This is a genomic window from Amycolatopsis alkalitolerans, assembly GCF_006152065.1.
GTDB lineage: Bacteria > Actinomycetota > Actinomycetes > Mycobacteriales > Pseudonocardiaceae > Amycolatopsis_E > Amycolatopsis_E alkalitolerans.
Genome location: NZ_VDFW01000019.1, coordinates 1 through 110,443, shown reverse-complemented (window position 1 = coordinate 110,443; position 110,443 = coordinate 1). Strand labels below are relative to the sequence as shown.

General features: G+C 71.0%; 114 protein-coding genes, 2 pseudogenes and 1 riboswitch (1 of these 117 cut by a window edge). Of the genes and pseudogenes, 64 read left to right on the top strand and 52 right to left on the bottom strand.

Features of this window, described 5'->3' with window-relative positions:
* Positions 1 to 288 carry the beginning of a benzoylformate decarboxylase gene (mdlC, locus tag FG385_RS21430; RefSeq protein ID WP_139098546.1) on the bottom strand. It extends 1,287 nt beyond the left edge of the window, so the window shows 288 of its 1,575 coding nt (coding positions 1-288); its start codon is at positions 286 to 288; its stop codon lies beyond the left edge, outside the window.
* A gap of 132 nt (positions 289 to 420) precedes the next feature.
* Here mdlC and FG385_RS21425 point away from each other — a divergent pair, with 132 nt between their 5' ends.
* Genes FG385_RS21425 through FG385_RS21405 form a run of 5 tightly spaced genes read left to right on the top strand, consistent with a single transcriptional unit; the run spans position 421 to position 6,273 of the window.
* Complete coding sequence (locus FG385_RS21425; protein ID WP_139098545.1) at positions 421 to 1,893, top strand: aldehyde dehydrogenase family protein; 1,473 nt, start codon at positions 421 to 423, stop codon at positions 1,891 to 1,893.
* Positions 1,880 to 2,830 carry an LLM class F420-dependent oxidoreductase gene (locus FG385_RS21420; protein WP_139098544.1) on the top strand — a complete coding sequence of 317 codons (951 nt, stop codon included), beginning with the start codon at positions 1,880 to 1,882 and terminating at the stop codon, positions 2,828 to 2,830. The genes FG385_RS21425 and FG385_RS21420 overlap by 14 nt, the downstream gene beginning before the upstream one ends.
* 27 nt (positions 2,831 to 2,857) lie before the next feature.
* Positions 2,858 to 4,141 (top strand): phenylacetate--CoA ligase family protein, encoded by a 1,284-nt coding sequence (locus FG385_RS21415; RefSeq protein ID WP_139098543.1) that lies wholly within the window; start codon positions 2,858 to 2,860, stop codon positions 4,139 to 4,141.
* Between the two features lie 8 nt (positions 4,142 to 4,149).
* Positions 4,150 to 5,259 (top strand): zinc-dependent alcohol dehydrogenase, encoded by a 1,110-nt coding sequence (locus FG385_RS21410; protein ID WP_139098542.1) that lies wholly within the window; start codon positions 4,150 to 4,152, stop codon positions 5,257 to 5,259.
* 9 nt (positions 5,260 to 5,268) lie between these two features.
* Positions 5,269 to 6,273, top strand: a complete 1,005-nt coding sequence (locus tag FG385_RS21405; RefSeq protein ID WP_139098541.1) for an amidohydrolase family protein — start codon at positions 5,269 to 5,271, stop codon at positions 6,271 to 6,273.
* Positions 6,274 to 6,276: 3 nt separating this feature from the next.
* On the opposite strand, the gene FG385_RS21400 is transcribed toward FG385_RS21405, so the two are convergent.
* Both FG385_RS21400 and FG385_RS21395 read right to left on the bottom strand, forming a co-directional pair.
* Positions 6,277 to 6,759 carry a quercetin 2,3-dioxygenase gene (locus tag FG385_RS21400; protein ID WP_139098540.1) on the bottom strand — a complete coding sequence of 161 codons (483 nt, stop codon included), beginning with the start codon at positions 6,757 to 6,759 and terminating at the stop codon, positions 6,277 to 6,279.
* Entirely contained in the window at positions 6,756 to 7,151 is a 396-nt protein-coding gene (locus FG385_RS21395) for a VOC family protein (protein WP_139098539.1), read from the bottom strand. The genes FG385_RS21400 and FG385_RS21395 overlap by 4 nt, the downstream gene beginning before the upstream one ends.
* A 61-nt stretch (positions 7,152 to 7,212) precedes the next feature.
* Between FG385_RS21395 and FG385_RS21390 the strand changes: the two genes are divergently transcribed.
* Together FG385_RS21390 and FG385_RS21385 are read left to right on the top strand one after the other, a co-directional pair.
* A complete protein-coding gene (locus FG385_RS21390) occupies positions 7,213 to 7,845 on the top strand; it encodes a TetR/AcrR family transcriptional regulator (protein WP_200834579.1) in 633 nt (210 codons plus the stop codon).
* A 38-nt stretch (positions 7,846 to 7,883) separates the two neighbouring features.
* The gene (locus FG385_RS21385; protein WP_139098538.1) at positions 7,884 to 9,101 is read left to right on the top strand and encodes an MFS transporter; all 1,218 of its coding nucleotides are present in this window, start codon (positions 7,884 to 7,886) and stop codon (positions 9,099 to 9,101) included.
* Here FG385_RS21385 and FG385_RS21380 read toward each other — a convergent pair.
* The 6 genes from FG385_RS21380 to FG385_RS21355 all read right to left on the bottom strand — a co-directional run bounded on the left by FG385_RS21380 (position 9,037) and on the right by FG385_RS21355 (position 16,920).
* Entirely contained in the window at positions 9,037 to 10,275 is a 1,239-nt protein-coding gene (locus tag FG385_RS21380) for an AI-2E family transporter (RefSeq protein WP_139098537.1), read from the bottom strand. The genes FG385_RS21385 and FG385_RS21380 overlap by 65 nt on opposite strands.
* Before the next feature lie 154 nt (positions 10,276 to 10,429).
* On the bottom strand, positions 10,430 to 12,061 hold the full coding sequence (gene atzF / locus FG385_RS21375) for an allophanate hydrolase (RefSeq protein WP_235022711.1): 1,632 nt from the start codon (positions 12,059 to 12,061) through the stop codon (positions 10,430 to 10,432).
* The gene (locus FG385_RS21370) at positions 12,058 to 14,073 is read right to left on the bottom strand and encodes a 5-oxoprolinase/urea amidolyase family protein (RefSeq protein ID WP_139098536.1); all 2,016 of its coding nucleotides are present in this window, start codon (positions 14,071 to 14,073) and stop codon (positions 12,058 to 12,060) included. The genes atzF and FG385_RS21370 overlap by 4 nt, the downstream gene beginning before the upstream one ends.
* Positions 14,070 to 14,714 carry an urea amidolyase associated protein UAAP2 gene (locus tag FG385_RS21365; RefSeq protein WP_200834578.1) on the bottom strand — a complete coding sequence of 215 codons (645 nt, stop codon included), beginning with the start codon at positions 14,712 to 14,714 and terminating at the stop codon, positions 14,070 to 14,072. Before FG385_RS21365 ends, FG385_RS21370 begins: the two co-directional genes overlap by 4 nt.
* A complete protein-coding gene (locus FG385_RS21360; protein WP_139098535.1) occupies positions 14,711 to 15,412 on the bottom strand; it encodes an urea amidolyase associated protein UAAP1 in 702 nt (233 codons plus the stop codon). The genes FG385_RS21365 and FG385_RS21360 overlap by 4 nt, the downstream gene beginning before the upstream one ends.
* The gene (locus FG385_RS21355; RefSeq protein WP_139098534.1) at positions 15,409 to 16,920 is read right to left on the bottom strand and encodes an amino acid permease; all 1,512 of its coding nucleotides are present in this window, start codon (positions 16,918 to 16,920) and stop codon (positions 15,409 to 15,411) included. Before FG385_RS21355 ends, FG385_RS21360 begins: the two co-directional genes overlap by 4 nt.
* A 52-nt stretch (positions 16,921 to 16,972) precedes the next feature.
* Positions 16,973 to 17,081: riboswitch (guanidine-I (ykkC/yxkD leader) on the bottom strand.
* Positions 17,082 to 17,377: 296 nt separating this feature from the next.
* Between FG385_RS21355 and FG385_RS21350 the strand changes: the two genes are divergently transcribed.
* The gene (locus FG385_RS21350; protein ID WP_139098533.1) at positions 17,378 to 18,571 is read left to right on the top strand and encodes a lytic transglycosylase domain-containing protein; all 1,194 of its coding nucleotides are present in this window, start codon (positions 17,378 to 17,380) and stop codon (positions 18,569 to 18,571) included.
* Positions 18,572 to 18,659: 88 nt separating this feature from the next.
* On the opposite strand, the gene FG385_RS21345 is transcribed toward FG385_RS21350, so the two are convergent.
* On the bottom strand, positions 18,660 to 19,163 hold the full coding sequence (locus FG385_RS21345) for a hypothetical protein (protein ID WP_139098532.1): 504 nt from the start codon (positions 19,161 to 19,163) through the stop codon (positions 18,660 to 18,662).
* Positions 19,164 to 19,265: 102 nt separating this feature from the next.
* Here FG385_RS21345 and FG385_RS21340 point away from each other — a divergent pair, with 102 nt between their 5' ends.
* The gene (locus FG385_RS21340; protein WP_139098531.1) at positions 19,266 to 19,691 is read left to right on the top strand and encodes a DUF5709 domain-containing protein; all 426 of its coding nucleotides are present in this window, start codon (positions 19,266 to 19,268) and stop codon (positions 19,689 to 19,691) included.
* Positions 19,692 to 19,706: 15 nt separating this feature from the next.
* On the opposite strand, the gene FG385_RS21335 is transcribed toward FG385_RS21340, so the two are convergent.
* Positions 19,707 to 20,303: a hypothetical protein gene (locus tag FG385_RS21335; protein WP_139098530.1), complete on the bottom strand. Its 597-nt coding sequence runs from the start codon at positions 20,301 to 20,303 to the stop codon at positions 19,707 to 19,709.
* Positions 20,304 to 20,418: 115 nt separating this feature from the next.
* Between FG385_RS21335 and FG385_RS21330 the strand changes: the two genes are divergently transcribed.
* Entirely contained in the window at positions 20,419 to 21,390 is a 972-nt protein-coding gene (locus FG385_RS21330; RefSeq protein WP_139098529.1) for a magnesium transporter CorA family protein, read from the top strand.
* Here the strand turns inward: FG385_RS21330 and FG385_RS21325 are convergent.
* Entirely contained in the window at positions 21,300 to 22,094 is a 795-nt protein-coding gene (locus FG385_RS21325; RefSeq protein ID WP_139098528.1) for a CDP-alcohol phosphatidyltransferase family protein, read from the bottom strand. The genes FG385_RS21330 and FG385_RS21325 overlap by 91 nt on opposite strands.
* 38 nt (positions 22,095 to 22,132) lie before the next feature.
* Here FG385_RS21325 and FG385_RS21320 point away from each other — a divergent pair, with 38 nt between their 5' ends.
* From FG385_RS21320 to FG385_RS21300, 5 genes are read left to right on the top strand one after another with little or no spacing between them, the layout of a single operon-like run.
* Positions 22,133 to 23,110: a zinc-dependent alcohol dehydrogenase gene (locus tag FG385_RS21320; protein ID WP_139098527.1), complete on the top strand. Its 978-nt coding sequence runs from the start codon at positions 22,133 to 22,135 to the stop codon at positions 23,108 to 23,110.
* Between the two features lies 1 nt (position 23,111).
* Positions 23,112 to 23,510 (top strand): 6-pyruvoyl trahydropterin synthase family protein, encoded by a 399-nt coding sequence (locus FG385_RS21315; protein WP_139098526.1) that lies wholly within the window; start codon positions 23,112 to 23,114, stop codon positions 23,508 to 23,510.
* Positions 23,507 to 24,535 (top strand): glycosyltransferase family 4 protein, encoded by a 1,029-nt coding sequence (locus tag FG385_RS21310; RefSeq protein ID WP_139098525.1) that lies wholly within the window; start codon positions 23,507 to 23,509, stop codon positions 24,533 to 24,535. The genes FG385_RS21315 and FG385_RS21310 overlap by 4 nt, the downstream gene beginning before the upstream one ends.
* Positions 24,535 to 25,326, top strand: coding sequence for a class I SAM-dependent methyltransferase (locus FG385_RS21305; RefSeq protein ID WP_200834585.1), 792 nt, complete (start codon positions 24,535 to 24,537; stop codon positions 25,324 to 25,326). Before FG385_RS21310 ends, FG385_RS21305 begins: the two co-directional genes overlap by 1 nt.
* Positions 25,299 to 26,261: a lysylphosphatidylglycerol synthase transmembrane domain-containing protein gene (locus FG385_RS21300; protein WP_139098523.1), complete on the top strand. Its 963-nt coding sequence runs from the start codon at positions 25,299 to 25,301 to the stop codon at positions 26,259 to 26,261. Before FG385_RS21305 ends, FG385_RS21300 begins: the two co-directional genes overlap by 28 nt.
* On the opposite strand, the gene FG385_RS21295 is transcribed toward FG385_RS21300, so the two are convergent.
* Positions 26,147 to 26,842 (bottom strand): creatininase family protein, encoded by a 696-nt coding sequence (locus FG385_RS21295; protein WP_139098522.1) that lies wholly within the window; start codon positions 26,840 to 26,842, stop codon positions 26,147 to 26,149. The genes FG385_RS21300 and FG385_RS21295 overlap by 115 nt on opposite strands.
* A 48-nt stretch (positions 26,843 to 26,890) precedes the next feature.
* On the opposite strand from FG385_RS21295, the gene FG385_RS21290 reads away from it, so the two are divergent.
* Positions 26,891 to 27,529: a GTP cyclohydrolase II gene (locus FG385_RS21290; protein WP_139098521.1), complete on the top strand. Its 639-nt coding sequence runs from the start codon at positions 26,891 to 26,893 to the stop codon at positions 27,527 to 27,529.
* Positions 27,522 to 28,313 carry an inositol monophosphatase family protein gene (locus FG385_RS21285; RefSeq protein WP_139098520.1) on the top strand — a complete coding sequence of 264 codons (792 nt, stop codon included), beginning with the start codon at positions 27,522 to 27,524 and terminating at the stop codon, positions 28,311 to 28,313. Before FG385_RS21290 ends, FG385_RS21285 begins: the two co-directional genes overlap by 8 nt.
* 19 nt (positions 28,314 to 28,332) lie before the next feature.
* Here FG385_RS21285 and FG385_RS21280 read toward each other — a convergent pair whose 3' ends face one another.
* A complete protein-coding gene (locus FG385_RS21280; protein ID WP_235022710.1) occupies positions 28,333 to 28,767 on the bottom strand; it encodes a MarR family winged helix-turn-helix transcriptional regulator in 435 nt (144 codons plus the stop codon).
* A 133-nt stretch (positions 28,768 to 28,900) separates the two neighbouring features.
* Between FG385_RS21280 and FG385_RS21275 the strand changes: the two genes are divergently transcribed.
* Positions 28,901 to 30,598 (top strand): MFS transporter, encoded by a 1,698-nt coding sequence (locus FG385_RS21275; RefSeq protein ID WP_139098518.1) that lies wholly within the window; start codon positions 28,901 to 28,903, stop codon positions 30,596 to 30,598.
* Here the strand turns inward: FG385_RS21275 and FG385_RS21270 are convergent.
* Positions 30,584 to 31,354, bottom strand: a complete 771-nt coding sequence (locus FG385_RS21270; RefSeq protein WP_139098517.1) for a dienelactone hydrolase family protein — start codon at positions 31,352 to 31,354, stop codon at positions 30,584 to 30,586. The two genes, FG385_RS21275 and FG385_RS21270, sit on opposite strands and share 15 nt — an antisense overlap.
* Positions 31,355 to 31,503: 149 nt before the next feature.
* Entirely contained in the window at positions 31,504 to 33,045 is a 1,542-nt protein-coding gene (locus FG385_RS21265; RefSeq protein WP_139098516.1) for an alkaline phosphatase D family protein, read from the bottom strand.
* A gap of 94 nt (positions 33,046 to 33,139) precedes the next feature.
* On the opposite strand from FG385_RS21265, the gene FG385_RS34980 reads away from it, so the two are divergent.
* The 3 genes from FG385_RS34980 (at position 33,140) to FG385_RS21255 (ending at position 36,550) form a co-directional block, all read left to right on the top strand.
* Positions 33,140 to 33,634 carry a hypothetical protein gene (locus FG385_RS34980; RefSeq protein ID WP_235022709.1) on the top strand — a complete coding sequence of 165 codons (495 nt, stop codon included), beginning with the start codon at positions 33,140 to 33,142 and terminating at the stop codon, positions 33,632 to 33,634.
* On the top strand, positions 33,635 to 34,513 hold the full coding sequence (locus FG385_RS21260) for an FUSC family protein (RefSeq protein WP_235022708.1): 879 nt from the start codon (positions 33,635 to 33,637) through the stop codon (positions 34,511 to 34,513). It begins immediately after the preceding gene.
* Between the two features lie 135 nt (positions 34,514 to 34,648).
* On the top strand, positions 34,649 to 36,550 hold the full coding sequence (locus tag FG385_RS21255; RefSeq protein ID WP_235022707.1) for a glycoside hydrolase family 3 protein: 1,902 nt from the start codon (positions 34,649 to 34,651) through the stop codon (positions 36,548 to 36,550).
* A 48-nt stretch (positions 36,551 to 36,598) separates the two neighbouring features.
* On the opposite strand, the gene ligD is transcribed toward FG385_RS21255, so the two are convergent.
* The gene (gene ligD, locus FG385_RS21250; RefSeq protein WP_139098514.1) at positions 36,599 to 37,561 is read right to left on the bottom strand and encodes a non-homologous end-joining DNA ligase; all 963 of its coding nucleotides are present in this window, start codon (positions 37,559 to 37,561) and stop codon (positions 36,599 to 36,601) included.
* A 56-nt stretch (positions 37,562 to 37,617) separates the two neighbouring features.
* Here ligD and FG385_RS21245 point away from each other — a divergent pair, with 56 nt between their 5' ends.
* From FG385_RS21245 to FG385_RS21225, 5 genes are all read left to right on the top strand, one after another.
* Positions 37,618 to 37,881: a hypothetical protein gene (locus tag FG385_RS21245; protein ID WP_139098513.1), complete on the top strand. Its 264-nt coding sequence runs from the start codon at positions 37,618 to 37,620 to the stop codon at positions 37,879 to 37,881.
* 32 nt (positions 37,882 to 37,913) lie between these two features.
* Complete coding sequence (locus FG385_RS21240) at positions 37,914 to 38,396, top strand: hypothetical protein (protein ID WP_139098512.1); 483 nt, start codon at positions 37,914 to 37,916, stop codon at positions 38,394 to 38,396.
* A 588-nt stretch (positions 38,397 to 38,984) separates the two neighbouring features.
* On the top strand, positions 38,985 to 39,530 hold the full coding sequence (locus FG385_RS21235; protein ID WP_235022706.1) for a hypothetical protein: 546 nt from the start codon (positions 38,985 to 38,987) through the stop codon (positions 39,528 to 39,530).
* A gap of 53 nt (positions 39,531 to 39,583) precedes the next feature.
* Positions 39,584 to 39,925, top strand: a complete 342-nt coding sequence (locus tag FG385_RS21230; protein ID WP_139098511.1) for an ArsR/SmtB family transcription factor — start codon at positions 39,584 to 39,586, stop codon at positions 39,923 to 39,925.
* Positions 39,922 to 40,398 (top strand): SRPBCC domain-containing protein, encoded by a 477-nt coding sequence (locus tag FG385_RS21225; protein WP_139098510.1) that lies wholly within the window; start codon positions 39,922 to 39,924, stop codon positions 40,396 to 40,398. Before FG385_RS21230 ends, FG385_RS21225 begins: the two co-directional genes overlap by 4 nt.
* A gap of 88 nt (positions 40,399 to 40,486) precedes the next feature.
* Here FG385_RS21225 and FG385_RS21220 read toward each other — a convergent pair whose 3' ends face one another.
* The 6 genes from FG385_RS21220 to FG385_RS21195 form a co-directional block, all read right to left on the bottom strand.
* The gene (locus FG385_RS21220; protein WP_139098509.1) at positions 40,487 to 40,924 is read right to left on the bottom strand and encodes a VOC family protein; all 438 of its coding nucleotides are present in this window, start codon (positions 40,922 to 40,924) and stop codon (positions 40,487 to 40,489) included.
* Between the two features lie 10 nt (positions 40,925 to 40,934).
* Positions 40,935 to 41,966: an ABC transporter ATP-binding protein gene (locus tag FG385_RS21215; protein ID WP_139098508.1), complete on the bottom strand. Its 1,032-nt coding sequence runs from the start codon at positions 41,964 to 41,966 to the stop codon at positions 40,935 to 40,937.
* A 29-nt stretch (positions 41,967 to 41,995) separates the two neighbouring features.
* On the bottom strand, positions 41,996 to 43,006 hold the full coding sequence (locus FG385_RS21210; RefSeq protein WP_139098507.1) for an ABC transporter ATP-binding protein: 1,011 nt from the start codon (positions 43,004 to 43,006) through the stop codon (positions 41,996 to 41,998).
* On the bottom strand, positions 43,003 to 44,016 hold the full coding sequence (locus FG385_RS21205; RefSeq protein WP_139098506.1) for an ABC transporter permease: 1,014 nt from the start codon (positions 44,014 to 44,016) through the stop codon (positions 43,003 to 43,005). The genes FG385_RS21210 and FG385_RS21205 overlap by 4 nt, the downstream gene beginning before the upstream one ends.
* A 150-nt stretch (positions 44,017 to 44,166) precedes the next feature.
* On the bottom strand, positions 44,167 to 45,909 hold the full coding sequence (locus tag FG385_RS21200) for an ABC transporter substrate-binding protein (protein WP_139098505.1): 1,743 nt from the start codon (positions 45,907 to 45,909) through the stop codon (positions 44,167 to 44,169).
* Positions 45,910 to 45,961: 52 nt separating this feature from the next.
* A complete protein-coding gene (locus FG385_RS21195) occupies positions 45,962 to 46,957 on the bottom strand; it encodes an ABC transporter permease (RefSeq protein ID WP_139098504.1) in 996 nt (331 codons plus the stop codon).
* A gap of 487 nt (positions 46,958 to 47,444) precedes the next feature.
* Here FG385_RS21195 and FG385_RS21190 point away from each other — a divergent pair, with 487 nt between their 5' ends.
* The 3 genes and pseudogenes from FG385_RS21190 to FG385_RS35455 form a co-directional block, all read left to right on the top strand.
* Positions 47,445 to 48,023 (top strand): TRADD-N-associated membrane domain-containing protein, encoded by a 579-nt coding sequence (locus FG385_RS21190; protein WP_139098503.1) that lies wholly within the window; start codon positions 47,445 to 47,447, stop codon positions 48,021 to 48,023.
* 128 nt (positions 48,024 to 48,151) lie between these two features.
* Positions 48,152 to 48,760: an FGGY-family carbohydrate kinase gene (locus tag FG385_RS21185; RefSeq protein WP_407645520.1), complete on the top strand. Its 609-nt coding sequence runs from the start codon at positions 48,152 to 48,154 to the stop codon at positions 48,758 to 48,760.
* A 25-nt stretch (positions 48,761 to 48,785) separates the two neighbouring features.
* Positions 48,786 to 48,905, top strand: a pseudogene (locus FG385_RS35455) (hypothetical protein); the annotation flags it as partial.
* 85 nt (positions 48,906 to 48,990) lie between these two features.
* Here the strand turns inward: FG385_RS35455 and FG385_RS21175 are convergent.
* From FG385_RS21175 to FG385_RS21155, 5 genes are all read right to left on the bottom strand, one after another.
* Positions 48,991 to 50,469, bottom strand: a complete 1,479-nt coding sequence (locus tag FG385_RS21175) for an alkaline phosphatase family protein (RefSeq protein WP_139098501.1) — start codon at positions 50,467 to 50,469, stop codon at positions 48,991 to 48,993.
* 229 nt (positions 50,470 to 50,698) lie between these two features.
* Positions 50,699 to 53,281 (bottom strand): bifunctional YncE family protein/alkaline phosphatase family protein, encoded by a 2,583-nt coding sequence (locus tag FG385_RS21170; protein WP_139098500.1) that lies wholly within the window; start codon positions 53,279 to 53,281, stop codon positions 50,699 to 50,701.
* A gap of 339 nt (positions 53,282 to 53,620) precedes the next feature.
* The gene (locus tag FG385_RS21165; RefSeq protein ID WP_139098499.1) at positions 53,621 to 54,229 is read right to left on the bottom strand and encodes a hypothetical protein; all 609 of its coding nucleotides are present in this window, start codon (positions 54,227 to 54,229) and stop codon (positions 53,621 to 53,623) included.
* An 82-nt stretch (positions 54,230 to 54,311) separates the two neighbouring features.
* On the bottom strand, positions 54,312 to 55,301 hold the full coding sequence (locus FG385_RS21160) for an LLM class F420-dependent oxidoreductase (RefSeq protein ID WP_139098498.1): 990 nt from the start codon (positions 55,299 to 55,301) through the stop codon (positions 54,312 to 54,314).
* Between the two features lie 2 nt (positions 55,302 to 55,303).
* Positions 55,304 to 56,446 (bottom strand): cytochrome P450, encoded by a 1,143-nt coding sequence (locus FG385_RS21155; protein ID WP_139098497.1) that lies wholly within the window; start codon positions 56,444 to 56,446, stop codon positions 55,304 to 55,306.
* Positions 56,447 to 56,536: 90 nt separating this feature from the next.
* Here FG385_RS21155 and FG385_RS21150 point away from each other — a divergent pair, with 90 nt between their 5' ends.
* From FG385_RS21150 to FG385_RS21135, 4 genes are all read left to right on the top strand, one after another.
* Positions 56,537 to 57,547: a TetR/AcrR family transcriptional regulator gene (locus FG385_RS21150; RefSeq protein WP_139098496.1), complete on the top strand. Its 1,011-nt coding sequence runs from the start codon at positions 56,537 to 56,539 to the stop codon at positions 57,545 to 57,547.
* The gene (locus FG385_RS21145) at positions 57,544 to 57,993 is read left to right on the top strand and encodes a GNAT family N-acetyltransferase (protein ID WP_139098495.1); all 450 of its coding nucleotides are present in this window, start codon (positions 57,544 to 57,546) and stop codon (positions 57,991 to 57,993) included. Before FG385_RS21150 ends, FG385_RS21145 begins: the two co-directional genes overlap by 4 nt.
* A 316-nt stretch (positions 57,994 to 58,309) precedes the next feature.
* Positions 58,310 to 59,125 carry a choice-of-anchor P family protein gene (locus FG385_RS21140; RefSeq protein WP_139098494.1) on the top strand — a complete coding sequence of 272 codons (816 nt, stop codon included), beginning with the start codon at positions 58,310 to 58,312 and terminating at the stop codon, positions 59,123 to 59,125.
* On the top strand, positions 59,125 to 59,709 hold the full coding sequence (locus tag FG385_RS21135; protein ID WP_139098493.1) for a class F sortase: 585 nt from the start codon (positions 59,125 to 59,127) through the stop codon (positions 59,707 to 59,709). Before FG385_RS21140 ends, FG385_RS21135 begins: the two co-directional genes overlap by 1 nt.
* Here the strand turns inward: FG385_RS21135 and FG385_RS21130 are convergent.
* Positions 59,702 to 59,974, bottom strand: coding sequence for a DUF6510 family protein (locus FG385_RS21130; RefSeq protein ID WP_139098492.1), 273 nt, complete (start codon positions 59,972 to 59,974; stop codon positions 59,702 to 59,704). The genes FG385_RS21135 and FG385_RS21130 overlap by 8 nt on opposite strands.
* An 11-nt stretch (positions 59,975 to 59,985) precedes the next feature.
* Positions 59,986 to 60,591 (bottom strand): sulfite oxidase-like oxidoreductase, encoded by a 606-nt coding sequence (locus tag FG385_RS21125; protein ID WP_139098491.1) that lies wholly within the window; start codon positions 60,589 to 60,591, stop codon positions 59,986 to 59,988.
* 228 nt (positions 60,592 to 60,819) lie between these two features.
* On the opposite strand from FG385_RS21125, the gene FG385_RS21120 reads away from it, so the two are divergent.
* From FG385_RS21120 to mptB, 9 genes are all read left to right on the top strand, one after another.
* Positions 60,820 to 61,542: a hypothetical protein gene (locus tag FG385_RS21120; RefSeq protein WP_139098490.1), complete on the top strand. Its 723-nt coding sequence runs from the start codon at positions 60,820 to 60,822 to the stop codon at positions 61,540 to 61,542.
* Between the two features lie 43 nt (positions 61,543 to 61,585).
* Positions 61,586 to 62,887: a ferredoxin reductase family protein gene (locus tag FG385_RS21115; protein ID WP_235022705.1), complete on the top strand. Its 1,302-nt coding sequence runs from the start codon at positions 61,586 to 61,588 to the stop codon at positions 62,885 to 62,887.
* 238 nt (positions 62,888 to 63,125) lie between these two features.
* The gene (locus FG385_RS21110) at positions 63,126 to 63,599 is read left to right on the top strand and encodes an FMN-binding protein (protein ID WP_139098489.1); all 474 of its coding nucleotides are present in this window, start codon (positions 63,126 to 63,128) and stop codon (positions 63,597 to 63,599) included.
* On the top strand, positions 63,599 to 64,306 hold the full coding sequence (locus tag FG385_RS21105) for an FAD:protein FMN transferase (RefSeq protein WP_139098488.1): 708 nt from the start codon (positions 63,599 to 63,601) through the stop codon (positions 64,304 to 64,306). The genes FG385_RS21110 and FG385_RS21105 overlap by 1 nt, the downstream gene beginning before the upstream one ends.
* A gap of 112 nt (positions 64,307 to 64,418) precedes the next feature.
* Positions 64,419 to 66,197 (top strand): ABC transporter substrate-binding protein, encoded by a 1,779-nt coding sequence (locus tag FG385_RS21100; protein WP_139098487.1) that lies wholly within the window; start codon positions 64,419 to 64,421, stop codon positions 66,195 to 66,197.
* 2 nt (positions 66,198 to 66,199) lie between these two features.
* Positions 66,200 to 67,219 (top strand): ABC transporter permease, encoded by a 1,020-nt coding sequence (locus FG385_RS21095; RefSeq protein ID WP_139098486.1) that lies wholly within the window; start codon positions 66,200 to 66,202, stop codon positions 67,217 to 67,219.
* Positions 67,216 to 68,106: an ABC transporter permease gene (locus FG385_RS21090; protein WP_139098485.1), complete on the top strand. Its 891-nt coding sequence runs from the start codon at positions 67,216 to 67,218 to the stop codon at positions 68,104 to 68,106. Before FG385_RS21095 ends, FG385_RS21090 begins: the two co-directional genes overlap by 4 nt.
* Positions 68,103 to 69,740, top strand: a complete 1,638-nt coding sequence (locus tag FG385_RS21085) for an ATP-binding cassette domain-containing protein (RefSeq protein WP_139098484.1) — start codon at positions 68,103 to 68,105, stop codon at positions 69,738 to 69,740. Before FG385_RS21090 ends, FG385_RS21085 begins: the two co-directional genes overlap by 4 nt.
* A gap of 14 nt (positions 69,741 to 69,754) precedes the next feature.
* A complete protein-coding gene (gene mptB / locus FG385_RS21080; RefSeq protein WP_139098483.1) occupies positions 69,755 to 71,353 on the top strand; it encodes a polyprenol phosphomannose-dependent alpha 1,6 mannosyltransferase MptB in 1,599 nt (532 codons plus the stop codon).
* On the opposite strand, the gene FG385_RS21075 is transcribed toward mptB, so the two are convergent.
* Genes FG385_RS21075 through FG385_RS21065 form a run of 3 tightly spaced genes read right to left on the bottom strand, consistent with a single transcriptional unit; the run spans position 71,322 to position 74,489 of the window.
* Positions 71,322 to 71,714 carry a TIGR03668 family PPOX class F420-dependent oxidoreductase gene (locus tag FG385_RS21075; RefSeq protein ID WP_139098482.1) on the bottom strand — a complete coding sequence of 131 codons (393 nt, stop codon included), beginning with the start codon at positions 71,712 to 71,714 and terminating at the stop codon, positions 71,322 to 71,324. The genes mptB and FG385_RS21075 overlap by 32 nt on opposite strands.
* The gene (locus FG385_RS21070) at positions 71,704 to 72,579 is read right to left on the bottom strand and encodes a S66 peptidase family protein (RefSeq protein WP_235022704.1); all 876 of its coding nucleotides are present in this window, start codon (positions 72,577 to 72,579) and stop codon (positions 71,704 to 71,706) included. Before FG385_RS21070 ends, FG385_RS21075 begins: the two co-directional genes overlap by 11 nt.
* Positions 72,576 to 74,489: a prolyl oligopeptidase family serine peptidase gene (locus FG385_RS21065; RefSeq protein WP_139098481.1), complete on the bottom strand. Its 1,914-nt coding sequence runs from the start codon at positions 74,487 to 74,489 to the stop codon at positions 72,576 to 72,578. Before FG385_RS21065 ends, FG385_RS21070 begins: the two co-directional genes overlap by 4 nt.
* Positions 74,490 to 74,567: 78 nt before the next feature.
* On the opposite strand from FG385_RS21065, the gene FG385_RS21060 reads away from it, so the two are divergent.
* Both FG385_RS21060 and FG385_RS21055 read left to right on the top strand, forming a co-directional pair.
* The gene (locus tag FG385_RS21060; protein WP_139098480.1) at positions 74,568 to 75,143 is read left to right on the top strand and encodes a DUF3090 domain-containing protein; all 576 of its coding nucleotides are present in this window, start codon (positions 74,568 to 74,570) and stop codon (positions 75,141 to 75,143) included.
* A gap of 5 nt (positions 75,144 to 75,148) precedes the next feature.
* Positions 75,149 to 75,952, top strand: coding sequence for an SCO1664 family protein (locus tag FG385_RS21055; protein ID WP_235022703.1), 804 nt, complete (start codon positions 75,149 to 75,151; stop codon positions 75,950 to 75,952).
* 68 nt (positions 75,953 to 76,020) lie between these two features.
* Here the strand turns inward: FG385_RS21055 and FG385_RS34975 are convergent, their stop codons facing one another.
* On the bottom strand, positions 76,021 to 76,215 hold the full coding sequence (locus FG385_RS34975) for a hypothetical protein (RefSeq protein ID WP_139098479.1): 195 nt from the start codon (positions 76,213 to 76,215) through the stop codon (positions 76,021 to 76,023).
* A gap of 211 nt (positions 76,216 to 76,426) precedes the next feature.
* Between FG385_RS34975 and FG385_RS34970 the strand changes: the two genes are divergently transcribed.
* From FG385_RS34970 to FG385_RS21030, 4 genes are all read left to right on the top strand, one after another.
* Positions 76,427 to 76,630, top strand: coding sequence for a hypothetical protein (locus tag FG385_RS34970; protein WP_235022702.1), 204 nt, complete (start codon positions 76,427 to 76,429; stop codon positions 76,628 to 76,630).
* Positions 76,631 to 76,781: 151 nt separating this feature from the next.
* The gene (locus tag FG385_RS21040; RefSeq protein WP_139098477.1) at positions 76,782 to 77,588 is read left to right on the top strand and encodes a DUF3097 domain-containing protein; all 807 of its coding nucleotides are present in this window, start codon (positions 76,782 to 76,784) and stop codon (positions 77,586 to 77,588) included.
* 74 nt (positions 77,589 to 77,662) lie between these two features.
* Positions 77,663 to 78,094, top strand: a complete 432-nt coding sequence (locus tag FG385_RS21035) for an NfeD family protein (protein WP_139098476.1) — start codon at positions 77,663 to 77,665, stop codon at positions 78,092 to 78,094.
* 100 nt (positions 78,095 to 78,194) lie between these two features.
* A complete protein-coding gene (locus FG385_RS21030) occupies positions 78,195 to 79,517 on the top strand; it encodes an SPFH domain-containing protein (RefSeq protein WP_139098570.1) in 1,323 nt (440 codons plus the stop codon).
* A 66-nt stretch (positions 79,518 to 79,583) separates the two neighbouring features.
* Here FG385_RS21030 and FG385_RS21025 read toward each other — a convergent pair whose 3' ends face one another.
* A complete protein-coding gene (locus FG385_RS21025) occupies positions 79,584 to 80,936 on the bottom strand; it encodes an MFS transporter (RefSeq protein WP_139098569.1) in 1,353 nt (450 codons plus the stop codon).
* 125 nt (positions 80,937 to 81,061) lie between these two features.
* Here FG385_RS21025 and FG385_RS21020 point away from each other — a divergent pair, with 125 nt between their 5' ends.
* Complete coding sequence (locus FG385_RS21020; protein WP_139098475.1) at positions 81,062 to 81,646, top strand: TetR/AcrR family transcriptional regulator; 585 nt, start codon at positions 81,062 to 81,064, stop codon at positions 81,644 to 81,646.
* Here FG385_RS21020 and FG385_RS21015 read toward each other — a convergent pair.
* Both FG385_RS21015 and FG385_RS21010 read right to left on the bottom strand, forming a co-directional pair.
* Positions 81,606 to 82,367: an SGNH/GDSL hydrolase family protein gene (locus FG385_RS21015; protein WP_139098474.1), complete on the bottom strand. Its 762-nt coding sequence runs from the start codon at positions 82,365 to 82,367 to the stop codon at positions 81,606 to 81,608. The genes FG385_RS21020 and FG385_RS21015 overlap by 41 nt on opposite strands.
* Positions 82,364 to 82,888 carry a CGNR zinc finger domain-containing protein gene (locus FG385_RS21010; RefSeq protein WP_139098473.1) on the bottom strand — a complete coding sequence of 175 codons (525 nt, stop codon included), beginning with the start codon at positions 82,886 to 82,888 and terminating at the stop codon, positions 82,364 to 82,366. The genes FG385_RS21015 and FG385_RS21010 overlap by 4 nt, the downstream gene beginning before the upstream one ends.
* A 25-nt stretch (positions 82,889 to 82,913) precedes the next feature.
* Between FG385_RS21010 and FG385_RS34430 the strand changes: the two genes are divergently transcribed.
* The 3 genes from FG385_RS34430 to FG385_RS21000 all read left to right on the top strand — a co-directional run bounded on the left by FG385_RS34430 (position 82,914) and on the right by FG385_RS21000 (position 84,418).
* Positions 82,914 to 83,084, top strand: coding sequence for a hypothetical protein (locus FG385_RS34430; RefSeq protein ID WP_200834577.1), 171 nt, complete (start codon positions 82,914 to 82,916; stop codon positions 83,082 to 83,084).
* Complete coding sequence (locus FG385_RS21005) at positions 83,081 to 83,920, top strand: patatin-like phospholipase family protein (protein ID WP_139098472.1); 840 nt, start codon at positions 83,081 to 83,083, stop codon at positions 83,918 to 83,920. Before FG385_RS34430 ends, FG385_RS21005 begins: the two co-directional genes overlap by 4 nt.
* A gap of 126 nt (positions 83,921 to 84,046) precedes the next feature.
* Positions 84,047 to 84,418 (top strand): SPW repeat domain-containing protein, encoded by a 372-nt coding sequence (locus FG385_RS21000; RefSeq protein ID WP_235022701.1) that lies wholly within the window; start codon positions 84,047 to 84,049, stop codon positions 84,416 to 84,418.
* A 49-nt stretch (positions 84,419 to 84,467) separates the two neighbouring features.
* Here FG385_RS21000 and FG385_RS20995 read toward each other — a convergent pair whose 3' ends face one another.
* The 3 genes from FG385_RS20995 to FG385_RS34425 form a co-directional block, all read right to left on the bottom strand.
* Positions 84,468 to 85,073, bottom strand: a complete 606-nt coding sequence (locus FG385_RS20995; RefSeq protein WP_139098470.1) for a dihydrofolate reductase family protein — start codon at positions 85,071 to 85,073, stop codon at positions 84,468 to 84,470.
* 59 nt (positions 85,074 to 85,132) lie between these two features.
* Entirely contained in the window at positions 85,133 to 86,224 is a 1,092-nt protein-coding gene (locus tag FG385_RS20990; protein WP_139098469.1) for a tyrosine-type recombinase/integrase, read from the bottom strand.
* 124 nt (positions 86,225 to 86,348) lie between these two features.
* Positions 86,349 to 87,449: an SDR family NAD(P)-dependent oxidoreductase gene (locus FG385_RS34425; protein WP_200834576.1), complete on the bottom strand. Its 1,101-nt coding sequence runs from the start codon at positions 87,447 to 87,449 to the stop codon at positions 86,349 to 86,351.
* 155 nt (positions 87,450 to 87,604) lie between these two features.
* On the opposite strand from FG385_RS34425, the gene FG385_RS20975 reads away from it, so the two are divergent.
* Positions 87,605 to 88,780 (top strand): hypothetical protein, encoded by a 1,176-nt coding sequence (locus FG385_RS20975; protein WP_235022700.1) that lies wholly within the window; start codon positions 87,605 to 87,607, stop codon positions 88,778 to 88,780.
* A gap of 134 nt (positions 88,781 to 88,914) precedes the next feature.
* Here the strand turns inward: FG385_RS20975 and FG385_RS20970 are convergent, their stop codons facing one another.
* Complete coding sequence (locus FG385_RS20970; protein WP_139098467.1) at positions 88,915 to 89,808, bottom strand: LysR family transcriptional regulator; 894 nt, start codon at positions 89,806 to 89,808, stop codon at positions 88,915 to 88,917.
* Between the two features lie 70 nt (positions 89,809 to 89,878).
* On the opposite strand from FG385_RS20970, the gene FG385_RS20965 reads away from it, so the two are divergent.
* From FG385_RS20965 to FG385_RS20955, 3 genes are all read left to right on the top strand, one after another.
* A complete protein-coding gene (locus tag FG385_RS20965; RefSeq protein WP_139098466.1) occupies positions 89,879 to 90,226 on the top strand; it encodes a YybH family protein in 348 nt (115 codons plus the stop codon).
* An 85-nt stretch (positions 90,227 to 90,311) separates the two neighbouring features.
* The gene (locus tag FG385_RS20960; protein ID WP_139098465.1) at positions 90,312 to 91,400 is read left to right on the top strand and encodes an SAM-dependent methyltransferase; all 1,089 of its coding nucleotides are present in this window, start codon (positions 90,312 to 90,314) and stop codon (positions 91,398 to 91,400) included.
* A 33-nt stretch (positions 91,401 to 91,433) separates the two neighbouring features.
* Positions 91,434 to 92,186, top strand: a complete 753-nt coding sequence (locus FG385_RS20955) for a putative protein N(5)-glutamine methyltransferase (RefSeq protein WP_139098464.1) — start codon at positions 91,434 to 91,436, stop codon at positions 92,184 to 92,186.
* Between the two features lie 58 nt (positions 92,187 to 92,244).
* Here the strand turns inward: FG385_RS20955 and FG385_RS35335 are convergent, their stop codons facing one another.
* On the bottom strand, positions 92,245 to 92,862 hold the full coding sequence (locus FG385_RS35335; RefSeq protein ID WP_139098463.1) for a TetR/AcrR family transcriptional regulator: 618 nt from the start codon (positions 92,860 to 92,862) through the stop codon (positions 92,245 to 92,247).
* Positions 92,863 to 92,935: 73 nt separating this feature from the next.
* Between FG385_RS35335 and FG385_RS20945 the strand changes: the two genes are divergently transcribed.
* The gene (locus FG385_RS20945) at positions 92,936 to 93,397 is read left to right on the top strand and encodes an ester cyclase (protein ID WP_139098462.1); all 462 of its coding nucleotides are present in this window, start codon (positions 92,936 to 92,938) and stop codon (positions 93,395 to 93,397) included.
* Between the two features lie 8 nt (positions 93,398 to 93,405).
* Here the strand turns inward: FG385_RS20945 and FG385_RS20940 are convergent, their stop codons facing one another.
* The gene (locus FG385_RS20940; protein WP_139098461.1) at positions 93,406 to 93,771 is read right to left on the bottom strand and encodes a hypothetical protein; all 366 of its coding nucleotides are present in this window, start codon (positions 93,769 to 93,771) and stop codon (positions 93,406 to 93,408) included.
* A gap of 66 nt (positions 93,772 to 93,837) precedes the next feature.
* Here FG385_RS20940 and FG385_RS20935 point away from each other — a divergent pair, with 66 nt between their 5' ends.
* On the top strand, positions 93,838 to 94,614 hold the full coding sequence (locus FG385_RS20935; RefSeq protein ID WP_139098460.1) for a glycerophosphodiester phosphodiesterase: 777 nt from the start codon (positions 93,838 to 93,840) through the stop codon (positions 94,612 to 94,614).
* Here the strand turns inward: FG385_RS20935 and FG385_RS20930 are convergent.
* Positions 94,611 to 95,282, bottom strand: coding sequence for a transglycosylase family protein (locus tag FG385_RS20930; RefSeq protein WP_139098459.1), 672 nt, complete (start codon positions 95,280 to 95,282; stop codon positions 94,611 to 94,613). The two genes, FG385_RS20935 and FG385_RS20930, sit on opposite strands and share 4 nt — an antisense overlap.
* Before the next feature lie 83 nt (positions 95,283 to 95,365).
* Here FG385_RS20930 and FG385_RS20925 point away from each other — a divergent pair, with 83 nt between their 5' ends.
* Positions 95,366 to 95,773 (top strand): hypothetical protein, encoded by a 408-nt coding sequence (locus FG385_RS20925; RefSeq protein ID WP_139098458.1) that lies wholly within the window; start codon positions 95,366 to 95,368, stop codon positions 95,771 to 95,773.
* Positions 95,774 to 95,891: 118 nt separating this feature from the next.
* Positions 95,892 to 96,239 carry an RNA polymerase-binding protein RbpA gene (locus FG385_RS20920; protein ID WP_139098457.1) on the top strand — a complete coding sequence of 116 codons (348 nt, stop codon included), beginning with the start codon at positions 95,892 to 95,894 and terminating at the stop codon, positions 96,237 to 96,239.
* A 93-nt stretch (positions 96,240 to 96,332) separates the two neighbouring features.
* Here the strand turns inward: FG385_RS20920 and FG385_RS20915 are convergent, their stop codons facing one another.
* The 3 genes from FG385_RS20915 to FG385_RS20905 form a co-directional block, all read right to left on the bottom strand.
* Positions 96,333 to 97,097: a polyprenol monophosphomannose synthase gene (locus tag FG385_RS20915; RefSeq protein WP_139098456.1), complete on the bottom strand. Its 765-nt coding sequence runs from the start codon at positions 97,095 to 97,097 to the stop codon at positions 96,333 to 96,335.
* Between the two features lie 25 nt (positions 97,098 to 97,122).
* Positions 97,123 to 98,715 carry an apolipoprotein N-acyltransferase gene (gene lnt, locus FG385_RS20910; protein ID WP_139098455.1) on the bottom strand — a complete coding sequence of 531 codons (1,593 nt, stop codon included), beginning with the start codon at positions 98,713 to 98,715 and terminating at the stop codon, positions 97,123 to 97,125.
* A gap of 63 nt (positions 98,716 to 98,778) precedes the next feature.
* Positions 98,779 to 100,380, bottom strand: coding sequence for an amidohydrolase (locus FG385_RS20905; RefSeq protein ID WP_235022698.1), 1,602 nt, complete (start codon positions 100,378 to 100,380; stop codon positions 98,779 to 98,781).
* A 98-nt stretch (positions 100,381 to 100,478) separates the two neighbouring features.
* Here FG385_RS20905 and FG385_RS20900 point away from each other — a divergent pair, with 98 nt between their 5' ends.
* Genes FG385_RS20900 through FG385_RS20890 form a run of 3 tightly spaced genes read left to right on the top strand, consistent with a single transcriptional unit; the run spans position 100,479 to position 103,767 of the window.
* Positions 100,479 to 101,846 (top strand): KamA family radical SAM protein, encoded by a 1,368-nt coding sequence (locus tag FG385_RS20900; RefSeq protein WP_139098454.1) that lies wholly within the window; start codon positions 100,479 to 100,481, stop codon positions 101,844 to 101,846.
* Between the two features lie 37 nt (positions 101,847 to 101,883).
* On the top strand, positions 101,884 to 102,948 hold the full coding sequence (locus tag FG385_RS20895) for an FAD-dependent oxidoreductase (protein ID WP_139098453.1): 1,065 nt from the start codon (positions 101,884 to 101,886) through the stop codon (positions 102,946 to 102,948).
* A gap of 9 nt (positions 102,949 to 102,957) precedes the next feature.
* Positions 102,958 to 103,767: a pentapeptide repeat-containing protein gene (locus FG385_RS20890; RefSeq protein ID WP_139098452.1), complete on the top strand. Its 810-nt coding sequence runs from the start codon at positions 102,958 to 102,960 to the stop codon at positions 103,765 to 103,767.
* On the opposite strand, the gene polX is transcribed toward FG385_RS20890, so the two are convergent.
* The 5 genes from polX to FG385_RS20865 all read right to left on the bottom strand — a co-directional run bounded on the left by polX (position 103,727) and on the right by FG385_RS20865 (position 108,784).
* Positions 103,727 to 105,460, bottom strand: a complete 1,734-nt coding sequence (polX, locus tag FG385_RS20885; RefSeq protein WP_139098451.1) for a DNA polymerase/3'-5' exonuclease PolX — start codon at positions 105,458 to 105,460, stop codon at positions 103,727 to 103,729. The genes FG385_RS20890 and polX overlap by 41 nt on opposite strands.
* 10 nt (positions 105,461 to 105,470) lie before the next feature.
* Positions 105,471 to 106,142, bottom strand: coding sequence for an endonuclease (locus tag FG385_RS20880; protein WP_139098450.1), 672 nt, complete (start codon positions 106,140 to 106,142; stop codon positions 105,471 to 105,473).
* Between the two features lie 18 nt (positions 106,143 to 106,160).
* Positions 106,161 to 107,300, bottom strand: coding sequence for a glycosyltransferase (locus FG385_RS20875; RefSeq protein WP_139098449.1), 1,140 nt, complete (start codon positions 107,298 to 107,300; stop codon positions 106,161 to 106,163).
* Entirely contained in the window at positions 107,297 to 108,229 is a 933-nt protein-coding gene (locus tag FG385_RS20870; RefSeq protein WP_139098448.1) for a DMT family transporter, read from the bottom strand. Before FG385_RS20870 ends, FG385_RS20875 begins: the two co-directional genes overlap by 4 nt.
* A 150-nt stretch (positions 108,230 to 108,379) precedes the next feature.
* Complete coding sequence (locus FG385_RS20865) at positions 108,380 to 108,784, bottom strand: hypothetical protein (protein ID WP_235022697.1); 405 nt, start codon at positions 108,782 to 108,784, stop codon at positions 108,380 to 108,382.
* 115 nt (positions 108,785 to 108,899) lie between these two features.
* Between FG385_RS20865 and FG385_RS20860 the strand changes: the two are divergent.
* A pseudogene (locus FG385_RS20860) lies at positions 108,900 to 110,443 on the top strand (ABC transporter permease); the annotation flags it as partial.

Below are 110,443 nucleotides of genomic sequence, written 5' to 3'. Positions count from 1 at the left end.
CGCCGTGACGATCAGCGGCGTGTGCTGCTGGCGCGCGTTCGCGAGGTTGCCCATCGCGTTGCCGAGCCCGGCCGCCGCGTGCAGGTTGACCAGCGCCGGACGCCCGGTGGCCTGCGCGTACCCGTCGGCCATCGCGAGCACGGTGCCCTCGTGCAGGCCGAGCACGTACCGGAAGTCGGCGGGAAACCGGTCGAGGAACGGCAGTTCGTTGGAACCGGGATTGCCGAACACCGTCGTGAGGCCCCAGCCGCGGAGCAGCTCATGGACCGTTTCGCGCACCGTCGTCATGACCCCAGTGTTGACCATCGACGCCGTCCTCGCCGGGCTTCGCGCGGGTTTTCCGCGTCGCGAAAGGCGTATCGCGGCAGGCCAGCCCGCCCCGGCATAGTCCGATTCATCGTGAACCCTGAGGGAGCAGCCATGACGACCGTCCTGCCCAGCCCCGAGACCAGCGCCCTCCTCGTCGACAATGCCCAGCTGATCGGCGGCGAATGGGTCCCGGCGAAAAGCGGCGAAACCATCGACGTGATCAACCCGGCCACGCGCGAGGTCCTGGCGAGGGTGCCCAGGGGAGGTGCCGAGGACGTCGATGCCGCCGTGCGTGCGGCGGCCGCCGCGTTCCCGGCGTGGCGCGACACGAGCCCGACCGAGCGCGGCGCGCTGATCATGAGCTGGGCCCAGAAGATCCGTGAGCACGAGTCGGAACTCGACGGCCTCGAGTCCCAGGAGGTGGGCCGGCCGTCGTGGGGGCCGCCGCCGATGGCGCGGATGCTCACGTTCATCGCGGGCCAGGCCGACAAGGTGCAGGGCCTGTCCCTGCCGGCCGGGACGCCGGACGTGCTGGGCCTGACGCTGCGCGAACCGTACGGTGTCGTCGGCGCGGTGATCCCCTGGAACGCGCCGGGACCGATGTTCGCCAACGACGTGGGCGCCGCGATCGCGGCGGGCAACACGATCGTCATCAAGCCCGCCGAAGACGCTCCGCTCACGCCGCTCGCACTGGCGAAGCTCGCCGTCGAAGCCGGGATCCCGCCCGGGGTGGTCAACGTCGTCACCGGGTATGGGCACGAGGCCGGCGCGGCGATCCCCGCGCACAAGGGGATCCGCCGGATGAGCTTCACCGGTTCGCCCGAGACGGGTTCGCTGGTGATGGCCGCCTGCGCGAAGAACCTCATCCCGCTGCACCTCGAACTTGGCGGCAAATCCCCGCAGGTGATCTTCGGCGACGCCGATCTCGACGCGGCCGTGCCCGCGATCGCGAACGGCATCACGCTGAACACCGGGCAGATCTGCGCGGCCGGTTCGCGGGTCGTCGTCGACCGGTCGGTGCATGCGGAAGTGGTGCGGCGGCTCGCGGAACGGCTCGGCCAGGTCCGGATCGGGCCGTGGCACGAGAAGGTCCAGATGGGTCCATTGATCAACGCGAAGCAGCACGACCGGGTGCTGAACTACCTGAAGGTCGGCCGCGAGGAGGGCGCCGAACTCGTCGTCGGCGGCGGGGTGCCCGACGGCCCGGAATTCGAGCGTGGGTTCTACGTCGAGGCCACCCTGTTCGACCAGGTGGACCCCGGGATGCGCATCGCGCGGGAGGAGATTTTCGGCCCGGTGCTGTCGGTGATCCCCGTGGACGGGGAGGCCGAGGCGCTCGAGGTCGCGAACGGAACCGACTACGGGCTCGTCGCGTCGGTCTGGACCCGTGACGTCGGCCGTGCGGTGCGGCTGTCGAAGGGCTTGCAGGCCGGGCAGGTCGCGGTCAACGCGGCGCTCGGCGCGGGCCTGGTCGGCGCGCCGTTCGGCGGGTACAAGCGCAGCGGTTTCGGCCGCACCATGGGCGCGGACGCGGTGCTCAACTACACCCAGGTGAAGGCGGTGTCCCTGCGTGGCACGAACTGACTTCCGGCTGCGGGTGCTCATGGAGCCCCGCCACGGTTCGCGATACGACGAGATCCTCGCGCTGGCGCGGGCGACCGAGGACGCCGGGTTCGACGCGTTCTTCCGCTCGGACCATCTGCTCGGGGTGGACGCGAACGACCGCACCTACCGGCCGACCGACTGCTGGACCACGCTCGGCGGCCTTGCCCGCGACACCTCGCGGGTCCGGCTCGGGGCTCTCGTCGGCGCCGCGACCTTCCGGCAGCCCGGCCTGCTCGCGACGATCGTCGCGTCGGTCGACGAGATGAGCGGCGGGCGTGTCGAGCTGGGCCTCGGCACCGGCTGGTACGAGCGTGAGCACGCCGCGTTCGGCATCCCCTTCCCGTCGACGCGCGAGCGGTTCGACCGGTTCGAGGAACAGCTGGAGATCATCACCGGGCTGTGGCGCACCGGCGAAGGCGACGAGTTTTCCTTCACCGGCAAGCACTACGGCATCGAGGCGAACGGTGCCACGCCGCGGCCGGCGCAGGACCCGCATCCGCCGGTCATCATCGGCGGCTCGGGCCCCAAGCGCACCCCCGCCATCGCCGCCCGGTTCGCGAACGAGTTCAACGGCGCGCTCGGTGGTGATCTGCGCGACCGGTTCGCCGTGTTCGCGCGGGCCTGCGAGGCGATCGGCCGTGACCCGGACGAGGCGCGACGCTCGGCCGTGCTGCCGGTTGCGTGCGGTTCGACGCCGCGGGAGGCGGCGCGCCGCGGCGAAATAATGGGCTCTGAGTTCATGCGCGCCAATGCCGTCATCGGCACCCCCAGGCAGGTGACCGACCGGATCGGCGAGCTGCGCGAGGCCGGTGCGGACACGGTGTACCTGCACATCTACGACATCCACGATCTCGAGCACATCGCATTGCTCGGCGCCGAGGTCGTGCCGCAGGTCGCGGCGACCGCGGTCGCCTAGGCACCGGCACGCGAGAAAGGTCCTGCTGTGGTCACACCCGGCTTCGTCGCACCCGAAGACCGTGCGGCCGTCGAGGCGGCGCTGCGCGAGCAGCTGAAGGAGCTGCCCGCGCGCTCGGCGTTCTACCACGATCTGTTCGCCGAGCACGGCAACCCGTCGTTCGAGACGCTCGACGATCTTGGCAAGTTCCCGTTCACCGGCAAGCAGATGCTGCGCGAGTCGCAGGCCGCGGCGCCGCCGCTGGGGCGGCACGCCGGGGTCGGGCTGACCGAGGTCGTCCGGGTGCACGCCTCCACCGGCACCACCGGCAAACCCAGCTGGGTCGGCGTGACCCGGCGCGACGCCGACACGTGGACCGACATGGTCGCGCGGGCGTTCCGCACGATGGGGGCCACCCGCGAGGACGTCGTGCTGCACGGCGCCGGGCTCACCTTGTTCGTGGGCGGCCTGCCGATCCGCGACGCGCTGGAGAGCATCGGCTCGACGCTGGTCCCGATCGGCACCGGGGCATCGGAGAAAGCCGTGCTGGCCATGGAAACCCTGGGCGTCACCGCCCTGCATTCGACCCCGTCCTACGTCCGGTACCTCGCCGAGTACGTGCGCGGGCTGGGCCGCGATCCCCGGGAGTTCGGCATCCGCAAGGTGTTCGTCGGTGGCGAGCCCGGCGGGGGAGAGCCCGCCTTCCGGCAGTACGTCGAGCGGGAATGGGGCGCGCCGGTCACCGAGGGGCTCGGGAACGCGGATATGGCGCCGGTCCTGTTCGGGGAGGCGCCCGGCAGCGGGGGCATGCGGTTCACCGGCGGGCGGCATGTGGTCGTCGAGCTGATCGACCCCGACAGCGGCGAGCCGGTGGCGGCTGAGCCGGGCGCGTCTGGCGAATTGGTCTATACCGCGGTCGACCGGGAATGCTGCGCGCTGGTCCGGTTCCGCACCCGCGACCGGGTCGTGGTCACCGGCGCGGCCGAAGACGGCGCGCCGCTCATCCGCTGCGTGGGCCGGACCGACGACATGCTGATCGTCCTCGGGGTGAACGTCTTCCCGTCCGCGGTCAGGGATCTCGTGCAGACCCGCCATCCCCGCACCACCGGCGCGGTGCAGATCGTGGTGCCCGGCACCGGCCCGCGGGTCGAGCCGCCGCTGCGGGTCGAAGCCGAGTGGGGTGAGGCGCCCGGCGACCACGCGCAGCTGCGCGAGGAGCTGGAAACCCTGATCCGGGCGCGGCTTTCGGTGCGCGCGGAGGTCACCCTGGTCCCGCCCGGCTCGCTCGAACGATCCGAAATGAAGTCCCGGCTGGTCCGGCCCGCAGGCTAAGGAGAGACATGGCAGAAACCGTCCGTGCGGCCGTCCAAACCGGACCCCGCAGCATCGAGATCCGCGAGTTCCCCCGGCCGGAGATCGGGCCCGACGACGGCCTGCTGCGCGTGGAGGCCAACGGCATCTGCGGCAGCGACGTGGAAACCTTCAAGGGACACATGGGAAACCCGGACCGCGGGCCGTTCATCCCCGGGCACGAGCCGATGGGCATCATCGAGGACATCGGGGAACGCGCCGCGGAACGGTGGGGCGTGCAGCCAGGCGACCGGGTCGCGCTCGAGGTCATCGTGCCGTGCCGCGCGTGCCAGCACTGCCTGACCGGCCGGTACCAGTCGTGCCCCAACCGCAAGTATGGGCACGGCGTGACGGGCATCGACGTCGAACCCGCGCTGTGGGGCGGATTCGCCGAGTACCTCTACCTTTCGCCCGGCACGATCGTGCATCCGATCGACCGCTCCGTCCCGGTCGAGGTCGCGGCGATGTTCAACCCGCTCGGCGCCGGCGTGCGCTGGGCGGCCCAGCTCGGCGGGATCAAGCTCGGCGACACGGTGGTCGTGCTCGGCGCGGGGCAGCGCGGTATCGCGTGCGTGATCGCCGCGAAAGCGGCCGGGGCCGGCACGATCATCATCACCGGGCTGGAGTCCGACCGGCACAAGCTGGACCTGGCCCGCGAGTTCGGTGCGGACCACACAATCACGGTGGACTCCAAGAACGACACGGTGAACACCGTCGAGCGGATCCGGGAGATCACGAACGGCGCGATGGCCGACGTCGTGCTGGAACTGACCCCGATGGCGGCCGCCCCGGTGACCGACGCGCTGCTCTCGGCGCGCCACGGTGGCCGCGTCGTGCTGGCGGGCCTCAAGGGCGGCAAGGAGATCCCGCTGCGCACCGACCTGATCATCAACCGCGCGCTGCAGGTGTTCGGCGCGTTCGGGGTGGACGCGTCGGCGAACGAGCAGGCGATCGCGATCATCGAATCCGGCCGCTTCCCGCTGGAAAAGCTGCACACCCACACGTTCGGGCTCGACGACACCGTCAAGGCGATCGAAACGCTCGCCGGCGAGGTGCCGGGCGAAACGGCGGTGCACGTGTCCGTCCACCCCAACAGCTGAGGAGATCCCGTGCTCGCCGATGCCCACGCCCACCTGCTGCCCCGCGACTATCCCACCGGCGCCCCGGAATGCTTCCCGCGGATGGAGGCGATCGACGGCGAGTCCGCGCGGATGCTCCTGTTCGGGGCGACGCGGTTCCGCGCGAAGGACGCGTTCTTCGACGCCGAGCGGCGGATCGAGGAGCAGGCGGCGTCCGGAGTGGACTTCGAGGTGCTCAGCCCGATGCCGCCGTTGCTGAAGTACGACCTGCCGGTGGCCGACGGGCTGGCGCTGGCCCGGCATGTCAACGAGTTCACCGCGACGCTGTGCGCGTCGGACCCCGCCCGGTTCGCCGGCCTCGGCATGGTTCCGCTGCAGGATCCCGAGATCGCGGCAGCGGAACTCGCGCCGATGAAGGAGGCGGGACTGCGGGGCGTCGAAGTGGCGTCGAACATCCTGGGCGCGTCGATCGGGCACGAGCGGTTCTTGCCGTTCTTCGCCGAGGCCGAGCGGCTCGGCATGGCCGTCTTCGTGCACGCCATGCCGAGCGCGACCGACCGGCTGCCCATGTCCACGATGGGCACCTACGTGGTCGGCCTGGAAGGCGCGCTGGCCGCCGCCTCGATCATCACCGGCGGGATCGCGGCGAAATGCCCGGATCTGCGGGTGTCGTTCAGCCACGCGGCCGGCGGGTTCGGCCTCATGGTGCCGCGCGCGCAGTACTTCTGGGGCGGCACCTGGAACGAGGAGCCGGCAATCCCGGAGCGGGCGCCGGCCCACGACGACGGCCCCTCGCCGCTGGAGTACGCGCGCCGGTTCTACTACGACTCGATGGTGTTCGACGTGCGTGCCGTGCGGTACCTGGTCGAGTTGCTGGGCGCGGACCGGCTCCTGGTCGGCTCGGACTTCCCGGCGATGCCGCGCGAAGAGCCCGCGGGCCGCACCCTGCGGATGGCGGGGCTGCCCGAGTCCGACCTGGACGCCGTCCTGTGGGACAACGCCTTCCGCTTCCTGGGCATCGACCCGCCCCGGTGACGCTCAGGCGTTCGGCGGCGGCCCGAGTGTCTCGATGCCGTAGCGCAGGCTCACGTCGATCAGCTTCGGCACGTCGGGCGGCGTGGGCGGCGGCAGGTCCGGGCCGGCCGCGGGCCTGCCGAGTTCGGCGATGAACTGGTCGAATCCGGCCGGTGCGGTGATCTGCAGGCCCCGGACCGGGCCGTCGGACACCGTGAACGCGTGCGGGATCCCGCGTGGCAGGAACACGAAGTCACCGGGACCCGCCAGCCAGTGCCGGTCGCCGCAGTCGACCTCGATACCGCCTTCCAGCAGGTAGAACGCCTCGTCCTCGCGGTCGTGGCGGTGCAGCGGCGGCCCGAAACCGGCCGGTGCCGACCATTCGAGGAAGGTGAACGCGCCGCGGGTCTGCTCGGCGCCCGCCTTGACCGTCATCCGCGTGTCCAGGAACCACACGTGCGGGCCGTCGCCGTCCCGCAGCACGTAACCGTCCGGGTCGAAGCTCATGCCGCACCGCCGGGGCAGTAGAAGCGGATCTCGATCCCGTCCGGATCGCGCAGCCCCATGAGCACGGATCCCACGTGTCCCTGGGCGATCCCGCCGTGCGCCTCGCCGAGATCGTCCAGGCGCCGCTGCCACGCGCGCAACGCGTCGGCGGTGGGTACGCACAGCGCGATCGGATCGAATCCGGTGAAGCCCCCGACGTGCGCCGGATCGTGGCGCAGCGCGAGGCTGACCGTCTCACCCGGATCGGTCAGCGCCACCCCCTCGAGTACCCCGTCCTCGACGAACTCAAGCTGGATCCGGAACCCGAGAACGCGTTCGTACCACTCCAGGCTGCGCCGGACATCGGAGACCGGCAGTTTCACGTGATGGAAACCGGCGAGGGTGGTGTCCATGGCCCCTCCAAGATTCACTAGAGCCGTCTCTAGCGAGATTCGTTAGAGTAGCATCTAGCGAGTGAGCGAGCCTGTCAAGACCAACCGCCGTACCGCGCAGGCCCGCGCCACGCGGTCGCGCATCATCGAGTCCGCCCGCGAACTGTTCCTCGGGCAGGGGTACGCCGCGACCACGCTCGACCAGATCGCGCTGCGCGCCGGGGTGGCGGTGCAGACGGTGTACTTCCACTTCCGCAACAAGGCCACGGTGCTCAAGGAAGTGATGGACGTCAGCTCCGTCGGCGACGACGCCCCGGTTCCGCTGCTCGATCGCCCCTGGCTGCGGCGGGTTCGCGAGGAGCCAGACCCGCGCCGGGCGGTCGCGATCTGGTTGCGCAACAGTCGCGCCGTCTACGGCAGGGTCGCACCGCTGCTGTCGGTGGTGCGGGACGCGGCCGGCGCCGATCCGGACATGGCCGCGCAATGGCGCGTCAACCAGGACCAGCGCTACGTCGCGCACCGCACGCTGGCCGAGATCCTTGCCGCGAAGAAGGCCCTGCGACCGGGCCTGACCGTCGCGAAGGCGGCGGACATCATCTTCACGCTCGTCAGCCCCGAGGTGTACCTCCTCGTGACCGGCGAACGCGGGTGGAGTGCCGCGCGGTGGCAGAACTGGGTCACCGCGCTCGTCGCGCAGGAGGTCCTGGAGCCCTGACTTGCGTGGCGCCGCCCGCGGGGCGAGGGTCGTGAGTGATGGTGGCGATCGCGGGGCGCGGGTGGACAGCTGTCGTGGTGCTGGCGGCGGCGTTCACCACGGCGATGCTCGGTACCACCCTGCCGACCCCGCTCTATCCCGAGTACCAGCGTGTTCTCGGTTTCGGCGAGCTGGTCACGACGCTCGTGTTCGCCACTTACGCGGTCGGGGTGATCGCGGCCCTGCTGCTCACCGGCCGCTGGTCGGACGAACTCGGGCGGCGCCCGATGCTGCAGGCGGGGCTGGCGCTGTCCGGCGCGTCCGCGCTCGTGTTCCTCTTCGCGGGCACGACGGGGTGGCTGTTCGCCGGGCGCATCCTGTCCGGGTTCTCGGCCGGGATCTTCGCGGGGACCGCCACCGCGGCCGTGGTTGACGTCGCGCCGGACAAGGCGCGCGCCGGGCTCGTCGCGGCCGCGGCGAACATGGGTGGTCTCGGGCTCGGCCCGCTGGTGGCGGGGGTGCTCGGGCAGTACGCCCCGGCGCCGCTGCGCCTGCCTTACGCCGTCGATCTCGGGCTCGTGGTGCTCGCGTCGATCGGCGTCGCCCTGGTGCCCGAACCCGTCGAGCGCGCGCCGCGTCCGCGGCTCGCGCTCCAGCGGATCACCGTTCCCGCGGGTGTGCGGGCGACCTTCGCGCGCGCCGCGATCGCCGGGTTCGCGGGTTTCGCGGTGCTGGGCCTGTTCACCGGGGTGTCACCGGCGTTCCTGAGCACCGTGCTGCACGACACGAACCGCGCGTTGACCGGCGTCGTGGTCCTGTCCGTGTTCGCCGCCTCGACGGCGGGGCAGGTCACGTCCGCCCGGCTCACCGAACGCCGTGCGATGATCCTCGGCTGCGCGGGTCTCATCGCCGGGATGGTGCTGATCGGCGCGAGCCTGCCGCTCGCGTCGCTCGCCGCACTGCTCGGCGGCGCGGTGATCGCCGGATTCGGGCAGGGCATGGGCTTCCGGGCGGGGCTCATCGCGCTCACGTCGGCCGCCCCGGCCCGGCAGCGCGGCGAGCTCACCTCGACCTACTTCTTCGTGCTGTACATCGGGATCACGCTTCCCGTGGTCGGCGTGGGCGCCGCGGCGACCGCGTTCGGCCTGATCATCTCCGGGGTGGTGTTCGCGGCGGGGGTGGCCGCCCTCGCCGCGGTGGCGCTCGCCCTGCTCAGTCGTTCTCGGGCTGCTTCTGTTCCGGCTGAGGGCGGGCGCTCCGCGGGTGGAGCGCGTTGACCCCGGCGGGGTCGAGTTCCGGGTCGTGCAGCAGCGAACCGACCGCGGACTTGATCACGGACAGGATCGGGACGGCGAGCAGCGCGCCGACGATCCCGGACACCTCGACCCCGATCGCGATCGCGAGCACCACGGCCAGCGGGTGCAGCCGGACCGCGCGGCCGAGCAGGAACGGTTGCAGCACATGGCTTTCCAGCTGCATCACCGCGATGAGGATGGCCAGCACGATCAGCGCGGCGACGATCCCGTTGGCCACCAGCGCGACCAGGACGGCGACCGTGCCGGCCGCGACCGCGCCGATGATCGGGATGAAGGCGCCGATGAAGATGATCGCGGCGAGCGGCACCGCGAGGGGAACGCCGACGAGCCAGATCCCGATGCCGATGCACACCGCGTCCACGCACGCCACCGCCACGGTCGCCCGGACGTAGCTGACGAGCGACGCGAAACCGCGCCGGCCCGCGACGTCGGCCTGGGCGCGCACACCGCGCGGGACGGCGCGCAGCACGAAGTTCCACACCTGCGAACCGCCGTACAGGAAGAAGATCAGCGTGAACAGCGCGAGCAGGGCCTGGGTGAGGGTGGTGCCGATCGTGGTCGCGGTGCTCAGCGCCCGGGTGACCAGCTCCGAGGAGTTGCCGCGCAGCGCGCCGATCGTCCGGTCGATGACCTGCTGGAGCTGGTCGCGCGAGAGGTGGAGGGGACCGCGTTGCAGCCAGTCGTTGATGTTGCCGAGGCTCGCCGAGAGCTGGGCCTGCAACTGCGGCAGGCTCGCCGCGATCGTGGTGATGACCAGCGTGAGCAGCCCGCCGACCGCGACCAGCCCGACCACGATGGCGATCAGCGTCGCGAGCGACCGCGGCACCTTCCACTTCACGAGCCGGTCGACGAGCGGGGCGAACAGCGCGGACACCAGCAGCGCGATGCCGACCGGGATGGTGACCGCCGACAGGTAGCCCAGGACCCAGGCGATCACCCCGACAGCGGCGATGATGAGCAGGAACCGCCAGCTCAGCGCCGCCGCGACCCGCATCCGCCACGGGACGGCACCCGCGGCGTCGCGCAGGTCAGGGCGGGGCGCGGCACCGTCCGGGCTCGTCGCGGGCCGCGGCGCGTCCGCCGTGTCCGCTGGTGGGGGCGGCCCGTCCCCGGCGTGGCCGTTGTCAGCGCCCATCGTGCACCTCCGAACACCGTCCGGTGTCCAGTGTCTCGCGGCCGACGGCGAGCGTGCTTCCGGATCCCCCATACCGAGATCGAACCACGCCCGCCGCGCGCAACCGAGCCCGGCCGGAGGCCACCTGAAATGCCGTGAGGGACCCCCTCATGCCCTATACGGCCGTGAGGGGGTCCCTCACGGCACGCAGGTAAGCACGCCAGCTGCCGTGGGAGGTGATGTCCCGGGTGGGGTCGGCGCACGCGCTGTCGGCGACGAAGCCCAGGACGGTGCTGCCGTCGTCGAGGGTGAGCGGGCCCAGGTGCAGTGGCTCGGCGATCGTTGGCAGCAGTGCGCCGATCGCGTCGTGCGGCAGGTCCCACACCTCGAGTTCGAGCCCCGCCGCGGGACCGTCGCCGGTGCGCACCAGGCCGGGCCGGGGGAACGGGCCGTCCACGGTGTACATCCGGTGGCCGGGCCCGGTCCTCGCCCGGCTGTGCAGGACACCGCCGAGCCGCACGAGATCGGCGTTCGCGGGCTGGCCCGTCAGGTGCGCGCCCGCGACGGCGAGGAGCGCCCGGCCGGCCGGCGGGCCGGCGGGCTCACCGTTCCACCGCGCCGCCAGATCGAGCAGCGGCGCGTCGGCGAACGCGGGCGCGAGCAGTTGCACGCCGAAGGGCAGCCCGTCGGGCCGGAGACCCGCGGGGACCGCGACCGCGCACAGATCGAGCAGGTTCGCCATGTTCGTGAACACCCCCAGTCGCGAGTTCGCCCCGATCGGATCAGTCGCGACCTCCGCCAGCGTCGGATGGCCCGGGGTGACCGGCAGCAGCAACGCGTCCACGCCGGTGAAGGCCAGCTCGGCCACCAGCCGCAGCCGGGCGAGTTCGTGCAGGCCGCGGAACGCGTCCGCGCCGGAGAACCGCTCCGCGCCGAGCACGATCCGCCGCACGGCCGGATCGGCGCCGTCACCGAGCAGGTGCCCGAAGGCGGCGAACCGCTCCGCGACGAACGCCGATTCGTACAGCAACCGCGCCGCCGCGAGGAACGGCTCGACGTTCACCGGTACCACGTGCGCGATCTTCGCCGCGTGCGTGAGCGCCGCGGTCCATGCCTCCTGGTGCTCCGGGTCCAGTTCGAGCGGCCCGTCCGGCACCGCGACGACCCGCATCTGCCGCGCCACGCCCGGCGGCAGCAGCGCGGGCATCGGGCGCGAGTACGGATCATCCGCGTCGTAGGCGATCAGTGCGTCGAGCACCGGGCGGGCGTCGCCCACGGTCCTGGTCAGCGTCGTGACGCAGTCCAGGGACGGGCAGGCCGGCAGCACCCCGCGCGTCGAGACCAGGCCCCGGGTCGGTTTGACCCCGACCAGGCCGTTGAAGGCCGCCGGCACCCGGCCGCTGCCGGCCGTGTCGGTCCCGAGCGCGAACGGCACCGCGCCGAGGGCCACGGCGATCGCGCTCCCGGAGCTGCTGCCACCGCTGACATGCTCGGGGGAGAAGGCGCTGTGACACGCCCCGTACGGGGAGCGGGTGCCGACGAGCCCGGTCGCGAACTGGTCCATGTTCGTCTTGCCGACCGGCACCGCGCCCCGCGCCTGAAGCCGCCGCACCGCGAATGCGGTTTCGGTCGCGGGCGCGGTGAGGTCCGGGCAGGCCGCCGTGGTCGGCACCCCGGCGATATCGATGTTGTCCTTGACCGCGAACGGGATCCCGGCCAGTGGTCCGTCCGGAACGGACGCCGGTGGTTCGTCGAGGACGGTGATGAACGCGGGCTGGCCGATGTCCCGCACGGCCTTCAGGTTCATCGAGCCCGCCACCTTTCCCGCTCGGCGTCGAACGCCGCTTGCCTGCTCTTGCGGAACAGCTCGATCTCCGCGCGGTGCCGCGTTTCCAGCTCGTCCACTTCGGACAGTGAGAACCGAGCTGGTCTGGTCTCGAGTGCCTTGCCCGCCTTGACCTCCGCCCGCAGATCCGCCAGTTCCCCGGCGCTGACGGGGGAGAACCGCAGCCGGTCGAACTGGCGCAGCAGCCAGGGCGGTTCGGCCGAGCCGGGCACATGCCGCCACACCGGGACCGTCCGGCCGACCAGCTGGTAGCCGCCGGGGCCCTCCATGCCGTACACGCACAGGTACACCCCGCCGATGCCGACCGCGTTCTGCGGGGTCCAGGTGCGCGCCGGATCGTACTTCGTGGTGACCAGGCGGTGCCGCGGGTCGATCGGCAGCGCGACCGGCGCACCGAGGTACACGTCGCCCAGCCCGATCACGAGGTACGTGGCGTCGCGCACGACGCGGAACACTTCGTCGCGCTCGCCGAGATCGTTGATGCGCCGGATGAACTCGACGTTGTCCGGGCACCACGGCGCGTCGGGACGGACCGAGCGGGCGTAGCGCGCCATCGCTTCGTGTGCGGCCGGATGGTCGAACGCGATCGGCAGCGTCACCTCCCGCACGTCGAGCGTGACGCCCGCCGGATCCGGCACCCCGGCGGCGAGTTCCCCGAGCAGGCCGGCGAGCTTCGCGAGCGGGAGCCGGTCCGGATCCACCCGCACCAGCAGCGAACGGACACCCTCGACGAGTTCGGCGACCCCGTCCGGTGCTGCCGCGCGCAGCGCCTGGGCGAGCAGGTGAACCCAGACGCGCACGCGCAGATCGAGGACCGGCGGCCCGGCTTCGGCGAGCACATGGTGGTCGCCGGCGCGGCGGATCACCAGCGCGGGCGCCGCACCGTCGGCCGGGCGTTCGAGCAGCAACCCGTGTTCGGCCAGCAGTTCCGGGCCCGCTGCGGGAAGCACGGGCTCGGGAGCGGGCCGTCCCGCGAGGGTTCGCTCGAACTCCGCGACCACGGCGCCGCGCGGATCCGCCAGCAGCGCCGCTCGGGCCGCGTTGGCGTTGTCGGCCTCCTCCGGCGCCACGAGCACGAGCCGCACGGTGTCGCCAGGCCGCGCCTGCGCGAACTTCCACCGGTCGGCGTGGATCACGGTGAACGGCACCACGAACCCGCCGAGGCTGGGCCCGTCCGGGCCGACGACGACCGGCGTGTCGCCGGACAGCATGATCCCGCCGACCGGATAGGCGCTGTCGTGGATGTTCGACGGGTGCAAACCGGCCTCGCCGCCGTCCTGCCGCGCCCACCGGGGGGCCGGCCCGGCCAGGCGCACCCCGGTCCGGTCGGCGCGGTGGTCGATCGTCCATCCGGCGCCGAGAAGTTCGGCCGCGCCTTCGGGTGTGAGATGTTCGGGCGCGCCGTGCGGTCCGGCGAGCACCCGGACAGTCCATTGTGTACTCATCGCGGGCAGCAGCGAGGCGACGTCGACGGGCGCGGCGAGATTCTCCGTCCGGCCGACGGCCATCGTGTCACGCGCGACGAGCGCCCGGCCTTCGAGGCCACCGAACCCGCCGAGCAGGAACGTCGCCTTGCTCCCGAACACCTCGGGCACCACGAGCCCGCCCGCCACGGCGAGATAGGCCCGCATACCCGGCCCGCCGCACCGGCCGAGGTCCACAACGGACCCAGTGGTCACCACCCCGGGCCGGATCGGTTTACTGTCCACAGTGGCCTCGGGCGCGGCGCCGGTGAGACAGATCGTGGTCCGCCGGTCGAACCGCAGCACCGGCCCGGTCACGACGGCTTCGAGCCCGGCCGCGCCGGGCGGGTTGCCGACGGCGGCGTTGGCGAGCGCGAAGGACAGGTCGTCCCACGCGCCCGACGGCGGTACGCCGACGTCCCACATCCCGCCACGGCCGGCGAGATCCTGCACCGTGGTCTGGGTTCCGGGGCTGAGCACGGTCATGGTCGTGGCCGGCGCCGCGGTCATACGTCCCACCAGCCCAGCAGCCGGACCGGCGTCGGATCCCAACCGTTGCACGGGTTGTTGAGCTGCGGGCAGTTGCTGATCAGGACGTACAGCTCGCGCTCGGCCCGCACCTCGACGTACTTGCCCGGCGCGGACAGCCCGTCGGAGAAGGTGAGGCCACCTTCCGCCGTCAGCGGCACGTTCATGAAGAAGTTGATGTTGTGCCCGAGCTGCCGCGCGCCGATGCCCACCCGTGCGCCGTAGCGCAGGAACGTCTCCCGGCAGGCGTGCTGGTGGCGGGTGTGCTCGCCGTAACGGACCACATTGGACTCCTGCGCGCACGCGCCGCCGAGCGTGTCGTGCCGGCCGCAGGTGTCGGCGGTGATCGTCGCGAGCACGTCGAGGTTCAGCGACAGCAACCGGGAGCCCGTGGTCAGGTACGCCGCGCCCTGTTCGCGCACGGTGTCCATCGCGCTGTAGCGGTTGTCGATGTCGGCGGCGTCGTAGAACAAGGTGTCGACCGCCTGATTCCCGTGCAGGTCCACGATCCGGAAGGTGCCGCCCGCCGGGATCGTGCCGAGATACCCGTCGCCGTCGGCCACGGTCACGTCGAGTACGGCGGTCGCCGGGTCGAACGTGCTTTCGTACCGGGTCGCCGTCACGCCAGCACCTCCTTGGCGGCTCGCAGGGCCCGCGCGCTCTCGGCACGGAAGGTCCACGAAGGATCGTCGTCACCGGCCGCGTCCCCGGGGCCGATCTCGGCCAGCACCGCCGCCGGTGTCCATTGTGGATCGAGCGGATGCGGGGAGGTGGACAGCACGACGAGGACGTCCTGTTCCGCCCGCAGCGTCACCCAGTCGCCCGCCTTCGCATGCCCGGGCAGGAAGGTCAGCGTGCCGTCGCCGGACGTGGCGGCCTTCGCGAAGAAGTTCACGCAGGCGTGCAGGTCGGCAGGGCCGCGGCCGTGCTTGCGCAGTTCACCGAGCAGCCCGGCGCGCGCCGAGCGCCGCCAGGTGTTGCGGCCGGCGGTGTAGCTCGACGGACCGAACCGCTCGAGGTGCGCATCGCACGAATGCCCGCACAGCGCGTCATGCCAGTCGAGCGAGGACCCGGTGACCGAGCACAACGCGGTCCCGCGATCGGACATCAGCACCATCGGCGGGTGGATCCGCGCGCTCATCTGCGCCTTCAGGGTGTCCGGGACGTTGAGGCGGTCCACCGGATGCCCCGCCGCGAACAGCAGCGCCGAGCAGTTCGCGCCCGCGGCGAGCGCGGTGAGCTTCAGCTCCCGGCCGCCACGTACGAGCACGGACCAGGCCGCGCCGCCGGGAATCTCGTGGGAGACAAGCACCTCGGTCATTCCGCCACCGCCAGCGCCGGGGCTTCGGCGGGGCGGCGCGCCTGCACCGCGTACGCGAGTGCGCCGACGAGGAGCGTGCCCGCCAGGAACAGCGGGGCGAACCATTGCAGGTAGAGGTTCCCGCCCGCCGGGTCGAACACCTCCGCGCGCGGCCAGCCGAGGTTGATCGCCATCGCGGCACCCCAGACGACGGCGAGCGCGTTCACCGCGATTCCCCAGCGCCCGAGGCTGAACCGGCCCTGCTCGGGCTTCACCTCACCGCGCAGCCGCCGCACGAGCAGCGGTGCCGTCACCATCAGGTAGGCCAGGTACAGCAGCATGATGCAGACGCTCGCGATCGTCGTGAACAGCGCCGCGTTACCGACGTTGACCAGCAGCAACGCCGCGGCGACCAGCGCGACCACGACGGACGCGCGCACCGGGGTGCCGGTCCGCCGGTTGACCGTGGACAGCCCGCCGGAGAACGGCAGGACCCCGTCGCGCGCCATGGAGAACACCATGCGCGTCGCGGAGGTCTGGATCGCCAGCGTGCACACGGAGACCGCGATCGCGACGTCGACGAGGAACACCCGGCCGAGCGTGTCGCCGAGCCGGCTGGTCAGCACGTACGGCAGACCGCGGGCGGGGTCGCCCAGGCTCCCGTCGGTGACGCTGGACGCGGCCATCAGGGTCGCCAGCAGCATGAGCGCGCCGCCGAGCCCGGACACCAGCACCGCACGCAGGATCGTGCGCGGGGTGGTGCGGCGGGGGTCGCGGGTCTCTTCCGACAGTTCACCGGCGCTGTCGAACCCGACGAGGACGTAGGCCGCCATCAACCCGGAGACGGCGAACGCCCACAGGTAGCCGTGCCCCTCGACGCCCTGGGTCTGCAGGACGACACCAGGACCACGCTCGGCGTGGGAGAACAAGGCGATGCACAGCAGCGTCACGCCGACCAGTTCGCAGGTCACGCCGACGCTGTTCACCACCGACATCAGGCGCACGCCGATCGCGTTGATCGCCGTCGTCACGCCGAGCAGCAGCACGCCGAGCACGACCGCGTTGGCCGCGCCGGAGGTGCTGGTGAGCGAGGAATCCCCGGGCACGAGCTGGAAGCCGGACCACACCGGCGGCAGCACGACCTGGAGCGCGATGGCCGCGCCGGCCAGGGTCACCACCTGGGCGACCATCATCAGCCAGCCCGCGGTCCAGCCCCAGACGCGGCCGCCGAGCCGGCTCGACCACTGGTAGATCGCGCCCGAGATCGGGTAGCGGGCGGCGAGTTCGGCGAAGCACAGCGCCACCAGCAGCTGGCCGGCCAGCACGATCGGCCAGGTCCAGAAGAACGCCGGGCCACCGAAGGAGAAGCCGAAGAAGAACAGCTGGAACACCGTGGTCAGGATCGAGACGAACGAGAAGCCGGCGGCGAAGGAGCCGTACCCGCCGATCTTGCGGCGTAACTGCTGGCCGTAGCCGAATGTGGACAGGTCACCGGCGTCGGTGCGGGTAGGTGGTGATGTCACGGTCATGTCGACCTCCGGATCGAAACCCGGACCACACGCGCAGCCCGGGGCCGTGATGGCCTCCCGGGCTTTTCTCCCGCCGTGGAACGGTTCCGGCTCCCGAGCCGGACCGCCTGCGTCTCTCGGACCAGACCCACCGAAGTGGCGGAACCCTAGACGCGCCCCGCACTGGTGCGGGTCGCGGATCAGTGCACCGGCCGGCCGTGTCGTCGCCGGGTCAGGATCGTGAACACGGCGTATCCGGCCGCCGGTTCGGTGGCGACCGTGCGTCATCTGCCGTTCACATTCGTCCGTGCGGCGGTATCAACCGGTTCTTTCGGACGAAAGCAGGGCGCGTGGTGAATGAAAGGGAAAGCGCGGGGAAAACCCGTTGCCGAACGTGTGCGGCCCACCCGATCGTGGCGATATCATCGGCCGCGCCGGGGGCGGAGCCTGCCGGTCGACGACGAGCCCGGGAGAGTGGATGAGACGTGCGGACAGCACCAGCGGGGAGAGCCGAAGATTTCCGGGACGCCGGGTTAAAGCCGGTGCCCTGGCCGTCGCTTCGCTCGCCCTGGTGCCGTTCCTGTCCGGGGAAAGCGGCCCGCTCGGGCTGACGTCCACAGTGGACACTCCCTCGGTGGGGGCCGACGGGCGCGCGTCCGGGCAGCTCAGGCTCGGTCCCGGGGTACTCGACGCCGCGGGCAGTCCCTTGCTGCTGCTCCAGCAGCTGCCTTCGTTCGACCAGGTGCCGCTCACGCCGCTCGGCGCGCCCGTGGTGGGCGCCCTCGGTATCCCGGAAAGCGCGCTGCAGGCCTATCGCCGCGCCGAGCAGGAGCTCGCGCGCCTCGCGCCGGGATGCCATATCAGCTGGTCGCTGCTGGCCGCCATCGGCCGCGTCGAGTCGAACCACGCGCGCGGCGGCCGGGTGGACGCGAACGGCACGACGCTGACGCCGATCTTGGGGCCGATCCTCGACGGCGCCGGGTTCGCCGCGGTCCCGGACACCGACGGCGGCCGCTACGACGGCAACACCACCTGGGACCGCGCGGTCGGGCCGATGCAGTTTATCCCGGCCAGCTGGGTCAAGTACGCCTCCGACGGCAACGGCGACGGCGTGGCGGATCCGAACAACGTCTACGACGCGGCGCTCTCGGCCGGGAAGTACCTGTGCGCGGGCGGGGGAGACCTGCGCGACCCGCAGCAGCGCGCGCAGGCGGTGTTCCGGTACAACCACTCGGACGACTACGTGCGCACGGTCCTGTTGTGGGCCGACGCCTACGAGCGCGGAGCCAGCTCCATCCCCGACGGCCAGCTTCCAGCGGGCCCGGTCGCCGGATCGGCGGGCCTGCCCGGCCCGGCCGTCGAGCCGCCTCCGGCACCAGTCGCGGCCGCTCCACCCGCTCCGCCGGTCACGGCCACACCGGCTCCGGCCTCGCCGGGCGCCCCGCCCGCGAAGACGTCCGCTCCCAGCACCACGAGGTCCTCCAGCCCCACCACTTCGTCGTCCAGTGGAACGACGGCACCGCCGACCTGCCCCACGACGACACCCCCATCATCCACATCGGACACGACGACGACGCCCCCGGCCACGACGACCACCACGCCGCCGCCGTCGACGACCACCAGCACGACCACCACGACGACATCGGCGACCACGACGACGCCGTCCTGCTGAGCCTCGCTCAGTTCGGGCACCTGCCCCAGTTCGAAACCCCGGCCGCGTTACTCACCGCGGTGCGCGAGTTCGCGGCCGGGCTCCCGGGCTAGGACCTGGACGCTTTGACGGTCTGGATGTACTGGCTCGACGCGCCGAGCCACGCGAAGACCAGCCCGGCGACGGCCAGCAGCAGGGCCAGGTAGCCCACGACGCTGCCGCCGCGCCCGCTGGCGAGCAAGATCACCTGCAGCACGGTGAGCACGGTGAGCGTGATCCGGGCCCAGTTCCGGCCGGCGCGGAGCTTGAACGCGAGCCACAGGTAGATCAGCGAGATCAGCAGCGCGATCACGACGGCCGAGATGACCGCGATCCGGGCGGCGTCCTGGATCTGGCTCTCGGTGAGGTGGGCGGTGTTGGCGCGGCGCAACGCGTCCGCGATTTCGCCCTGGTTGCCCGGCACCAGCAGGCCGCTGACGATCCCGATCACGGTCGAGGCGAGGTAGCAGTAGAACGCGGTCGTGATCGTCGACGGCACGGCGGTTTTCCCTGGCGGGGAGACGTCTCCGCCGCCGGCCGGATAGGGCTCGTACGGCCCCGGTGACTCGGTCATGCCGGAAATCTAGGGCACGCCCGCCCCCTTTGCTCACCGACGGGCGTACCGGGCGAAATTGTTACGCTTCGGTGCCTGAGACGGAAGAAGGGGAGCGGCACCATGGCCGACTGGCCGGATGACACCGATGACGTCGTGTTCAAGCAACTCGACGAGGAAGACACGCTCGAGTACGGCAGACCCGAGGACCCGCTCGACGAGGGCTACACCACGGTCGAACGTCCCCGGGCCACCGAAGGCTGGGGCACGACACCGCGCGAGGAACGGCTCGGCGAGGGCCTCGACAGGCGCCTCGCGCGCGAACTGCCCGACGACTACGACGACGAGGACGACGACGGCCTCGGCGACATCGAGGGTACCGACGGCGAGCTGATCGACGACGAGGTCGGCGATCTGCGCGCGGGCCGCCTCGTCGCGGGCGAGGCCGGTGACGAGGAGCTGTTCGCCACCGACATCGGCATCGACGGTGCCGGAGCGTCGGCCGAGGAGGCCGCCGTCCACGTGGTCCCCGAAGCGGACGAGCGCTGACCGGCCGCCGCCCGCTCAGTTCGCGGCGGCCTTGCCCAGGCGCTCCTTCGCGTCAGCCACCGGGTCGCGCGGTTTCGGCCGGTTGTCGGGCTGGCGTGGCTTCGGCGCGGCCTTCTTCTCCTCGAGCCGCTCGGTCACCAGATCCACCGTCTCCCCGATCTTGACCAGCTGGTCGAGCAGATCGGCCCGCGTCTCGCGCAGCTTCGCGACCTCGTTCTCGGCGCGAGTCACCAACCGTCGCGACTCCTCCGCCGACGCCTTCGCGGCCTGCTCCCGGAACCGCCGCGCCTGATCGGACTCCCGCTCCAGCTCGGCACGCATGTCGGCGACGTCCTGCGCGGCCTGCTCCCGGATCTCGCGGGCCTCCGACTCCGCCAGCGCCACGATCCGCTCGACCCGGGCGCCGATCGCACCGGATCCGGGCGCCTCCAGCGGCACCGCCGGATCCGAGCCCAGCTCTTCGAGCCGTGCCTGGGCCTCGCGCAAGGCGTCGGCCTGGCGTTCGGCCTTCACCCGTACCGACCGCACGTACTCGTCGACCTCGGCGCGGCGGTACCCGCGCAGGCTGACGCCGAAGGTGGGCGTGTCCGCGGTGTCCTCGTCCGGATTCATGCCCCGATCCTGCGGCGGCTCCGGCACCCACGGCAAACCGGATCGCGCCAACCGCCCGTTCGACTGAAAACCCGTCAGGGGGCTTGTGCCCGCCCCGTCACCTACCCTCGGGTTCATGACCCGCACCCGCGCGTACCGCGACGGCGTCCTCGAAGCCGAGGACTTTCCCGCCGAACTCCTCTCGGACTACCTCCGCGACGTGAACGTCACCGTCTGGATGGACCTGTGCGCGCCGGCCGAGGACGACCTCGCGATGGCCGCCGACGAACTGGGCCTGCACGCGCTCGCGATCGAGGACGCGGTCAGCGAGCATCAGCGTGCCAAGCTCGATCACTACGACACGCACTGCTTCCTCACCGCGTACGGCGTGAAACTCGATGAGGAGTCCGGGATACTGGCCGCGGCCGAGATCGACGCGTTCGTCACCGAGCGGGCGCTCGTGACGGTCCGCAAATCCGAGCGCTTCGACATCGACGCGGTCCTCGCGCGGTGGGATTCGGCCACGGAACTGGGAAAGAGCGGTGTCGGGTACCTCCTGCACGGGCTGCTCGACTACATTGTGGACGGTTACTTCTCCGCCGTGCAGTCGCTCGACGACCAGATCGAGGCGCTGGAGGACATGGTCTTCGACGACACGGTGGACCACAAGGAGATGCAGCGCCGGTCGCTGTACCTGCGCAAGAGCCTCACGAAGCTCCGGCGTGTCGTGCTGCCGATGCGCGAGGTGGTGAACTCGCTGATGCGGCGCGATCTCGGTGTCGTCGACGACGTGATGGGGCCGTACTTCCAGGACGTGTACGACCACGTGCTGCGCGCCACCGAGTGGACGGAGTCGCTGCGGGATCTGGTCACCACCGTCCGCGAGACGCAGCTGACGATCCAGGGCAACCGGCTGAACGTGATCATGAAGAAGCTGACCGGCTGGGCCGCGATCATCGCGGTGCCCACCGCGATCACCGGCTTCTACGGGCAGAACGTGCCGTATCCCGGTTTCTCTCAGTGGTCGGGCTTCATCACGTCCACCGTCGCGATCCTGCTCATCGCGGGCGCGTTGTACGCGTTGTTCAAACGCCGCGACTGGCTTTGACGGCGCCACAGCCACCCGATGTCGCGGCCGAACGACCAGGCCAGCGCCGCCAGAGCGCCCGCCGTCACGGCGACGGCGGCGGCATCCGGCAGCAGGCCCGAGCCCGCGACCACGAGCACGATGCCCTGCAGCGCGGCGACGGTCTTGCGCGCGACGCTCGCCGGCAGGGCCGCGCGCAGCCACGGCAGGGCCCACGCCGCGGCGGCGAAGACGTACCGCATCGCGCCGATCGCGAACACCCACCAGCCATGGGCCAGCGCGACCTGAACGCTCAGCATGAGGATCAGGAACGCGTCGACCTCCATGTCGAACCGGGCGCCGCGGGCGGAAACCGTGCCGGTGCGGCGCGCGACCCGGCCGTCGACCGCGTCGAGCGCGAGCGCGACCGAGGCGAGCGCGACGAACACCGGCCCCGGCTGGGCCGTGCCGAACCGGTCGATGACCAGCGCGGCCACCCCGCCGACGAGCACCGCGCGGGCGAACGTGACGAGGTCGGCCGGGCCCAGCGCGCAGGACCGTGAACGGTGCATCGCCGAGGCGAGCAGCACCCCCAGTACCAGGGCGAACGCGGTGCCGGTCAGCCAGCCGGCCGGGCCCAGCCCGATGAAGCCGCCGAGCCCGGCGAGCAGCAGGAGCTGGGCGGCCATCCCGGCGGCCAGCTCGGGAACCACCGCGACCGTGCTGTACTGAGCTCGTGTGATCATCGTTTTCCCTTGCACCCGAACTTTTCCGGAGGACGCCCATGACACGAACCGGAAGGGCATTCTGGTTCAATCCGCCCCATGGCGGCGAGATCCGGACGGCCGCGCTCGCCGCGCCGGGGCCGGGCCAGGTGCTGGTCCGCACCCTGTTCTCCGGGGTGAGCCGGGGCACCGAGGCGCTGGTGTTCCGCGGCGGCGTGCCCGGAAACCAGTATGACATCATGCGCGCGCCGTTCCAGGAGGGCGAGTTCCCCGGCCCGGTCAAGTACGGCTACCTCAACGTCGGCGTCGTCGAGGAGGGCGAGGCGGATCTGGTGGGGCGCACGGTGTTCTGCCTGTATCCACATCAGACCCGGTATGTGGTTCCGTCGGCCGCGGTGACCGCCGTCCCCGACGCCGTCCCGCCGGGCCGCGCGATCCTCGCGGGCACCGTGGAAACGGCCGTGAACGCGCTGTGGGACGCCGCGCCGCTCGTCGGCGACCGCATCGCCGTCGTGGGGGCGGGGATGGTCGGGGCGAGCGTCGCCGGGGTGCTCTCCGGGTTCCCGGGTGCCCGTGTGCAGCTGGTCGATTCCGATCCGTCGCGCCGTGCGATCGCGGAGGCGTTCGGGATCTCCTTCGCCGCTCCCGAAGACGCGGCGGGCGATTGCGACCTCGTCGTGCACGCGAGCGCCACCGGCGCGGGGCTCGCCCGGTCGCTCGAACTGCTCGGGATGGAGGGCGAGGTGATCGAGCTGAGCTGGTACGGGGACCGGCAGGTGAGCGTGCCGCTCGGCGAGTTCTTCCACTCGCGGCGGCTCGCCGTGCGCAGCAGCCAGGTCGGGTCGGTCTCGCCCGCGCGGCGCGCCCGCCGCACCGTCGGCGACCGGCGCGCGCTCGCGTTGGAGCTGCTGGCGAACCCGGCGTTCGACGTCCTGATCACGGGGGAGAGCTCGTTCGACGAACTGCCCGGCGTGCTGCCAAGGCTCGCGGACGGATCGCTTCCGGCGCTGTGCCACCGGATTGCGTACGGTGCGTGACATGTTCTCCGTGACCGTTCGCGACCACGTGATGGTCGCCCACAGTTTCCGCGGCGAGGTCTTCGGTCCGGCGCAACGCCTGCACGGCGCGACGTTCGTGGTGGACGCGACGTTCCGGCGCGCCGGACTGGACGCCGACAACATCGTCGTCGACATCGGACTGGCGACGGCCGAACTGGGCAAGGTCCTGGCCGGGCTCAACTACCGCAACCTCGACGACGAGCCGGTGTTCACCGGCGTCAACACCTCGACCGAGTTCCTCGCCAAGCACATCGCGGACCGGCTTGCCGAGCGCGTGCACGCCGGGGCGCTCGGCGCCGGAGCCCGCGGGCTCGCGGGAATCGCGGTGACACTGCACGAGTCGCACGTCGCTTCGGCCGGCTACGAGCGCGACCTGTGACGATCGTGCACGTCGTGCTGCCCGGTGACGTCGACGACGTGACCGTGCCCAGCGGCGGCAACATCTACGACCGCCGGGCGTGCGAAGGCCTGCCCGGCGTGCACGAGACGGCGCTTCCCGGAGCGTGGCCACGCCCGGCGTCCACCGCAGGGCTGGCCGCGGCGCTCGCGGCCAGCCCGGACGGCGAGGTCGTGCTGCTCGACGGGATCGTCGCATGTGGAGTGCCGGAAGTCGTGGTGCCGCAAGCGAAACGGTTGCGCCTCGCGGTCCTCGTGCACTTGCCACTGGCGGACGAGACGGGACTGGCACCACCGGACGTCACGGATCTGGACGCCCGCGAGCGCGAGACGGTGCAAGCCGTGCGCGCGGTCATCGCGACCAGCGGGTGGGCGGCGAACCGGCTCATCGAGCATCACGGGCTGCCGCCGGAAAAGGTTCACGTCGTCCCGCCGGGCACTGATCCCGCCCCGCTCGCGCCCGGCACCGACGGCGTTTCCCACCTGCTCTGCGTCGCCTCGCTGACCCCGCGCAAGGCGCAGCATCTGCTGGTCGAGGCCCTGGCGCGGGTCGAGGGGGCGTGGCGGTGCACGCTTGCCGGACCGGTGCGGCGAGACGCGGCCTATGTGGAGCGGATCCGGAAGCTGATCCGCCGGCACGGGCTCGGCGAGCGCATCGACCTCGCGGGACCGCTCACCGGGCGCGCGCTCGAAAACGCCTATGCGGCCGCCGATCTCGTGGTGCTGCCCTCACTGGCGGAGACCTACGGCATGGTCGTGACCGAAGCGCTCGCGCGCGGGATTCCGGTGCTGGCGACGGATGTGGCCGGGATCGCGGAAACCCTTGGGGCGGCGGGGATCGTGGTGCCGCCGGGCGACGCGGCCGCGCTGGCGGACGGGCTCCGGTCGTGGTTCGGCGATCCGGTCCGGCGGGACGCGCTCCGCGGCGAGGCACGCGCTCGCCGTGGCATGCTGGCGCCGTGGACCGAAACCTCACGCCGGCTGGCGGCGGTGCTGGCCCGGCTCTGATCCCGGCGTTCAGCCCGGATTGGCTGGCACTGCGCGAAAAGGCCGACGCCGCGGCCCGTGCCGTCGCACTGCTCGAACCCTTGCGTGCCGTCCTCCCGGACGCTCTGCTCGTGGTGCACGACCTCGGCTGCGGCACCGGTTCGATGGGCCGCTGGCTCGCGCCGCTGCTGCCGCGGCCGCAGCGCTGGGTCCTGCACGACCGCGATCCGCAGTTGCTCGCCCGCGCCGCCGCGAGTATCCCGGCCCCGGCCGAGATCCGCGCCGGCGACCTGACGAAGCTGACCGCGCGCGATCTGGAAGGCGCCTCCCTGGTCACCGCCTCGGCACTGCTCGACCTGCTGACGGCCGACGAGGTCGACGCGCTCGCCGAGGCGTGCACGGTCGCGGGATGCCCCGCGTTGCTGACTCTCTCGGTCGCCGGGCAGGTCGGGTTCACCCCGCCGGATCCCCTCGACCGCCGCTTCGCCGCCGCGTTCGACGACCACCAGCGACGGGAAACCGGCGGCAGGCGCCTGCTGGGACCGGATGCGATCGAGGTCACGATCGAGGCGTTCGTGCGGCGTGGGGCGATCGTGCACAGCCGCCGCAGCCCCTGGCGGCTCGGCCCCGGTGAACTTTTCCGGCAGTGGTTTCGTGGATGGGTTGACGCCGCGTGCGAGCAGCAGCCCGAACTGCAGCCGTACGCCGCGGACTACCAGTGTCGCCGGCTCGGCAGCGAGGTCGTGGTCGGCCATGTCGACCTGCTCGCGATCGGTGGTGCGCCTTGTTCAACAGAATCTGGCCCTGGCTGAAACTCCTCGTCGGGGCCGGCATCCTCGGCGTCCTGGTGTGGCGCGTGGGCAGCGGCGCCTTCCTGGCGGGGCTGCGCGCGATCGACGGGCCGGCGCTGGCGGCGGCGCTCGTGATCGGGCTGGCCACGACGGTCGCGAGCGCCTGGCGGTGGTGCCTGGTCGCCCGCCGCCTCGGGCTTCCGCTCAAGCTCGGCGAAGCGGTCACCGAGTACTACCGGGCGTTGCTGCTCAACGCCGTGCTGCCCGCGGGCGTGCTCGGGGACGTGCACCGCGCGGTCAGCCATGGCCAGCAGTCCGGTGCGATGGGGCGCGGGGTGCGGGCGGTGTTCCTCGAACGGTTCGCGGGCCAGGTGGTGCTGATCGCGGTCGCCGTCGTGGTGCTGCTGGCCGACCCGGGTCTCGCCGGGGTCCTGCCGGGCGGTGACACGGCGATCGCGGTGGTGGGTGTGGTGCTCGCGGCCGGCGCGCTCGCGGCCGCGGCGCGGTGGGGCCGCGGCCTGCTCGACCGGTCCACGTTGCCGGGCGTCATGCTGCTGTCCGCGCTGACGGTGGTGGGCCATGTGACGATGTACCTGGTCGCCATCCGGGCCTCGGGGCTGCACGCCCCGGTGACGACGCTGGTCCCGCTCGTGGTGCTGACACTGCTGGTGATGGGCCTGCCGGTGAACATCGGCGGCTACGGGCCGCGCGAGGCTTTCGCCGCGGTCGCGTTCGGCGCCGCGGGCCTCGGCGCGGCGCACGGCGTCACCGCGGCGGTGGTGTACGGGGTGCTGACGCTCGTCGCCGCCCTGCCGGGCGCGCTCGTGCTGTTCCTGCGTGGTCAGCCGAACAGGGCCAGATGCGTCCCGAAGGTGGCCACGAGCGCCGCGAGCACGTCCTTGCCCTTGCCGGCGGTGGCCAGGGAGGGGCGGCCGATGACGCCGGATTCCGTATAGGCCTCGACGCCCGTGGTCAGCAGGTGGCGCCGGTCGGGGGCGACTGAGTCGGCCGTCTCGTACCCGGGCCGGACCAGCTGCGGATGCGCGTGCAGCAGGATGGAAGTCTCCAGTTCGCCCGCGTGCATGTCGGTGTCGCTGCTGGTTTCCAGGCCGGCGGCCGCCCGTGCCTCGTCCCACTCGGCCACGCCGGGGAACAGGGCCATGGCGCCGCGGCTTTCCTGCACCACATTGGCCAGGACGTAGTTGCCGCCGTGGCCGTTGACGAGGACGAGATGGCGGATCCCGCCCTGGCGAAGGGAAGCGGCGATGTCGGTGACCATCGAGTACAGTGTCTTCGCCGAAACGCTCACCGTGCCCGGCCACGCCGCGTGCTCGTGCGAGCACGAGATCGTGACCGGCGGCAGCAGCCGCACCGGATACGCCGCCGCGATCCCGGCGGCGAGCGTGCATGCGATGACGGTGTCGGTGGCCAGCGGCAGGAACGCGCCGTGCTGCTCGAAACTGCCGACCGGCAGCACCGCCACCGCGGTGTCGTGCCCGGAGATTTCGGCGGTCGTGGTGAACGGCAACAGGTCCATTCGTCGTGTATACCGGGAAAGCGCGGTTCGAGACCATGGGAGCACTGGATGCCCGACCCGATCATCGCTGACAACGACGTCGCCGAGTCCGAACTGGTGACCCGGCGCGGGACGTTCCGCGCCGTCGCGTTCGCCTACGGCGGCCACGAGCATATGGCGCTGGTGTACGGCAGGGCGCCGGTGCATGCGGACGTGCTCGTGCGGGTGCACTCGGAATGCCTGACCGGCGACGTGTTCGGCGCGATGCGCTGCGAATGCGGCGAGCAACTCGGGGCGGCGCTCGACGCGATCGTCGGCGAGGGCAGCGGGATCCTGGTGTACCTGCGCGGGCAGGAAGGGCGCGGGATCGGCCTGGTGGCGAAGGTCCGCACCCATGTGCTGCAGGACGAGGAGGGGATGGACACGGTGGACTCGGCCACGAGCCTCGGCCTGCCGGTGGACGTCCGCGACTACACGCCGGCCGCGCGGATCCTCGCCCACCTCGGCGTCCGGTCGGTGCGCCTGATGTCCAACAACCCCGACAAGATCGCCTCGCTGGAGGAACACGGCATCACGGTCACCGCGCGGGTGCCGCTGCTGATGCCGCCTCACGACGGCAACATCGCCTATCTCCGCGCGAAACGCGACCGGCTCGGGCACGATCTGCCGCAACTGGAGGAGTTCGCGATCGGCGAGCGCCATGGCTGATCACCAGGAACTACTGCCGGTGGCCCGCGAGGCGGTGGCGATCGCGCGCCGGATCGTCCGCGAGCGCGCCCCGGTTTCGGTCATTGCCAAGGGGGATCGCGATCTGGTGACCGATGTGGACCTCGCCGTCGAGGAGGCGGTGCGGGAGTTCCTCACGGGGGAGACACCGGAAATCGGGATCCTCGGTGAGGAGCACGGCCGTACGGGGCCGTCCGACGGGCTGTGGTGGGCGCTGGATCCGGTGGACGGCACGGCGAACTTCGCGCGCGGGATCCCGCTGTGCGGCGTGTCGCTGGGGCTGGTGGAAGCACGCTGTGCCGTGCTGGCGGCGATCGACCTGCCGTTCCTCGACGTGACGTACACGGCTGTCGAAGGTCATGGCGCCTTCGCCTGCGACGAGCGCATCCACGTGTCCGGCGCGACGGATCTCGCGGACGCGGCGATCGCGATCGGGGATTTCGCGGTGGGGGAGGGCGCGGAGGTGAAGAACCGCGCGCGCCTCGCCCTGCTGGCCGCGCTGGGCGCGCGTGCGCAGCGCATCCGCATGTTCGGCACCGCCGCCGTCGACCTGGCGTGGGTCGCGCAGGGAAGGCTCGAAGCGACGGTGATCCTCGCGAACCTGCCGTGGGACACCCTGGCCGGTGTGCTGCTCGTGCGCGAAGCGGGCGGGTTCGTCCTCGACGGCGACGGCACCGGGCACACGGTGGATTCGGCGGCCACCATCGCCGTCTGCCCTGGCCTGAAGGCCGAGCTGATGAGCATCTTTGGGAAACCGGCCGTATAACGACCTATACGGCACCAGATCAGTGCGGTGGCCGTTCCGCCAGCGCCGCGTGACAGACCCGGACATAGCGGCGGAAGGCAGCGGCCTCCTCGCCCCGCAGGCCCGAGACCGCGCTCTCTTCGAGTGCGGCGACTTCGTCCCGGAAGCGGTCGAGGACCCGCTGTCCGGCAGGCGTCAGTTCGATCACGCGCCGCCGCCGGTCCCCGTCGTGGGTGTGCCGCGAGATGAGGTCACGCGCCTCGAGCGCGGTCACCATGCCGGCCATCGTCTGATCGGTGACGAACGAGTTCCGCGCGAGTTCCGCGGTCGTGAGGCCGGGGTGGCGTTCGAGCACGGTGAGCGCGGTGTACTGCAGGGCGGTGATGCCCTCCGGGCGCAGGATGTCCTCAAGGCGCGCGCGGACGGCGAGTTCGAGTTGCTTGATCAGGTAGAGCAGGCTCGGCGTGGTGGGCACGCGTCCATGGTGACGCATGGGCTAGTAATCCGGATGTTTCGGGCGCGGGCGGTTACGGCTCGGTTGCGGCAGGCAACACAAGGACAGGATTCCTGTATGTTCCGGGCCGCCAGGATCGCACCGTGGAGGTTCCATGAGTCCCACCGCCGGAGTCAAGCAGCGGACCGCCGTGCACACGCCCACCCTGACCGCGGGGACCCGGATCGCCACCGCGATCGCGGTCTGTGTCGCGCAGGTGGGCCTTGCCATCCCCGCTGTCCTCAATGGACTCTTCCAGCAGGATCTCGGCACCACGTCCTCGCAGCTGACCTGGATCTCCGACGCGTTCCTGGTGCCGGTGACCCTGCTGGAGCTGACCTTCGGCGTGCTGGGCGACCTGTTCGGCCGCAAGCGGCTGCTCATCGGCGGCAGCCTGCTGCTGGCCGTGGGGGAGATCGTCAGCGTGCTCACGCCCGGCGCCGGGGTCTCGACCGACGCGCGGGTCGCGGTGCTGTGGCTCGGGCAGGCGCTTGCCGGGATCGGCGCGGCGGTGCTGTTCCCGACCTCGCTGGCGATGGTCGCCGCCGGCACCCACACCGTCCAGCACCGCGCTCGCGGAATCGCGATCTGGGCGGCTGCGCTGTCTTCGGGCGGTTTCGTGTCGCCGCTGCTCGGCGGGCTCGTCACGAAGATCAGCTGGGGCTCGGACCCGTACGCGACCTGGCGCTGGGCGTTCGTCGCGGTGTGCGCGCTGGCATTGATCAGCGCCGCGGTCGCGGTCACGGCGCAGAACTCGTCGGCGCCGGAAGGCCGTTCGCTGGACTGGCCGGGTCAGATCACGATCGCGGTCGCGTTGTTCGCGCTGCTGTTCGGGGTGATCCAGGGTGCCACGAGCGGCTGGTCGGACGGCTGGGTGATCGGCGGTTTCGTGGTCGCCGTGATCTTCCTCGTACTGTTCGTGGTCGCCGAACGCCGCTCGCCCGCACCGCTGCTGCGGCTGGACCTGTTCCGGAACCGGGCGTTCGCGACGAACTCGGTCGTCACCGTGATCGGCATGTTCAGCTTCCTGGGCACCGCGTACGCGACGAGTATCCGGCTTTCGGCGATCCAGGAGTTTTCGCCGTTGAAGACCGCCATCGCGTTCGTGCTGCTGCAAGGCTTCGCGCTGGTGCTGATGCCGGTCACCGCGCGGGCGATCCACCACTACAACCCGCGCTGGGCGCTCGGCGCCGGTTTCCTGCTCATCGGGGCGGGGGACCTGTGGATCGCCACGCAGTCGGTGACGTCGATGTCGATCCTGCCGATCATCGCCCCGCTCGCGCTGATCGGGGTCGGCTTCGCGTTCGCGCTGTCCGGGGTCACGGCGGTCGCGGTCAACACGGTGCCGAACCACCTGGCGGGGATGGCCTCGGGCACCACGAGCCAGTTGCGGGACTTCGGGTTCACCCTCGGCCCCGCCGTGGTCGGCGCGATCGCGCTCAGCCAGGCCGCTGCCCAGATCCAGAGCAAGCTGGCGGGCAGCGGCCCGCTGCGCGCGGCGCTGGAGAAGTTCAACGGGCTGCCGGGCCAGGTCCCCGGCGCCGAGCGCGCGACCGTGGAGGCCGCCGTCGGCGCGGTGAACTCCGGCCCGCTGGGCGCGAACGCCGTACCGGCCACGATCCCCGGCCCGGGCGGGGCGCCGATGCCGTTCAACCCGCTGAAGGACGTGGCGTTCCATGCGCTCGACCACGCCTATTCGCTCGGCTACGTCGTGTGCGGGCTCGCCGCCCTCGTCGCGGCCGCCCTCTCCGCCGCGGCGTTGCACGGCGGGGCACGCCGGCCGATGGTCACCGAGGAATCACTGCACGACTGAGCCCTGGCCGAGATGCCGGGCCAGGAACTGCTCGTCGAGCCCGGTCCAGCGGATGGTCCGGTGATCGCCCGGGTTGGCGTGCAACGTCTTCTCCTCCGAGGCGAAGGCGTCGAACAGGGCGAGCGCGGACTGGCGGTCGACGTGCTCGTCGTCCCAGGGCAGCAGGAACTGGACCGGGACGGTGACCCGTCGCGCCGCCTCGATCAGTGCCTCGTGCACGACGAACCCGCCACCGAACACGGCGGCGGTGATCCTCGGCTCGATCGCGGTCAGCGGTATCCCGATCGCGGTGCCCAGCGAAATCCCGCCGCCGTAGCCGATCGGTGCGCCGGTGCCGATCTCGGGTAGTTCCTGCAGGGCGTCGAGTGTCGCCTGCCATTCCGGGACGGCACGCTCGGCCAGCGAGGCGCCGTAGCGGGCGCTGACCGACGCGACCTGGTCCGGCTTGCCCGCCATCATCGCCTGCCGGAGGTCGGTGCGCGCCTGCTCGTCCTCGGCCGTGCGCGGGCGGTCGCCGTGTCCGGGTGCGTCGAGCGCGACCACGGTGTAACCCCAGGTGGTCACCGTGTCGTGGGCGCGGGCCCGGAGTGCCGGTGTCTTCTTGTGGAGGCCGCCGCCGTGCCCCATCAGCACCAGCGGCGCGCGATCGGAGCCGGATGCGGGCGAGAACAGCACGCCGGGGACCTCGCCCACGACGAAATCGCGTTCTACGACGCCGTTCGACGACGTTTCCCCGGTGAAGTGCACAGAATACATAGGTTGTTGCCTTTCGGGAGTGCTTCTGCCGAGGCGCTCCCGGCGACCCCTAGGTCGATCGCCCGGCCATGACGAAGCGTGGGAGCACCCACCTCGATACCGCGTTCATGGGTCCCACCTCCTCGCGTGATGCCACAGCCTCCGGCAGGTTACCGCGGGCACGCCGCCCCCGGCGAGCCATTTATGCCCGCGGCGTCTTCGCAGCGTGCGCCGGGGCGACCGGCCTCGATGGTGAACCGCGCCCGGTCGTGTACCGGCGAATCCGGCCTGGAGACGAAATCGACGGTCCGGTACACGGCCGTCCAGGACGCGGGGGTGACCGAACAGCGCACGTATCCCCGCTTGCGGTTGACGAACCGGAGGTGCGGATTGACCCGCAGCTGGGCCAGGTCCCCGGCGGTGTGGTCCACCCCGTCCCCCTCGGAGCTGATCGAGGTGCCCACGAACTCCGTGCCCACCGTGCGCGAGGCGGGATCGCCGAAGTCGGCCTTGATGTCGCACACGAAGCTCGCGTGCGCGTCACCGGTGATGACCACCGGATTGCGGGCGGTCGCCAGGTGATCCCGGACCTCGTCGCGCTCGGCGGGGTAGTCGTCCCAGGCGTCGTCGCTGCGGGTCTGCGCACCTGGCGCGGGGTCGAGCCGCGAGAAGAACACTTGCTGGGCAAGGACATTCCATCGCGCGCGGGAGGCGGCGAGGTCGCGCAGCAGCCACGCCTTCTGTGCGGCGCCGAGGATGGTGCGGCCGGGATCCGCGCGCCCTGGCCCGGGCACCTGGACGCTGCGGAACTGGCGCGTGTCGAGCACGTGCAGGTCGATCAGCTCGCCGAAGGCCAGCCGCCGGTGGATGGGCATCGAGGACCCGGCCGGCCGCTGGGCGGCCCGCAGCGGCAGGTGTTCGTAGTAGGCCTGGAACGCGGCCGCCCGCCGCCGCCGGAACTGATCCGGCGGCATCCCGCTCTCGGAGTGGTCGCCGGCCCAGTTGTTTTCGACCTCGTGGTCGTCGAACGTGGCCACCCACGGGAAGGCCGCGTGCGCCGCCTGCAGGTCGGGATCGGACTTGTACTGGGCGAACCGGATCCGGTAGTCGCCGAGCGTGCGGACGTCGTGCGCGGGCCGGTGCCCTCGCCCGATCCGGCCCTGCGAACCACCCTCGTAGATGTAGTCGCCGAGGAAGACCACCAGGTCGAGATCCTCGCGGGCGAGATGGTGATAGGCGTTGTAGAAGCCGTCGCGGTAGCGCTGGCAACTGGCGAACGCGAAGGAGAACCGGTCCAGCGGCCCGGCCGGGGCCGTACGGGTGCGGCCCGCGGGGCTCAGTTCGTTGCCCACGCGGAACCGGTAGAAGTAGTCCGTGCCGGGCCGCAGCCCGGACACCTCCACATGCACGGAATGGGCCGCGGCGCCCTGGGCCACCGCGACCCCGGACCGCACGACGGAACCGAAGCGCTCATCCGTGGCGACCTGCCATTCGACCGGCACCGGCCGGTCCGGCAAGCCGCCGTCCAGGGTCAGGGGATCGGGGGCGAGCCGGGTCCACAGCACCACGCCGTCCGGCAACGGATCGCCGGACGCGACCCCGAGCGAGAACATCGCACGCCGCCCGGTGGGCATGGCGACGCCGGTCAGCGCGGCGACGCCGAGCGCGGCGGCACCGCCGAGGAGCACCCGGCGGCGGGTGGATTCTGGCATGCGGCACCTCTTCGCGGATGGTACCCACCACACGGCCCGTGCCGGGGCGATCGTTCAGTCGCCCCGGATACCGTGGCGGCCTTATGATTCCGCGATGACCGGCGGTCCGGCGGTGGACACCAGACCCGCCCAGCAGCTGCCCGAACCCAGCCGCGTGCGCCCGGCGTGGCGGCGCATGTGGTCGAAGCCCGCCGCGATGCGGGCCGTGCGCGCGGGGATCGTGGTCCCGGGCCTGTTCGCGCTCGGCTACACCGTCATCGGGGATCTCCAGGTGGCGACGTTCGCGGCGTTCGGCGGGTTCGCGACGCTGGTGCTGGCCTCGTTCGGCGGCGGATGGCAGAACAAGCTGCGCGCGCACGCCGGGCTTGCGCTGACCGGCAGCGCGCTGCTCGTCATCGGCACGGCGGTGAACTCGTCGATCCTGCTGGCGTCGCTCGTGACGATCCCGGTGGCGTTCGTGGTGCTGTTCGCGGGCATCGGCGGCCCGAATGCGGCGTCGGCCGGGCCCGCCGTGCTGCTCGCGTATGTCCTGCCCGCGGCTTCGCCGGGGACGTTGGACATGGTGCCCGCGCGGCTCGAAGGCTGGTGAATGGCTTCCGTCGCGGGCACTGTCGCAGTGCTCGTGTTCTCGCCGCGGTCGCCCGGCGTCCTGGCCGGGCTCGAAGAGAGTCTCGCCGCGAGCGTCGGGTACCTGCGGCGGCTGAGCGCAGACGGAGACGGGTACGCCGAGGCTCTGCACCTGTCCTTCCACGCCAGAACAGCCGCTGTCGCCGCCCACACGGCGATGGCCGACGCGCTCGTGGCCGCGGGCCACGAGGGGCCGGGGGTCCGTCGCTGGTACGGGCAGAGCTTCGAGGACTCCGCGTTGAGCGAGCGCAGGCTCGTCGGGCCGGCGGGGGTCACGGGTATCGTCACGCGCCACGCGAGCCTGCGGTCGGTGTGGTTCCTCAACAGTGCCCGCGGCGCGCTGGCCCTCGCCGCGGCCGTCGCGGTCGCGGACCTCACGGGTGCGGAGCACGGGTTCTGGGTGGTATTGGGCACGCTCTCGGTGCTGCGCACGAACGCCGCGTCCACGGGGGCGACGGCCTTGCGGGCGCTCGTCGGCACCGTGCTGGGCTTCGTGATCGGTGCCTTGCTGCTGCTCGCGATCGGCACGGGCCCGACGGCGCTGTGGATCGCGTTGCCGGTCGCCGTGCTCGTCGCCGCCTACTCGCCGGGGGCGCTGCCGTTCACCGCCGGGCAGGCGGCGTTCACCGTCGTGATCTCGTTGCTGTTCAACATCCTCGCCCCGGCGGGGTGGCAGATCGGCGTGGTGCGGATCGAGGATGTCGCGCTGGGCTGGAGCACCTGGCGCCGCGGCTGGCCGGGCTGGCCGGACCGGCGACGGTCGTGGCGCGGCAGCGGCACCGGCCCTGGTGACGCTGACCGTCCACATCGGACCTGGCAATGGGCTGGACCATCCGGGTGAACGCGGCGGGAATACGACTTTCGGCCGATTTCCCCGCGTGAATCCCTGCAATATGTTGTGACGCGCAACATTGCGCACCTCAGGGCCGTGGCATGGTCGCGAGCCCTATTTCGTCCTGCAACGAAGGAGGACAGCGTGAGAACGCGCCTACCCAGACGTGCCCGGTTCGCCGGTGCCGTGCTCGCGGTCGCCGCCGTGACGGCGACCGCGGTGCCCGCCGCGGCGGCGGCACCGGACACCGCCGCCTACCTCAACCCGCGACTGCCGGTCGCGCAGCGGGTTTCCGACCTGCTCGGCCGGATGACCCTCGCGGAGAAGATCGGCCAGATGGCCCAGGCCGAGCGCGGCGCCATCGATTCCGAGCCGAGCCAGATCACCACGCTCGCGCTCGGTTCCGTACTGTCCGGCGGCGGCTCGACCCCGGCGGACAACACTCCGCAGGGCTGGGCCGACATGGTCGACGGCTACCAGTCCCGGGCGCTCGCCACCCGGCTGCACATTCCCCTGCTGTACGGCATCGACTCGGTGCACGGCGACAACAACCTGATCGGCGCCACGATCTTCCCGCACAACGTGGCGATGGGCGCGACCCGCGACCCCGCGCTGGTCCGTGCCGAGGAGCAGATCACCGCGACCGAGACGAGGGCGACCGGCCCGCAGTGGGTGTTCGCGCCCTGCGTGTGCGTGACCCGCGACGAGCGCTGGGGGCGCACCTACGAAAGCTTCGGCGAGGACCCGGATCTGGTGCGGCAGATGGAAACCGCGATCGACGGTTTCCAGGGCAACGGCAGCACCGATCTGGCCGGGCGGGACCACGTGCTGGCCACCGCGAAGCACTACGCCGGCGACGGCGACACCACCTACGGCACCTCGACCACCGGCACGTACACGATCGACCAGGGCGTCACGATCACCGACTGGAAGCATTTCAGCACGGTCGACCTCGCCCCGTACGTGACCGCCGTGCAGGCCCACAACGTCGGCAGCATCATGCCGTCGTTCTCCAGCGTGCAGTGGACCGACCGGCCGGGCAGCACCCCGGTGAAGATGTCGGCGAACAGAGAACTGCTGACGGACGTGCTGAAGCGGAAGATCGGCTTCGACGGGTTCCTGATCAGCGACTGGGAGGCGATCCACCAGTTGCCCGGTGACTACGCGACGCAGGTGCGGACGGCGGTCAACGCGGGCATCGACATGTTCATGGAGCCCAACAGCGCTCCGCAGTTCGAGCAGGCGCTGACCGCCGAGGTGCGGGCGGGCCGGGTGCCGATGTCCCGGATCGACGACGCGGTGAGCCGGATCCTGAAGGCGAAGTTCGAACTGGGCCTGTTCGAGCATCCCTACACCGACCGGACCAACATCGGCACGGTCGGCTCGCCGCAGCACCGCGCGGTCGCGCGCCAGGCGGTCGCGGAGTCGCAGGTGCTGTTGAAGAACTCGAACCGCGCGCTGCCGCTCAAGCCCTCGGAGAAGATCTACGTCGCCGGGGTGAACGCGAACGACATCGGCAACCAGGCCGGTGGCTGGACGGTGACCTGGCAGGGCCGGTCCGGGAACACGATCCCCGGCACGACGATCCTGCAGGGTATCCAGCAGGTCGCGAAGAACGTCACCTACAGCGCGGACGCGTCGGCGCCGACCGGCGGTGCCGACGTGGGTGTGGTGGTGATCGGCGAAACCCCGTACGCGGAGGGCGTCGGGGACGTGGGCAACGGCCACACGCTGAACATCTCGGCGGCCGACCGGGCGAACATCGACAAGGTGTGCGGTGCGATCAAGACCTGCGTCGTGTTGGACGTGGCCGGGCGCCCGCAGATCGTCACCGGCGAACTGTCCAAGATGGACGCTTTCGTGATGTCCTGGCTGCCCGGCAGCGAGGGTGCCGGGGTGGCGGACGTGCTGTTCGGCAAGAAGCCGTTCACCGGCAAGCTTTCCGTCACCTGGCCGCGGAGCGAGGACCAGGAACCGATCAACATCGGGGACCGGAACTACCACCCGCTGTTCCCGTACGGCTACGGCCTGGGCACCCACCGGTAGCCCACGCGGATCCGCTGCCCGCTCACGCCCGCGGCGCCGGGCACCGGATCACTCCCCGGCCTCCCGGCGGGCCCGGGCGCGGCGCTTGCCCTCGTGCATCGCCTGCACCCGGGCCACCGGGATGGCCCGGCCTTCCTCGATCACATCGTCGGGCAGCCGTTGCGGCCGCGGCATCAGCTCGGCCCACCGATCACGTTCGCCGAGGGCAGCGAGCGCGGAGCGCACGGTGAAATCGCCGGGCGCGACCGCGTCGAGTTCCTCCCAGGTCACCGGGAAGGACACCGGCAGCCCGGGCCGGGCGCGCGGGCTGTACACCGAGACCACGGTCGCGCCACCGGCACGGGTGGAGTCGAGGAAGACCTTGCCGCCGCGGTCTTCCCGGATGAACGCCGTGGTCGCGAGCGCCGGGTCGAGGCGCTCGGCTCGCGCCGCCAGCGCACGGGCGGCCGCCGCGGCCTCCTCGCCGTTCACCTGCCCGGCGAGCGGGACGAACACATGCACCCCTTTGGCGCCGCTCGTCTTCACCGCGCCCGAGAGTCCGGCTTCGGCCAGCGCCTGGCGGACCAGATGGGCGGCGCGCACCGCGAGCCCGAACGAGGCGTCGTGGGCGGGCGGGTCGAGATCGAGCACCAGATGTGTCGGGTGGTAGGGCGTCTCGGCTCGCGACAGCGCCGGGTGGTATTCGATGGCCCGCTGGTTCGCGAACCACAGCAGGGTGGGCCGGTCGTCACACAGGGCGTAGGTGACCTTCCGCCGCGAGCTTTCGGCCCAGACCGTCGTGCGCGGGACCCATGCCGGGGTGTACTTCGGGAGGTTCTTCTGCATGAACGCGTCCTGCCCGCGCAGGACCCGGATCACCGACAGCGGGCGGCCGTGCAGATGCGGGATCATCCGGGCCGAGACGGCGTCGAGGTAGTCCACGAGGTCGCGTTTGCGCACCCCGGCGCCGTCGAACAACGCCTGGTCGAGGTGGGTCAGCGAGACGCCTTCGCGCACCTCGTCACCGCTCATCGGCCCAGCTAACCACGTCCGCTGCCCCGGCGGGCCGTCCGCCGTAGGTTGGAGGTATGACGGAGACAGGTCCGCAGGACGAGGCGAAGACGCTGCACAAGGCGGCGGAGGAGCTGCGCCGCAGGATCGGCGCCGACGGCCCGGTCGAGGTGAACGTCGAGTACGTGCTGTTCGCCGTGGCCCGGTTACTCGAGGAGCTCGGCCGGTCCCTCCGCACGGGCCGCCCGCTCGAACGCCATGCGACGGACGCCGCGCTGGAGATCGCGCACCACGTCCTGCACCGGGATCAGACCGGGCACCCGTTACCACGTTCGGACTGACCGCACGGCCTGAAGAGGCGCTATCGTGGGTCATGCGCTTCCGGTGGCGCGGATTTCCCGACCGCCGTGACGGCCCGGGCACCGTCCAGCTCGATCCGGCCGCCGCGCGGCTCATGCGGCTCGTGACCTTGCTCGAGCTGGTCGACCGGGCGGTGGTGCTGCAGCGTGAGGCGGACGAGGTGATCGTCGCCTGCGGCCTGCCGGGGGAGACGCCCGGCTCGGTGGCGCGCCGCGGGCGGCAGGTCGCCGCGGAGTACGCCCGCATCCAAGGCTGGGTGCAGGACCTGTGCGAGGGCGACGAGCCCGGTTCGCTCCCGCGCCGGATCGCCGAACTGCTTTGCTACCACACGGAAATGCTGGATCTGAGCCTCAAGCTGGCTTTCCCGCGCTACCGTTCGTCGAAGCTCGAGCGCCGCCGCCGGACGCTGACCGGGCTCGGCGAACCGGCGCGGATACTGCGCGAAAGCCAGGCGGCGCTGCGGTGGTGGATCGAGGAGCTCGACGTCAGGCCGTGACCGTCATTCCGCGCGGCGGCCGGGAAATACGGTTGCCCCGGCCGGGGGTGGTCCGCGAACCTGGGTGCCATGGTCCTTTTGCGACGAATCCGATCGCGGCGGTTCCCCGGGGCGTGCTGACCCACCCCTGACATGGCCGCCCCCGGAAGCTCCGGACAGGGCGGCTTTTTCTTGCTCATTTTGTCCTGAGTAGACAGGCCAGGCCCGCTCGGGGGAGGCGGGCGCGCGGGCCCGTACGCTACCGCGGGCCGCCCGGTGCCGGGCTGGAGGAGTTGCACCTCGCCCGGCACCGGTGACTCGTTCTACGCTGGCCGGCGTGAGTGCGAGCACCTGGGAATGGGATCCGTCGCTCTACGCCGGCAGCGCCGCCTATTACGCGCGGGGGCGCTCGCCCTATCCGAAGATCCTCGCCGAGGCGCTGGCGACCGAACTCCGGCTCGACGGGTCCGGGCGGCTGCTCGACGTCGGGTGCGGCCCGGGTTCGCTGACCCTGCCGCTGGCCGGGATGCTCGAGGAGGCCATCGGCGTGGACGCCGATGCTGACATGCTCGGCTCGCCGCGCGGGCGGGTATCCGCAACGCCCGCTGGGTGCACCTGCGCGCCGAGGACCTCCCGGCCGGGCTCGGCACGTTCAGGCTGGTCACCTTCGCGCAGTCGTTTCACTGGATGGATCGCGCCAAGGTCGCCCATGTGGTCCACGGCATGCTGGCGGCCGGGGGAGTGTGCGCGCATGTGCACGCCACGACGCATCAGGGCATCGACAGCGACGCCGGACTGCCGCATCCTCGCCCGCCGCACTCGTCGATCGCGGACCTGGTGCGCGCATACCTCGGCCCGGAGCGGCGCGCGGGCCGGAGCCGCCTCCCGCAGGGCACGCCTTCGGGCGAGGACGAGATCTACCGGGCCGCGGGATTCACCGGACCGCGGCGGATCGAGATACCGGGCCAGGTCGTCACCCGCCTGACCGACGACGTGGTCGCCGCGGTCTTCTCCCAGTCCAGCTCTACGCCGCACCTGTTCGGCGACGAGCGAGCCGCGTTCGAGACAGACCTGCGGCTGCTCGTGCACGACACCAGTCCGGACGGCGTCTTCAGCGAACAGCTGCGGGAGATCGCCATCGACCTCTGGGCCTGACCACGACACTTAGCCCTTGCGCTAAGTGTTGTCCTGGAGTGATACTTAGCCGCGTGGCTCAGTATTCTGCGGTGCTCGACGGTGTGTTCGGTGCGCTTGCCGATCCGACGAGGCGCACGGTCCTGCGGCGGCTCGGGCACGGGCCGGCGAGCGTCGGCGACCTTGCCAGGGAAGCCCCTATGACGTTGCCCTCGTTCATGAAGCACCTGCGGATGCTCGAGTCGAACGGCTTGATTCGCACGGCGAAGTCCGGTCGGGTGCGCGTCTGCGAGCTCAACCGGGAAGGGCTCGGGCTCGTCGAGGACTGGCTTGCGGAGCAGCGAAGTGTCTGGGCGGACCGCACTGATCGCCTGGAGCGGTTCGTCACCACCACTCTCGAGGAGGAGAAGCAGTGAACCCCGAACTCGATCTCGGCATCGACCAGATCATTCGCGCGCCCCGCAAGCACGTGTGGGACGCGTGGACCGATCCGGTCAACCTCGCACAGTGGTGGGTGCCTGCCCCGGCCCGCTGCCGTGTCGAGCGCCTCGACGTCCGGCCCGGAGGCGCGTTCGTCACGCTGATGAGCGAAGACGGCGACCGATTCGTCCCGCATCTGGACGCATGTTTCCTCGTGGTGGAGGAATGCGAGCGGATCGTTTTCACCAACGCGATCGACAGCGGATGGCGTCCCGCGAGCCCAGAGCCGATCTCGATGACCGCCGAGGTCGTTCTGCACGATCACCCGGACGGCACCGACTACCGGATCACCGTGCGCCACGGCGACCCCGCCGCCCGCGCTCGGCACGCCGAGTTGGGCTTCGCCGAGGGCTGGGGCACCGTCGCTGCCCAACTGGCCCGGCTGGTCGAGAACCCCACCGGACGATGAAGGTCGCGGTCACGGAATTCGGTGTGAGCCAGGGGTCAGCCTCGTCCGCCGCGGCGACCGGCCTGCGTGCGTCGCCTCGGTGGAGGCGTCAGAGCAGGCAGAACTCGTTGCCCTCCGGATCGGCCATGAGCAGGTGGTCGGGCCGGCCGGCGAGGTCGTGCACGCGCAAGACCGTCGCCCCGGCGGCGGTCAGCCGCCCGGCCGCGGCTTCGACGCGCGGCCACCGGACATCCCACGGCACCTCACGCCCGCCGCCCGCGTGCACATCGAGGTGCACGCGGTTCTTGGCGACCTTGCCTTCCGGCACACGCTGGAACGACAGCGCCGGGCCGGCACCGTCCGGATCGGACAGGTAGGCGCCGTCCTCCCATTCGTCCTCTGGGACGCCGTGCGCGGTGAACCACTCCTCCCAGCTGCCGAACCCGGTGGGCGGCGGCTTCCGGACGTAACCCAGGGCCAGCGCCCAGAAGCTCGCGAGCCTCGCCGGTTCGGCGCAGTCGACCGTCACACTCCATCGTGTCGACACGGACGCCTCCTTACGCGGCTTTCCCCTCGTTTTCCGGGAAATGGCACGCTACCTGATGCCCCGGCTCCGCCGGTACCAGTGGCGGCTCCTGGGTACGGCAGATCTCCTGCGCCTTCCAGCATCGCGTGCTGAACCGGCAGCCCGGTGGCGGCGACAGCGGGCTCGGCGTCTCCCCGGACAAGCGGATGCGGGCCCGCTTCCCCCGGCGTTGCGGATCGGGCACGGGAACCGCCGACAGCAAGGCCACCGTGTACGGATGATGAGGCGTCGAGTACAGGCTGTCCGCCTCCGCGATTTCCACGATCTTGCCCAGGTACATCACCGCGACCCGGTCCGACACGTGCCGGACCACCGACAGGTCGTGCGCGATCATCACGTAGGTCAGGTCCAGTTCGTCCTGCAGATCCTCCAGCAGGTTGATCACCTGCGCCTGGATCGACACGTCGAGCGCGGACACCGGCTCGTCCGCGACGATCAGCTTCGGGCGCAGCGCGAGCGTCCGGGCGATCCCGATCCGCTGCCGCTGCCCGCCGGAGAACTCGTGCGGGTACCGGTTGTAGTGCTCCGGGCTCAGCCCCACCAGCTCCAGCAGGTCCTGCACCGCCCGCTTCACACCGTGCTCGGTGGGCATACGCTGCAGCGTGAACGCCGCGCCGATGATCGCGCCCACGGTATGCCGCGGGTTGAGCGAGGAGTACGGGTCCTGGAACACCATCTGCACGTCGCGCCGCAACGGCCGCATCCGCGCCGCCGACAGGTGGGTGATGTCGCGGCCCTCGAACAGGATCCGGCCGCCGCTGGGCTCCAGCAGCCGGGTCAGCAGCCGCCCCGTCGTGGTCTTGCCGCAGCCGGACTCACCGACCAGCGACAGCGTTTCCCCCTTGCTGACGGTGAACTCCAGCCCGTCAACCGCCTTCACGGACCCGACCGCACGCTGCAGCAGCCCGCGCCGGACCGGGAAATGCTTCTGCAGCCCGGAAACCTCGAGCATGGTCTCCGTCCGCCGCGCGGACGGCGCGGTCACCGGTTCGGTTTCGGTCATCTCGGAACTCGCAGTCTCACGTCGTTCGGTCACAGGTTCGGCCTGACCTCGGTCTCCCACAGCTCGCGCCGGACCTCGGCGGGCAGGTGGCAGGCGAGCCGGTGGCCGGACCCGGTCAGCTCCGGCACGACCGACTGGCTCGCGCCACCGGTCCGGTCGGCATAGGCGCACCGAGGGTGGAACGGGCAGCCGGGCGGCTGGTTGATCAGGCTCGGCGGGGTGCCGGGGATCGGCCGCAGCCGGTCGGAACGCACGCGGTCGAGCCGGGGCATCGACCCGAGCAGCCCCCACGTGTAGGGGTGCTGCGGCTGCTCGAACAGGTCGGTCGCGGGACCGTATTCCGCGACGCGCCCGGCGTACATGACGAGGATGTCGTCCGCGAGTTCCGCGACCACCCCGAGATCGTGCGTGATGATCACGACCGCCGAGTGGAACTCCTCCTGCAGATCCCGGATCAGGTCGAGGATCTGCGCCTGCACCGTGACGTCGAGCGCCGTGGTCGGCTCGTCCGCGATCAGCAACTCCGGATCGCACGAGAGCGCCATCGCGATCATCGCCCGCTGCCGCATCCCGCCGGAGAACTGGTGCGGGTAATCGTCCACACGCGACTGCGGCTGGGGGATGCCCACCCGGGCGAGCAGGTCGATCGCGTGCTTGCGGGCGACCTGCTTGGTGACCTTGTTGTGCAGCCGGTAGGCCTCCACGATCTGCTGGCCGATCGTGTAGTACGGGTGCAGCGAGGACAGCGGGTCCTGGAAGATCATCGCCATCCGCTTGCCGCGCAGCCGCCGCACCTCCTCCGCGCTCGCCCCGACCAGCTCCTGCCCGGCGAGCCGGATCTCGCCCGAGATCCGCGCGCCCTTGTGCAGCCCCATGATCGCGAGGCTGGTCACGCTCTTACCGGACCCCGACTCGCCGACGATGCCGAGCGTCCGGCCGCGCTCGAGGGAGAACGACAGCCCGTCCACGGACTTCACCAGGCCGTCCGCGGTCGGGAAGTGCACCCGCAGGTCCGTCAGTTCCAGGAAAGGCTCACTCATGAATACCGCACCCTCGGATCGACGACGGCGTAACCGATGTCCACGACCAGGTTGGCCACGACGATGAAGAACCCGGCCAGCAGCGTCACGCCCATGATCTCCGGCAGGTCGTTGTTCTGGATGGCCAGGATCGCGAAATGCCCGAGCCCCGGCAGGGAGAACGCGAACTCGGTCAGCACCGCGCCGCCGAGCAGCAGCCCGAGGTCGAGACCGAAGATCGTCAGGATCGGGGTCAGCGTCGCGCGCAGCCCGTGCTTGACGACGACCGTGCGTTCCGGCAGGCCCTTCGCCCGCGCGGTGCGGATGAAGTCCTCGCCGAGGGTTTCGAGCATGCCGGCGCGGGTCAGCCGGGCATAAAGCGCCGCGTAGAGGAACGCGAGCGTGACCCACGGCAGCACGAGGGCCCAGAACCAGCGGCCGGGGTTCTGCGCGAGCGGGATGTACGTGCCCGCGTCGGGGAAGATCGGGATGGCGTCGCGGAACAGCGCGAGGCAGATCAGGGCGGTGAAGAACACCGGCAGCGAGACCCCGGCGAGCGCGGTGGTCATCGCGGCCCGGTCGAACCAGGAACCCTTGCGCACCGCGGAAAGCACGCCGATCCCGACACCGGTGACCAGCCAGATGACCGCGGCGCCGAGCGCGAGCGACACCGTCACCGGCAGCACGTCGAGCATCTGCGGCCAGACGGGAAGCTGGGTCTTGAAGGAGTAGCCGAAACACGGTGCGGAGCAGTGCACGATCTGGGTGCCGGTGTCGTAGTTCTCACCGGCGACGATGCCCTTGACGAAATGCCAGTACTGCTCGTACAGCGGCTGGTTGAGGCCGAGCCGCGCCTCGATCTGGTGCAGCGCGTCGATACTCGGGCTCTTGCCGACGAAGTTCGCGGCCAGCTGGTCGGTGGTCTGCCCGGCGAGCCGCGGTACGACGAAGAAGATGCCGAAGGTCACGATGCTCACGACGATCAGCAGCACCACGGCCGAGAGCACCCGGCGGATGATGAACGTGATCACACTCGACGGCGGCGGTGGGCCGACGGGATCGCCGCCGGCCCACCGGTGCCTTCACCTGCCTTTCGGGCATTCATGAGGAGGCGATCCCGGAGTCAGGGGCCGCCTCAGGTTCCGCCGCCTGCACCGCCACGCAAGCCCCTTCACCTGCACCTACTTCTTGCCGATTTGGGAGTAGTCGTACATGCCGTAGGCCTCGGTGACGAACACGTTCGTCAGGTTCGGTCCCCGGTACAGCAGCGACTTCGCGTACAGCTCGGGCAGGATGACCGCCTGGCCCATCATGATCTTGTCGATCTGCCCGTAGATCGCGTTGCGGGTGTTGGCGTCGGTGCTCGCGGCCGCCTGGTCGAGCAGGTGGTTGACCTGCGGGTCGTTGAGCATCTCGATGTTCGAGTTGCCCGCCGAGTGGATCGCGCGGCCGTCGGCGATCTGCGACAGGAAGCCGAAGCCCTCGGGCCAGTCCGCCTGCCAGCCGTAGGTGGCCATCCCGATGTTGTGGTCCTTCATGAACTGCGGCGAACCGGCGTCGGTGCTGGTGTAGGTCCCGGTCGGGTACTGCAGGATGTCGGTTTTGATGCCGATCTTCTGCAGCGACTGCTGCAGCGCCTGCGCGACCTGGACCTCCTTCGGCCGGTCACCGCGCGCGGCGATGTTGAACGAGAACCCGTTCGGCTTGCCGCATTTGGCCAGCTCGTCCTTCGCCTTCGCGATGTCGCCGGCGGGCTGCGTGGTGGCCTCGTAGTCGTCGAACTTCTGGTAGCCGACCACGCTCGGCGGCAGCACCGTGCTCGCGATGTCCCCGCCGGCTTCCGCGCCGCCGTAGGCGTTCTGGAACAGCGTCTTGTTCGCCGCGTACTCGATCGCCTTGCGGCAGTCGACGTTGTCGATCACCTGGGTGTCGATCGGGAGGTACCACAGGAAGCCCGACGGGGCGGCGTCCGCGTTCTTCTTCGAGGCCGGGTTGTTCAGCACCTTCGCGCGCCCCGCGGTCTGCAGGCCCGTGCCGTAGGCGTCGACGTCCATCGAGCCGTTGAGGAGACGGTTGTCCAGGTCGTCACCGGAGATGTTGTAGGTGAAGTTGATCTGGTCGGCGTACTGCTTGACCGTGGGGCTGTCCGCCTGCTTCCAGTTCGGGTTCTTCACCAGCGTCACGCCGGTGTTCGGGTTGAACGAGCCCGCCTTGATCATGTACGGGCCCGAGGACACCGGATCGGACTGGTAGTTGACCCCGGTGTCCTTGCTCTGGGGCACCGGGGCGGTCTGCGGGTTGGCCACCAGGTAGTCGAAGTCCGCGAACGGCTGGTTCAGGTGGAACACGATCGTCGTGTCGTCCGGGGTCTCGATGGAGGACAGCCCACCGGGCGACTTGTCCTTGTACGGGCCCTGGTAGTGCGCCGGGTCGGCGAGGTACTGCTGGAAGTAGCTCGGCCCGTTGGGCAGCACGTCTTTGGCGTAGTTGCTGCGCTCGACGGCGTACTTGATCTGCGCGGTCGTGATCGGCTCGCCGTCGGAGAGCTTCATGCCGGGCTTGATGTGATAGGTCCAGGTCAGGCCGTTGTCACTGACCTGGCCGAGCCCGGTCGCCAGATCCGGCACCAGCTTCAGGCCCGCCGCGCCCGGCTGCGGGTTGTAGGTCAGCAGCGGGCTCGCGTACAGGCGCGAGAAGTTCCACATGAAGGCGTAGTAGGTGTTGCCGGGGTCGAGCGAGTCCGGCGCGTTCGTCATCCCGTAGGTGAGAGTGCCGCCGGTCGCGTTCGAGGCGTTCACGACCGAGGTGTTGCCGGCGTTGTACGCCGCGCTCCCGCCGCCGCTGCTGGTCCCGCCACCACAGGCCGAGACCAGCCCGAGCCCGCTCATGGCCAGTGCCATGCCGATCAGTTTTCGCCGTTTCATGCGAGTGCCACGCTCCTCGTACTTTCTGGTGGAAAAGGGGGAAACCGGGGGCCTAACGCGCACGCGGGTCGAGCGCGTCGCGCAGGCCGTCGCCGAGCAGGTTGAAGGCCATCACCGTGAGGAAGATGGCCAGGCCCGGGACCAGCACGTACTCCGGATCGGCCGAGTACGAGCCGTTGCTGACGGCGTCCGAGAGCATCCCGCCCCAGCTCGGCGTGGGCGGGTGCAGACCGACCCCGAGGAAGGACAGTGCCGCCTCGAACAGGATGTTCGTCGGGATCAGCAGCGTGGTGTAGACCAGGATCGGGGCGAGCAGGTTGGGCAGCAGCTCACGGCGCAGGATGTAACCGCTGCGGGCGCCGAGGCTGCGGGCCGCGTCGATGAACTCGCGTTCGCGCAGAGAGAGCGTCTGACCGCGCACGATGCGGCCGATGTAGGGCCAGTTGAAGAATCCGATCACGAAGATCAGCACGGCCACGTGCAGGGTGTTGCCGGACAGGCCGAACGCGGACTGCTGGACCACGCCCGAGAGCGCGATCGCGAACAGCAGCAGGGGAAACGCGAGGAACACGTTCATCAGCCAGCTGATCACCGTGTCGACCCAGCCGCCGGCGAACCCCGCGACGAGGCCCATGACGACGCCGATGACGACCGAAAGCAAGGTCGAGCCGGCGGCGATGAGCAGCGAGAACTGCGAGCCGACGAGGATGCGGGAAAGCAGGTCACGCCCGTTGGAGGGGTCGACGCCGAGCGGATGCGCCCAGCTGATCCCGCCGAACGTGCCGACCGGGCGGCCGTAGGTGGCGTCGATGAGACCGGGGTGATAAGTGTCGGGCTGCAATACCCCGACGGCATTGAGAATGAGCGAGGCGAGCGCGGCGAGAATCAGCAGCGCGATCACCACACCGCCGACTATTGCCCATTTGTCCTTTTTCAGGCGAAGCCAGGCGATCTGGCTCAACGAGCGGCCTTCGATCGCTTTGCCCATTCCGGAAATCACGGATTCGGGCTGCGCCTCGGTGGACGACACGTCCAGCGGAGCTGCCATCCGCCTTGACCCCTTTCACCTTTACCGCTCGGAAATTCTGGGTGACAGGCCCATGAATCCCGGACAGCCTCTGTTGTCAAAGCGAGTTAGGCCAGACGTGACCCGCCTTCGAAGCGGAATTGTGACCGAGCGATCGGACGAATGGACCGGATTGCGTGACCGATCGCGCAAAACTGCTGGAGCAGAACGGAACAAAGAGGACCAAACCACTTGTTATCGCACTTTGTCGGCCATGTTTCCTGATTTTTCGGACCGGGTGCGAAAACGGAAAAGGCGACTTTCGGCGGTTGCGCCGTGGTGCGAAGTGGATTAGGCGCCGTGGCGGCCGGGACCGTCCGGGAGGCCGGTGACCGGTAGGCTCCGGTGGTGACAACGGCAGCTCCCGTCATCGTTACCTGCGCGATCCTGGCGGCCGCGCTGGGCGTGGTGCTGGCCGGCCCGGCTCCAGGCCCGGCGGCTCCGGGAGGAGTCCGGGCACGCAGAGCAGGTGTTCGCGCGAGTTCGGCATGATCCGGGCGAGGAGGGCATCCGGCTCTCCGCCCGGCGCGGGACGCGGACGAACGCGAACCCGCCGCTCACGCCGGACGGCGAGATGACCGCGATCTCGCGAACCGCGCTCCAGGAAGCCGAGATCTACCTCGAGCACCACCGGATCGCGCTCAAACACCACTCGGCGTACCAGCAGGCCTCGCTGTGGTCGGGCCTGCTGGGGTTCTCGGTGGTGCTCGTCGGCGGGGCACTCACCTACTTCGCCGGACTCGACGTCGGCGTGGTGACGGCGGTGGCCGGTGCCATCCCGGCCGCCGCCGGACGGCTGCTGTTCCGCCAGGCCAACATCGTCCGCGACCGGGCGGCGGAGAACCTGCGCGGGCTGGAGGGCAGCGTGCGGCGGTTCAGCGCGCTGCAGGGTGCGCTGGCGGCGACCGCCGAGATCGGTGACCGGCAGGCCCGCAACCGGATGTACGAGGTGATCAGCATGCACCTGCTGTTCCCCGGCGACGAACTGGAGACGCTGCGGAACCCGGTGGCGAAGGCGGCCGGGAACGGCAAGGACGGCGAGAGCTGACGTTACCAATCCGACGGAAAGTAGGCGGACACGGTTCGCAGCCGACCCGCTCGTAGAAACCCGTTTCCGCCATGGCTGCCGCCGGATTGGCAACGAACGGCTCAGTACCTTCCCCGCACGGCCCGCAGATGTGCCTCGGCGAGACCGCGGTTCTTCGCGTCGATGGCGCGGTGGTCGCGTGGGTGCTGACCGAAACGCTGCGCGCCTGGGACGAGCACGACCTGCCGCGGGTGCTCGCCGAAGCGGCCGACGCCCCGCCGCTGGCAGCCGTGAGCGACATCGACGCGCCGGTGTTCCTCGCCCCCGGCGACGTGCCCGCGCGGATCAGGCAGGCCTGCGAAGCGACCGGGCAACGGCCACCGGAGAACCGGGCGGAGATCGTGCGGTGCATTGTGGACAGTCTGACGCTGGCCTACCGGCGTACCGTACGGCAAGCCGCGCGGCTGGCGGGCCGGTCGGTGGACGTCGTGCACGTGGTCGGTGGCGGGGCCCGGAACGAGTTGCTGTGCCAGCTGACCGCCGACGCCTGTGAGGCGCCGGTGCTCGCCGGGCCGGTCGAGGCAGCCGCGCTCGGCAACGTGCTCGTCCAGGCGCGGGCGCTGGGCGCCAGCCTGCCGGACCTGGCCGCGATGCGGGCCCTGATCCGGCGCACACACCGCCCGCGAAGGTACGTCCCCACGGGCGGCGACTGGGCCGCCGCGGAGGCCCGTTTGCGCAGCACGAACGAGGTGGCGTGAAGGCGCCGACCTGGTCGAGGACCGGGTGATCGGCTACCGTGCTCCGCTCGACGCCGTGGTCATCACCGCCGCGCTCGGCATCGCCACCACCGGCACGATCGTGCTGGACCACGGGCCCGGCCAGGGCCGCCGCGCGCTGAGCCTGGTGCCGGACGTGCACGTCCGTGTGGTGCGCGAGCACCAGATCGTCGCCGGAGTCCCCGCAGGCGATCGCGGGGCTCGACCCGGAGTCAGCGCGTGTGCGGCCGCCGTCCCGGCTCCTGGTGCGGGACCTGCTGGTCCGCCGGGACGGTGGGGGCCGGCAGCGTGGCCGCTTCCTCCTTCTGCAGGTCGTACAGCGCGACCGGATCGGGCAGCCGGGGGAATGACACGTCGTGATCGTCCAGGCGCAGCGCCGAGGTCAGGTCGCCGACCGCGCGGCGCCGCCAATCGCTGATGTTCGGCTCGCGGACCCCGAACCGCCGCTCCAGGAAACGCAGCGTGGAGGTGTGGTCGAACGTGTCGCTGCACACCCAGCCACCGCGGCTCCACGGTGAGATCACCAGCGCGGGCACCCGGAAGCCGGGGCCGACCGGACCGGCGATGCCCGATGCCCCGCCGGGCAGCGGCGAGACGGTGACCCATTCTCCCGGGGTTCCCTCGGGCGCGGTGGGCGGTGGCACGTGGTCGAAACGGCCGTCGTTCTCGTCGTAGTTGATGATGAAAACGGTCTTGGCCCACACGTCGGGGCGTGAGCCGAGCGCGTCGAGGATGGTGTAGATGTATTCGGCGCCGGCCGCGGACAGGTTGCCCGGCCCTTCCGCCGCCTCGGGCAGGCCGTAGACCGACGGGAGCCACTGCGCGTCCAGCCAGGTGACCGACGGGAGTTCGTCCTTGCGGATGAGGTCGGCCACCATCGACGGCGAGTAGGGCACCATCGCGTTCTCATACAGCGCGTCACCGGGCTTCGCATCCTGGAAGGCCTCGAACCAGCCCAGATCGGTGCCGTACGGGTTGGCCGTGAGGTAACGCCAGCTGACGCCGGCCGCCTGCAGCCGTTCCGGGTAGGTGGTCCACCGGAACCCGGTGGGCGAGTTGTCCACGACCGGGCCCCCGAGCTTGCCATCGGGGTCGATGGTGCCGCTGATCGCCATCACCCGGTTCGGATGCGTCGGTCCGAACACCGAGCAGAAGTAGTTGTCACAGATGGTGAAGGCGTCGGCCAGCGCGTAGTGGAAGGGCAGGTCGTCGCGAGTGTAGTAGCCCATCGTGAAGGGGCCCTTGACGCTACCGTCCGCCGCGCGGTGCGTGGGCACCCAGTTGTCCATGCGGCCGTCGTTCCACGCCAGGTGCTGCGACTGCCACGAGTGGCTCGTGCCATAGGCGATCGCGGCGCTGGTGGTCGTGGTGTCGTTGTGGAACGGCAGCAGGTAGCCGTCCGGGTTCTCCGGGTCGGGCTGGTAGAACACCGAACGCCCGGTGGGCAGGGTGATCGCGGACGGGTCGTCGAACCCCCGCACGCCCTTGAGCGAACCGAAGTAGTGGTCGAACGAGCGGTTCTCCTGCATCAAGATCATGACGTGCTCGATCTGGTCCAGGGAACGCAGCCGCTGTTCCGGTGCCGCGAACGCCGTGCGCATGGACCCGGGCAGCAGGGACAGGGCCGCCGCGCCCGCGGTACCGCCGAGCATTCTCCGCCGGGTGACGCCCTCGAACTGGTCTTCGTGCATGCCGAACTCCTCACCGTGTCAAGGGAATCGTGGCGACCACCGATGGACGGGGGGTGAAGATCGCCGGCAAACGCAATGAACAACACCGCTACAGGTCGATCCGGTGCGGAGATTTCGGCGGGTTAGTCTGGTTTTCCTTGCTGCGAACCGGTTTCCGGTCCTGCCCGAGATAGGCGGAGGCCCCTGCCTCCGCGGGGAGACAGGGGCCGGTGACCGGGTGGCCAGGACGTCAGCCGTCGCTGCCGTTGGGCCCGGTGGGGTTGGCCGGCGGCACGAACGGCACACCGTTGCTGAGGGGCAGCGGCATCGGGCTGTTCGCACCCTTGACGCTTTCCCAGGTCGCCTGGTTGAACTCGTACTCGTTGATGCGGTCGGCCTGCGACAGGTCCTGTTGCGCCGACTGCGCCGCCATCGGGGAATTGGCGGTGTTGACGGCCGTCAGGTCGGTGGTGGGCTTGACGGCGGTGTAGGGGGTGAAGTCGGGCTTGTTGGTGAAGGCGCCGACCATGGGCGTGGCGAACGCGTCGAACTGGGTGAGCGGCTTGATCCCGAGGATCAGCTCCATCGTCCGCAGCATGGACGCGGTGTTGTAGAAGGTCGAGTCGACCTTGCCGGTGCGGGTGTAGGGGCTGATCACCTCGGATGTCGTGCGGTGGGCGTCGACGTGGTCCGGACCGGCCTGCGCGTCGTCCTCGGTGACGAAGATGGCCGTGTCCTTCCAATACGGCGAGTGCGAGACCGCGTCGACGAGCTGCCCCGTCGCCCAGTCGTTGTCACCGACGTAGGCCTTCGGGGTCGGCTTGCCCGGCGCGGTCGAGGACGTGTGATCGTTGGGCAGCCGCACGAATTCCATCGTCGGCAGGTTGTGGTTGGTGACGTAGCCGCCGAACTCCTTCTGCCATTCGTCGATCCGGGGGCTGCCACACGAGGCCGAAAGCGGTTTGAAGCTGTTGGCCGAGTCCGGGCAGTTGAGGTCGAACCCGCGGTAGGCGTGGTCGGTGTTCGCGTTCAGGCGGGGATCACTGGCGATCTCCTGGTTGGTGCTGTTCGGGCTGACGTAGTAGCCGTAGTTGCGGAAGGACACATGGGCGTCGGCCAGCCGGTCCCAGATGTAGGCGTCAGCGGGGTCGCGGTTCGGCGCGATAGCCGGGTCGCCGTTCTCCGACGGGTAGGGGTGGTTGCGGCCGGAGTAGTTGGCCACCCAGGTCTGTTCGGTGTAGGGGTTGGAATTGGAGGCCACCGCCCAGTTCCAGCCCTGCGCCGAGACCTCGGCGTTGGCGTAGAAGTTGTCGAGGTCGGCGTACTGGCGCTCGAGTGCCCGCAGGTTCGGTGCCGTTCCGTCACCGAACAGGTTCAGCGACGGGTCCCCGTTGCCCTTGCCCAGGCTGCCGAACTCCTGGTCGTAGGTGCGGTTCTCCTTGACCACGTAGATCACGTGCTTGATCGGCGTGGGGTCACCGGCGTGGCGCGGGATGATGGCCGTGCCCGGGCCACCCGTGCCGCGCACGCCGGCACCCTGCGCGAAGCCGTCGTTGTCGTTGACCTGACGGGTGTAGTTCGCCAGCGTCCCCGCATCGGGAACGTCGATAGTGGACAGTGAACCCTTGATCATCGAGCCGACGTACTGCGCGTTGAAGCCTTCTGGGTCGGTCTTGCGGCGCTGGTCGTCGGTGTAGGGGTTGGGCCCGTTGGGGTTCGGTCCCGCCCCCAGTCCCTTCGCGTTGACCATCCGCAGCCGCTTCCCGACGACCTGCACGCTCGTGGGGTACCACGCCGTGGGGATCAGCCCACGGACCTCCGCGCGGTCGAGGTCGACCACCGCGATGTCGTTGTCACCGGAGTTGGCCACGTACAGGGTGTGCTGGCCGGGCGACAGCGCGAGGCCGTCGGGGTTGGCGCCCACCGGCGCGTTCTGGTACGGGGCAAGGGAAATCGTCTGCGACACCCGGTTTGCCACGGTGTCGAGCACGCTCACCTGATCGCTGTCGCCGTCGGCGACGTAAAGCCGCTTGCCGTCGGCGCTCGGCACGGCGTTGTTCGGGTGCGTGCCGACGCCGATCGTGGTCCGCACGACCGGGGCCGCGCCGGCGATGTCGAGCACGCTCACCGTGTTCGCGCCCTGGTTGGTGACGTACGCGGTGCCGCCGTCCTTGCTCAACACGACGCCGTAGGGGGCGTGGCCGACCCCGGTGGTGCTGGTGGCGCCGGTCGCAAGATCGACGACGGTGGCCGCGTCGGCGAGCTGGTCGGCGACCACCAGGCGCTTGCCGTCGGGCGTGACCGCCAGTCCCGCCGGGTACATGTTCACACTGGCCCCGCTGGGATTCTTCGTGGGCAGCGCGATCGTCGCGGTCTCGGTCAGGTGCTGGCCCGAAACGGAGTACGTGCGGATCACGTTGTTGCCGCCGCCCGAGACGTAGGCCCGCTGCCCGTCCGGGCTGAAGGTGACGCCCGCGAAGATGGCCTGCGGCGCCTTGTAGGTAATGGTCTGGATGACTTTGCCGGATGCCGTGTCGATCATCTGCAGGGACTGGTCGCCGTCGCCGGCGTTGACCACGAGCATCGACTTTCCGTCTGGAGACGCCGCGCTGCTCAACGGCAGGTCACCGAGCGTGGTCTGCTGCCCGGGTGGCGTCACCCGGAACCCGACCGGGGTCACCGCCGTGCCGTCGCCCGCTGGTCCGGCGTGTACCGCCTGGGTGGCCGCGACGGCCACCGCCGTGCCGACCGCGACGGTGCCGAGGGCGATCGCCGCCGTAGTCCTCGCTCTCGGTGGACGCCGTCCTGACTGGGTCTTGCGGATGAACCGCATCCCGTCCTCCCTTGCTCCGGATGCCACTCGCCCCGCTGCTGTCTGGAGCGATTGAACGTGCAAACCGTAGGCACCGGATCCTGACGCCGGTCACTCCGGCGAGTGAACGCTCGGCAACCGCTGGCCGTCGAAGGAGTCAAAAACGGAAAAACAAGCAGCGATCGGAGTCTTCGCCACTTCGGCACCGATGCGACGTTACGGGTGAAATACCAGTGCCTGGCTTGAGTTTGGCCGTCAGGTTGGTGGCAGTCGGCTGGTGGGTGGGTGTCCGCCGAGTGCACTGTGGCGGCGTTGAGTGGACCTGCCGGTAGACCCACCGCCAGATCAACTACGGGACACCTACTGGTCGAACGTCGCCCCGGCGAGGATACGGTCGATCTGCTGGTCCAGCGCCGGTGTGCTGGCGTATTCCAGCACGAGGATCTTGCTCACCGGCAGCCACCACATCCGGATCTCGCTGTCCTGGGCGGGGTCCGTACACGTGACGTGCCAGCGCGCGTAGTCTGCGGTCTTCGGCCCGATCGGGGCGAATCCCCGTTGCACGACCGTGCTGCCGGTTGCGGCCGGACCGGCGCCGGGCGGGGTGGACGGGGTGACGCACCGCGGCGCACCGCTTCCCGTGTACCAGCCGTAGGGGCGGCTCGCGCTCGGGGCGTCGAACTGCGGGTCGCCCGAGGCCGCGCGCAGGTCGAGCATCCGCGCGGCGCACGTCACCGAGTGCGCGGTCAGGCAACCGTCGAGCGAGTCGCCGGACGAGGTTTTCGTGTAGTGCATGCCCTCGGGCAGCGTGACGTGCATGGTCGCGACCGTGATCGCCGCGCCACCGGTCGTCGAACTCGCGGGGGCCGTGGACCCGCGAGCGCGCCCCGGGACCGACTCCGTGCAGCCGGCGACCGCCAGCGTGACCGCCGCGGCCAGCACCGCGAACCAGAAGACCTTGCTCCGCACCGGAAAGCCCTTTCTCCCGCGTATCGGGAGGCCATCCTGGCACGGGGCCCCGCCGCGTCCGGCAGGGCCCACTCCGCCCAGCTCAGCCCGCCAGTTCCGGGATCACCCTGCTGGCGAACAGGTCGATGCTCGCGCGGTCGTACGCCGCGTCCGCGAAGTAAGTGATCGCATACGTCATGCCGAGCGCGCGCAGTTCGGTCAGCCGTTCCACGATCTGCTCCGGGGTGCCGACGAGCGGCCCGGTCGCGAACGTCCGGTGCGCGGATTCGAGGACGTCCGCCGGAACGTGCGGCTCGTAGTGCGAACGGATCCACGCGAGGCGGTCCTGCACGTCCTTCTCGGTCTCGCCGATGACGACGTTGTAGTTCGCCGAACGCACGATGGCGTCGAAGTCGGTGCCCAGGTCCTTGCAGTGCCCGGCGAGCACCTCGGACTTGTGGGCGAACCCGGCCGCGTCACCGGCGAAGTTGGTGTAGTTCGCGTACCGGGCGGCGATGCGCAGGGTCTTCTTCTCCCCGCCACCGGCGATCCACAGTGGAATCCCGCCGTCCTGCACCGGAAGCGGGCGCGAGATCGCGCCGTCGACCTGGTAGTACCGGCCGTTCAGCGAGGCCTTCCCCTCGGTCCACAGCTGGCGCATGATCTGCACGCCCTCGTCGAGCCGTCCGAGCCGCTCGCCCGCCGACGGGAACCCGTAGCCGTAGGCCCGCCACTCGTGCTCGTACCACCCCGCGCCGATGCCCATTTCGACCCGGCCGCCCGAGACGATGTCGGTGGTCGCGGCGAACTTCGCGAGATAGGCCGGGTTCCGGTAGGCCATGCACGTGCACATCTGGCCGAGCCGCACCCGCTTCGTCGCCGCGGCGTAGGCCGCCATGAGAGCCCACGCCTCATGCGTGGCTTCGCCGGTCGGCACGGGCACGGTGTGGAAGTGGTCGTAGACCCAGATGGATTCGAACGGCCCCTCCTCCGCGATCTTCGCGATGCCGAGCATCGTGCTCCAGTGTTCCGCCGGGTCGATACCGGTGAGATCCAGTCGCCACCCCTGTGGCACGAAGAGTCCGAAGCGCATGCTCAGAACTCTAGACGGAGCGTCGTGAGCCGCCACGTTCCCGGGTCTGGAGCGCGCTCCAGGTCAGCCACGCGGAGGCCGGGAAAACGGCGGAACAGAGCCGAAAGCGCGACCTCCATCTGCACACGGGCGAATGCGGCGCCGAGGCAGAAATGGGGCCCGTGCGCGAAACTGAGGTGACCCGCGCCGGCGCGGCGCGTGAGGTCGAACCGGCCGGGATCGTCGAACGCGCGCGGATCCCGGTTCACGGCGGCGATCGCGACCGTCACCGGCTCGCCCCGGGGGATCCGCACACCGCCGATCTCGGCGTCCTCGCCGGCGAACCGCGGGATCGTGAACAGCTGTGGTCCACACCACCGCAGTAGCTCCTCGACGGCCCCCGGCATCGCCGCCGGGTCGGCCCGCAGCGCGGCGAGTTGATCGGGATGGGCGAGCAGCGTTTCGACCGCGTTCGTGATGAGGTTCGCCGGGGTCTGCCCGGCCAGCACGAGATGCCAGATCAGGGTGATCGTTTCGGTGCTGGTGAGCTCCGCGCCGAGCAGGTCGGTCACCAGATCGTCGGCCGGGGCGATCCGGTGGGCGGCGAGCGCGGCCTTGGCGTCCTCGATGACGTTCGGGATCGAGGACGCGAACGAGTCGACCGCCCCGGCGGCGATCGCGGCGCCGTAGGAATGCCAGCGCGGCCGGTCCGCCTCGTCGATCCCGGCCATCTCGCAGATCACCTCGATCGGCAGCGGGCGTGCGAAGGCGGGCAGCAGATCGACGGTGTCCGAAGGGAGTTCGCCGAGCAGTTTCGCCACGATCCGCTCGACGCGTGGCCGGAACTCTTCGGCGCGCCGCGGGGCGAAGGCGGGGGCGACGGTTCGCCGGAGCCTGAGGTGCTCCTCGGCCCCTACCTCCTGCATCGTGCGCAGGTAGGGGCGGCAGTGCTCCGGCACATCGAGCCGCTGGTAGCTGCCGGGACCGGGACTGAACCGCGGATCGCCGAGCATCGCGCGGGCCTCCTCATGGCGCAGCACCGCCCACATCGTGCCGAAACCCGGCGCCGGCAACCGCGCGACGACGGCGCGCTCGCGTGCCTCGCCGTACGCGGTGAACGGATCCCGCAGCACGGACGGGTCGGACAGGTCGATCTCGGGAACCATGGAACCTCCAGTCAGATTTCAAATGATGTCATCATCTGGATGGTGAACGTAGCCTGATTCCCGGCAGGAGGCAACGGCGGGGGAGGGACGATGGTCCGGCTCACCAGAGCGGAGACCCAGGAGCGCAACCGGGCGAAAGTGCTCGCCGCCGCCCGGGAGGAGTTCGCCGAGCGCGGTTTCCGTGACGCGAAGGTCGATCTGATCGCGGAACGCGCCGAACTCACGCGCGGCGCGGTGTATTCGAACTTCCCCGGCAAGCGCGCCCTGTACTTCGCCGTGCTGGCCGATCTCGCCGAGCGCGCATCGGGCCCGCCGGATCCTCAGGTGGGGCGTACCGCGCAGGAGGCGATCGGCGCGTTCGGGCGAGCCTGGGTCGCGCGGCTCGACGAGCGATCGCTCGGTCGCGACCTGATCCCCGAGGCTCTCTCCGACGACACCGTCCGGGGCGCCTTCGCCGAGTTGATGGAGTTCGGCGCGCTACTGCTCGCGTTGTCCTGGGAACGGTTGGCGCCCCCGGAAACGCCGCCCGGCGCGCCACCGGCGCGGCTCGTGCGCGCGGCGCGGATCGTGCTGACGACCTTGCAGGGCGCGAGCTGGCTCACGGCCGCCGCGCCCGGGTTCGTCGAGCCGTTCGACATGGTGAGTGCCTGCGAGCAACTGGCGGGGCTCGCGCTGAACGACCACTGGTCGCCGCCGCCCATCCAGCACCTCGACGTCGTCGACGAACCGTGGACGGTCGCGGACCCGGCCGACGGGGTGGTGGCGGTGCTCGGCCTGCGCCGGCTGTCCGCGGCCGAACAAGCGCTGCGCATGGGTGCCGACGTCACCGTTGTCGTCGTCGCGAGCGAACCGGCCGAGCTCATGCCGCTCGCGCGCTGGATGATCGCCGAAGTCGAGGGTTGCCTGCGCCAGGCGTTCCCCGGGCCGCCGCGGGTGCGCGTGCTGTTCGACGAAACCGGGGCGCTCGCGGCGGCCGCCGGAGCGGACGCCGGTGACACGACCGAACTCGCGGTCCGGCTCGACGGTGGCCGGATCGTGGCGCGCGCGTCGGGCCCCGGTGCCTGTCATGCCGTCACGCGGGCACGCGCGCGCCGGTCATGATCGGGCTGCGCGTGCTCTCGGCCGACGATTGGGCGGCCTGGCGGGAAATGAGGCTGGCCGCGCTGCGCGATGCGCCCGGCGCGTTCGGGGCGAACCTGGCCGGCTGGGAGCACGAGGACGAGCCGCGCTGGCGGCGACGGCTGATTGACGTCCCGTTCAACGTGCTCGCCGAGGCCGGCGATGTCCCGGTGGGCATGGTCAGCGGCACGGCCCCCGACCGAGGGCGGGCGGTCGAGTTGATCTCGATGTGGGTCGCGCCCTCGGCCCGCGGCCGCGGTGTCGGCGACGCACTGATCGACGCGGTGGTGCGGTGGGCCGCGGCGCAGGCGGCGGATCGCGTCGTGCTGCGGGTGTACGAGCACAACCGGCACGCGGCGGACCTCTACCGCCGCAACGGTTTCACGCGCACCGCCGGTGAGTGGATGGCGCGCCGGCTGAGCTCGTAACCGGCACCTAGCGGAGGGTGTTTTCGGCGCGCCGACCGAATGATCACCTCTCCAGGTGGAGTGCGGACGCAAACATCCGGTGAACGGGCGGAAACGGCACGCTCAGTCACGACCACTGCCCGCCGCGCTCAGCCGGTCGTCACACCAAAGGGTGAGAAGTCGGAGAGCGCCTGCTACTCAGAACGCTCGTTACGGCGCACGTGAAAACGAAGCCGCTTGGGCTGCGCCCCCCGTGTTGGTAGCTTCAGCGGCGCTCGCCGTGTCGGGGACGTTTTCAGTTGCGAGCCGCATTTTCCACGTTTTGAAGGGACGATTCATGCGGGTTACAGTGCTGCGCTCCTCCGGTGTGCTCGGCCTCGCGGCGGGCGTGCTGCTGGCCGGCGCACTCACTCCGGCCGCCGCGGCCACCGCCCCCGGCACCGGTTCGGCCTACGGCGCTTCGGCGTCGGTTTCGCTGCTGCCCGGCGTGCTCGGCAACGGGGGCATCACCGTGGACACCGGAAAGCTCGCGGCGTCGAGAACCACCGGCCCGACGAGCGCCTCGGTCGCGGACGTACCGCTGGAGGGCCTGGTCACGGCGAAGGCCATCAGCAGTTCGGCCGAGCACAGCACGCAGACCGGCCAGGTCAGCTCGAACGCCGAGATCGTCGGGGCGACGCTGCCCGTGCTCGCGGGGCTGGCCGGCAGCACGCCGACCGCGAGCGTGATCAACGCCAAGTGCACCTCGACCGCGGACGGAGTCACGGGCGGTGCGGAGATCGCCGGGCTCGACCTCGGCCGGATCGGCCAGGTGCCCGTCGCGGCGCCGCCGAACACGGAGCTGGGCGTGCCCGGCGTCGTGCAGGTGATCATCAACGAGCAGGTCAAGGGCTCCGACGGCAGCCTCACCGTGAACGCCCTGCACATCAAGCTGCTCGGCGGACAGGCCACCGGCGCGCTCGGCAGCGGCGACATCGTGCTCGCCTCGGCGACCTGCGGCAAGGCCACCGCCCCGGCGGGCGGGACCACCACCACGCCACCGGCCGGACCCGCCACCCCGGGTCCGGCGGGCGGCGCCGGTCAGGTGAGCGTCATCCCGGCGGGGGCCCCGCAGACCGGTGACGGCAGCCTCGCGACTGTCATCGAGAACTGATGCCGCGCAACGGTTTCCAGCGCTGGGCCGGGGCGCTGCTCGCCCTGTTCTCGGCGCTGGTGCTGGCCGGGTGCGGAACGGACGCGGCGGCTCCGGCCCCACCCCCCGCGCCGGCGTCCTCCGCACCCGCGCCGGCACCAGCGCCTGCCTGGGTGAACCTGCCCAGCATCGGCGCCCGGTCGAGCCTGGTTCAGCTCGGCCTGAACCCGGACCGAACCGTCGAGGTGCCGCCGGTCGGCCAGCCGCTGCAGGCGGGCTGGTACAAGTACAGCCCGGTGCCGGGCCAGACCGGGCCGGCCGTGATCCTCGGGCATATCGACGGCAACCACCAGGAGGGCATCTTCTGGCGGCTGCACGACATGAAGGCCGGAGACCAGGTCGTCGTCGGCGGCGGCGACGGCCGCACCCGCACGTTCACCGTGACGAAGGTCGACCAGGTGGCGAAGAAGACCTTCCCCACCGAAGCGGTCTACGGCGACACGACCGACCCGGAACTGCGGTTGATCACCTGCGGCGGCGCCTACGACGCGGCCCACCACAACTATCTCGACAACATCATCGTCTACGCGAAACTGGTCACGTAGCCGCGACGGTGAGCAGGCGGGCTCCGGTCATCTCGAGCCGGAGCCCGCGGCTGTCGGAGGCGTACCGCAGCACGACCTCGGCGCAGGCCGGGCAGCGCACCACGAGCGCCGGGGCGTCGGGGTAGAGGTGATACGCGGCCAGCGGACCGCCGGCCCCGCAGTGCGCGCAGGTGATCGTCGCCGTCGCGAGGTCGATCGCGAACAGTTCGCTCAGCGGGCCCAAGATCGCGTTCCCGTCGAGCCGGCGGTCATCGGGTGTGGTCATCGTGTCTCCGCTCAGTCGCCGGCGTAGCGCTGGTTCCTCCACGGGTCGCCGTAGTTGTGGTAGCCGAAGGTCTCCCAGAACCCCGGCTCGTCGGCGAGGCTGAGCCTCAGGCCGCGCACCCACTTCGCCGACTTCCAGAAGTACAGATGCGGCACGAGCAGCCGGGCGGGGCCACCGTGTTCGGGCGCCAGTGGCTGCCCGTCGTAGGAGTCGACGATCCACGCCTTCCCGTCGAGAACGTCTTCCAGCGGCAGGTTCGTGGTGTACCCGCCGTCGCAGAAGGCCACGACGTACTCGGCGGCCGTCTCGACTTCGCCCAGCAGTGTGTCGACGCTGACGCCGGACCAGCGGGTGTCGAACTTCGACCAGCTGGTGACGCAATGGATGTCGACCGTGACGTCCTGGTGCGGCAGCTGCTGGAACCGCGCCCAGGTCCAGCTCAGCGGATCGTCGATGTCACCTGTCACGGTGAAATCCCAGGCGTCGAGGTGCCGGCGCGGCACCGGGCCCGCGGACAGCACCGGGAACGCGGCGCCGGCGTCGTACTGGCCTGGCGGCAGCCGCCCGGGCGGGCCGGAGCTGCGGCGGCCGGTGAAACCACGGGACACGACGGACATCGCCCCTCCTCCTGCGCTGTTCAGCTCGAATCATGCCGCCGGGAAGCGGCCGGGACAACGCATGCGGGCCGTCCCAGGTTAGGAACAGGAAAACAGCTCGGCCCGGGTCTTCAGCCGCGGCCGGGGAGGGAGTACAAAAGGCCTCGTGGGCGGGGACGCCGTGCCCTTGCCGCCGCCACCCACGAGCCCGATCCTGGAGCCGCACGCCCTCGTTCAGGGAGCCTTCCGATGCCCAAGACCTTGTCGGAACCCGAGTACGTCACTTCGGCGATCGCGGCCGCCGCGCGAGTGCCGTTCCCGGGGGACACGCGCGCGAGCCGAGGCCGGATCGATGTGCTGCTCGACGACGGAGACCGTGAGTCGCTGGCCGCGTGCGGGGCCGCCGTGCTCAACATCCAGCTGGCGCTGCGGGCGTCCGGCCACGCCGCGACCGTGGATCTGCTGCCCGACCACACCCGGCCCGGGCTGGTCGCCGTCGTCTGGATCCGCGCCACCTGCGTCCCGAGCTACCACGAACGGGCGCTGGCACGCGCGATCCCGGCGCTGCGCGAACACCACGGGCCGTTCGCCGGCGGGCCCGTCCCGCAGCGCGTCCGCACCGCGCTGGTCCATGCCGCGGCCCGGGAAGAGGCCGAACTCGCGCTCCTCGAGCCGGCTGCGGCGGTCGGCACGCTCAAGGAACAGCTGTCTGATTCGGACGGTCTGGTCGCGGTGCTGAGCTCGCATACCGACACCGCCCGCGGCCAGCTGCAGGCCGGCCGCGCGCTCCAGCGGGTGCTGCTCACCAGCAGCGTGCACGGTGCGCAGGCCGCGGTTCTGCTGCGGCCGGACGCGGTGCAGAAGGCCCGGCCCGAACTGCGCGGGTTCCTCGGCTGCCAGGTCCATCCGCAGGCCGTGTTGGAGTTCGGTTACGCGCCGCCGGCGCCCCCGAAACAACGCCGCCGCCGGTAGCCCTCCAAGGATTCGCCCAGAAAACCTCCCGAGACTCGGGCGGGTGAAAGCGGAGAGATGGCTGTTCGCGCTCGTGGCACTGAACGCGGTGTGGGCGACGGACCTGTTCGTGCTCGGGCACGGCTTGACCAGCGGCGATCTGCTGACCGCACTGGGCCGTCTGACCGGGCTGTACGGCGCGCTGGCCCTCGTGGTGCAGCTCGTGCTCGTCGCGCGGGTGCCGTTCCTCGAATCGCGGCTGGGCATGGACCGGCTCACCGCGTGGCATCGCTGGAGCGGGTTCTGGGTGCTCTGGCTCGTCATCGCGCACGTCGTGTTCATCACCCTCGGCTACGCGCATCAGGACGGCAGCCCGGTGCTGGCGGAGGTGGGCACGCTCGTGTTCCACACCGAGGACGTGCTGAAGGCCACCATCGCGACGGCCCTGCTGGTCGTGGTCGGGGTCAGCTCGGCCCGCCGCGCGCGGCGCCGGCTGCGGTACGAAGGCTGGCACCTGCTGCATCTGGGCGCGTACTTGGCCGTGATCCTCGGTTTCCTGCACCAGGTCTCGGTCGGCCAGGATTTCGTCGGTTCACCCATCGGGCGGTTCTACTGGTGGGCGCTCTACGGGCTCGCGCTCGCCGCGGTCGGGCTGAGCCGCGTCGCCCTGCCGCTGCTGCGAAACTTCCGGCACCGGTTGCGGGTGGTCGCGGTGCACCGGGAAAGCCCGGATGTGGTGACGGTCGAAATCGGCGGGCGGGATCTGCACCGCCTGCCTGCCCGGGCCGGGCAGTTCTTCCTCTGGCGCTTTTCGAACCGGTGGTGGGAGGCGCATCCCTACTCCCTGTCGGCGATGCCCGACGGGTATTCGCTGCGGATCACCGTGAAGGCGCTCGGCGACGGAAGCGCTTGGCTGCAAGGGATCCGGCCCGGCGTCCGGGTACTGGCCGAAGGTCCTTACGGCGCGTTCACGGGGGAGCGGCGCACGCGCGAGCGGGTGCTGCTGATCGCCGGAGGCGTCGGCGTGACACCGATCCGCGCGCTGCTGGAGGAGTTCGCGCTCGCCGGGGACGACATCGCGGTGATCTACCGCGGCCGTGACCCGGTCCTGACCGAAGAGATGACCCGGATCGCGCGCTGGTGCCGCGCCCGCTTCTACGTCGTCACCGGTCCCTCGAACGCCGTCGGCCGCTACGGGCCGATGATGGGCCCGCGGCACCTCAAGTCGATGGTTCCGGACCTGCGCCGCCGTGACGTGTACGTCTGCGGCCCGCCGGGGATGACCGACGCCGTCCGCGGCACCCTGGCCGAGCTCGGCCTGCCGGATTCGCAGTGCCACACCGAACGTTTCGCCTTCGCCGCCTAGTGTTTCGTGATCTTGTTGTCTTTGCGCGCGGGTGTGTTTGTTCGCCAGGGTACTGAGTTGGCCCTTGGCGTCGCTGAGTTGGCTCGGGGCGTTATCGAGTTGGCCGGCCGCTGTCGCCTAGGGCACAGTCAGCGACCGGACCAGCCAACTCGACACCGCAGCGGACAAACCCAACGACCCTACGGGCAAACACGGCAACGTAAACCGGACAGGATCACACGACACTAGGAGCAGGGCCGTGCGCAAGTTCTTCATCGTCTTGATGTTCGCGATCGCCGGGTTGCTGCCGTTGCTGCGGTATCACCCCGAAACCTCCGCCACGGCGGCGGCGCCCGGTCCGGTCGCGACACTCCCCGCGGCGCCCCCGACGCAGACCAGCCCGTCCACCAGCCCGTCCACCAGCGGGCAACCCAGCACGGCGCCCCCGGCCCGAGCCGCGACCGAGGTCGTCAACGGGTCCACTGTGGACAGCGACTACGGGCCGTACCAGGTGCAGGTCACCTTCACCGGCAACCGGATCACCGACGTCCGGCTGATCACCGAGCCGAGCGACCGGCACAGCCAGCGCATCGCCGGCGAGGCGGCGCCGACCCTGCGCGAGGAGGCACTGCAGGCCCAGAGCTCGCGTATCGACACCGTGTCCGGCGCGACCATCACGAGCGAGTCCTACGCCCAGTCGCTGCAGGCGGCGATCGACGCCAAGGGTCACTGATGCGCCGGGTCGAGCACGTGATGGGCATGCCGATCTCGCTCGACATCCGCGAGCACGTGCCCGACGGCGGCCAGGTCGTGTTCGACTGGCTCGCCGAGGTAGACCGCCGGTTCAGCCCCTTCCGGCCCGACAGCGAGGTCCGGCTCGGCCTGCGCAGTCCCGAGATGGCCGAGATCGAGCGGCTGTGCGCCGAATACGAGTTGCGCAGCGGCGGTGCGTTCCGCGCGCGGCTGCCGGGCAGGCCGTTCGATCCGAGCGGGATCGTGAAGGGCTGGGCCGTGCAGCGTGCCGCGGATCTGCTGCGGGCCCAGGGCGTCCGGTCGTTCTGCCTCAACGCGGGCGGTGACGTCGCCGCGGCGGGGCGGGTGTGGTCGGTCGGCATCCGCCATCCCGAGCGGGCAGACCAGGTGTGCGCCGTGCTCGCCGTGCGGGATCAGGCGGTCGCGACCTCCGGCTGCTACGAACGCGGTGAGCACATCTACGACGGCCGCACCGGCGAACCCGTCCGCGAGCTGACGAGCCTGACCGTCGTCGCCGCCGACCTGACCACGGCCGACGCGGTGTCCACGGCGGCGTTCGCGATGGGCGCGGCCGGCGCCGGCTGGGCGGCCGGGCAGCCGGGCTGCCTCGTGTTCGCGGTCGGCGCGGACCGCCGGGTCCGGCGCTCACCTGGTCTGGACGACCTGATGGTCCAGACCTCAACGTAACGAACGGTTGTCAGATATTGCGCTGATAGACGACTATGTGGTTACTTTTCCGCCTTGGGGAATCCATGGAAAGGCGGAACCAGTGCGGTCGTCCTTCGGCAGACGGTGGCGGGTGGGTGCGGTCGCGCTCGCGGCGACACTCATGGCGGACCCGTTCGCGCCTCAGGCGCAGGCCCAGCAGGACAGCAGGGTGCTGCGAGTGGCGCTCGTGCAGGACGTCGACCACCTCAACCCGTTCCTCGCCTCGTTCGCCTCCAGCACCATGGTCGGCCGCCTGGCCTGGGAGTTCCTCACGCTGCCTTCGGCCGAGGACAACTCGCCGAGCCCGGGGCTGGCGCAGTCGTGGACGACCTCACCGGACAAGCTCACCTGGACCTACCAGATCCGCGCCGGCGTGAAATGGTCCGACGGGCAGCCGGTGACCGCGAAGGACGCGGCGTTCACGTTCAACCGGATCATGTCCGACAAGAAGGCACAGGAAGCGAACGGCACCTACGTCGAGAACTTCGCGAGCGTCACCGCACCGGATGACCGGACGCTCGTCATCAGGACGAAGGTGCCGCAGGCGAGCATGACGGCGCTGGACGTGCCGATCGTGCCCGAGCACGTCTGGGCGGGCATCAGCGACATGGCCGACCCGAAGACGGACACCGTGCCGGTCGTCGGCGTGGGCGACGGCCCGTTCCTCATCACCGGATACCGCCCGAACGAGCTCGTCCGGCTCAAGGCGAACCCGGACTACTGGCGTGGCAAGGCGAAGTACGACGAGCTGCAGTTCATCACCTACAAGAACGCCGAAGCCGCGGTGAACGCGCTGCGGAACAACGAGGTCGACCTCGTCAACCGGCTCACCGCGACCCAGCTCGACACCCTCGCGGGCCAGCCGGGCATCACCACCAGCAAGGCCACCGGCCGCCGCTACCGCGAACTGCTGATGAACCCGGGCGCGCAGAACGCCGCCCGCCAGCCGATCGGCGACGGCAACCCCGCGCTCAAGGACGTCCGGGTCCGCAAGGCCATCGCGCAGGCGATCGACCCGCAGACCCTGATCGACAAGGTCCTCGGCGGGTACGGCCAGCTCGGCGGCGGCCTGCTGCCCCTGGCGTACCCGCGCTACCACTGGGATCCGAGCGACGCGCAGCGCTACAAGTTCGACCCGGCCGCGGCCGGCGCCGCCCTCGACGCGGCGGGCTATCGCCGGGGCGCCGACGGAACCCGGGTCGGCCCCGACGGCAAACCGCTCGAGCTGAGGCTGCTCGGCAAGGCGAGCGAGGACTTCTCGCTGCGCGCCGCGGACTACGTGGTCAGCTGGCTCGGCGCGATCGGCATCAAGGTGGACAAGCAACTGGTGTCCGACAACGAGGTGGACGACCGGACCAACGCCGGGACCTACGATCTGGCGTTCTCCGGCTGGGGCACCAGCCCCGACCCGGACTACACGCTCGGCAAGCAGACCTGCGGGGCGCTGCCGGCGACCGCGGGCAGCAGCAGTAGCGCCTCGTTCTTCTGCGACCCGCAGTTCGACGCGCTCTACGCGCGGGAGCGGGCCGAACTCGACCCGGCCAAACGCGCGGACCTCGTGAAGCAGGCGCAGGCCCGTTACTACGACCAGGTGCCCAGCTTCGTCATCGACTACGACAACCCGCTGGAGGCCTACCGGTCCGACCGGTTCACCGGGTTCCCGAAGCAGCCGGCCGGCACCGGCACGATCATGGAACAGAGCGGCTACTGGAGCTTCTACGGCGCGACGCCCGCCGAAGGCGGTGGCGGGAGCGGCGGCGGATTGTCCCCGGGAGCCTGGGTCGGGATCGGCGCCGCGGCGGTCGTCGTGGTGGCGGTCGGGGGCGTGACCGCGTCGCGGCGGCGGAAATCCGCCGACGATCAGGAGTAGCCGTGACCGAAGCGCTCACCAGCGCTGAGCCGACCGAGCCCGGTGCGCGGCCGGCTGGTGGCGGCACCGCCGGGTTCGTGCTCCGCAAGCTCGGCGCGGCGGTCGTCAGCCTGCTGCTCGTCGTGGCACTGGGGTTCCTGCTGTTCCGGATGGTCCCGGGCGACCCGGTCGCGACGCTGACGCGGGACCGTCCGACCAGTCCGGAGCAGATCGCGCAACTGCGGGCGCGCCTTGGCGTGGACAAGCCGCTGTACCAGCAGTTCCTGGACTACGCGGGTGGTCTGCTCCACGGCGACCTCGGCACCTCGTTCGGCTACAACCGGCCGGTGGCGGACCTGATCGCCGAACGGTTCGGGCCCACGCTGCTGCTCGTCGGCACCGCGACGCTGCTGGCGGTCGCGCTCGGCCTGTGGCTCGGGGTACGGGCGGCGTGGCGGCGGGGCAGCGGGTTCGACCGCACCCACACCGGGATCGCGCTGACGTTGTGGTCGGTGCCGCAGTTCTGGCTCGGCCTGCTGCTGCTCATCGCGACGCACGGACTGTTCCCCAGCGGCGGTATGCGCTCCCCGGACGCCGGGCCGGGCTTCTTCGCGCAGGCCGGCACGATCGCCTACCACCTGGTGCTGCCGTGCGTGACCCTGCTCGCGGTGCTTTACGCGCAGTACATGCTGGTGATGCGCTCGTCGCTGCTGAGCGAGATGGACGCGGAGTACCTCACGACGGCCCGCGCGAAGGGCCTGCGCGACGATCTGGTGCGCCGTCGCCATGCGGTGCCGAACGCGCTGTTGCCGACCGTGACCCTGGTGTTCCTCCAGTTCGGCATGGTCGTCTCGGGCACCGTCACGGTGGAGACGGTGTTCTCGTGGCCCGGGCTGGGGCTGCTCACCTACGAGGCGCTGAAGGTGCCGGATCTGCCGCTGCTGCAAGGAGTCTTTCTGGTGCTGGCCGGTTCGGTCATCGTGATGAACCTGATCGCGGAACTGCTCTACCGGGTGCTCGACCCGCGGGTGCGTGCCCGGTGACCGCGGCGATCGTCTGGCGGCGCCGGCGTGCGGCCGCGGCGGGCGTGTGGCGCGAGTTCGCCACGAACCGCGGGGGACTGGCCGGGCTCGGGATCCTCGCGGTGATCGTGGTGCTCGCCGTACTGGCGCCGGTGATCACCGACCCGGCGGGCCTCGACGTCACGAAGGCACCGGGCCGCCCGCTGCAGCCACCGAGCGGTGAGTTCCTGCTGGGCACCGATGTCGACGGCCGGTCGGTCCTGCTGCTCACGCTTTGGGGGGCGCGCGTCTCGCTGCTGGTCGGGTTCGCCGCGACGATCCTGTCGGTGGTGATCGGCACGATCGTCGGCATCGCCGCGGGGCACTTCGGCCGGTGGGTGGCCGGAATCCTGTTGCGGTTCACCGATTTCTTCCTCGTGCTGCCGTCACTCGTGCTCGCCATCGCACTGTCGACGGTGCTGCCCCAGGGCGTCGCGACGATCATCCTCGCCGTCGGAGTCACGTCCTGGCCCACGACCGCCCGGCTGGTGCGCGCGCAGACGATGACGATCGAGAGCAGGCCGTACATCGAGCGCGCCAGGGCACTCGGCGGCGGGCATCTGCACGTCGTCGGCAAGCATGTCCTGCCCGGCGTGCTTCCCCTGGTACTGGCGAACACCACGCTCGTGGTCGGGAACTCGATCATCGCCGAGTCCACGTTGTCGTTCCTCGGCCTCGGTGATCCCACCGCGGTGTCGTGGGGTTCGATGCTGCAGCGCGCGTTGACCTCGGGCGCGGTGACCGGCGGCGCCTGGTGGTACCTGCTGCCGCCCGGGCTCGCGATCGTGGTGATCGTGCTGTGCTTCACCCTCGTCGGGCGGGCGCTGGAGACGGTCGTGAACCCGCGCCTGAGGGGGGAGCGCGCGTGAGTCCCTTGCTGGAGCTGAAGAACCTCGGCGTCACCTACCGCACCGGCAGCGGCGACGTCGAGGCCGTCCGCGGTGTCAACCTGCGTCTGGAGCCCGGGGACACGCTGGGCGTGGCGGGGGAGTCCGGTTCGGGCAAGTCGACGGTCGCGATGAGCGTGCTGCGGCTGCTGCCGAAGTCGGCGCGGGTGTCGGGCGAGATCTTGCTCGGCGGGGAGGACGTGACCGCGATGCGGTGGGGCCGGCTGCGCGCGGTGCGGTGGGCCGAGGCGTCGATCGTGTTCCAGGGCGCGATGCACGCGCTCAACCCGGTCCGCCGCGTCGGCGCCCAGATCGCCGAGCCGATCCGGTTGCACGCGGAGAAACCGCCGTCCGACGCCGAAGTGAAGGCGCGGGTCGCGGAGTTGCTGGACCAGGTGGACCTGCCGCCCTCGCGGGCCGCGGCGTACCCGCACGAACTCTCGGGCGGGCAGAAGCAACGCATGATGATCGCGATGGCGCTGGCCTGCCGCCCGCAGCTGATCATCGCCGACGAGCCGACCACCGCGCTCGACGTCGTCGTGCAGGCCCAGGTACTCGAGCTGATGACGAAACTGGTGGCCGAGCGGCGCCTCGGGCTGATCATGATCACCCATGACCTGTCCGTGCTCGCCGCGACGTGCGCGCGCATCGCCGTGATGTACCAGGGGGAAGTGGTCGAGGAAGGGCCGGGCGCGCGGCTGCTGGCCGAACCGCGGCACGCGCACACCCGCGCGCTCGCGGCGGCGTTCCCGGTGGTCGGCGATCCGGCGTCCCGGTTCGCCCCGGCGACCAGCACCCCGCTGCCGCCGGAACCGGAATCCCCGCCCGCTCACGACGTGCGGCTCGCGGCCCGGGACGTGCGCGTCCGGTTCGGGGAAGTCGAGGCCGTCGCCGGGGTGGACCTCGAGGTCCGGCGCAACGAGATCGTCGCGCTGGTGGGGCAGTCGGGCTCGGGCAAGATCACCCTCGCGCGTACGCTGCTGGGCCTGCAGAAGCCGGCCTCCGGCGAGGTCCTGTTCGAGGGCGCCCCGCTGACGCCGCGCGGGCTCAAGTCGTACCGCCGCCGGGTGCAGCTCGTCCTGCAGGATCCGGCGAGCGCGCTCAACCCGCGGCACACCGTGTACGAGGCCGTCGCGGAGGGCCTGCGGATCCACGGCTTGCCCGGTGACGAACGCCAACTCGTTGTCGAAGCGCTGGAAGCCGCGGAACTCCGCCCGGCCGAGCAGTTCTTCTTGCGGCTGCCTCACGAGCTGTCGGGCGGGCAGCGCCAGCGTGTCGTGATCGCCGGTGCGCTCGCGCTGCGGCCGGCCGTGCTCGTCGCCGACGAGCCGGTCGCCTCGCTCGACGCGTCGGTGCGCGGGGAAATCCTCGGGCTGCTGCTGCGGCTACGGCGGGAACTGGGCCTGGCCGGCCTGGTCATCACGCACGATCTCGGGCTGGCGTGGAACATCGCCGACCGGGTCGCCGTGATGTACCGCGGCGAGCTGGTGGAAGCAGGCCCGGTCGAGGAGGTTCTGCTCTCTCCGCGACACGATTACACAAGGTGCTTACTCGCGGCGTTGCCGAATGGCGCGCAATCCGCCGCCGCCGCGAATCCGTCGCGGCGCGGTGTGTAATCTCCCAAGACGAAATGGCGACCACTACAGATCCCGCACCGGACGTCCCCGCACTGGACGCCGGGGCGCCCGGCGAGGCGCGCCCGGCGGCGCGCGTGCCCTCACCCTTTCCCTATCGCACGATTTCGATGGGGACGATCGGCAGCGTGCTGCTCCTGCTCGGCGCGCTCGGCGCGGGTGGCATCCTGATCCGCGACCCGGTGATCGGCACGGGCCCGCTGTCGTGGGTGCGCTACGGGCACGGGAAGATGCTCGCCAACGCGGTGCTCTACGCGGGGTTCGGGCTCGTCGTGTGGGCGTGGGTACGGCTGGGCAGATACATGCTCGCCGGCCGGATCGGCAGCAGACCCATCGTGATCGCGGCCGCGTGCTGGATGACCCCGCTGCTCGCCGCGCCGCCGCTGTTCACCCGTGACGTCTATTCCTACCTGGGCCAGGGCGCGCAGCTGCTGCACGGGCTCGACCCGTATGCGCACGGCCCGGCCGAGCTCGACGTGCTGCCGAACGTCGTGCAGAACGTGCACCCGGTGTGGCAGACCACCCCCGCGCCCTACGGCCCGCTGTTCCTGCTGGTCGCCAAGGGAATCGTGGCCCTGACCGGCGACGACGTGATCGCCGGCGTGATCGTGATGCGGCTCGTGCTGCTCGTCGGCCTCGGCGCGATGGTCTGGGCGCTGCCCCGGCTGGTGCGCCATCTCGGGGGCAAGCTGCCGATCACGCTGTGGCTCGCGGTGGCCAGCCCGATGACGGTCATCCACCTCGTCGGCGGGCCCCACAACGACCTGCTGATGCTCGGCTTCCTCACGGTGGGCGTGCTCGCGGCGCTCGAGCGCAAGCACGCGCTGGCGATCGCGCTGGTCACGCTCGGCATGCTGATCAAGCCGACGGCCGCGGTCGCGCTGCCGTTCCTGGTCTGGGTCTGGGCCAACCACCTGCCCGGTGAGCAGCGCATGCGCAACTTCGTCAAGGCGGGCGCGGCGTCGGTCGGTATCTTCGCGGTCGTGTTCGTGGTCGGCACCTGGGTCTCGCTCGGCTCGTTCAACCTCGGCTGGATCGGCGGGCTGCAGGCCCCCACGCTCGTGACGAACTGGGTGAACTTCCCGACCGGCGTCGGGCAGCTCGTGCACACCCTGGTGCACCTGGTGATCAACGTGCCGGAGTCGCCGTTCGTCACCGTCGCCAGGGCGATCGCGATCCTGGCCTTCGCGGTGCTCGTCGCGCGCCAGTGGTGGAAGTCGCGGTTCGGCGGCAACGAAGCCGTGTTCCGGATGGCGATCACGTTGCTGGGTGCGGCGATCCTCGTGCCGCCGACCCTGCCGTGGTACCTCACCTGGGGTTTCGTGATCGCGGCCGCGTTCAGCTGGCGCCGCAGGCATCTCGCGATCGTGGTCGGGGTCGCGGTGTTCCTGGTGATGGCCTACTACCCGACGGGCGAGCAGGCGCTCTACGACTGGTGGTTCGTCGCGATCACCCTGGGGCTGGCGGTCTACGCGGCGGCGGCGCTGCTGCGCCCGGACCCGCTGGGCCTCATCGGGGCCTGGAGGCGGCAGAAGGCCGCCGCGGTGGCCGAAGGCGGCGAGGTCACGACGCCGACCAGCTCCGCCACGCCGTGACCTCGGTGCGCACCACCGGGCCCTGCGGCCGGTGGTCGCGGTACTGGGGATACTTGGCTTGCAAGGCGTCGAGCGCGCTGGAGGCGGAGTCCAGGATGCGCGCGATCCCGTCGGCGCGGACCCACCACAGGCGCGACCAGTCTTCGTCGTAGCCGTCGGCCAGGAAGCTGACCGCCGGGTTGGCGGCGATATTGCGCAGCCGCCGCAGATCCGTACCGCGCTTGGGTTTGTGGTCGATCGCGAACACGATCGCCCCGGCGTCGAGCGCGAACGTCACGGGCACCAGATGCGGCACGCCCTCGGCGTCGGCGGTGGCGAGCCGGGCGACGCGGGCGGCGGCGAAGCGAGTCTCAGCGTCCACAGCTCAGGCTTACCCTCTCGATGGCCGCCGGTACCCCGAGCGGGATCGTGACCGAACCCGGCAGGTGCCCGAACCCGGCCTCCCACAGGATCGGGACCCCGAGCGGTGCGAGCCGGTCCAGCATCACAGTCCGCACCGTTTCGAGGTCGCCGCACCCGGTCCACGAGCCGAGCACGATTCCGGTCACGCGAGCGAACCAGCCGGCGCGCAGCAACTGGGTGAGCATGCGGTCGAGACGGTAGGCGTGCTCGGTGACGTCTTCGAGGATCGCGATCGCGCCGGCGGGCGCGCGGTGTTCGGGCGTGCCCACGCTCGCGGCGAGCAGGCTGAGATTCCCGCCGACGGTCGTTCCGCGGGCGTCGCCCGGCACGAGTGCCTCCTTCGCGTGGACGACGACCGGCGCCGCCGGATCGAACAGCACGCGATGCAGGTGCCCGGCCGAGACCTCGTCCCACAACTCGCCGCCCGGCATCGGAGAGAACAGCGTGGACAGGCCGAGATGCGCCGAGATCGCCTGGTGCAGCGCGGTGACGTCGCTGGCCCCGGTGAAGATCTTCGGCCCCGCGGCGCGCAGCGCGTCCCAGTCGATCAGGTCGAGCAGCCGCTGGGTGCCGTAGCCGCCGCGCGCGGAGATCACCGCGGACACGGCCGGATCGAGCCACGCGGCCTGGAAGCCGGCGGCGCGGCGTTCGTCGGTGTCGGCCAGATACCGTAGCGACGGGTGGCGGTTCCCGGCCGGCCCGAACCGCTTGACGGTCAGGTCCCAGCCCTCCAGCGCGGACACCGCGCGGTCGAGCAACTCCGGCGCGACCGGCCCGGCGGGCGTGATCAGGGCGACCGTGTCCCCGGCTTGCAGGCCCTTCACCGGCTCAGGTCCAGTTTCGGCACGCCCGGGGTGCCGAACCCGAACACCTGACCGTAGAAGGAAAGCTCGGCCTCCAGGGCGGCGATGATCGTCTCCGCCCTGCGGAAGCCGTGCTGCTCGCCCTCGAAGGTCAGGTACGCGTACGGGATCCCCTTGCCCCGCAGCGACTTCACGAACCGGTCGGCCTGGCCGGGCGGGCAGATCTGGTCGTCGAGGCCCTGCAGGAACAGGACCGGGCCGGCGAGGTCGCCGGCATGGGTGAGCGGTGAGCGTTCCCGGTAGCGCCGCACGGTCTCGGGCAGGGGGCCGACGAGACCGTCGAGGTAGCGGGACTCGAAGTCGTGCGTCTCGCCGCCTTCCGCGGTCCAGCCGGCCAGGTCGAGGATCGGGTACTTGATCGTGCCCGCGGCGAAGGTGCGGTCCGTCGTCATCGCCGCGGCGGAGGTGAACCCGCCCGCGCTGCCGCCGCGAATAGCGAGCCGGGCCGGGTCGGCGATGCCTTCGGCGACGAGCGCCTGCGCCACGGCGACGCAGTCGCGCACGTCGACGACGCCCCACTGCTCGCGCAGCCGCTCCCGGTATTCGCGGCCGTAGCCGGTGGAACCGCCGTAGTTGACCGCCACGACGCCGATGCCGCGGCTGGTGAAGTACGCGAAGTCCAGATCGAGGACCGGGTAGCTGCGACCGGTGGGGCCGCCGTGCACGTGCACCAGGTACGGCGGGAGTTCCCCGTCGGGGCCGGTGAACTCGGGGTTGGCCGGCGGGTAGAGGTAGGCGGGGATCCGCTCGCCGTCGGGGCCGGTGAACACCCGCTCCTCGGGCGTCGGCAGGTAGGCCGGCGGTGGGAGTTCGGGGCCCTCGGCGAGCGAGGTGACCGCGCCCGAGGTCAGATCCACGCGCACGACGGTGTGCTCGCGGTCCGGTCCCGAGGCGATACCCGCGACGCCGCCGTCGTACGCGGCGAGCGCGGGCGCCCATTCGGTCAGTTCCGGCGCGAGATCCGTGACCGTGCCGGTGCCCTCGTCGAGGACGGCGAGCCGCCCCGAGTCGAGGACCGCGTGCTTGCCTTCCCCGAGCGGGGTGAACCAGCGCGGACCTAGCTTCCACATCGCGCCGCCGAGTTCCTTCGCGACGGGGGCGAGGTTCGTGCTGGTGCCCTCCAGCGTGACGCGGTGCAGGTTCCACCAGCCACCGGGGTCGGCCATCATGAGCAGCGTCGTCGGCGACTCCCACGTGACTTGGCAGATCGAGACCCCGTCGCCGCCGGCGAGGACGCGGTGCGGGCCGAAGGTCCCGTCGAGCCGCACCTCGGCCACGCACAGTTCCGTTGCGTCCCACGGCATGGACGGGTGCTCCCAGCCGAGCCACGCCGCGTGCCGCCCGTCCGGGGAGAGCTGGGGCGCGGTCAGGAAATGGTGGCTCGCGGCGAGAACCCGGATTTCGCTATACGCGAACGCGACGAGATCGCGGCGGACGTCGGTCGGGCGGGGCCCGGTGCTCGTCTCACGGACCGCCCACACCTCCCCGCCGGTGCCGCGGCGGAGATCCGCGAACCGGACGCCTTGCGGGGACGGCGGTTCCGGGGTGACCGGGGAAACGTCGCCGGTGTCCAGATCGCGGACGTAGACGCGCTGGTCGTCCCAGTGCGTGAAGTAGAGCGAACGGCCGACGACCAGCCACGGGCGGCCGCCGTACTCGTGCACGCGGTTGCGTGCGTTCCACGGCGGCGGCAGCATTTCCGTCCCGTCGGCGCGCACGAGCGCGAGCCGCCCGCCCTCGGCGGGGCGTGCCTCGGCCCACCACACTTCGCCGTCGACGACGTCGAGCCATTGCGCACCACCCCCCGCCGCGGCGGCGTCCGCCGCACTGATCGGTGAGCTCCAGCTTCCATACGGTGACGTTCGGCGCACCGCTGCACTGTAAACGGCGGCCCTCATTCAGGGGGGCGGGTGCCGATCATGGGAGAGTGGCTTAGGGTCGAAGGTGCCATGGCTCGTGTAATCCACGTCTTCCGCCAGCCCGACCGGTTCGTCGCAGGGACCGTCGGGGAACCTGGCGACCGTACCTTTTACCTGCAGGCGTCCGAGAACGTCCGCACGATCAGCGTGACCATCGAAAAGCAGCAGGTCGCCGTGCTCGCCGAGCGCCTGGCCTCGCTGCTGGAGGAGGTGGCCAGCCGGTTCGGCGCCGACGTGCCCGATCAGGTCCCGGACGATCTGGTCGACGTCGACCCGCTCACCGTGCCCGTCGAGGAGGAGTTCCGGGTCGGCACGATGGGGCTGGGCTGGGACGCCGAGAGCAAGGCGGTCGTCGTCGAGTTGCTCGCCATCACCGAGGGAGAGGTCGACGAGACGGTCGTGCTCGACGACACCGAAGAGGGGCCGGACGCCGTGCGGGTGTTCCTCAGCCCGGCCGCCGCGCGGGCGTTCGCCGAGCGGGCCGACCGGGTCGTCAACGCCGGGCGCAAACCGTGCCCGCTGTGCGGTGAGCCGCTCGACCCGGCCGGTCACATCTGTCCCCGGCAGAACGGCTATCGCCGCGAGACCGACCTCGCCGGGGAATAGCGTCCGTGGCCGAATCCCTCAACCCCGCCGATCCCGCCGCCAGGCATCTGGTCGCGCACGGTCGCCTCGACGTCGAAGGCCGGCTCGTGGACGCCTCGAACGTGACCTTGTTCTGCTCGGTCGAACTGGACGGGATGTCCGCGAACGCGGTGTACAAACCGGTCAACGGGGAGCGCCCGCTGTGGGATTTCCCGGACGGCACGCTCGCCGGCCGTGAGGTCGCCACGTACCTGCTCTCCGACGCGTCCGGGCTCGGCCGCATCCCGCCGACGGTGCTGCGGGACGGGCCGTTCGGGGTCGGCATGGTGCAGCTGTGGGTCGAGACCTCCGAGGAGCAGCTGATCGACGTGCGCGCCCCGGAAGAGGTGCCGCCGGGCTGGCGGGTCGTGCTGCACGCGCACGACCGGCTCGGCGACCCGGCGGTGCTCGCGCACGCCGATCACCCGGGCGTGCGGGATCTGGCGATCCTCGACATCATCGCGAACAACACCGACCGCAAGGGCGGGCATGTGCTCGCCGGGACCGATGGCGGCGTCTACGGCGTGGACCACGGCATCTGCCTGCACGCCGAGCCGAAGCTGCGGACCGTGCTGTGGGGCTGGATCGGGGACCAGTTGCCCGAGGAGGCGGTGGAGAAGCTGCGTGCGCTGCCGGAGAAGATCTACGGCTCGCTGGGCGACGAGTTGTCGCCCCACCTGACCGGGCTGGAGATCGAGGCGATCGCCGACCGCGCCGAGACACTGGCGCGGGTCGGGGTGTTCCCCGAACCGGGAGACGACTGGCGCGCGATCCCGTGGCCCCTGTTCTGATCCTCGACGACGCGGCCCGCGCCCGGCTCACCATCCGCGTCGGTCCCGAAGTCGCGGCGTCCTGAAGCTCACCCCGGACCGCGGTCGCCGAGACCGAGGCCACCGCGCTGCACGCCTGGCGGGATTGCCCGCAGGTCGTGGACATCCTCGACACCGACCTCGACGTGGGCGCGATCCTGCTGGCAGGCGTCGAGCCCGGCACCCCGCTCACCGAACGCCGCTGGACTCCCGGGGAGATCGACGAACTGCTCCCGCGGCTGCACGCCGTCCCGGTGCCGGACGGCCTCCCGTCGTTGACCGACCGCGTGAACTTCATGTTCGACCTGGCCGAACGCCAGACTGGGGGTTCGGCCGAGCCGGGGCTGATGGCCGCCTCGCGCGCCGCCGCATTGACGCTCGCAGAAGGCGGTCCGAGCCGGTTGCTGCACGGACCTGCACCCGGGCAACGTCCTGACCGGGCCGGACGGCCTCGTCGTGATCGACCCCCGCCCATGTCACGGCGATCCGGCCTTCGACGCGGTCGACTGGGTCCTGCGCTCCGGCCGCGACTTCAAGGAAGCCGTCGCCGCACTGGCGTCGACGGACCGCGACCGGGTGCGCCGCTGGTCGCGGGCACTGGCCGTGCTCCTCACGATCCGGCCGTCGCGCGCCAACCGCCCGGGTACCGCGGTTCGCTAGGAAGCCGCGTCGCGTACCGGCTCGCTGTAAGCGCTTACTTCGGGCTACCGCCTCGCCTTCCATGTCGTCGGTGGGGTGGTGGCCCCTTCGTACTCTCGCCCCGGCGTGGCGGCGCGACGCGATCGTGAATCCGGCGCTACCGTCGGAGATCGTGCGTTCCCATTCGTATGACGACGTCTTCGCCGGGCCGCGCAAGCGGAAGATCCCGGAAATCGCCGCCGAGCCGGGACTCGTGGTCGAGGAACCCGGCAGCGGGTTCTGCGGCGCGGTGGTGCGTCTCGAGTACGGGAACGTCGTACTCGAGGACCGTCACGGCCGTCACCGGGTGTTCCCGCTCAGCCCCGCGGGCTTCCTTCTCGAAGGCAAGCCGGTGACCCTCGTACCGCCGAAGGCGCCCGCGACGCCCGCGCGGACGATGTCCGCCTCCGGCTCGGTCCGGGTCGAGGGACTGCGGGCGCGCACCGCCCGGGACTCGCGAATCTGGGTCGAGGGCAAGCACGACGCCGAACTCGTCGAGCGCGTCTGGGGGCATGATCTGCGGGTCGAGGGCGTGGTGGTGGAACCACTCGACGGGGTGGACCTGCTCGCCGCGCGCATCGACGAGTTCGGGACGGGGCCGGGGCGCAGGCTGGGCGTGCTCGTCGACCATCTCGTCGCCGGAAGCAAGGAGTCGCGGCTCGTCGGCGCGATCACCGACGAGCATGTGCTGGTGACCGGCCACCCCTACGTCGACATCTGGCAGGCGGTGAAGGCGTCGGCACTGGGTATTCCCGAGTGGCCGGCCGTGCCGCGCGGGATGCCGTGGAAGGAGGGCATCTGCGCGGCGCTCGGCTGGGGCGAACCCTATGAGGGGTGGCAGCGGGTGCTCGGCGCGGTGTCCGGTTTCCGCGAACTGGAGACGCCGCTGATCGGCGCCGTCGAGCGGCTGATCGACTTCGTGACCGCGCCGGAAGGCTGAACCGCTGGTCCACCCGCGGGTGTTTTCGCGTGTTCGGTGGCTGCGGGTGCGCCCCATCTGCCACGATATGCGCCATGACACCGGCGCTGATCTGGCTGATCGTGGGCATTGTGCTGATGGCGGCCGAGGTCATGTCCGGCGACCTGGTGCTGCTGATGCTCGGCGGCGGCGCACTCGTCGGCGCGGGCGCGGCCTTGTTCACCGGCAACCCGATCATCGACGTGATCGTGTTCGCGGTGGCCTCGACGGCACTGCTGTGGCTCGCCCGCCCCGCGCTCAAACGGCGTTTCCTGCACACACCCGAGCTCAAGATGGGCGCGGAGGCGCTGGTCGGCACGCACGGCGTGGTGGTGTCCACGGTGGACCACGATCACGGCCAGGTGAAGCTCGGCCCCGACGTGTGGTCCGCGCGCAGCCTCACCGACGGCCAGCGGATCGAGCCCGGTACGAAAGTGACCGTGGTACAGATATCGGGCGCCACGGCCGTGGTGTCCCCGGAGATATGAATCGACGAAATCGCACACAGGAGAGATCTTGGGAACCGCAGCGATCGTAGTTGTCGCGGTCATCGCCCTGTTCGTGATCGTCACGATCGCGAAGGCGATCATGGTGGTCCCGCAGGCGCAGTCCGCCGTCATCGAGCGGCTCGGCCGCTTCCGCACCGTCGCCTCGCCGGGGCTGAACTTCCTGGTGCCGTTCCTGGACAAGGTGCGCGCCCGGATCGACCTGCGCGAGCAGGTGGTTTCGTTCCCGCCGCAGCCGGTGATCACCGAGGACAACCTGACCGTGTCCATCGACACCGTCGTCTACTTCCAGGTGACCGACTCCCGCGCCGCGGTGTACGAGATCTCGAACTACATCGTCGGTGTCGAGCAGCTGACCACCACGACCCTGCGGAACGTCGTCGGCGGGATGACCCTGGAGCAGGCGCTGACCTCGCGCGATCAGATCAACAGCCAGCTGCGCGGCGTACTGGACGACGCGACCGGCCGGTGGGGCATCCGGGTGGCCAGGGTCGAGCTGAAGGCGATCGACCCGCCACCGTCCATTCAGGACTCCATGGAGAAGCAGATGCGCGCGGACCGGGAGAAGCGCGCGATGATTCTCAACGCCGAAGGTCAGCGTGAGGCCGCGATCAAGACGGCCGAAGGGCAGAAGCAGTCGCAGATCCTCGCCGCGGAAGGGCAGAAGCAGGCCACGATCATGGCCGCGGAGGCGGACCGGCAGTCGCGGATCCTGCGGGCGCAGGGTGAACGGGCCGCGCGCTACCTGCAGGCGCAGGGGCAGGCGAAGGCGATCGAGAAGGTGTTCGCCGCGGTGAAGGCCGGTCGCCCCACGCCCGAGGTGCTCGCGTACCAGTACCTGCAGACCCTGCCGCAGATGGCGCAGGGCGACGCGAACAAGGTGTGGCTCCTGCCGAGCGACTACGGCAACGCGCTACAGCAGTTCGCGCGCGCGTTCGCCAAGCAGGGCGACGACGGCGTGTTCCGGTACGAGCAGCCGACCGAGGAGGGCCTGGAGCCGCCCACCTTCGATGACGACGACGTGGAGCACTGGTTCGACACCTCGACCGACCCGCGGATCGCCGAGGCGGTGGCCGAGGCGGAGAAGGTCGCGCGCCAGGAGGTCCCCGGCCCGCTCGGGCCCGGGAGCGGTTCGTCCGCGACGAACCTGCTGCGCGGCCGGACGTCGACGCCGGACGAGGCGCAGGACTCCGGTCCGGCTCCGGTGGACACCCCGCCGCCACCGGCGCCACCGGCACCCCCCCAGGCCCAGGCTCCGGCCCAGCCGCCCGCGCCGCCGGTGCCGCCGCCGGGCCCGCAGTCCGGCCCGCAGCCGGGCCTGCCGCTGCGCCAGCCCGGGCAGCACTACGGCAACCCGCCGTACCAGCCGCCGCAGCCGCCCCCGCAGCAGCCGCCGCACCAGTGACGAAATGCCGTGAGGGACCCCCTCATGCCCGATAGGGCCGTGAGGGACCCCCTCACGGCATTTCTTCTATGCGGGGCGGCGGGCGTAGGCGGCGTGGTCGGTGAGGTCCGTGCGGGAGCGGTCGGTGATGTACACCGCGCACAGTACGGTGACCACGACCGCGAGCAGGATGTAGGCGGAGATCGAGTAGGGCGTCCCGGTCACGTGCAGCAGCCACGTCGCGAGCAGCGGCGCGGGCCCGCCGGCGAACACCGAGGCCAGCTGGTAGCCAAGGCCCGCGCCGCCGTACCGCAGATGCGTCGGGAAGCTTTCGCCGATGAACGCTGCCTGCGGCCCGTACTGCATCGCGTGCGCGATCATCGACGCGATCACGATGAGGAAGACCGGGGCATACCCGCCGGCCTTGAGCACCGCGAAGTACGGGAACGCGAGCAGCCCGGTCAGCACGGCGCCGGACAGGTAGACCTTCTTGCGCCCGATCCGGTCGGACAGCTGCGAGAAGTACGGGATGGTGAAAAGTTCGAGCGCGGCCCCCACGAGCACGGCGTTGAGCACGAACGTCTTCGAGTAGTGATGCTCGGCCACCACGTACACCAGGACATAGCTGGTGAACAGGTAGAACGGCATCTGCTCGCTGAACCGGAGCCCGGCCGAGAGCAGGATCTCACGCCAATGATGCCTGATCGCGTCGCCGACCGGGCTGCGCGAGGTCTGCTGCTTCGCGACGACCGCGGCGAACATCGGCGTTTCGAGGATGCGCAGCCGGATCACCAGCCCGATCCCGACGAGCACGAAGCTGAGCAGGAACGGGATCCGCCAGCCCCAGGCGCTGAACGCCGCGTCGGACAGGACCGCGGACAGCAGCGTCAGCCCGCCGGTGCCGAGCACGAGCCCGGCCGGCACGCCGATCTGCGCGAAACTGCCGAGCAGGCCGCGTTTGCGCTGATCACCCCATTCCATCGTGAGCAGCACCGAACCGCTCCACTCACCGCCGACCGCGAGGCCCTGGATCAGCCGCAGCGCCACCAGGATCAGCGGCGCGGCGATGCCGATCGCGCTCGCGCCGGGCAGCACGCCGACGATCCCGGACGCGATCCCCATCAGCAGCAGGGTGATCACCAGAGTGGCCTTGCGGCCGATCCGGTCACCCCAGTAGCCGAAGATCGCCGCCCCGATCGGCCGCGCCGCGAAGCCGACCGCGTAGGTGGCGAAGGACTGCATGGCGCCCGCGTAGCTGCTCGACGCGGGGAAGAACAGGTGCGGGAAGATCAGCGCCGCCGCGGTGTTGTAGAGAAAGAAGTCATACCACTCGATGGTCGTGCCGATCGCGCTGGCGATCGCCGCCTTGCGGACCTGGCTTCGCTGTTCGGTGGCTTGCCTGTCGATGACCTTGTTCGCTTCGTTGCGTCCGAGCACCATCATGGGCCTCCAGTGACCGGCATCACTCTGCAGATCAGGTTCGCCGACGAGTCGCGGGAAGTCCAGCCCGGCCGGATAATCACTTTCCTCCAATGCTGAGCGGACGCCGTTCACCAGCTCTTACGATGGTCGCCGTGGCCGAACCGAAACGAGCGGACGCGCGACGCAACCGTGCCCGGCTGCTCGCGGCCGCCGAGATCGTGCTCGCCGAGCGCGGCACCGGCGCGCCGACCGAGCAGATCGCGAAGGCGGCCAAAGTGGGCATCGGCACACTTTTCCGACATTTTCCCACCAAGGAATCGCTCCTGAAAGCCGTGCTGGCAGAACGGATGCGCCGGTTCGCCGAAGCCGCCGGAGAGCACGCCGAGGCCGAGGATCCGGGAAGCGCTTTCTTCGCGTTCCTGGCGCAATGGGTCGAGATGGCCGCCGTGAAGAACGCCTATGCCGACGCGCTCGCCGAGGTGCCACGGGTGGACCGCGAAGTGCGCGAAGGGGTGCTGCACTCGCTCGGCATCCTGCTGACCCGAGCCCAGGAGGCCGGCGCGGTCCGGCACGACGTCGGCGTGCGCGAGGTGATCGCGCTCATGGTCGGCACGTCGCGTGCCGCCGAACATCTCGGTGAGGACGCGGCGCTCCGCCGGCGCACCGTGGAGATCGTGTTCGACGGGCTCAGAACTCGACCGGCGCCAGGCGCGGGCGCTTCGCGCTGATCGCGTCCCCGGAGGACTCGCCGCGTAGCCGCCTGCCCAGCCACGGCACCAGGAACTCCCGCGCCCACCGCAGGTCCTCCGCGCGCCGCACGCGGGGATCCACCACCGGCCGCGGCCCGAGCACGCTCGGGGACAGTTCGTGCTCAACGCCCAGCGCATCGAGGACGGCGATAGCGATCTCGTTGTGCCCCAAGGAGTTCAGGTGCAGCCGGTCGGGCGCCCACAGCCGCCGGTCCCGCAGTTGCCGCATCGCCCACATGTCCACCACGACGGCCCCGTGGCGGGCGGCGATGCCCCGCACGTGCTCGTTGTAGATCGCGGCCCGGCCGCGCATCCGGCGGAACAGCCTGTCCTCGACCCCGTCGGCCGCGCTGAACAGCACCACGGTCGCGCCGGTCTCGCGCAGCCGCACGACCGCCTTCTCGTAGTCGTCGGTGAGCGCGTCGATGTCGACCTTGGGGCGCATCATGTCGTTGCCGCCGGCGTAGAGGGTGACCAGGTCCGGCTCCATCGCGAGCGCCGGTTCGAGTTGCTCGGCGAGCACCTGCGGCAGGAGCCTGCCGCGGATGGCGAGGTTGGCGTACCGGAAACCGGCGTCGCGGGCGGCGAGCACTTCGGCGACGCGGTCGGCCCAGCCGCGCACGCCGTTCGGACGGCTCGGGTCGTCGTCGCCGACGCCTTCGGTGAAGGAGTCGCCCAGTGCCACTAAGCGCTTGCTCATGCCGAAAGACTAGCGGCGCGCTGCCGGTGCTCCGCGACGTGCACCCTGGTCGCGCACCTGGTCGAGCAGAAGCGCCGGCGGCCGTTGCGGGAGGTGTCGACGAAGACCACCGCGCAGCCTTCGCTCGCGCACATCCCCATTCGCGACGGGTCCTCGCACAACAGGTGCGCGAGCCCGCCCGCGGTGTACGCCTGCACGCGCCGCGCGCCCTCCGCGTCCTCGCTCGCATAGTGCAGGTGGGCCGGTTTGCCGTCGTGGCGGGAGATGTAGGGCCGGCAGGCGGCGTCCGCGAGCAGCCGGTTGACCAGGTCCGCCCTCGTGCCGGCGTCGCGCTCGGCGAACACCTCCTGGAGCCGGGCCGCCCAGTCGCGGACCATGGCGGCGTCCTTTTCGGACAGAGCGGTGAGCGACATGCCCGTCGCGCGGATCGTTTCGAGGAGTTCGGCCGCCGACGCGGGGCCGCGGTTCACCAGTGCGGCCGCCACGTGCGCCGCGGCTCCACCGTAAGGGTTGAAGTGCACTGAACCATTACAACATGCTGGCGGCATGCCGGAACCCCGATGCCCGCACTGCGGCTGCCCCCTCGCCGAACTGCTGCCGGATTCGGTCCACCCTTCCGCCGAGGGCAAGGTCGGCTACCGGCGGTGCGCGTGCGGTGCCTGGCTGGTGGAAATCGGCGGAATAGTCGTCGGAACCACCGGGTTGGCACGATCATGACTCGACGCGGGGTAGTGCTGGGTGGCGGTGGGGTCGCCGGGATCGCCTGGGAGACGGGATACCTGACCGGGCTGATCGAAGCGGGCCGGTCGGTGCTCGACGCGGATCTGCTCGTCGGGACGTCCGCGGGCTCGACGGTCGCCGCCCAGATCACCAGCGGGATCGGGCTGCCGGAGCTGTACCAGCGGCAGGTGGATCCGTCGTTGCAGGCGCCCGAACTACCCGCCGCGCTGGACGCCGAGGCCATGAGTGAGCTGTTCGGTTCGGCGTACGTGGAGGCGACCGGACCGCTGGACATGCGGCGCCGGATCGGCGCGCTCGCGCTGCGGGCGCCCACGGTGCCGGAGGCCGAGCGCCGCGCGGTGATCGCCGCGCGGCTGCCCCGGCACAGCTGGCCGGCGCTCGACCTGCGGATCGTCGCCGTCGACGCGCACACCGGCGAGGAGCGGGTGTTCGACAAGGACTCCGGCGTCGACCTGGTGGACGCGGTCGCGGCGAGCTGTGCGGTCCCGGCGACCTGGCCCCCGGTCACCATCGGCGCGCGCCGCTACGTCGACGGCGGGGTCCGCTCGCTGGAGAACGCCGACCTCGCGGCCGGCTGCGAGCGCGTGCTCGTCTTCCAGGTCATGGAGGTCCCAGAGTCTCACGAACTCGACGATCAGGTGTCGACGCTGCGCGCATCCGGGGCGCGGGTGACGGTGATCCGGCCTGATGAGGCCGCGAAGGCCGCGCTGGGCCCGAACCTCCTCGACCCCGCGGTACGCGGTCCGGCGGCGAAGGCCGGCCACGAGCAGGGCCGGCGAGAAGCGGCGGGCCTCGCCTGGTTCTGGGCCTGATCAGGCCACGTCCAGCCCGGAGAAGGTCCTTCCAGGTACAGACCAAGTCCTCTGTTGCGGCCACCGAAACCGGCGATTAGTGGGAATTGCAAGAAACAGTTCGAGATGCCGGAAGAGGTGAAAAAAATGGCAGGCACACTGTCGAGGCCTTGGACTCGCCTCCAGGACTGGGTCACCCTGCTCGCGGGCGCGTTCATGGCGCTGTCCCCGCTCTGGGTCGACATCGGCACTGGCGGCACGTGGGCAATGGTGATCATCGGTGCGGCGATCGGAGTGCTGGCGCTTGTCGCGCTCGCGCTGCCCGGTGCCTTCATCGACGAGTGGGCGACTGCCGCTGGTGGCGTGGTCGCCTTCGTCGCTCCGTGGCTGTTCTCCTACTCGGCCCTGAGCGGTGCCGCATGGACCTCGTGGATTGTCGGGGCCGTGGTCGTGGTGTCCGCGCTGGCCGCAGTTCCCGCCAGCCTGAAGGACTACCGTATGCAGCACCACACCGCATGAAACCCGGTGCGCCGGTTCGGGTCTCCCGGCCGGCGCACCGGCTTGAGGTTCAACCCCTGACGACCTCGTAAACGAGGTGCGTCGCCCGCGATGACTCGGTGACCTTCCGCTGCACCAGTGTGGTCGGGCCGGCGAGCTCGAACAGCCGGGTGCCCCCGCCGAGAATCAGCGGTGACAGGTGAAGGTGGAGCTCGTCGACCAGCGCCGCCGCCAGGCATTGGTCGACGACGTTCGCGCCGCCCATGACGACGACGTCCTTGTCGCCCGCGGCCGCACGGGCCTGTGCGACGGCCTCGGCCACTCCCTCGGTCACGAACCGGAACCTGTGCGCGAGTCGCACCTGCGCAGGCGGCTGGTGGGTGACGACGTAGCACGGCGGCGCGGCCGACTGGTTCTGGTCGTATCCGTACCCGATGTCGTCGCTCCAGCCGTGCGGGCCGTCCACGATGTCGTACAGTCGGCGTCCCATCACCACCGTGCCTGTCCTGGTGAAGCTGTCCGCCAGCACGGCGTCGTCGACGGGGGAGCGGGGTTGCTCGAGCACCCACGCGTGGATCGCCTCGCCGCCGATGCCGAGGCCATGTTCCAGGTCGACGCCGCGTGCGGTGACGTATCCGTCCAGCGACATCGAGATGTCCGCGATCACTTTGCCCATGCTCACACCTCCAGGTCTGTCGCTCGGATAGACCCAGCCGGTGCGCGGAACTCATCGCGCTAGCCCGAACGCACAACCCGCAGATGCGGGCGCTCCGCCGGCACCGGACGTTCGCCGACGAGATCCGCCAGCAGCTGGGTCGTCTGGCGGCGACGGCTGCGGCGGACGTAGAGCAGCGTGGTCGCGGTGCTCTCGTGACCGGCCAGGTCAGCCAGATCCTCGATGGCGACGCCGTTCTCGTAGCCGAGGGTCAGGACCGTATGCCGCATCGAGTGCGGCACGACATCGTGCGGATCGGCGATACCGGCCGCCCGTGCGGTGGCGTGGAACAGATTGCCCAGATCGCGTGAGGTCAGGGGAGTGCCGGTGCGCGTGGCGAAGAGCCATCCCGACAGGTCGTGCACGGCCTTCTCCTCGCGCTGGGCTCGGGCGGCGAGGTACCGCGCGAGCGCCTCTTCGGCGAACCCGAGGATGTCGGCCGTCTTGCGATGCCCGCCTTTGTTGACGTACCGGAGGATCCAGTGGCCGTGATCCATCGCGAGGTCGTCGTCGATCCGCGCGTGCAGGATCGCGCCGGACCGCACCCCGGTGGTCGCCATGATCTCCAGGATCGCCCGGTTGCGCAGAGCCGACTCGGTGCCGGCGCGCCCGGCCCTGGCGCGCGCGTGCCCGAGGAGAGCGACAAGCTCGTCGTAGCCGAGCGCGCGGGTGCGGGATTCCTTGGCGCGCTTGTGACGGGCGACGAGGCGGGCCGGGTTGTCGTCGTGGACGCGGTTGTCGATCAGCTCGGTGTACCAGGCGCTCACCGCGGCCAGCCGCGCGTTGTGGGTGACCGGGCTGACCGGGGCCAGTTCGGCGATCCAGTCCTTGACGTCGGTCATCCGCGCGGCCAGCGGGTCGACGCGCTGCCAGTCGCAATAGGACAGCCACAGCGCGAGGCCGCGCCAGTAGGAGCGGCGGGTCTGGTGGCTGGTCATGCCCTGCAGCCAGGCGCGGGTGACCGACCGGGCGCCATACCGCTCCGTCTGGCTATCACGGGGAAGCGCCGGCAGCCCGGCGACGAGTTCGGCCAGCAGGGCGCGCAACGCCCGCTCGTCCGGCTGCCGGGCCGGCATCGGCGGCGCCTCATACGGTGCGAGCGCTGGCCCCATGTTCCGACCTTATCGAGCGTCGTCCCTCGGCGGCGTCGAGGGCGGATGTGCGCTCGTCCGCACGTCGAGCGCGCCGTGGACATCGGCGTCCGTCCACTCTCACGCTGCCACTCACGCGGGCTGGTCAGCGGGCGGAATAGCCGCCGTCGACGTCGAGGACGGTACCGGTGCTGTAGCTGGCGTCGAGGGCGAGATAGACGATCGCGGCGGCGAGCTCCGCTGGTTCGGCGATCCGGCCGAGCAGGACCCGCGACTGCTCCGCGACCGCCACGGTCTCGTGGCTGCCCGCATCGAGCCCGCCGAAATACTCGGTGACGGCCTGGGCGAACATCGGCGTGTCCGTGGCGCCGGGGGAGACGCAATTGACGCGAACCTTCGGCGCGAGTTCTGCCGCAAGACTGGTGGTCAGGCCAAGCAACGCGGCTTTGGTGGCCGAGTAGGCCGCATGGCGTTCCCGCCCGTGCCGGGCCGAGACGCTGCCGACGAACACGACCCCCGAGCCCTCGCCGAGGCGGGGCGCCAGCGCCTGGGTGAGGAAGAACGGGCCGCCGAAATTGACCCCGACCAGCGCGTCGAACTGCTGCCGGGTCGTGCTCGCCAAGCTGTGAATGCCCTCGATCGCGGCGGCATGGACCAGCGCGGAGACGGTGGTGTCACTGGAACGGCAGTCGCAGCCGCTCGACGACCTCACGCTGGTAGCCGGTGTCCTGGCTGGACAAGCCGAACACGCCGGCCGCGCCGGCCTCGCGCAGGTCCTGGAAGTGGTCGCGGAAACCGCACGCTTCAGGGTGCAGCCGCGCGCTCCCGGGATCGAGTCCCAACCCGAGGGCAGGTCGATGCCCGGGCGGCCGGTGAGCAGGTACAGGTAGAGCACGGTGCGGCCGGTGCCCAATGCTCCGAGGTGGATCGTCGTGCCAGCCGTGCCCGGAAACGCCAGGCGCGGTGCGTTCGTCCCGGGCAGGTGGTCCGCCGCGCCGTCGTTCTCGGGCACCGGCAGGTCGTCGGGCAGCGTCTGGTAGTCGTTCACCGGATCTCCTCGCTCACCGGCTGATGCGGTGTGGTTGCCGGCCTTGTGCAGGTGAGAGATCAGCGTGGCCCGTCGATGGCGTCCAGGTACCCGGCCAGCGAGGCGGGACACTCGTCCGCGCTTGCTGAGCGCCCGGATCTCACGCGTGAGCCGGACATCGTGCACATCGGCGCGGCGGGCAAGCTCACCGATCCGCATGTTCTCACCTCACCGAACGCTAAACCCTCCCCACTGGCGAAGGGTCCACCCCTGTCCCGCGATAACCGTGATTATCGCGGATCAAGCACGGTCAAATTAATGATTAATAAACAGCGATTAACAATCACTAATAAAAATGAAGTAGACTGGCTGGCGTGCTGAAGAGCGAGGAAGAAACCGCAGGTCAGAGCCCCGAAGTGGGGGAGGAGCGGGCCCCGGCGCCGCCGAGGCGCGATGCGGACGGGCGCCGGGAGCGGCCGATGGACCCTGGGTTGTGCGGGTACTGCCGCCGGTACCCTCGCCGCGGCTTGGGCGGACGCGGCCGGACGGCCGACTTCTGTGATCACGTGTGGGCGGTCGACGAGAAGGGCCGCGAGGTCACCTGCGCCCGGCTCGACGAGGCCGATCAGGTCGTGCACGCCGCCTACGGATCCGCGTTCCCCGGGTTCGACGTGGCCGGATTGGGGCGTGACATCAGCCGCGCGCTGGCTGAGATCAACCCGCTCCGGCACAGCCTCACCGCGCTCGGCGGCCGGCTCGACGAGGAGGTCGCGGCCGCCCGTGAACGCGCGGAAACAGCCGAGCAGGCGCGCGAAAAGGCGGTGGCCGAGGCAGCCGCGGCCGAAGCGCGGGCCGAAGCCGCGGAGAGTGCGGCCGCGGACGCTGAGGAGCGTGCCGGGGAGGCGGAGTCCCGCGCCACCGAAGCGGAGCGGCGAGCGGCGGCCGACCGCCAGCAGGCGCAGCAGGCGCACACCGATCGCATCGCCGCGCTCGGCAAGGCCGAGGCACTGGGGGAGCAGGTGCACCGCCTCGGCCAGGGGGCTGAACGCGCGGCCGAACGTCTCGAGGACCTGACGGCGCAAGTATCCGCCCGCGCCGGCGAAGCCGAGGCCGCGCACGCTCGCGCTCGCAGCCTGGAGAGCGATCTGCGTGAACTCTCGGAGCGGCACACGAACGAAGTCGCGCACCTGCGTGACCGGCACGAACAGGCGCTGGCCGACCTCCGCGCGCGCGATGAGGACGCCCGGGTCCAGCTTCGGACCGAACACGACCGGCGAATCGCCGCGCTCCGGCACGAGCACGAAACGGCGCTCACGGCCGTCCGTCACGAGGTCAGCGAACTGACCAGCGCCCAGGCCCGCGACCAGGCGACCGCGAACGAGGCCCGGGCGACCGCCGCCTCAGCCGGACGGGACCGGGATTCGGTGTCCGGCCGGCTGACCGAGCTACGGGAAGGCATCCTCACCGCGCTCGCCGAGCAGCCGGCCGACCTGCCGCCCCGGCTGCGCACACTTCTGGACGCCACCCGGCCAGGTGGCGCCCACACCTGAGCATCGCGGCTCAGGCGATCTCGCCAGCGGACGCGAAGCCCGAAGTGATGCAGATCAGCGACCACGCGATGAGCGCCCGGCCGCGCTCTCCGGGGAGAGAGTGGGCCACCTCGCGTCGTCGCTCCCACGCCGCGTCAATCGATGACGTCTTCCTTCCCCAGAGTGCGGCGTGCGAGCGCCAGCAGCGCCCGCGCGGCCGGGCTCGCCGGACCATCCGCGCGCCACGCGAAGACCAGCTTCCCGCGTAAGCGCGGCTTGACGATGGCCAGCGGGTGCAGGCCTTCCTGGTTGCGTGCCACGGAATCGGGCAGGATCGCGATACCGAGCCCGCGCGCCGCGAGCTGCGCGAGTGCCAGGGGGTGGCCGGCCTCGAAGGCGACCTTCGCGGTGAACCCCGCTCGCGCGCAGGCGCTGTCCAGGTGTGACCGGATCCCGGAGCCGGGCGGCAGGCAGATCAACGATCGGTCGCGCAAGTCGTCGAGGGTGATCTCGTGGTGGCGCGCCAGTTCGTGGTCCACCGCGACCGCGGCGGTGATCGCCTCGTCGGTGACCACGAGATGATCCAGATCGGCCGGGGGAGCGGTGCCGAGCGAAACGATCGCCGCGTCCAGCCGCCCATCGCGCAGCGAGGCGGCCAGCACGTCGGAGTTGCCCTCGGTGAGAGTGATCTCGACCGCTGGATGATCGCGATGGAAGCGCGCGAGCAGCCCGGGCAGATCCACGCCGTGCGAAGTCACCATGCCCACCGCGACATGGCCACGCACCAGGCCGGTCAGCTCGTCCACGGCGAGGCGCGCACCGGCCACCGCGGCGAGCGCGGCGCGGGCATACGGCAGCACCGCGGTGCCGACCTCGGTCAACCGCACCGAACGCCCCGAACGGTCCAGCAACTCCTGCCCGAACTCCCGCTCCAGGCGGCGGATCTGAGCGCTGACCCCGGGCTGGGCCACATGCACCTTTTCGGCCGCGCGCGTGAAGCTGCCTTCTTCGGCCACGGTCACGAAGTACTCGAGCTGCCGCAGTTCCATAACCGCTGATTCTAGGACGTAGCACAACTAGCTCTTGGACTTATGCGGTGTCCAGCCGCACCCTGGACGTATGACCGCATACGAACCCGAAGACCTGGCCCGCCTCTTCGTCGAGCGGGCCAAGGCCGGCGACGCGAAAGGCCTCGCCGAGTTGTACGCACCCGACGCCGTCCTGGCCTTCCCGCCGGGCTCCACCACCGTGGGCCGGGACGCGATCCTCGCCGTCTTCGAGCAGATGCTCGAGCAGGCGCCCCGGTTCCAGTTCGAGGATCCGCTGCCGACGCTCCGCTACGGCGACCTCGCACTCACGTCCACCCGGCCGGCCGACGGCACCGGCGGCCGGGTCCAGGTGGCGCGCCGCCAGCCCGACGGAACGTGGCTGCGCATCATGGACCGGCCGGAGACGAAGGGCGCCTGACTCGCCGCCGTCGACACCGGCATGCCGCCGGCGCATGATGTCCGACATGGGGATATCGGGCGGATAGCGCGCCAGGAGGTGCGGCATGACTGAGCTCGTGACGAACACGGACGCGCGAGAGGCACTGGCGGAGCGGCTGATCGAGGACGCGACGCGCGCGCTGGAGACGCTGAGCGTGTACCTGGGCACGGCGCTCGGGCTTTACCGGACGCTGGCCGGCCTGGGTGAGGCGACCTTCGAGGAAGTGGCCGAGCGGGCGGGCGTCGCGCCGCGGTACGCGCGCGAATGGCTGGAACAGCAGGCCACCTCGGGGTACGTCGAGTGCGCCGATCCCGCCGCGCCCGCCGGCGAGCGACGCTACGGACTGTCGCGGGCGCACGCCGAGGTGCTGCTCGACAACGACAGCCCGTACTTCGCCGGCGCCGTCGCGAGTGCCGTCGCCGGTGTCGGGCCGGTGGTCCCCGATCTGCTGGACGCCTACCGCACGGGCGGCGGGGTGCCGTACTCGGCGTACGGGCGGGCGCTGCGGCAGGGGATCGGCGACTTGAACCGGCCGATGTTCCGCCACGATCTCGCCGGCTGGCTGGCCGCCGTCCCGCGGATCGACCGGCGGTTGCGCGAGCCAGGCGCGCGGGTGCTGGACGTCGGCTGCGGGCGCGGCCAGTCGAGTATCGCGATCGCGCGAGCCTACTCGGCCGCGGTAGTGCGCGGCGTCGATCTCGACGAAGCGTCGGTCGGCGAGGCACGGTCGGAGGCCGCCGCCGAAGGCCTGGACGACCGGATCACGTTCGCTGCCGGGGACGCCGCCCTTGACGCGTCCGCCGGATCGTATGACCTGGTCACCGTGTTCGAGGCGCTGCACGACATGGGGGATCCGGTCGGCGTGCTACGCACGGCCCGGGCCTCGCTGAACGAGGACGGCGCCGTGCTCGTCGGTGACGAGAAGGTGGCGGACGATCTGGTGGTGAACGCCGGCCTGCTCGAGCGATTCCAGTTCGGCTGGAGTGTGGTGCACTGCCTGCCCGCGACCCTCGCCGAGCGTCCGGTGGAAGCCAACGGCACGATGCTCCGCGCGCCCACGCTCGAACGGTGGGCGCGGGAAGCCGGATTCGCCGAGTTCGAGGTGGCTCCCATCGAGAACGACTTCTGGCGGTTCTACGTGCTGCGTGGCTGACTTACCCGGTTCGGCTATTGTTGCCGGCAGATCATGTCCGATGTCGTCACCACCCTGCGCAACGCCGGCTGCGTCTTCGCCGAGGACGAAGCGGCTCTGCTGCGGTCGGCCGCGTCCGACGGCGCCCAGTTGGCCGCGCTCGTCGCGCGCCGGGTCGCGGGGGAGCCGCTGGAGTACGTGCTCGGCTGGGCCGGGTTCCGCGGGCTGCGGATAGCGGTCGAGCCAGGCGTGTTCGTACCGCGGCGGCGAACGGAATTCCTTGTGGAGCAAGCGATCGCGGTCGCCGGGCAGGCGCCGGTGGTCGTGGACGTGTGCTGCGGTTCCGGCGCCATCGGGGCGGCGATCGCGGCCGAGGTGCCGGATGTCTCGCTGTACGCGGCGGACGTCGATCCCGTCGCGGTTCGCTGCGCGCGCCGGAACGTGCCGGGGCCGGTGTTCGAGGGGGACCTGTACACGCCGCTGCCGGCTGAACTTCGTGGCCGCGTCACCATTCTCGTCGCGAACGTTCCTTATGTGCCAACGGATGCGATCGCCACCATGCCGCCGGAGGCGCGCGTGCACGAACCGCGGGCCGCGCTCGACGGGGGTCCCGACGGGCTGTCGATCCTGCGCCGCGTGGCGAATGAGGCGCCGCAGTGGCTGGCGCGAGGCGGGCATCTCTTCGTCGAGACGAGTGAGCGCCAGGCCCCGGCGGCGGTGAAAGCGTTCTCCGGCGCGGGCCTCATCCCGTCGGTCGCCACCTGCGAGGACAGTGGAGCGACGGTCGTTCGCGGTGAGCGACCCTGAGAGCTTCTACTTAACATAATGTACATTATCGGCGCGGTGGATCCAGTGGGAGAGGGGCTCACAAACCCCGGTTGCCGAGCAGATGCCGCTCCAGGTTGTCCCCGACCCAGCGCTCGAAGTCGTCGGGTGTCCATCCGGAGTCCTCAACCAGTTCGCGGTACACGCCCGGGGCGGCCAGCGCTCGGTAGACGGCTTGCGCCTCGGTCACCGGAACGGCCAGATGTTCCCCGAGTGACGCGATCATCGCGTCCATGACCTCGTTGCGCCCGGCCAGTTTCGCGCGCAGCAACGCACGCGTCTCGGCGCTTTCGTCCGTGGCGGCCTCGAAGATCAACACCACGTCGAACCCGGCGGTGTAGAGGCCGCGCAGCCAGCCCGCGGCGCCGCGCAGTCTGCGGACCGGGTCCGGTTCGGCGAGCACCTCCTCGGCCCGCTCCCTGGCCAGCGCCCGTTCGAGCCAGTGCTCGCAGATCACGGACAGGATTTCGCGCTTCGCGCCGAACGCGGAGTACACCGTGCGAACGGCGACCCCCGCCTCGGCCGCGATCGCGTCCATGCTGGTGGCCCCGTAGCCGTTCTTGGCGAAAAGCCCGCGGGCGGCTTCCGCGATGCGCCGGCGTGTCGCCGCCGCCTGTTCTTGCCGATACCCCGAGCGGGTCTTGACGGAACGAGCCACCTGGGCACAGTATCACTGCGTACAGTGCAGTAACACTGCAACGAGTGCAGGGATCCTGCATTAGGGAGCCATCATGACAACTTCTCCCCCGCAAACCGCTCCGGATCAGCACGCCGACGCCGTCACGGTGCTGCGCCGCATCCTCGAGGAGGGCTTCGCCACCGGCCGGACCGACGTCGTCGACGAACTGTGCGCACCCGATCTCGTGGAACACCAGTTCGGACTGGCCGGTGCCGGCGCGGAAGCCATCCAGCATGTCAAGGACGCCATCCGCGACCTGCATGCCGCTGTTCCCGACATCGCGTTCACCGTCGAGGACGCCGCTCAGCACGGAGAGACCGCGTGGGTGCGGGCCACGGCACGGGGAACCGCGACCGGGCCGTTCTTCGGGCCGCCCAGCGGACGGCCGGTCGAGGTCACCGTGATCGACGTCGCCCGCGTGACCGGAGGCCGGATCGTCGAGCATTGGGGCGTGCCCGACCGGTTCGCCCTCCTGGCCCAGACCGGGGTGCTGAGCCGGCTCGCGCCGGCGTAGCCCGCGGTTCAGCGCAGGCGTTCCAGTTCACGCGCCGAGTGAGCCAGTTCGAGGGCCATCCGCCGGAGCTCATCGGACGCTGCGCCGTCGTCCGCTGCGGTGACGACGTCCTCGGCCGCGCAGCGAAGCTGGAACAACCGGTCCTGCAGCGCGGCCAGTTCCGCGTCCGACAGCACGACCGCGTCCTCCGGCAGGCCGGTGCGCTGCATCGCCGTGCGCCGCTCGTACGCTCGCTGCCGGCACGACTGCCCGCAGTACCGCCGCCGCCTGCCCTTGGCGGCGGCGTTTTCCAGCCGCCGCCCGCACCAGCCGCAGTGTGCCGGCGCGACGTTGCGCGGAATCCCCGCCAGCAGCTCAGCCGACCCTTCGCTCACGTGCCTGACCCTAACCGGCCACCGCCGGCTCACGCGGTGGCCACGCCGATGCCGCACACTGGTCGGGTGCCAAGCCCTCACCCGTACCTCGCCGGCGCCTTCCCACGAGCCTTCGCCCACCGTGGGTGGCATCTGGACGAACTCGACGACATGGAGAACTCCCTGTCGTCGTTCCGCCGCGCCGTCGCCGAAGGCTTCCAGTACATCGAGACCGATGTGCACGCGACCTCCGACGGTGTCGTCGTCGTGCACCACGACGCGTCACTGGACCGCACGACGGACGGGCACGGGGCGATCGCCGCACAGCCCTGGTCCGCCGTCAAGCACGCGAAGATCCGCGGTCGTGAACAGGTGGCGCGCCTGGAGGACGTGCTGGAGGAACTGCCCGAAGCCCGCCTCAACATCGACGTGAAGGCCAACAGTGCGATCGTGCCGTTCCTCAAGGTCATCGAGCGTGTCGGCGCGTACGAGCGGGTCGCGGCCGCGGCGTTCTCCGAGACCCGGCTCGCCCGGATCCGCCGGCTGGCCGGCCCGAAGCTGCTCACCTCGATGGGCCCGCGCTCGGTCGCCGTACTCCGGGCGAACGGCTGGGTTCCGTGGCTGCGGCTGGGTTTCCTGCACCGCGGCGCGATGGCCCAGGTACCGGTCCGGATGTCCGGGCTGACCGTGGTCGACCGCTCGTTCCTCCGTACCGCCGGGCGCGCCGGGGTCGAGGTGCACACCTGGACGATCAACGACAAGGGCGAGATGCGGCGCCTGCTGGAACTGGGCGTGCACGGCATCGTGACCGACCGCCCGGATCTGCTGCGCGACGTGCTGCGCGAGCGGGGACATTGGCGCTAGCGCGGGGGTTTGCCGTCCCACGCGGCCTTCCAGGTCTTCGGCCCGAGCCGTCCTGAATCGTTGATCCCGTTGGCGCGCTGGAGGTCGAGCACGGCCTGCTGGGTCTTCTGGTAGTAGCAGCCGGTGCCCTCGAAGCCGTAGCCGAAGGCGTTCATCCGCAGCTGGAAGGTCCGCAGTGCCGGGGCGCAGTCGCCGTAGGCGTAGACGAGACCCGGCCACGGTGGCATGACCGCCGCCGGGGGCGGCACGGGTGCGGGCGCTGGGCCGCCGCCGATGTAGGCGGCTTCGGCGTAGGTCGGGACGCGCTTGCTGCGTGCGTCGCCGTCATCTCGCAGGCTGAGCATCCCGGCGCATTCCCAGGGCTGCCACCCGCGCATGCGGTACAGGTACAGCGCCCGGTAGTCCTGCTCCGCGGGGCTCGCCTGATCGGGCCGGCCCTGGCCGCCGACGCTGCGCCAGGTGGGCAGGTCGAACTGGTAGGCGCCGTAGTACCCGGTTCTGGTGTTGACCGTGTAGCGGTTGCTGGACTCGCACATCCGCAGCTTCAGCCAGGTCGAGGCCGCGGGATCCGCGAACGCGGACGTCGTCGTGACCAACTGGACCGCGCCCGCCACCAACGCGATCAGCAGGGCCCGTACGCCCATACGTCTGAGTCTGTGCTTCCCCATGCGCAGCACAGTAAGGTTCGCGCCCCAGCAGTCACAAGGTTCACATCAAACACACCAGAATCACATAGATCACCTTTCACACGGTGGAGCGACACGCCGATCGGCGCGAAGAACGGCCGGTCAGCGACCGAAACGGCCCGATCATCCGGCGCTCCCCCGTCATCGGCTCGCCGGGCATGGACCTCCCGTTGATTCACCCGATCAAGGGAGCCGGCGCGAGAGTGCTGTTGAAGTTGCAACATCATCACGCGCGCAACCCGATTTCACTACTTTGTGTTACCGGGCACCGTGCCGCGACCGGTCCGGCACGGGAGATCTTGACGGACCGGTCGGGCGGCGAAGATGCCTGGGGCCCGGCCGGCGCGCCCCGTTTCCTCTTTTGCCGTCAACCGGTAGCCCGTCTGGGGGATAATCGCAGAAAGAACGGCCAAAGCGCGTCACTTAGCGGCGCGAAAGGTGTCCCCCTGGTGGAAGCTGTTGTGGAGGGGTGAGCCTGCTCATCGTGAGCGACGACATGTCCCACCGGGAATTCGCGGTGGGTGAGGGCCGTTGCATAGGGTGAGCATCACCTGGCTCTTGACCATCGGAGCCGACTGAAAGGACGTCATCATGGCCGACCGTGTACTCCGTGGAAGCCGGCTGGGAGCGGTCAGCTACGAGACCGACCGGAATCACGACCTCGCACCGCGCCGCACGGTGCGGTACGCCTGCCCGAAGAACCACGAGTTCGAGGTGCCGTTCTCCGACGACGCGGAAATCCCGTCCGTGTGGGAGTGCCGCCTGCACGGCAGCGAATCGGAGATCGTCAACGGCGGGCAGCCGGAGCAGAAGAAGGTCAAGCCCCCGCGCACGCACTGGGACATGCTGCTCGAGCGGCGTTCGATCCCGGAGCTTGAGGATCTGCTGAACGAGCGTCTGGCGGAGCTGAAGGGCCGCCGGACGAGCCGCTCGGCGTAGCTGAACACCACCGAAGACGAACAGGCCCCCGCGTCCTCCCGCCGCGGGGGCCTGTTTATGTCGAACTCGCCGTCGTGAACGTAGATCTCGGCGTCAGCGGCGCAGGAGGCGGCGGAGCTGGCCGAGCCGGTGCCGGGTCCCCCAGACGCCGACGCGGATCATCGCCTCGCGGATGATCGCGCCGCTCATCTTCGACTCACCGATCTCCCGCTCGGTGAACGTGATCGGCACCTCGACGACCTCGAACCCGGCCCGCAGGGTGCGCCAGGCCAGGTCGATCTGGAAGCAGTAGCCGGCCGAGGCGATCTCGTCGAGCGGGAGCTTCTCCAGGACCGCGCGGCGGTAGGCGCGGAACCCGGCGGTGTACTCGGTGATCTTGCCGCCGAGCGCGAGTTGCGAGTACAGGTTGGCGCCGCGGGAGAGGAACTCCCGGCGCTTGGGCCAGTTCACGACGCTGCCACCGGGCACGTAGCGCGAGCCGAGCACCAGATCGGCGTTCTCCAGCGCGTCGAGCATGCGGGGCAGGTCCTCCGGCGCGTGAGAGCCGTCGGCGTCCATCTCCACGATCGTCGCGTAGTCGCGTTCGAGCCCCCAGCGGAAACCGGCGATGTACGCGGCACCGAGCCCGGCCTTCTCCGAGCGGTGCAGGACGTGGACCCGCTTGTCGTCGGCGGCCAGCTTGTCGGCGAGTTCGCCGGTCCCGTCGGGGCTCCCGTCGTCGACCACGAGCGCGTGCACCGCCGGCAGGCTTTCATGCAGCCTGCGCAGGATCGGCGTGAGATTCTCACGCTCGTTGTAGGTCGGGATCACCACCAGAACCGGTTCGATCGGTTGTGCTGCCCGTGGCGCCTGCGCCATCCGTGTCCTCCCTCGGCGGGAGTCCTCACCCCGCCCCGGTCGCTCGCGTTTCCTTGGCGCCTGCGCGCCGGGTGCGCCACCGGAGCACGAGGCCCGCGAGCACCGCCGCCACCGCGACGCTGATCAGGCCGTACTCCGTCCACGCACCGAGTCGATCCGACAGCGTAGTCGTGTCCCGAAGCGGCACGCGCCCGACCAGGGATGCTGCGGTGAATTCGCTGGTCGAGCGCATGATCGTGCCGTCGGGCTCGACGATCGCGCTGACCCCGCTGGTGGCGGAGACCACAACCGCGCGGCTGTGCTCGACCGCGCGCAGCCGCGCGATCGCGAGCTGCTGGTAGCTCATCTCGCTCTCGCCGAACCAGGCGGTGTTGGTCGGCAGCACGATCAGCTGGCCGCCGTGGTCGACGCCGTCCCGCACGACGTAGTCGTAGGCGATCTCGTAACAGATGGGCGTGGCGACCTTCGTGCCCGCGACGTCGAGGACGGCGGGCCTGGAGCCGGGGGTCATGTCGTAGAAGCCGTTGACGAACGGGGTGACCAACTGCGCGAGCGCGCGGGCCGGGACGTGCTCGGAGAAGGGCACCAGCTGCTGTTTGGAGTAATCCTCCCCCCGGCCGGTCCTGGGGTCCCATACGAACACGCTGTTCTGCGTCTCACCGGCGTGCCGGTAGACGGTGCCGACCAGGGTGGGGGCGCCGAGATCGGCGACGGTCTTGTCGAGCACCGGGTCCGGGCCCTGCAGATCGGTCACGCTCTCCGGCCACACCACGAGGTCCGGCTTCGGGACCGCGCCCGAGCGGATCTCCTGGGTGAGCCGTTCGCTCTGCGCGAGGTGGTTCGCCCTGAGCGTGTCCTGCTCGTCCATCAGCGCGATCCCGACGTTGGGCGCGTCGCCCTGGACGGTCGCGACGGTGAGGCTGCCCGTCTCGGCGGCGGTGCCCACGGTCGGCCACAGCGCGAGCCCCGCGACGACCGGCAGCACCACCCCGCCCGCGGGCAGGAACGCCCGCCGCCACTCGCGGTGGCGCAGGCGGGACACCAGGGACGGTACGGCGAATCCGGTCAGCACCACCGCGAACCCGACCAGTGGCGCGCCGCCGATCGAGGCGAGCGGCAGGAACGCGCCCTCGGGCTGGCTGAACGCGACCCGGCCCCACGGGAACCCGCCGAACGGGAACCACGCGCGGGGTGTCTCGGTGGCGATGATGATCATGCTCATCCACACCGGGCTCCACGGCAGGCGCGCGACGAGTGTGCACAGTGCGCCGCCGACGCCGAGGTACGCGGCGAGCGCCACCGCCAGCCCGAGCCACGGCCACGGGCCGAACTGCGCGCCGAGGAAGTCCTGCAGCCACAGCAGGAGCGGCAGGTTGAACGCGAGACCGAAGGCGAACCCGTAGCCCAGCCCGCCCCACAGGCGCCGCCCGCGCAGCGCGACCGCGAGGCCGGCGAACCCGATCGGGGCGAGCCACCACAGGGGACGCGGCGCGAAGCTGAGATAGAAGACGAACCCCGAGGCGATCGTCAGGGTAAGGCGCAGCAGCCACGGCCGCCAGGCCCGGCGGCGCCGTTCGGTTACTGAGGTCGCCGACGTCTCCGGCGCGGTTACGGCCACGGGGTCCAATCTAGCGGCGCGATGCGTCTCCGTTGAGGGTGGTGGTGGGCGAGGGGCTGGCGCTTAGGCCGAGGGCGTGAACACGTCGTAGAGAACCTGCCCAGCCCGCACGGTTCGCAGGCAGGTTGGCAGCGGAACCCCCGGATCGAGCGGTGGCAGTCCGGGCACGCGCGAGCGCGGATCGGTCGACCAGCGCTGCACGCGCGGGTCCGAGGTGGCGACGACGAGGTCGGCGGCGTCCCAGATCGCGTAGTGCGCGGGTGCGCCCGGCACGAGGCTGCCGGTCAGCCCGTCGTTCACCCCCGCGGCGCGGTGACCGCCCCGGGTGTGGGCGTTGAACGCGGCGCGTGCGGACAGGCCCGAGCCCGGTGTGCGGTGGTGCACGGCCGCGCGGACACTCGCCCACGGGTCGAGCGGGGTGACCGGGCTGTCGGAGCCGAAGGCGAGGAGGACCCCTTTCGCGGCGAGAGTGGAGAACGGGTTGAGCGCGGCGGCACGTGAGCCGAGCCGCGTGACGTACATGCCGTCCTCGCCGCCCCACAGCGCGTCGAACTGCGGTTGCATCGAGCCGGTGACACCCCAGCCGGCGAGCAGGGCGGCCTGGTCGGGGTCGATCATTTCGAGATGTTCGAGGCGGTGCTTTCCGCCGGCGAGCGGACGCCGGCCGACCGCCTTCTCGGCAAGCTGGAATCCCCGGACGACCTCGGCGACCCCGGCGTCGCCGATCACGTGGAAGCCCGCCTGGAGCCCGGCTTCGGTGCAGTCGGCCAGGTGCGCGGCGATCGCGTCGGCGTCGAGGTAGCGGGCACCGGTGCTGTCGGGGCGGTCGGCGTAGGGCTCGTGGAGCGCCGCGGTGTGCGAGCCGAGCGCACCGTCGACGAACAGATCACCGGCCAGTCCGCGCAGGCCGTGGCGGCGCGCGACGTCGACCGCGCCGGCCTCGCCCCAATAACCGACGACTTCGGGGCGGCCCGGCTCGGCGGCCAGCCGCAGCAAGTCGGCGAGATCCGTTTCTCCGGAGATGTCGGGACCCGCGCATTCGTGGACGCTGACGATGCCCTGTTCGGCCGCGCGGCGCAGGAACGCGTCTTGCGCGCGGCGGCGCTGCCCGGCGGTGATCCCCGCCCGGATCGCGGTGCGGACGTGGTGGTGGGCGCCGCGGGTGAGCGGGCCGTCGGGCGACCAGCCATCGGCTTCGCGGGCTTCGGGGGCGAGTTCGACCAATGCGGTGGAGACCACGGCGGAGTGCACGTCGACACGGCTGAGGTAGATCGGGGCGCCACCGGCGGCCTCGTCGAGTTCGGCCCGGCTCGGCAGGCGGGGCTCGGTCCAGGCCGATTCGTCCCAGCCGTGCGCGATGAGGATCTCGCCGGGGCGGATGGCCGCGCGGACGGCGGCGAGCAGGTCCGCGGCGGTGCGCGTGCCGGTGAGGTCGAGGCCCGTCAGGTGCAGTCCGGTGGCGGTCGCGTGCACGTGGGCGTCGACGAACCCGGGCGCGACGAACGCGCCGTCGAGATCGATCACGTCCGCGCCGGGATGCAGGGCGTGGCCGGGGCCGTCCTGCCCTACCCAGACCACGGTGTCCCCGGTGACCGCCATCGCGGTCGCGCCGGGCGAACTCGGCGAGTGGATCCGCCCGCCGACCAGAAGCGTCGTGTCGTTCACGGTGTCGAGTCTGCCCCACTGGATGCGCCGGAAATATTTACGCCCTATGGTCAGATGTACCGGAGATTTTTCACGCAGAACGCCGACGAGGAGCACAGATGACTGCGATCCAGGAGCCTGTCTCGCCTGCCGACACGCTTGGCCAGCCCTACGCCTACGCGCGGAAGGAGCTGATCGAGCCCGACTGGCGGCGTTTCCCCGGCTGGCGGGACGTCACCGAGGCGCAGTGGTGCGACGCGCAGTGGCAACGCGTGCACTGCCTGCGCAACGTCAAGCAGTTGCGGGCGGTGCTCGGGGATCTCGTGGACGAGCGGTTCTACCAGGACCTGGAGGCCGACCAGCATGAGCTCGCGACGATGTCGATGCTGCTACCGCCGCAGATGCTCAACACGATGAACGCCGGGTCGACGGAGGCGTTCTACGCCGACCCGGTCCGCCGGTACATGCTGCCCGTGTGCAGCGACCGCGACCCCGCCTGGCCCAGCCATCCGCATTCGGCGCGCGACTCGCTGCACGAGGCGGAGATGTGGGTCGTCGAAGGGCTGACCCACCGCTACCCCACCAAGGTGCTGGCCGAGCTGCTGTCCACCTGCCCCCAGTACTGCGGCCACTGCACCCGGATGGACCTCGTCGGGAACTCGACCGAGCAGGTGGCCAAGCACAAGCTGGAGCTCAAACCGGTCGACCGGCAGGACGCGATGATCGGCTACCTGCGCCGCAATCCGGGCGTGCGGGACGTGGTGGTCTCCGGCGGTGACGTGGCGAACGTGCCGTGGCACCAGCTGGAGTCGTTCCTGATGCGGCTGCTTGACATCGAAACGGTCCGCGACGTCCGGCTCGCGACGAAGGCGCTCGCCGGCCTGCCGCAGCACTGGCTGCAGCCGAAGGTCGTCGAGGGGCTCGAGCGGGTCGCCCGGACCGCGCACCGGCGCGGGGTGAACCTCGCGATCCACACGCACATCAACCACGCCCAGTCGGTCACGCCGCTGGTCGCGCAGGCGGCCAGGACCGCGCTCGACGTCGGGGTGCGGGACGTGCGGAACCAGGGCGTGCTCATGCGGGGGGTGAACGCGACGCCTGCGGCGCTGCTGGACCTGTGCTTCGCCTTGCAGGGTGAGGCGAACATCCTGCCGTACTACTTCTACATGTGCGACATGATCCCGAACGCCGAGCACTGGCGGGTCGCGGTGTGGGAGGCGCAGGAGCTGCAGCACGCGATCATGGGTTACCTGCCGGGGTACGCGACGCCGCGGATCGTCTGCGACGTGCCCTACGTCGGCAAGCGGTGGGTGCACCAGCTGGCCGAGTACGACCGCGAACGCGGGATCTCCTACTGGACGAAGAACTACCGCACCGGCATCGAGCACGACGATCCGGAAGCGCTGCGGCGCCGCTACCCCTACTACGACCCGATCGCCACCCTCCCCGAGGCCGGGCGCATCTGGTGGGAAACCCGGCGGAGCTGACCGGGCCTGCTCTATCGTTGCGCACCGGGGGGTGCGCATGAGACGGGTGCTGATCATCGGCGGTGGTGTCGCCGGCTGCGCCACCGCGCTGGCCCTGCACCGGGCCGGGTTCGCGCCGGTGGTGTTCGAGGGCCATCCCGACAGCGGCGAGGACATCGGCGCGTTCCTCACGCTCGCCGCCAACGGGATGGCCGCGCTGCGCGAGCTGGACGCGGCGATCGCGGTCGGCCGGGCGGGATTCCCGTTGCACACCTTGGAATTCGCCGGCGGCGTGCGGGAGCTGGCCGGGCACCGGTGCCTGCGCCGGGCCGAGCTGTGCCGGGTGCTGCAGGCGGAGGTGGCCCGTCGCGGCATCCCGTTGCATCACGGCAAGCGGCTCGCGTCGGCGGCCGAGGACGCCGACGGGATCACGGCCCGGTTCACCGACAGCGGGATAGCCCGCGGTGACGTGCTGATCGGGGCCGACGGGCTCAACTCCAGGGTGCGGGCGCTGGTCTCCCCCGGCGCGAAGCCGCGCTACGCCGGGCAGCAGGTGTTCTACGGCTACAGCAGGCCGCGCCGGCCGCCGTGCGAGCCGGGACGGATCGTCATGGTGCGCGGCGAGGCGGCCTTCGGGTTCGCCGTCTCCCCCGGCGGTGAAACGTACTGGTTCGCGCGCGTGTCCACCGTCGAGTCGCCGGAGCCGAGCTGGCGGGAGAGCCTGCTTGCGTTGCTGGACAAGGATTGTGCGGCGATCGTGGCCGCCACGCGGGGCCCGGTGCTGGGCACGAACGCCCGCGACCTTGCCCAGATCCCGCGGTGGCGCACCGACCGGATGCTGCTGATCGGCGACGCGGCGCACGCCGCCTCACCCGCGACCGGGCAGGGCGCGTCGATGGCGCTGGAGGACGCTGTCGTCCTCGCGAAGGCGATGCGGGACACCGCGAACCCGCTCGAGGTCTATGAGCAGCTGCGGCGGCCGCGGGTCGAGTACAACACCGAGGCGAGCGGGCGGATGAGCGCGCGCCTGCCGCCGATGGACGTTCCGCCGCCGGTCTCCGAGGAGGAACTGGCGGGCCAGCTGGACTGGTCCCGGCGGGTGGAGCTGACGGCGGCGGAGTGACAATGAGGCGTGTCCTTGTCCGCCGACTGCTCGTCCTGCTTCGGGCTCTGCTGTGTGGCCCTGCCCTTCGCCGCTTCGGCGGATTTCGCCGTGGACAAGCCCGCGGGGACGCCGTGCACCAATCTGCGGCAGGACTTCCGGTGCGGGATCCACGCGCGGCTGCGCGACGAGGGCTTCTCCGGGTGCACGGTGTTCGACTGTTTCGGCGCGGGCCAGAAGGTCTCGCAGGTCACCTTCGGCGGGCAGGACTGGCGGGGCGATCCGGAGACCGCGCGGCGGATGTTCGCCGCGTTCCCGGTCATGCGCGGGCTGCACGAGTTGCTCGTCTACCTCACTGAGGCGGTGTCAATGCCCGCGGCCGAGCCGATCTGGGTGGAACTCCAGCGCGCCTTGGACGACATCGAGCGCCGCACCGAGAAAGGCCCGGACGAGCTGGCGGCGCTGGACATCGAGGCGATCAGGCGCGAGGCCAGCGAACTGTTGCTGCGGGCCAGTGAGCTCGCGCGGGCGCGAATTCCCGGTCGGAAGAAGAACCACCGCGGCGCGGAGCTGATCGCGGCGAAACTGCGGGGCGCGAAACTCCGCGGCGCCTCGCTGCGGGGCGCCTGCCTGATCGGGGCGGACTTACGGGACGCCGACCTGCGCAAGGCGGACGTCATCGGCGCCGACTTCCGGGGCGCGGACCTGCGCGGTGCCGACCTGACCGGATGCCTGTTCCTCACCGGACCGCAGCTGGCCGCGGCGAACGGGGACGCGAGAACCCGCCTGCCGCAAGGATTCACGCGCCCCGCGCACTGGGTTTCCGCAGGAACTTCCTGAGCCGGGTCAGCGGCCAGGTGTTGATCACGTCGTCGGCGGTGAGCCATCCGCGCTGGGCGGTGCCGACGCCGTAGCGGATCTGCGCGAGGTCCCGGATCGAATGCGCGTCGCTGTCGATGGAGAACTTCACCCCGTACCGCTTGGCGTGCAGGATGTGCTCATCGCGCACGTCGAGCCGGTCCGGGAACGAGTTGACCTCGAGCGCGGTGCCGGTGCGGGCGCAGGCCCGGAACACCTCGTCGAAGTCGGCGTCGATCGGGGCGCGGTGCCCGATCTGGCGGCCGGTCAGATGGCCGAGGATGTTGACGTGCGGGTTCTCGCAGGCGCGCACGAGCCGGCGGGTGGTGTCCGCGCGGGACTGGGTGAACGCCGAGTGCACCGAGGCGACGCACAGGTCGAAGCCGGCGAGGAACTCCGGCGGCCAGTCCACCTCGCCGTCCGGGTCGATGTTGAGCTCGGTGCCGTGCAGCAGCCGCATCCCCCGGTAGGCGCGGTCGAGTTCGCGGACCCGCTCGCGCTGCGCGAGCATCTTCTCGTCGGTCATGCGCTGCATCACGAGGTTCGGCGCGTGGTCGGTGATCGCGTAGTAGCGGTAGCCGCGCGTGGCCGCGGCTTCGAGCATCTCCTCGAGCGAGGCGATGCCGTCGGTGAGGTCGGTGTGCGTGTGCAGGTCGCCGCGCAGGTCCGTGACCTCGACCAGATCCGGCAGTTCGCCACGCAGCGCCGCCTCGACCTCGCCGCGGTCCTCGCGCAGCGGCGGCGGGATCCACGGCAGCCCGAGCCGCTGGTAGACCTCCTCCTCGGTGCGGGACACGATCAGTTCGCCCGAGTCGACCTCGAACAGGCCGTACTCCGACAGCTTGAGCTTGGCGTGCACGGCCATCTCGCGCGTGCGGATGTTGTGCGCCTGGGAGCCGGTGAAGTACTGCAGCGCCGCGCCCCAGGACTCCAGCGGCACCACCCGGAGGTCGACCTGCAGGCCCTTCGCCGTGCGGATCGAGGTCTTCTTCTCGCCGCTCGCGATGACTTCGGCGACCAGGTCCAGCGCACGGAAGGCGGCCATGACCGGGCCGGAATCCTCGGCGGCGGCGAGAATGTCGACGTCCCCGATCGTCTCCCGGAACCGTCGCAGGGACCCGGCGTACGCGCAGCGCTCGACGCCGTCCACAGTGGACAGCTGGGCGACGATGTCCTCGGCCAGCTCCATAGCGACGTCGATCAGCACCCGCCCGCCGGAGGACCGCAGCAGGTCCACGCCGTGCAGGATGTTCTCGGCGGTCTTGGGGCCGAAGCCCTTGAGGCCGTGCAGGCGTTCGTGCTGGATGGCGTCGACGAGCTGGTCGATCGAGGCGATGCCGAGCTGCTCGTACAGCAGCATCGCCTTCTTGGGGCCGAGCGTCGGGATCTCGGTCAACTCGCGGACCCCGGCCGGGATGCGGGTGCGCGCCTCCTCGATGACCGCGACCTGACCGTGCGCGAAGTACTCGGCGATCTTGTCCGCGATCGAACTGCCCACTCCCGAGATCGCGCGGAGCTGCTTCGCGCTGAGCGTGGAGACGTCCTCCTGGTGACCGGCGACCGCGCGCGCCGCCTTCTCGTAGGCGCGCACCTTGAACCCGTCGCCGCCGGTGATCGAGAGGAGGTCGGCGTACTCGTTCAGCAGCGCCTCGACCTCCTCGTTCGCCCTGGGCATAGGTCTGAATCTAATCCTGCGGCGCGAAGCGCGTCCGTTGAGGGCGGTAGCGGGGAAGCGGCTGCCGTAGGGAATCGGCGAGCTTCTTGTCGCGGCTCACCCGCACGAGGGCGGCGGCCAACCGGGCGAGGTCGTCACCGTCGGCAAGCTTGGCGAGCTTGTCCGGATCGGTCGGCAGGCCGAGCCGTTCCGCGCCCTGGCGTGCCTTGCCGTCGAAGTACGGGCGCAGATCGGGCCATACCTGCTGGGCCTCGCGGCAGAAGATGTCCACGCCGACCGGGCCGAGCCTCGGGAACTCGCGCAGCATGGTGCCCAGCGCGCGGGCGTCCGGCGCCTGCGCGTGGAGCTTGCGCAGGTCGCCGCGGTACTTGTCGAGCAGCAGCCGGGCACCCTCACCGAGAGCGGTCGCGGTGCTCTCGTCGTACCGGACGTAGTGTCCGCGGCCCAGGGCGTCGACGCGCTGCTGCCAGCTCGCGTCCGCCATCCGCCGCGGGGTGCCGAACCCGGCCCGCACCAGCTCCCCGGTGGCCGCGATCGCGATCTTCGCCTGGATCGGCGCGGACATCAGCACGGACAGCACCAGCAGCCGGTACAGCTGGGCGGGAGTGTCGGCGAGCTTGATGCCCGCTTCCTGCGCAAAGGTCCGGCCCGCTTCGGCGAGCACCTTTCGCACGTCCGCCATGTCCGGGGGTACCCCGGGTCAGCGCGCCGCACTCCCCTCGCGAGCTGCGGGTGTGAGCTTCGACAGCGCCAGCAGCCCGTCCTCGAGGCGGCCCGTGCCGTCGCAATGGCGTGTCGCGGCCTCGGCCATCGCCTTCCAGCGTTCGGGGCTGGCGATGAGCTCGCGCACCGCGTCGCCCAGTTCCCGGTCCGTCTCGCACACGATCGCGAGCCCGGCTTCGGCCATCAACTCGGCGTTCGCGCGGCCGTGCGCGGCGATCGGCCGGTGCATCAGGACCGGGCGGCCGCACGCGAGCGCCTCGAGGCCGGTCGCGCCGCCGGCGTTGGTGACGACGGCGTCCGCGGCGACGGTGTAGGCGGGCATCTCGTCGGTCCAGCCCAGCACGTGCAGCCGCGGTTCGGCGTCGGCCAGCGGTTGCAGCCGCCGCCTGAGCGCCTCGTTCCGCCCGGTGACCACCACGGGCACCACGTCGGGATGTGCCTTCAGCAGCGCCTTCGCCGCGTCCTCGACGTCACCGAAACCGAGCGAACCACAGGACACGAGCGCGATGAACGCGTCCGGCGGCAGGCCGAGACGCTGGCGCGCGGTCATCCGGTCACCGGGCGCGAACGCGGCCCGCACGGGCGGCGCCGAGACGATGACCTTCGCCTCCGGCACGCATTTCAGCGCGGGCGGCACGGCCTGCTCGTGCATCACGAGGTTCAGGTCGAGGTCGCCGTAGACCCAGAACGGATGGGGCGCGAAATCGGAGACCCAGGCCCCGGTGGGCGCGTCGAGCCGGTGATGGCGGCGCAACCAGTCCAGCCCGGCCGAGCCGAGCGGGTAGGTGGACAGCACCAGGTCCGGTTCGAACGTGCGGATCTTGCGCGCGAGCCGCCAGCCGCACCACACCCCGACGAACCGCTTCGACGCCGTGGCGAACCAACGGTGCCGCCACAGCGACCGGTAGAAGAACTCGTACAACCACGGCGTGCGCTGCACGTTCGACACGTAGATCCAGCGGAACAGCGGCCCGACCCCGGCACCCATCACGTCGAGGGCGTCGAGCCAGCCGACGGTCGCCTCGGGCCACAGCCGCTTGACCGCGTCCTCCAGCGCACGCCCGGTCGCGTTGTGTCCCTCGCCCATGGCCGCCGAGACGACCAGAACCTTCTTCATGCGGTCCCTTCCGGAGCGTTGAGCGGAACGTCGGTTCCCGCCCCCGGCTGGGCGCGGGCGAGGTGTTCCGCACGGCTGGCCAGTAGCACGATGCCCACGAGTATCACGGCGCCGGCCATGGCCTCGCCGGCCAGCGCCCAGGGTGCGCTGTTCGCGGTCTCCCCCATCCACCACACGCCGATGCCGACGCCGACGAGCGGGTCGAGCGCGGTGATCACGGCCAGGGCCGGGGTGAGGAACCGGCCCTGCTGGAAGGTGTTCTGGCTCAACAGGAACCCCAGCGGGCCGATCAGGCAGACCAGGTACAGCGTCCAGTTCTGGAACGGCTCGGCGAGCCCGTCGCGGGCCTGCCCGGCGACCACCTTCATCAGGCCGGCGGTCACGCCGTACAGCACGCCGGTCGCCACCGCGAGGCCGAGCACGCGCAAGGAACCGCGGACCAGCAGCGCCACCACGAGAGCGACGATCGTGAGCGTGGCCAGCGCGATCGCGAGCGGCAGCGGCCCGGTGGCGTCGGCGAAGTCGGAGGAGTCGCCAGTGGGGCGGGCGACGACGAGGAACCCGGCGAGCCCGGCGACGCAGATCAGGGCACCCGCCACCATCACCCGGTCGAGCTGGCGGCGTTCGAGGCGGGCGGAGAAGACCCCGGCGAACATCAGGGACGTGATGAGCAGCGGCTGCACCACGAGCAGCGGCGCGTAGGCGAGGGCGATCAGCTGCAGCGCGAGCCCGGCGCCGGTCGCGACCATGCCGATCAGCCACAGCGGCCGGTGCGCGAGACCGCGCAGCAGCCCCGGGTCGAGGATCCGCCCGACCTCGACCTCCTTGGTCGCGCGTGCCTGCGCGGCGCTGGCCAGCCCCATACTCGCCGCGCCGGCGACCGCCGCGGGGACCGCCAGCAGCAGTGAGGTGCCGCTCGCCGACACCATGCGCCCCTCCGTGCACCGAAAGTGTGATGGCGTTACCAAGCCGACCGAAAAGTAGGCCCGCCGGCCAACCGCAGCCGGTCTACGTTTGGCAGATCGCCGTGACTGTCGGTGGGCTTGGTAACTATTAGCACAGTAAGTACGGTGCTGACCTTACAGAATTCGCGGCCGACACACCCGGGTGACGCGGGCGAGAAGTTGCGTGCCGCGGGCGAGACAGTCGGCGCAAATGACCGCCTCGCCGGGAATGCACCGCATCCGCGGCAGCGGGCGATGGTGCCGCAGCACGCCGTGACGGCGGCTGCGGCCGCAGAACTCGCACGGAACACCGGGCGCGGTCACCAGGCGGGCGAGCTTCGGCCCGCGAAGGGACCGTTCGCGGCCGTCCTGGCACAGCGCGCGGCCGGTGTCCAGGCAGTCGGGGCAGATCGGTCCGAGCGGACCGGGCGCGCGATGAAGACCCTTGGCGCCAGGGCGGTCGCAGAACCGGCAGAGCGCGGTCCGGCCGTTGACGAGGTGCTCGGTGTTTTCGGTGCGTTCGATGGCTTCGGCGGACATGTCCCGTGTCCCTTCCCGTCACGCGCGTCGTCCGCCCCGGAGTTCCCGCGGCGTGGACGGGCAAAACCGCGGAAAAGACACCGCTTGGCAACACTTTCGGGGTAGGTTCGCCGGCATGCGAGAGGCGAGGGGGGTCTCCCTTCCGTGGTCGCGCGCGCCGCGCGCGGCGTTGTCGAGCAAGCTCACCCCGATCATCGCCGGGGTGACCGCCTTGCTGTCCTGTTTCCTCGCGACCTCAGCCGTCCTGATCGCGTCCGCCGCCGGTGGCGCGGCCACCGACTATCAGGCCGCGGTGGCCTGCCCGGACACCTACGGTCCGGTGTTCTCCCGTACCAGCCTGCCCGCGGCCGACGCGCCCGCGGTGATCGACACGGTCCGGCGCCAGGCGGCGGCGCACGGGTTCCCGCAGCCGGTCGCGGCGATGTACACCGGCGCGTTCATCACGGGCATCGGCGCGGGCCCGGGGCGCAAGTACACCATCGCCTACCGCGACGGCGCGCTGGACCATCTGCGGCAGCTGCAGCGCGGCGGCGGGCCGGGCCTGTGGATCGGCGACGACCTGTCCCGGCTCGCGCCGGTCAAGCCCGGGGACGTGGTGGCGGGCGGGCGGTTGCCGGCGGTCGCGGGCATCTACCACGCGCTGTCCGTGCCGCCGCCGCGCTGGTGGTGCTCGCAGCAGCACGACGCGACCGTCTACGTCTACGCGAACGATCCGCTCAACACCATCGCGTTCGCCAGCGACCAGCGGACCTTCGACGACGTCGTGCGCGACGTCCACCCGCCGGCGCTGGCGAACCTGTCCATCACGTTCTACCTGGACCCGCCGCGCACCCCCGAGCAGGCGAGCGCCTACCTCGACCGGTCACGCGAGTTGATCGCCGCGGTCAACGCGGATCTGAGCCGCCAGGGCCTGGCCGGAAGCCTGGCGGCGCAGACACCGTTCGCGCGGTCGGTCGAGCTGGCCGGGCAGGCACAGTCCAATGTGCTCGTGTCGATCCTGCCGCTGGCCGTGATCAGCGTGCTGGTGGGCTGCGGCGGGATCGCCGTCGTGGCGCTGCAGTGGTATCAGCGCCGCCACGCCCAGGTTCGGCTGCTCGCCGCGCGCGGCGCGGGTCCCCCGGCGATCGGAGGGCTGGCCGTCGCCGAACTCGGCCTGCCGGTACTGGCCGGCGGGATCGTGGGGATCGTGCTCGCCCGGTTGTCGGTGCCGTGGTACGCCCCGCCGGGCGAGGTGGCCTGGGGCCGGCAGCTCGCGGCGGGCGGGATCGCGCTCGGGGTGCTCGGCGTGGCACTCGTGCTGCTGGCCGTCGTGTCCGCGATGCGGGCGCACCGCGAGTTCCAGGTGGGCCGCATGCCGCGGCGCGGCGTGCGCGCGCGGCTGCTCGCGTTCTTCCCGTGGGAGCTGGCGACGGCCGGGCTCGCGTTGTTCGGCTGGACGCGGCTCGCCGGTTACGGCGCGACCTCGCGTGTCGGTACTCCGTTGCCGCAGATCAATCCCCTCGCGCTGACCTATCCGGTCTTCGTCGTGCTGACCGCGGGTCTCGTCGCGGCGCGGCTGGTGTGGTTGCTGCTGCGGGCTTCGCACCGGCTGCGGCTGTGGTCGAGACCACCGCTGCAGCTGGCGATCCGCCGACTGGCCGGTGCACGTGCCCCCGTCAC

Excerpts from the sequence above, each read along its gene's own strand:
- FG385_RS21425 (WP_139098545.1), top strand. The coding sequence starts at position 421 with ATGACGACCGTCCTGCCCAGCCCCGAGACCAGCGCCCTCCTCGTCGAC.
- FG385_RS21410 (WP_139098542.1), top strand. The coding sequence starts at position 4,150 with ATGGCAGAAACCGTCCGTGCGGCCGTCCAAACCGGACCCCGCAGCATC.
- FG385_RS21400 (WP_139098540.1), bottom strand. The coding sequence starts at position 6,759 with ATGAGCTTCGACCCGGACGGTTACGTGCTGCGGGACGGCGACGGCCCG.
- FG385_RS21395 (WP_139098539.1), bottom strand. The coding sequence starts at position 7,151 with ATGGACACCACCCTCGCCGGTTTCCATCACGTGAAACTGCCGGTCTCC.
- FG385_RS21385 (WP_139098538.1), top strand. The coding sequence starts at position 7,884 with ATGGTGGCGATCGCGGGGCGCGGGTGGACAGCTGTCGTGGTGCTGGCG.
- FG385_RS21380 (WP_139098537.1), bottom strand. The coding sequence starts at position 10,275 with ATGGGCGCTGACAACGGCCACGCCGGGGACGGGCCGCCCCCACCAGCG.
- atzF (WP_235022711.1), bottom strand. The coding sequence starts at position 12,061 with ATGAACCTGAAGGCCGTGCGGGACATCGGCCAGCCCGCGTTCATCACC.
- FG385_RS21370 (WP_139098536.1), bottom strand. The coding sequence starts at position 14,073 with ATGACCGCGGCGCCGGCCACGACCATGACCGTGCTCAGCCCCGGAACC.
- FG385_RS21360 (WP_139098535.1), bottom strand. The coding sequence starts at position 15,412 with ATGACCGAGGTGCTTGTCTCCCACGAGATTCCCGGCGGCGCGGCCTGG.
- FG385_RS21355 (WP_139098534.1), bottom strand. The coding sequence starts at position 16,920 with ATGACCGTGACATCACCACCTACCCGCACCGACGCCGGTGACCTGTCC.
- FG385_RS21350 (WP_139098533.1), top strand. The coding sequence starts at position 17,378 with ATGAGACGTGCGGACAGCACCAGCGGGGAGAGCCGAAGATTTCCGGGA.
- FG385_RS21345 (WP_139098532.1), bottom strand. The coding sequence starts at position 19,163 with ATGACCGAGTCACCGGGGCCGTACGAGCCCTATCCGGCCGGCGGCGGA.
- FG385_RS21340 (WP_139098531.1), top strand. The coding sequence starts at position 19,266 with ATGGCCGACTGGCCGGATGACACCGATGACGTCGTGTTCAAGCAACTC.
- FG385_RS21335 (WP_139098530.1), bottom strand. The coding sequence starts at position 20,303 with ATGAATCCGGACGAGGACACCGCGGACACGCCCACCTTCGGCGTCAGC.
- FG385_RS21330 (WP_139098529.1), top strand. The coding sequence starts at position 20,419 with ATGACCCGCACCCGCGCGTACCGCGACGGCGTCCTCGAAGCCGAGGAC.
- FG385_RS21325 (WP_139098528.1), bottom strand. The coding sequence starts at position 22,094 with ATGATCACACGAGCTCAGTACAGCACGGTCGCGGTGGTTCCCGAGCTG.
- FG385_RS21320 (WP_139098527.1), top strand. The coding sequence starts at position 22,133 with ATGACACGAACCGGAAGGGCATTCTGGTTCAATCCGCCCCATGGCGGC.
- FG385_RS21315 (WP_139098526.1), top strand. The coding sequence starts at position 23,112 with ATGTTCTCCGTGACCGTTCGCGACCACGTGATGGTCGCCCACAGTTTC.
- FG385_RS21295 (WP_139098522.1), bottom strand. The coding sequence starts at position 26,842 with ATGGACCTGTTGCCGTTCACCACGACCGCCGAAATCTCCGGGCACGAC.
- FG385_RS21290 (WP_139098521.1), top strand. The coding sequence starts at position 26,891 with ATGCCCGACCCGATCATCGCTGACAACGACGTCGCCGAGTCCGAACTG.
- FG385_RS21285 (WP_139098520.1), top strand. The coding sequence starts at position 27,522 with ATGGCTGATCACCAGGAACTACTGCCGGTGGCCCGCGAGGCGGTGGCG.
- FG385_RS21275 (WP_139098518.1), top strand. The coding sequence starts at position 28,901 with ATGAGTCCCACCGCCGGAGTCAAGCAGCGGACCGCCGTGCACACGCCC.
- FG385_RS21270 (WP_139098517.1), bottom strand. The coding sequence starts at position 31,354 with ATGTATTCTGTGCACTTCACCGGGGAAACGTCGTCGAACGGCGTCGTA.
- FG385_RS21265 (WP_139098516.1), bottom strand. The coding sequence starts at position 33,045 with ATGCCAGAATCCACCCGCCGCCGGGTGCTCCTCGGCGGTGCCGCCGCG.
- FG385_RS34980 (WP_235022709.1), top strand. The coding sequence starts at position 33,140 with ATGACCGGCGGTCCGGCGGTGGACACCAGACCCGCCCAGCAGCTGCCC.
- FG385_RS21260 (WP_235022708.1), top strand. The coding sequence starts at position 33,635 with ATGGCTTCCGTCGCGGGCACTGTCGCAGTGCTCGTGTTCTCGCCGCGG.
- ligD (WP_139098514.1), bottom strand. The coding sequence starts at position 37,561 with ATGAGCGGTGACGAGGTGCGCGAAGGCGTCTCGCTGACCCACCTCGAC.
- FG385_RS21245 (WP_139098513.1), top strand. The coding sequence starts at position 37,618 with ATGACGGAGACAGGTCCGCAGGACGAGGCGAAGACGCTGCACAAGGCG.
- FG385_RS21240 (WP_139098512.1), top strand. The coding sequence starts at position 37,914 with ATGCGCTTCCGGTGGCGCGGATTTCCCGACCGCCGTGACGGCCCGGGC.
- FG385_RS21215 (WP_139098508.1), bottom strand. The coding sequence starts at position 41,966 with ATGACCGAAACCGAACCGGTGACCGCGCCGTCCGCGCGGCGGACGGAG.
- FG385_RS21210 (WP_139098507.1), bottom strand. The coding sequence starts at position 43,006 with ATGAGTGAGCCTTTCCTGGAACTGACGGACCTGCGGGTGCACTTCCCG.
- FG385_RS21200 (WP_139098505.1), bottom strand. The coding sequence starts at position 45,909 with ATGAAACGGCGAAAACTGATCGGCATGGCACTGGCCATGAGCGGGCTC.
- FG385_RS21195 (WP_139098504.1), bottom strand. The coding sequence starts at position 46,957 with ATGGCAGCTCCGCTGGACGTGTCGTCCACCGAGGCGCAGCCCGAATCC.
- FG385_RS21185 (WP_407645520.1), top strand. The coding sequence starts at position 48,152 with ATGTGCCTCGGCGAGACCGCGGTTCTTCGCGTCGATGGCGCGGTGGTC.
- FG385_RS21175 (WP_139098501.1), bottom strand. The coding sequence starts at position 50,469 with ATGCACGAAGACCAGTTCGAGGGCGTCACCCGGCGGAGAATGCTCGGC.
- FG385_RS21170 (WP_139098500.1), bottom strand. The coding sequence starts at position 53,281 with ATGCGGTTCATCCGCAAGACCCAGTCAGGACGGCGTCCACCGAGAGCG.
- FG385_RS21160 (WP_139098498.1), bottom strand. The coding sequence starts at position 55,301 with ATGCGCTTCGGACTCTTCGTGCCACAGGGGTGGCGACTGGATCTCACC.
- FG385_RS21155 (WP_139098497.1), bottom strand. The coding sequence starts at position 56,446 with ATGGTTCCCGAGATCGACCTGTCCGACCCGTCCGTGCTGCGGGATCCG.
- FG385_RS21150 (WP_139098496.1), top strand. The coding sequence starts at position 56,537 with ATGGTCCGGCTCACCAGAGCGGAGACCCAGGAGCGCAACCGGGCGAAA.
- FG385_RS21145 (WP_139098495.1), top strand. The coding sequence starts at position 57,544 with ATGATCGGGCTGCGCGTGCTCTCGGCCGACGATTGGGCGGCCTGGCGG.
- FG385_RS21140 (WP_139098494.1), top strand. The coding sequence starts at position 58,310 with ATGCGGGTTACAGTGCTGCGCTCCTCCGGTGTGCTCGGCCTCGCGGCG.
- FG385_RS21135 (WP_139098493.1), top strand. The coding sequence starts at position 59,125 with ATGCCGCGCAACGGTTTCCAGCGCTGGGCCGGGGCGCTGCTCGCCCTG.
- FG385_RS21130 (WP_139098492.1), bottom strand. The coding sequence starts at position 59,974 with ATGACCACACCCGATGACCGCCGGCTCGACGGGAACGCGATCTTGGGC.
- FG385_RS21125 (WP_139098491.1), bottom strand. The coding sequence starts at position 60,591 with ATGTCCGTCGTGTCCCGTGGTTTCACCGGCCGCCGCAGCTCCGGCCCG.
- FG385_RS21120 (WP_139098490.1), top strand. The coding sequence starts at position 60,820 with ATGCCCAAGACCTTGTCGGAACCCGAGTACGTCACTTCGGCGATCGCG.
- FG385_RS21105 (WP_139098488.1), top strand. The coding sequence starts at position 63,599 with ATGCGCCGGGTCGAGCACGTGATGGGCATGCCGATCTCGCTCGACATC.
- mptB (WP_139098483.1), top strand. The coding sequence starts at position 69,755 with ATGGCGACCACTACAGATCCCGCACCGGACGTCCCCGCACTGGACGCC.
- FG385_RS21060 (WP_139098480.1), top strand. The coding sequence starts at position 74,568 with ATGGCTCGTGTAATCCACGTCTTCCGCCAGCCCGACCGGTTCGTCGCA.
- FG385_RS21035 (WP_139098476.1), top strand. The coding sequence starts at position 77,663 with ATGACACCGGCGCTGATCTGGCTGATCGTGGGCATTGTGCTGATGGCG.
- FG385_RS21030 (WP_139098570.1), top strand. The coding sequence starts at position 78,195 with ATGGTGGTCCCGCAGGCGCAGTCCGCCGTCATCGAGCGGCTCGGCCGC.
- FG385_RS21025 (WP_139098569.1), bottom strand. The coding sequence starts at position 80,936 with ATGGTGCTCGGACGCAACGAAGCGAACAAGGTCATCGACAGGCAAGCC.
- FG385_RS21020 (WP_139098475.1), top strand. The coding sequence starts at position 81,062 with ATGGTCGCCGTGGCCGAACCGAAACGAGCGGACGCGCGACGCAACCGT.
- FG385_RS21015 (WP_139098474.1), bottom strand. The coding sequence starts at position 82,367 with ATGAGCAAGCGCTTAGTGGCACTGGGCGACTCCTTCACCGAAGGCGTC.
- FG385_RS34430 (WP_200834577.1), top strand. The coding sequence starts at position 82,914 with ATGCCGGAACCCCGATGCCCGCACTGCGGCTGCCCCCTCGCCGAACTG.
- FG385_RS21005 (WP_139098472.1), top strand. The coding sequence starts at position 83,081 with ATGACTCGACGCGGGGTAGTGCTGGGTGGCGGTGGGGTCGCCGGGATC.
- FG385_RS21000 (WP_235022701.1), top strand. The coding sequence starts at position 84,047 with ATGGCAGGCACACTGTCGAGGCCTTGGACTCGCCTCCAGGACTGGGTC.
- FG385_RS20995 (WP_139098470.1), bottom strand. The coding sequence starts at position 85,073 with ATGGGCAAAGTGATCGCGGACATCTCGATGTCGCTGGACGGATACGTC.
- FG385_RS20990 (WP_139098469.1), bottom strand. The coding sequence starts at position 86,224 with ATGGGGCCAGCGCTCGCACCGTATGAGGCGCCGCCGATGCCGGCCCGG.
- FG385_RS34425 (WP_200834576.1), bottom strand. The coding sequence starts at position 87,449 with ATGCGGATCGGTGAGCTTGCCCGCCGCGCCGATGTGCACGATGTCCGG.
- FG385_RS20970 (WP_139098467.1), bottom strand. The coding sequence starts at position 89,808 with ATGGAACTGCGGCAGCTCGAGTACTTCGTGACCGTGGCCGAAGAAGGC.
- FG385_RS20965 (WP_139098466.1), top strand. The coding sequence starts at position 89,879 with ATGACCGCATACGAACCCGAAGACCTGGCCCGCCTCTTCGTCGAGCGG.
- FG385_RS20960 (WP_139098465.1), top strand. The coding sequence starts at position 90,312 with ATGACTGAGCTCGTGACGAACACGGACGCGCGAGAGGCACTGGCGGAG.
- FG385_RS20955 (WP_139098464.1), top strand. The coding sequence starts at position 91,434 with ATGTCCGATGTCGTCACCACCCTGCGCAACGCCGGCTGCGTCTTCGCC.
- FG385_RS20945 (WP_139098462.1), top strand. The coding sequence starts at position 92,936 with ATGACAACTTCTCCCCCGCAAACCGCTCCGGATCAGCACGCCGACGCC.
- FG385_RS20930 (WP_139098459.1), bottom strand. The coding sequence starts at position 95,282 with ATGGGGAAGCACAGACTCAGACGTATGGGCGTACGGGCCCTGCTGATC.
- FG385_RS20920 (WP_139098457.1), top strand. The coding sequence starts at position 95,892 with ATGGCCGACCGTGTACTCCGTGGAAGCCGGCTGGGAGCGGTCAGCTAC.
- FG385_RS20915 (WP_139098456.1), bottom strand. The coding sequence starts at position 97,097 with ATGGCGCAGGCGCCACGGGCAGCACAACCGATCGAACCGGTTCTGGTG.
- FG385_RS20900 (WP_139098454.1), top strand. The coding sequence starts at position 100,479 with ATGACTGCGATCCAGGAGCCTGTCTCGCCTGCCGACACGCTTGGCCAG.
- FG385_RS20895 (WP_139098453.1), top strand. The coding sequence starts at position 101,884 with ATGAGACGGGTGCTGATCATCGGCGGTGGTGTCGCCGGCTGCGCCACC.
- polX (WP_139098451.1), bottom strand. The coding sequence starts at position 105,460 with ATGCCCAGGGCGAACGAGGAGGTCGAGGCGCTGCTGAACGAGTACGCC.
- FG385_RS20880 (WP_139098450.1), bottom strand. The coding sequence starts at position 106,142 with ATGGCGGACGTGCGAAAGGTGCTCGCCGAAGCGGGCCGGACCTTTGCG.
- FG385_RS20875 (WP_139098449.1), bottom strand. The coding sequence starts at position 107,300 with ATGAAGAAGGTTCTGGTCGTCTCGGCGGCCATGGGCGAGGGACACAAC.
- FG385_RS20870 (WP_139098448.1), bottom strand. The coding sequence starts at position 108,229 with ATGGTGTCGGCGAGCGGCACCTCACTGCTGCTGGCGGTCCCCGCGGCG.
- FG385_RS20865 (WP_235022697.1), bottom strand. The coding sequence starts at position 108,784 with ATGTCCGCCGAAGCCATCGAACGCACCGAAAACACCGAGCACCTCGTC.